Consider the following 115,343-nt stretch of genomic DNA (forward strand, 5'->3'; position numbering starts at 1 on the left):
GCTTTTGATGATAACATCAGCAGAAGTACAACTCAATTCCGTTTTGGAAATAATGCCTATAAATTCAATAACAACCAAAATGTTTCTGTTTTGGAATTAAGAAGTGCAATTTCTCAAAACGTCTCAAATAACTTAATTGTTGGTTACCAGAGGATCAGAGATTTTAGAACTACAGAAGGTAGCTTATTCCCTCAAATCCAAATTAACAACATGAATGGTATTTCTGGTAACTCGGTTATTGTGGGTTCAGAAAGAAGTTCTGCTGCCAATCAGTTGGATCAAGACATCATTGAGTTTACAGATAATTTAAAGATTTTTGCAAATAAGCATACTTTCACAATTGGTACGCATAATGAGTTCTTTAAATTCAGGAACTTATTCATGAATAACTTTAACGGAAGTTATACTTACAGCAATTTAAACGATTTCTTAACTAATGCAAAACCTAATGCAGCTGCAGCGACTTATTCTGTTGTTCCAGGAGATGCAACTCCTGCTGCTAAATTTAGTGCCGCACAACTAGGATTCTATTTCCAGGATGAGATCGATGCATTTAAAGGCTTCAAATTAATTGCGGGCTTAAGGGTAGATGTACCTTTATTTTTTGATGATCCTGCTGCAAATCCACTTATTGCTTCAACTTTCCCAGGTCAAAGAACCGATCAGTCTCCTAGTGGACAAATCTTAGTATCTCCTCGTTTAAGTTTCAATTGGGATTTAACAGGTGATAGAGCATTGCAGTTAAGAGGTGGCGCTGGATTATTAACCAGTCGTGCACCATTTGTGTGGTTGTCTAACCAATTCACAAATAGCGGTATGTTATACGGTGCGGTTAACGCAACAAACGGAACCGGTACATTTATCGCTGATCCGGCTAATCAAAAAGCTGCTGGTGGTTCGGCCACTACTTACGAGGTTAACTTAGCAAATAACAATTTTAAATTACCTCAGGTTTTCAGAACAAATATCGCTGCCGACTTTAAACTTCCTGGCGGTATCACTGGTACTTTAGAAGCTTTGTTCAGTAAAACAGTTAATAACGTATTGTATAAAAATCTTAACCTGAAACCATCAATAGGTACTATCAATTCAAGCTTAACAGGCGGAAATGATAAACGTCCTTTATATAACTATCCATTAACTGCTGGTAAGGTAAATTCTACTTTCACCAATGTTTACTATTTAGATAATACGGATCAGGGGAGCAACTATAACTTAACGGCTCAATTGCAGAAATCATTTAACTTCGGTTTATTTGTTTCAGGAGCTTATACCTATGGTAAATCTAAAGATGTGAATTCTGGTGCTAACAGTACTGCATCTTCAAACTTTGGTTTTTTACAGATTGTTAATGATCCTAATAATCCTGACTTAGCTTATTCTAATTTCGATATCAGACATAGAATTACAGGTGCTTTAAGTTATGCTGTGAAGTATGGTAAAGACAAAGCGTTTGGAACATCATTCTCTCTATTCTATGTAGGTAAATCCGGTTCTCCATTCACCTACCTATACTTTGGAGATCTTAATCAGGATGGTAATAACCAGAACGATTTACTTTACGTTCCACGTAACTTAAGTGAGATTAAATTGGCCGATTTAAACATAGGTACGACCGCTGCTCCAATTATTATTCCGGTTGCACAACAATGGGCAGCATTAGATGCTTTCATTAATAGTGATCCTTACTTAAGTTCTAAAAGAGGTCAGTATACAGAACGTAATGGTGCAAGAATGCCTTGGGAACATCAGTTTGACGTTCGTATTATGCAGGATTTAGGTTTTGTAGGAGGTAAAGGAACCAAAAATAGTTTACAGTTATCTTTAGACATTATCAATGTAGGTAATTTATTAAATAAAGACTGGGGAAGATTATATTCATTATCTAATAATGCCTCAACTTTAATTAACTACAATTATAATGCAACAACAGGAGGTTCATATACTTTCCGTGCACCTACAAATGGTACCGCTTACCAGGTATCTCCATTTGCTTCAAGATGGCAAGCTCAAATTGGAGTACGTTATAATTTTAACTAATATTCAGGTAAGAATCAGATTTCAAAAGCCTCCGATTTATCGGAGGCTTTTTTGTTTTAAAAATCCCATACTCCTATATTTCGGATTGTCACAAGAGTGTAACGGATGCCGGATTGTAAAATATTTTTACTAAACTTGTTACACACCTACCTGAAAAAACGATGGATATTTCGTTTGATTTTATGATGCATTGCTGATGAACTCAAACGAACAATTGGCGTTTGAGTAAGCAACATTACCATGAAAAACAGAATATTAATAGTAGATGATTACGAGGATATTCATGAAATCATTCCGATGATTTTTAGTGACGAAAATTATATTTTTTCGAGTGCCTTAACTGCCAGTGACCTGGAAGCAGAAATTAGCCGGTTTGATCCACATTTAATCATTATGGATGTATTGATTGGTGATTATGATGGTCGTAAACTTTGCAGTGAGCTTAAATCAAATCCAAAATATAAGGATATAAAAATCATCTTAACATCAGCCAGCATAATGAATTTTATGCAACACCTTTGTCATCCTGATGATTTTATTGAAAAACCCTTTGAAATTGCAGATATGAAGGCTAAAGTAAATCAACTTTTGCTGAGTGAATAATATGGCTAATCATGATTTTTTACCGTTTAAGGCTAAGTATACTTCGGTTTTAGCCAATGGGTAAAGCTTAGCTTTTATATTTCTTACATAGCTTCTATAGTGAGATAAAAGCTGGTTTTTTACCTCATTTGAACACTAAAGTCCATCACTTACAGATTTATCGTAAATGATTCTCGATTTCTCCTGTAATCTGATTAATGAGAGGGGTATCAAGTATGAATGCGCTTATTGATTGGGTCTGATTAGTCCGAGCTGAATCAGTTGCCGATGTAGGCAAGAGCTCCCAGTCAGCTTCCATCTTTCTTAATCTTGCAATTACCTTACCCGAATACACCACATCGTACGCTTCATCCATTGGCATAATCAGAAAGCTAAGGATACTTTGCTGATGAGTGATTTGAATATTAAAAGGTTCCATAAATGATATACGTGGTAAGCCATAGCCTTTTGAAAGCTGTAATTAGTGCAGCATTACACTGCACTAATAACGGGACCTGATATTAAAAAACTTCTGTGTATTGGGAATAAGTTTTAAGATATTTTTTCAGCATTTCGCGGGCAACATGAATACGTGTCTTTACCGTTCCCAACGGAATTTGTAGTGTATCTGCAATTTCATGGTATTTATACCCTTCGAAATAACGAATAAATGGAATACTGTAAACTTCAGGAACATGAGCAAGTGCTTTTTGAATATCGTCAATTACAAGCTTGCTGAGGCAGGTATTTCTTTCTGCACTGTACATCAAATTGCCAGAAGAAATGTTCTCTTCCTGCGATACCAATGTTTTTTCTTTGGCAGATTTCCTGTAGTTATTGATGAAAGTATTCTTCATGATTACAAACAACCAGCCTTTAAAATTTGTACCCTCCTTAAAATTCTTGTAAAACCGAATGGCTTTAAGCATCGTGTCTTGTACCAAATCATTGGCATCTTCGATGTCTTTAGTAAAATTTAAGGCATGGGCTCTTAGCGACAAGGAGTGGTTGTTAACCAATTGGTTAAATTCAAGCTGTGTCATAATGTTTTAGGTTAGGAGATGTATGAGATGTGTACAATCACTATACCAATTTAGTCGACATTTATGATGGATAAATTATGGAATTGGTTCATTTTCAGTGTTTAAAATTACATTCGGCTACATTTTTATACCTTAAAAAGATATGTCATTTTTTCATTTTGGGTATTTATACCCTATGAGTGCGTAAATATCCTTAAAAAACCAAAAAATACCTGCGCCCATTTGTGTACATTCTCAACAATATGTATACAAGTTTGATCAATCTTTTATGAAGGTTTTATAATTTTCAAAATATTTAATAGATTAATCCTGAAGGAGATATAAAACCATTCTGTTTTTAATGTGTTTTAGAGCCGGGAGAAGTAACGCGGGATGAAAACACAGAAGAAGACTAAGAATAAGGGCAGAAAAACTTTAATAAGTAGAAATGATGATTCCAGCGTTGAAAAACTCCTGATTGATGAACCATTGGCTGAAAAAGATGATTTTAAACAGGCAGAAGAAGAACTGAGATTAAGGATAGAGAAAAATAAGAAAGAATGAATTCAACAGAACTAATCAAGAAGATGAAATTAAATCTGCTAGTAATATTTTTAATTTTGTTTTATTCCTGCAAGTCATCAAATAAGCTGGAAACCTACAAGTTAGCTGATTCTACGTTTGTAGCTTTGCTTGAGCAGGAATTCTTTTTTCAGGAAATTTTAAATCAATCCCTCATTGAAACCAAGGACAATACTTTATCGCAATTGGGGCAAAAGCGCAGGTTAAATATTCAAAACTATTTGAACGAACTGAAACAATATAGCTCAACAAGCCTCTCTGCATCTCCAGGCACCTTAAATCCCCGGCAGTCTGAGAAGCTGTTAACCCTCAATCAGCTCAGTGGAGCGGATTACAAAAAAATGCTTTTTAGTTTACTGGTAGATACAGATCAGGAAATGATTGGTTTACATGTGAAAGCTGTTGCCGCAACGGGGCTTAAAAATGTCGACTTTAGAAACTGGGTAGATTCCAAAATCCCCTTTTGGCAAGCTCATTTAAACGATAGCCAGAAATTAAAACCTTAAGTTCATAATATCATTTAATCAATCGAATCTATTTTATACTCACTTAATATTAGTTTATTCACTCATCATTCAATCAATCCAATCATTCTCCCATTCAATTATTTTAACATACTCATTTTTGATGTAGCAGGTGCGGGAAAATTTATAATGGTTGCAAATGGCGATCCGACCGATCTGTCTTTGTTTCATCTACCCCGTATGAAAGCCCTTAATGGCAAAATGGTCGTTACCTATTTATTCCGGTGATAAAAGCGGCGTAGCGCGCTTAAAAGTAACGTTAAAAGGGTTGAAAGCGGGAAATCTTATATTGCCAATAACGCCGTAAAGTGAGAATGTCAGCGTTGCGTAAATTTTTATTTCGATTTCGGACACTAAAATACAATAAGTAAGCGTTTGTTTCTCTATATTGACTTTCACAACTTAGGATATAACTAAGCATTGGTTTATTGCTTTTACATAGAAGGTAGTTAAAAGGCTACCTTTTTTATTTGGATAATATGGATAACAACAAAATTGAATTGATTTTAGGGGTATGTTTTTGCTTGGCAGGTTTTTTTGTTTTTTATCTCATTTTTAGGCCAGATAAACAGAAGGACGGACATCGCTAGTGTGGATAAGACATTACATCGTTTATTTTTCAGGATTGTTTTCCAATTCATCTAAAATGCGAAGCGTTTTGAGATCTTTAGTGCCATCGAAAAATTTCTGAAGTACTGCCTTAAATACTGGATCACTATGCGGAATTGTGGAGAATAATGTCATAGAGGACTTTAATTTTAAATCGTCCGGACTTCCAAAAATGACATGAGGGTCTTGCTGATCGAGATTTAAAAGTGCATTGGAAATTTCAATTAATCTATTCCCTAATATGCGGTGTGATAAGTAATTTTCGGCCTCTTCTTCATCTTGGATAGCATAATATTTTGCAGTTTCGCTAAATCCGAGACCTTTGATCTGTGGAAAGATATACCACATCCAATGGCTTCTTTTTTGTCCTTGTTTAATTTCAGACAAAGCAATATCATATTGATTTTGTTGTGCTTCAATAAAGCGATCTAGGTGATTATTCTTTTTCATTCAATAGCGGTTAATTTGCTAATGAGTTTAGAACACCAAGTGCTGTATTAATGTTTGGCCAATTTATCTATGTGACCGAGTTATAACCTGAAAATATTGGTAATGAATGGGATGAGGTCTTTTTTAATTTTTGCAGGTACTCCTGCAACCATAACATTAGCAGGAACATCTTTTGTTATGCAGGCTCCTGCTGCAATATAAGCACCTTTTCCAATCGTAATATCCGGAATTATTGTGGCCCCCGAGCCTATAAAAACCTCTTCACCAATTTTAACATTACCTGCAATGGTAACACCAGGAGAGATGGTCACGTAGTCGGCAATTGTGCAGTCGTGGCTAATGGAACAATTTGCATTAACAATGCAATGATTAGCAATGTGCACATTAGTATTGATTACGCAGCCAGGAGCGACACAGTTGCCAAGGCCAATCTTTACTGAGGGGCTGATGTAACTGTGTGCATGTATAATGTTGATGAACTGATAATTTTTTTCTTCCAGCAATTGAATTAGCGCTTTTCTTTTCAGGTCGCTAAATCCCGAGATCAGTTTAATGTCATCAGAAGGTGATATTAAACTGATAAAATCCTGGAGTAACCATATTTTATCTTCAAACCTCGTCCGATTGCGCTCGTCAATACTAACAATGTAGCCTTCAACAGAAAATAGTTGTGTAGCTTGAATATACTCTGTTAATTCGGTTGCATGATTGCCTGCGCCAAGAACATATACTTTGGTCATCTAAATTTTGATTAGGTTTAGATAAAATAGTTCATTATCACACTTCATATAAAATGTGTCGATAAATGAGCTTTTTGTATCGTTTAGTAGACCATTATTTTAGTAAAAGGTTTAATCTATACATTAAAATTAGCTTACCTCTGATCAAATTTTTTGATGTAAACAAAAAAATCCTTGTTAACTGGTCAACAAGGATTAATATTTAGCTATCGAAAGTTACTTAGTTATAGATAAAAGTGCCTTTTTCGCTTTCGATTGTGACTTGCTTTTGAGCGCCTTTTTCAACGCGACCGATAATCTGTGCATCGATCTGAAAGCTTTTGGAGATTTCAATAATGTCTTGAGCAATTTCTTCCGGCACATATAATTCCATTCTATGGCCCATGTTAAATACTTTATACATTTCTTTCCAGTCTGTGCCAGATTGTTCTTGTATCAGCTTAAATAACGGTGGAACAGGGAAGAGGTTGTTTTTAATTACGTGTATATCATCATTGATGAAGTGAAGTACTTTAGTTTGTGCCCCACCACTGCAATGAACAATACCATTAATTTGGTTACGGTATTGTGCTAATATTTTTTTTATAACCGGTGCATAAGTGCGGGTTGGAGAAAGAACCAGTTTCCCGGCAGTAATTTTACCAAAACCTTCCACTTCAATCTCATCAGTTAATTTAGTGTTTCCGGAGAAAACCAAATCAAATGGAACAGCAGGATCAAAGCTTTCCGGGTAAGCATGGGCAACTGATTTATCAAATACATCGTGACGGGCAGAAGTTAATCCATTAGATCCCATGCCACCATTGTATTCCGTTTCGTAAGAAGCTTGTCCGTAAGAAGCTAAACCAACAATTACATCTCCAGGTTTGATGTTGTCATTGCTGATAATATCTGCTCTTTTTAAACGACAAGTTACGGTAGAATCTACAATAATGGTTCTTACTAAGTCTCCAACATCAGCAGTTTCTCCACCTGTTGAGTAGATAGAAATGCCTTGTTCACGTAAATCAGCTAAAATCTGTTCTGTGCCGTTAATAATATCTGCAATAACTTCTCCGGGGATCAGGTTTTTGTTACGTCCAATAGTAGATGATAACAGAATTTCATCGGTAGCACCAACGCAGATAAGGTCATCGATATTCATGATGATTGCATCTTGAGCAATGCCCTTCCAGACAGAGCTGTCGCCGGTTTCTTTCCAATACACATAAGCCAGAGATGATTTTGTACCAGCACCATCGGCATGCATAATGTTGCAGTAGGCTTCATCACCACCTAAAATATCGGGAATGATTTTGCAAAATGCTTTAGGGAAGATTCCTTTATCGATGTTTTTGATGGCATTGTGCACATCTTCTTTGGAGGCAGAAACGCCACGTTGATTGTACCTGTTATCACTCATGTTGGCGCAAAGATAGTTTTTTAAGGTGGAAGGTAAAAGGGTAGGAGCTAAAATGTAAGGTGAATTGTCTGAAGTAGGATGATTGCTTTATTTGTGAGGTGCGGAAAAAGTGTTTTGCTCTTTTTTGAAAGTGACTGTCCGTTTTTTATGGCGGCTTGCAGCCCCGCTTTTCCTCCTGCCGTTTTAAACTGTGGAATAGGGGAAATATTTAACAAGTAAAACGGCATCCGTTCAATCGGGCTTAGGATACTGGTGGTGGTTTGTTGTGGTGTGCTTTTCCCTTGCACAGGCCTGAGTTAATAAGCCTGATTGCATGGATGCTGTAAACGAAACATTTTAAAATAGTAGAGCATGCTACAGCAGGAAGGAAAGCAGGGCTGCTTTAACCGATGATTAATGGTATTGATTTTCCGTAACAAAATTAGGCATTTGCTACAGTAAACCACTATCAATTAGATCCTGAAACAAGTGCAGGAGGAGGGTTCGGAGGAATTTCAGCTAACTAATTTCAATAATTAATGGCCAACAAAAAAGGGCGTAAAGTTAAACCTTACGCCCTATACCTTAAACCTTACGGCTTAAAATCTATTTCAAGAATAATAATTCTCTGAATTTTGGTAAAGGCCAAACGCTATCGTCAACGATTTGTTCTAATTTATCAGCATGGTAACGGATTGTGTCGAAGTAAGATTTTACTTTCTCATCGTAAGCAATTGCTTTCTCACGGGTATCTTCGATTTTGTTAGTTACTTTACGCTCTTCTAACATCGCATCGATATTTGTTTTAACGATATCTAAATGCTCAGATAGTTTTTTAACGATTTCTAAAGATGATTTACTGTCGATACCAAGTTCTTTTAATCCTTTTACGTTCTCGATTAATGAATTTTGGTAAGAAATAGCAGCAGGAATAATAGCAGTATTTGCTACTTCACCCATAACGCGAGCTTCGATCTGTAATTTTTTGTAGAAATTCTCTAACATGATCTCATGACGGGCATGGATTTCACGTTTGCTGTAGATATTAGTTGCAGCGAATAACTCAGCTGATTTTTCTGATAAGTAAGCATCAAGGGCTCTAGGCGTAGTTTTGATGTTTGATAAACCGCGTGTTGCAGCTTCATCTTCCCACTCCTGGCTATAACCATTACCTTCGAAACGGATAGCTTTAGATTCTTTGATGTATTTTTTGATCACTGTTAATAAAGCGATATCTTTTTTATCACCTTTTTTGATCAATTTATCAACTTCAGCTTTGAATTTAGTTAATTGCTCAGCAACAATTGCGTTCAAGATGGTCATTGGAGCAGAAGAGTTTGCAGAAGAACCTACTGCTCTTAGCTCAAATTTGTTACCGGTGAAAGCAAAAGGAGAAGTACGGTTACGATCGGTGTTATCCAATAAAATCTGAGGGATTTTAGGGATACCTAACCATAAAGCATTATCTTCTTTAATTTTTTTGCTGATACGTGAGTGCTCGATCTCGTCTAAAACTTCATTTAACTGTTGTCCTAAGAAGATAGAGATAATTGCAGGAGGCGCTTCGTTAGCACCTAAACGGTGATCGTTGCTTACTGATGCAATACTTGCACGTAATAAATCTGCATGCTCGCTAACTGCTTTGATTGTATTAACAAAGAAAGTTAAGAACATTAAGTTATTTTTAGGTGTTTTACCTGGTGCTAATAAGTTTTTGCCAGTATCGGTGATGATAGACCAGTTGTTGTGTTTACCAGAACCGTTGATGCCTGCGTATGGTTTTTCGTGCAATAAAACACGGAAGTTGTGACGACGGGCAACTTTTTCCATCAAATCCATCAACAATTGGTTGTGATCAATTGCTAAGTTGATTTCTTCATAAATTGGAGCACACTCGAATTGAGAAGGAGCAACCTCATTGTGACGTGTTTTTAAAGGAATACCTAATTTCAAAGCTTCGTTTTCGAAGTCTACCATGTACGTGAATACACGCTCTGGAATAGAACCGAAATAGTGATCCTCTAATTGTTGACCTTTAGCAGACATGTGTCCGAATAAAGCACGGCCGGTTAATGCTAAATCCGGGCGGGCGTTGAATAAAGATTCATCTACTAAGAAATATTCTTGTTCGATACCTAAAGAAGCATTTACTTTAGTGATGCTTTTATCGAAATATTGGCAAACATCAGTTGCAGCTTTATCTAAAGCAGCAAGTGCTTTTAATAAAGGTGCTTTATAATCTAAGGCTTCACCTGTGTAAGAAACAAATACTGTAGGGATACAAAGTGTTTTACCAGCTTTGCTTTCCATGATAAATGCAGGAGAAGAAGGATCCCATGCAGTATAACCACGAGCTTCGAAAGTATTACGGATACCTCCGTTAGGGAAACTTGAAGCATCTGGTTCTTGTTGTACTAATGCACTTCCAGCAAATTTTTCGATTGGTCCTTCAGAACTAGGCTCGAAGAATGCGTCGTGCTTTTCTGCAGTAGTACCGGTTAAAGGCTGGAACCAGTGAGTGTAGTGTGTTGCGCCAGCGCTCATTGCCCAAGCTTTCATAGCCGTTGCAATCTGGTTAGCATCATCAGAATTAATTAGCTCACCTTGGTTGATAGATGATATTAATTTCTCATACACGTCCTTAGATAAGAAATCTCTCATTTTTCTCTTATCAAATACATTAGCGCCAAAAAAGTCAGAAATTTTTGCCGACGGTGCTTTTACCTCTGGTGAAATTCTGTTTTGAGCCTCTTTTAATGCGATGGTTCTTAAGCTTTTCATTAATTTATAAAGTTTTTTGTCAAAAATAGCATATTTTATTAATTTTTGTAAAACATTTCCGTTTTTTCTATCAATTTTATTGAAAATGAAATAAAAAAATGTTTTTCATGTGCCAAATTTCATTTTTTGCAAAGAATTGAGATTTTTTTAAAGTTTTATGGAATTGATGTTTTTGCTGCATCATGGTTAAAAACTCTGAAACTATGTTCAATTCATCTATTAATGTGTACAAAACCGAGTGGCTCGATCTTGTATTTGCAGACCGCAACAAAAATTATGGCGCTTATGAGCTAAGATCTAAATCTTCCAGTATCATGACGCGGGCGCTTTTAATAACCGGAAGCTTATTTTTGCTGCTTTGTTCTGCACCTTTAATTTACAGCAAACTTTCTCCTCAGGAGGTGATTTCTAAACCAGATGTAACTGTAATTACCTTGCCTGATCAGATTCATGAACTGAAGAAAAATAAGCCGGAGGAGAAACCAGCGCCGGCAAAGGCAGATCCTGTAAAGGTTAAAACGGTTAAAATGGTTTCTAATATAGTAGTGGTGGATAAAGAAGAGGTTGAAGCCCCGCCAACCCTGAATGATATTAAGGATGCTGTAGTGAGCAATAAAACTCAGGACGGAGAAATTAAACCGGATGTTGTTTTAAACAATACCAATACGAACGGTACAGGAGATGGCTTAGCAAAACAAGGCGGGGGCGAAGGCGATGGTAATGTAATCCTAGATCCATCAGGTGTAGATGTGTATCCTGAATTTGAAGGTGGGATGAAAGCCTGGGCTAAATATATTCAACGGAATTTAAGGTACCCAAGCATGGCTCAGGAAAATGATGTTCAGGGTAAAGTATTTTTAAGCTTTGTAGTGGAGAAGGATGGCTCGATCACAGATGTAAAGGTTTTAAAGGGAATTGGTTTTGGTTGCGATGAAGAGGCTGTTAAAGTAATTAAGAAATCACCACTATGGAAAGCCGGCATGAATAAAGGGATTCCGGTTAGGGTGAGGTATAACATGCCGATTAGTTTTACAATGATGTAGGTGGGGTTGAGATATGAGATATGAGATTTGAGACATCAGATATGAGATATGAGATATGAGACATGAGACATGAGATTGAGGAATGGATGTGGTTTTATATGGCCTTAACATATCGATAAAGAAATACGTCTTTAACGTCTCTCAAATGATAAAGATGGGTTAGGTAAAGGGCTTGAGCTTTGGTTCGGCCCTTTTTTATGAAAAAAAGCTTGAGTATTTTACTCAAGCTCCCGGCGTGTGTTAGATAACAAATGAGATGTTTGTATATATGATACTGAATTTTAAATGTATACCTCCTGAATTTTAAATCAAATATATCTGCACCGGGTAAACCAAAGAATACCCTAAAAGGAGTATTTTTTTTGCCTGGATTTGCTTAAATCAATCCCTGGCGAACACAATTGGTTATTAATTGGGCCGTATTTTTACATTCAGATTTTTCTAGGATATTTTTTCTGTGTTTTTTTACTGTAAGATCGCTGATAAATAGTTTGTCGGCAATTTCAGTACTGTTTAATCCCTCAGCCATACATTTTAAAACATCAATTTCTCTTTTAGAGAATTTAATGGTGTTTTGTAATGTGCTATCGGGGTTAATATTCATAAAAGAAGGTTCGCCATTGAGACCAATCAAAGAATATTGATAAGTATTATAGGAAGTAATGTGGTCGATACTGGTGTGGATATTTAAACATTTGCCATAACCACCATTGCTATCCAAAGTAAGCATGAGTGCCTGATGATTAAACAGGGTGTAGCCTCCACTGGCATTGCGCCCTCGGATGTTATAGCATTTTTTGTATTTCAGGAGTTTTTCACGCTTGATGTTTTTATGAAAAAAATCTGCTATAGTTGATTCTGCCTTTGCAATAAATGCCTGATCATCGGGGTGAATAGCATTCAGTACATCGTCGAAGGTTACGGTTTCAGGGTCGAATCCATGCAAATCACGGATTGAAGGGCTGATATGAGATAGCGACATGTCGTAAAAATCTATTACATAATAATAGAAAGGTCCGGTACTGATGATGGAGTTGGTTAAATCGTTAAAAGTGATTTGTGGGAGTTCGGTATTGTTTACACTTTTATTGTGCGGTAATAGCCACACATTGCGGAGTTTGTCTAATTCAGAAATCATTGGCGGGGAAGATTTATCTCTAATTAAGTGATAAATAATGTAATAACCAAAAAAGGCAGGTAAACACAAAAGGCCTGAGCATTTGCCCAAGCCTTTTGCTTAACTTATTATTGTAAGATTTGTACCTTATTTAGTTGCTTTTGTTTCAATCCATTTTCTGGCGTTTACAAAAGCTTCCATCCAGGGTGAAACCTCATCTGTTCTACCTTTTGGATAGTTGGCCCAGTGCCATTGGAATAATGAACGCTCTATATGTGGCATCATTACCAGATGGCGGCCAGAATCATCACACATCATCGCGGTGTTATAGTCAGAACCATTCGGACTAGCCGGGTAGCTTTCGTAAGCATATTTTGCTACAATTTTATACTGATCTTCTGCGTATGGCAACTGGAATCTTCCTTCACCATGTGATACCCAAACCCCTAATGTGCTGCCTGCCAAAGTTGAAAGCATAACAGAATTATTTTCCTGTAAGGTTAAAGAGGTAAAGATACTTTCGTGTTTACCGCTCTTATTGTGGAGCATTTTAGGTTTGTCTGTATGGTTTTTGTTGATTAAACCCAGTTCAATAAATAACTGGCAGCCATTACAAATACCTACAGAAAGTGTATCCGGACGGGCGAAGAATTTTTCCAATGCTACTCTTGCTTTCTCGTTGTACATAAATGCACCAGCCCAACCTTTTGCTGACCCTAGCACATCAGAGTTAGAGAAACCACCTACAGCACCAATAAATTGGATATCTTCTAAAGTTTCTCTGCCAGCTATGAGGTCGGTCATGTGTACATCTTTTACATCAAAACCTGCCAAATACATTGCGTTTGCCAGCTCACGTTCAGAGTTACTGCCTTTTTCGCGGATAATAGCGGCTTTCGGGCGCGGCTTTGTAGAATCGATTACTGGTTTTTTCCCGTCGAACTGATCAGGGAAATTATAGTTAAGAACCTGGTTTTTATAATTCGCATAACGCTCTTTTGCTAAGCCGTTTCCGGTTTGTTTCTCATCTAAGAGATAAGAGGTTTTGAACCAAACATCGCGCAGATGATCTATATCAAAGTTGAAGGTTTCGCTATTGTTTTTAACTTCAAGTGTTGCCGATGAAGTTGCAGTACCAATTTTGTGGTAAGCTACACCAGCCTCAGTTAATATACCTTCTACAGCAATATCTGCCTGGAAAACAATTGCGATATTCTCTGCAAACAGTAATTTGATAATGTCTTGTTCTGCTAGTGGGGATAAGTCGATTGAAGCACCTAAATCGCGATCGGCAAAACACATTTCTAATAGGGTAGTGATTAAACCACCGCTTCCGATGTCGTGTCCGGCTTGAATCTGACCTGCCTTAATTAATTGTTGGATAGTGTTGAATGCCTTGCTAAATTGAGCTGCATCTGTAACATCAGGGCTTTCGTTACCAATTTTATTGAGGATTTGGGCGAAAGATGATCCTCCTAATTTATAAGAGTCGTTAGAAAGGTTAATGTAATAAATGGCGCCACCATCTTTTTGAAGAACAGGTTCTACTACTTGTGTAATGTCGTTACAGTTACCTGCTGCAGAAATAATAACTGTTCCCGGAGCAATTACATCGCCGGTAGCATATTTCTGTTTCATGGAAAGGGAATCTTTTCCGGTAGGGATGTTGATTCCTAATTCGATGGCGAAATCTGAACAAGCTTTAACAGCTGCGTATAAACGGGCATCTTCACCTTCGTTTTTACAAGCCCACATCCAGTTAGCTGAAAGTGAAGTACTTTTCAATCCATCTTTAAGTGGCGCCCAAACTAAGTTAGAAAGTGATTCTGCTATGGCATTGCGACTACCCGCTGCCGGATCAATTAAGGCGGTTAAAGGAGAGTGTCCAATCGATGTGGCGATACCTTCTTTGCCTTTGAAATCGAGCGCCATTACACCACAATTGTTTAGTGGCAATTGCAATGGGCCTGCACATTGTTGTTTGGCAACACGACCACCCACGCATCTATCTACTTTATTGGTTAACCAATCTTTAGCTGCAACAGCCTCTAACTGGAGGACCTGTTCTAAATATGTATTTAGTTTTTCTGCTGTGTAATTTACGCTTTGATATTCGCGGGCAACCGTTTTATCATCCATTACGATTTTTGGAGAGCTTCCGAACATATCTTTCAGCTCTAAATCCATTGGTTTCAGGCCTGTTGTAGCCGATTCGAAAGTAAAGCGGTGATCGCCGGTTACTTTACCTACCGTATACATTGGAGAACGTTCGCGGTCTGCAATTTTTTGAAGGGTTTCTAAGTGTTCGTTTCCGATTACCAGTCCCATTCTTTCCTGAGATTCGTTGCCAATAATTTCTTTAGCAGAAAGTGTAGGGTCGCCTACAGGCAGTTTGTCTAAATCAATTTTACCGCCTGTTTCTTCTACCAGTTCTGATAAGCAGTTTAAGTGGCCACCTGCACCATGATCGTGGATAGAAACGATAGGGTTGTGTTCGCTTTCTACTAAACCACGAACAGCGTTTGCTGCTCTTTTCTGCATTTCCGGGTTTGAGCGCTGGATGGCATTTAGTTCAATACCTGTTCCGAATGCACCTGTATCAGCAGATGATACTGCAGCACCGCCCATCCCAATTCTATAGTTTTCGCCACCTAATACAACGATGTTATCGCCTGTGGCTGGTTTATGTTTTTTTGCCTGACTTGCTTTACCGTATCCGATACCACCTGCAAGCATGATTACTTTATCGAAACCTAATTTACGCGATTCTTCTTCATGTTCGAAAGTAAGTACTGAACCTGCAATAAGCGGTTGTCCGAATTTATTTCCAAAATCTGTAGCACCATTAGAAGCCTTAATGAGGATGTCCATCGGGGTTTGATACAACCATTTTCTTTCTTCAACACCTTTTTCCCATGGGCGATTTTCCTCTAAACGGGAAAGTGCGGTCATGTATACTGCTGTTCCTGCCAATGGAAGAGAACCTTGTCCACCCGCTAACCTGTCTCTGATTTCACCACCTGAACCGGTAGCCGCACCATTAAAAGGCTCTACTGTAGTAGGGAAGTTATGGGTTTCAGCTTTTAATGATATGACAGATTCAAAATCGCTCGTAGTATAAAAATCTGGTTCGTCTGCACGTTTAGGAGCAAATTGCTCTACCACAGGGCCTTTAATAAAAGCTACGTTATCCTTATAAGCAGAAACAATATCGTTAGGGTTTTCTTCAGATGTTTTACGGATCAACTTGAATAATGAGGTAGGTTGTTCTACACCATCAATTACAAATTTACCATTGAAGATTTTATGGCGACAGTGTTCAGAATTTACCTGCGAAAAGCCAAATACTTCTGAATCTGTTAAAGGTCTGCCTAAACGATTAGCTAAAGACTCCAGGTATTCAACTTCTTCATCGCTTAATGATAAGCCTTCCTGTTTATTATAAGCGGCGATATCAGTGATTTCTAAAATGGCCTCAGGCTGAATATTAATGGTGTAAATATCCTGATCCAGTTGATCGTATTTTTGAGAAAGCATGGGATCGTAACCTGAAAAATCTTCAGTTACGGTTTTAAATTCCTCAATCCTGATGATGCCATGGATGTCCATGTTCTGGGTGATTTCTACCGCATTGGTACTCCAGGGGGTAATCATAGCTGCTCTCGGACCAACCAAGAAACCTTTTAATGCTGTTTCCTGGCTGATTTTGGCGCCGCCAAATAACCACTCAAGTTTAGTAATATCAGTTTGGGAAAGCGTTTTGTCTGTTTGAAGAACGAAAACCGCTTGTGATTGACTAAGGAAGAAATGAATCATGCTTTATTTTTGAAAGTGCAAAAATACGGTTTTTAAATGAAAGAAAATATACAATATTGAATGATTGAATGATTGATTGAATGAATGAATGATTGGGGATGATTGAATGTGTAAATGATAAAAAATGATAGAAGGATTGAATTTTGAATCAGAGAATGTGCAGATTTGCAATGTGGTTTGATGGTTATTGGGCATTGGTACATTAGTCATTAGTCATTAGTCAATAGTTTAATAGTATTGGTGATTCAATTGGCCAGTCATTCAAAATTCAATCATTATTATAATAATATGTTTAACCGAATTCATCATATAGCCATTATCTGTTCAGATTATGTGCGTTCTAAGGATTTTTATGTAGAAAAATTAGGGTTTACTGTTCTGGCGGAAGTGTATCGGGAGGAACGGAAGTCTTATAAGTTGGATTTGGCTGTTAATGGACTTTATCAGATTGAACTGTTTTCTTTTGAGAATCCGCCTGCCCGCCCATCAAGGCCGGAAGCCCAGGGTTTAAGGCACCTGGCTTTTGAAGTAGATGATATTGAGTTGGAGATTAGGCGGTTAAATCAACAAGGTATTACTACAGAACCTCTGCGTATTGATGAGTTTACAGATAAGCGCTTTACTTTTTTCAATGATCCGGATGGATTGCCTTTGGAGCTGTATGAAAGGTAAGTATAGTCATTACCCTTTTTCAATAAGTATTCCGCTATATGAGTGTTTTTAAGTTTAAGCAGTTTGAGGTAGATCAGCAGGGTTGTGCCATGAAGATCAATACAGATGGGGTATTATTGGCAGCAAAAGCAAGTCATCCCTCACCTGCTGAAATATTAGATATTGGTACCGGTACAGGGGTGATAGCGCTTATGCTGGCTCAGCGGTATCCTGCGGCCCGGGTAGAAGCAATTGAAATTGATGAACAGGCCGCTTCAACTGCCGAATATAATTTTCAGCAATCAATTTTTAAAGACCGTTTGGTTGGCAGGCATGTGGCTATTCAAGATTACGTTAGCGATAAGCAGTTTGACCTGATTGTTTCTAACCCGCCATTTTTTCTCAACGATTTACGGAGTGAAGAACGGCGTAAAGGGATTGCAAGGCATGCAGATTTAGACTTTTTTAACGCCCTGGTTGTTAAATCTTCGGGATTATTAAATGATGGGGGAAGGCTCTGGTTAATTCTTCCGCCTAAGCAAGCTGATTTGGTAGTGGGTATTGCTGCATTGAACGGTATGAGCCTGCTGGAACGGATTCAAATCCATTCTGATGAAAGTAAGCCTGTTTTCAGACAGATTATTGTACTGGGTAAGGCGAATGTTGAGTTGCTTGAAAGCCATTTTTTTATTTATCAGTCATTTCAGCAATATACTAAGCCTTATGAGCAGTTGTTAAAAGATTTTTTTCTGGCCTTTTAATCAGTAACTGAAAAAGTATACTAAATGCTAAAATGATATAATAATTTTTCATTACTTGTCTGTACTTTTCGTTTGCAAACAATGCCTTTAAACATGAAATATCAGCAGCCGTTTTTGATGAAGAGATATATTTAATGCGTTAAAATGCTGTAAAACAACATTACATATTGCTATACATAATGAAAAAAATTGGATTAATTTCGGATACACATGGTTTTTTAGATGAGGCTGTTTTCAAGCATTTTGACAAGGTTGACGAAATCTGGCATGCGGGAGATTTTGGGTCCAATGTGGCAGCACCTTTGGCAGCTTTCAAACCGCTCCGGGGAGTTTATGGAAATATAGACGATGTTGAGATCAGGACTGAGTTTCCAGAACAAAATCGATTTACCTGTGAAGGGGTGGATGTTTGGATGACTCATATTGGTGGATATCCCGGCCGGTATTCTAATTTTGTTAAGCCTGAAATTTACACTAAGCCTCCGAAATTATTCATAACCGGTCACTCTCATATTTTGAAAGTGATGTATGATGAAAAGATAAAATGTCTGCATATAAACCCCGGAGCGGCGGGAAAACACGGTTGGCACAAAGTGAGAACCCTGATCCGTTTTTGCATTACTGACGAAAATATTCATACCTTAGAGGTTATAGAGTTATCGGGTAGATAATGTAAAAAGTACACTAAGTATGGTTTGCGGCGTAAAAACATTAGGACAATTTATTATTGAAAAACAGGCAGATTTCCCTTATGCCAAAGGAGAATTATCAAGGCTACTGAGAGATATCGGTATAGCTGCAAAGATCGTTAACCGTGAAGTAAACAAAGCAGGGTTAGTAGACATTTTAGGCGATGTTGGAACGACTAACATTCAGGGAGAGGAGCAAAAGAAATTAGATGTTTACGCCAATGAGCAGTTTATTGCGGCATTAACCAGTGGTGGAGAGTGTTGTATTGTAGCCACGGAAGAGGAGGATGAAATTATTCATATCGAATCTCCGGTTTCACAAAATGCAAGATACATCGTTTGTATTGATCCCCTGGATGGATCTTCTAATATTGATGTTAACGTAGCGGTTGGAACCATATTTTCTATTTATCGCAGGAAATCGGTAGATGGAAAAGCGATTTTGAAGGATGTTTTGCAAAAAGGTACAGAGCAGGTAGCTGCCGGCTATATTATTTACGGTTCTTCTACCATGCTGGTTTATACTACAGGTAAAGGTGTAAATGGCTTTACCTTAGATCCTTCAATTGGTGAGTTCTGTTTATCGCACCGCAAATGAAAATTCCTGAAACGGGTTATATTTATTCAGTTAACGAAGGTAACTATGTCCATTTTCCGGATGGTGTTAAGAAATACATCAAATATTGCCAGGTAGAGGATACTGCATCTAAACGGCCTTATACTTCACGTTACATTGGTTCTATGGTAGGAGATATTCACCGTAACCTGATTAAAGGTGGAATTTATATTTATCCAACTACTTCGAGTTCGCCTAACGGTAAGCTACGGTTGCTTTATGAGTGTAATCCTATGGCTTTTATTATTGAGCAGGCCGGGGGCAAAGCCAGTACCGGTTTTGACAGGATTTTGGACATCGATCCATCCGAACTTCACCAGCGTGTGCCCATTTTTATAGGTTCAAAGCACATGGTAGAGAAGGCTGAAGAAATGATGCATATTTATACACCACAACCCCTTTCCAGCGACGAAAAGGTAGAAGTTAAACTTGAAAATTTAGGTGTTGTTGGCGGAATAGATTAATAATTATACGCTTGCCTTAGTACGTTCTACTTCAAATACAGTATCAATGGCCAGGTTTTGCCTGTCTTGCGATGCTGCCACAGCTAAACGGTCGCAACGCTCATTCTCTGGATGGTCGTTGTGACCCTTTATCCAGATAAATTTCACTTTGTGGAGTTTGTATAGCTCCAGAAAACGAATCCAGAGATCTTTGTTCTTCTTATCCTTAAAGTTTTTGGTTTTCCAACCGAATACCCATTTTTTTTCTACTGCATCCACCACGTATTTAGAATCGGAGTATACGGTTACATCTTGATTTAAACTTTTTAATGCTTCTAAACCTTTGATTACTGCAAGCAGCTCCATGCGGTTATTGGTTGTCATTCTGAAACCACCACTCAGTTCTTTATAGTGCTTTCCAGCCCTTAGTATTGTTCCATAGCCACCTGGCCCTGGGTTTCCGCTTGCTGCTCCGTCTGTGTAAATCTCGATCATAAACAGAACAAAGCTAAGTTTTTCGGGTTAAAATCTATGACGATCTCATTTTTAAATCTTAATGCGAAAATTAAATCCATTGAAAAATAGCCAATTAAATATTTTTTGCTGTTGAACATTAAATTTTATTTGCAGGTAATATTAAAAGTCGTACTTTTGTGACACCAAAAAATACGGTGGATGTAGCTCAGTCGGTTAGAGCATCGGTTTGTGGTGCCGAGGGTCGTGGGTTCGAGCCCCATCTTCCACCCGTAACGGGGCAAGAGATTTTTAATAGTCTTTTGCCCCTTTTTTTTGCTTTTAACTCTTTGTTTTGGGGAATATCTGACGCACCATTGCCCAAGCCCCTCTAAGAGTTTTCTTTGGCGGCCTGGCTTGTCATCTAAGACTTCCAGTCCGGGGCAGACCGCCTTGGCTTCGGCTGCTTTCATATCAACTTCCAGGCCTACCCAGGGGGCTGACTGCGGTGATTATCATGCGCCCATGATTGGGGGCGGGGCGAAAACAAAGGGCACTTCTTTAAGCTCAGGCCTGCGGATAACCAGCCAGTCAGCCAGCAGCTGACGGAAAAATATGGAAACAAAACGCCTTTGCATAACCCATTATGCAATTTGCCTGTCCTTTAGATCAGACCACATCACATTTTCTTTTGATTTTTTTATTTCTTCGAATTTTTATCCGGCCCACTCCAGGATGAAGCTTCCCGGGTTGCCATTACGTACTTTCAGCAGCTCAACCTGCCAGCGGGGAAATCCAAGGCCAGGCATACCGTCTTCGGTCTGCGAAGGTAGGGGACTGATTTTCCACCTTGCGTTGGCTACGGTGCTTGCAGTTTTGTTTCCATCTTTTCGAAGGATAAATCCAGTTACGCCACTGGATTCTACGGCAAGCTGCGAGATTCAATAAGGATGACATTGTGAAGCTCGGCTAAATAGGGGAGCAAATCCCTTACACTTCAGCGCTTCTTCTGTGATCCAGAGTACATCTTTCTCCTGCTGCACATCTACAAAGATGATACTTTCCGGCACGACCTTGAACAGCGCGAGTGAAGCGGGGATAACCTGCGCGAGGTACTGACCCATACGCAGTCTGACCCGTTCTCCATGAGCACTGACAGCAGTCCGTCGATAAAGCCGTCACTTGCCGCAGAATCCTCAGGGACTACGGTAAAATTCATGGATTGCTGTTTTAGGGAATACACCAGATAGAAACGAATTTTCGATCTCGCCTGGGCCGATCTTTTCAGCCTTGCAGACGGCTGCAGGCTTAAAGCCTAGCTACAACGGGATATCCTGCTGCAATTTTTGAAATTATTCTCCTTTACCAACTACCATATCTGTACAATTTTTACACTAGTGTCAACGGTTAGGCTTGAGTACCAAGAGCAAAACTGTGCGTTTGCCTATTTGCCGTCTGGCATCCGAGCACTATCTTTCAATGTTGCCGTCTGGGTTACAAAACATTAAGATCGAAGACCGGGTGAGGGGGTGTGTGGTGGCGTGACTGAACTAAAAAGATAATCCATATTAATAATGTTCAAAAAATATCCCTATTTGACCAAATAATATCCCTCCTGGCAGTTAAGCTTTGCGAAATTGTACTTCGTAATGCTACAGGTATTCAATCGGTACCGGGCATTTTAGCTAACCAAGTATTTATCCCGGTATAATGCCTCAGGCATGAATGCCACAAAACCAAAACTATGAGATAGGTTCATGCCAACAGTACACAGTCCAAAAACTTTTTAGGTGATCCTGCCTAATCTTCTAACCATTTATATGATTTAATTATGACTACAAATCTATTCTACTCCAGTAGGGAACAATGTTATTTGAAAAGGCATTTTTTCCGGTGGGTTGTATGCCTAAGTTTTTTCTGCTTTTTGATGATCAACTTAGCCGCATTTTCACAACAAACGCAAAAAAGCATTACCGGTGTTGTGCGCGATGAGCAAAACAAAACCCTGCCCGGGGTAAGTGTGCAGGTTAAGGGAACAACGCTTGGGGCAGTAACTGATGCCCAGGGACGTTACACCATTAAAGTAAGTTCAGCAGATGCCATTTTGGTATTCTCCTCCATCGGATCTGTCAGTGTTGAAGAAAAGGTGATTAATCGCAGTAACATTGATGTGGTTTTGAAAGAAACACAGAACACGCTGAATGATGTGGTAGTTATTGGTTACGGAACAGTGAAAAGGCGCGATTTAACAGGATCTGTAGCTTCGGTAACCGGAAAAGATATTGCTGCAACGCCGGTGCCTAACATTGGACAGGCGATGCAGGGTAAGCTGCCTGGGGTAAAAATCGTTACTCAGGATGGCCGACCGGGTGCTGATATTTCCATCCGGATCAGGGGTGGGGGGTCTATATCGCAGAGTAACCAACCATTGATTTTGGTTGATGGGATCCCAGGATCGTTAGGTGATATACCCAGTGACCAGGTGGAGAGTATAGATGTACTGAAAGATGCATCTTCTACCGCTATTTATGGCGCCAGGGGCGCAAATGGTGTAATTTTGGTAACCACAAAAGCCGCTAAGGCTGGAAAAACCAATGTAACGTATAATGGTTATGTTAAATTTAACCGGCCAACAAAATATCTGGAATCTTTGAGTCCGTATGAGTATTTAAAGTACGTATGGGCCAATACTGCAGCCAATGGTGTGGCATACCAGACACCCTTTGAGAAATTATATGGCTTGGGTGCAAACGCAGGTAATAATGCGGGCGGGATAGAAAGCTATCGAGGTCTAGCTTCTGATGATATACAAAAACAGGTTTACAATGAATCCGTATCCTGGAATCATTCCCTAACCCTAACAGGAGGCACAGATAAAACCAAGATATTATTCTCTGCTACCTATGTAGATGATCAGGGGATGAAGATAAACTCTTACCTCAAACGGGCAAATGCCACATTTAAGGTTACTCAGAAAATATCTGATAATTTAACCTTCGATTTAAATACACGCTACACCCGTACGCCAGCCCTGGGCGATGAAGGCACCACTACGGGAATGGGCTCCATACTTTCGTCTTCCTACCGTTTCCGGCCAATTGCAACAGAACACATATTGGGCGATCTTGCTGCGCTGAGAACGGGAAACATTGAAAGTTATGGTAAAAATTCTTTATGGGATAACAATAGTCCGTATTCACGCCTCAAGGATTTTGATCCCTACTCTAAAAACCAGAATGTAGTGGCCATCGCTTCTTTGAACTGGGGAATAATAAAAGGCCTTACTTATCATACCGATTTCAGTTTAAACACTGCCTGGGGACTTAGACAATATTGGACTGGCGCCATCTACAACAACTATGCAGATGATATTTCAGGCAATAAGGTCTATTCTGGTGCAGTAGATTACCGTAAAACAGATAGCTGGGGAATGCGCTGGACAAATATCTTAAAGTATGAACGGGTGATTAATGCAGCTAATAAGTTCGATGTAACCGCAGGCTATGAATTCGCAAATTCGGGCGGAACAAGCCTTTCGGTACAGGCAGCCAGATTCCCTTCTAACTTTACCAAGGAAACCGCCTTTGCGCAAATTAACCAATATGATAAGCCCACTAATTCTTTTGGTTTTTCATCTGATGTGAGTTTTCCAAACCGCATGATTTCTTATTTCGGACGGGCCAATTATTCGTTGTTTGACCGGTATCTGTTTACCGTAACTTTCCGTACTGATGGCTCATCGCGCTTTGCACCCAATAACCGCTGGGGATATTTTCCTGCTGCGGCCATTGCATGGCGGTTTTCTGAGGAGGCTTTCATGAAAAACATTAAATGGATTGATGATTTAAAAGTAAGAGCATCTTATGGTGAGGTAGGCAACGATGGGATTAGTCCGAGTTTATGGACACAGGCCTGGGGTTCCGTAACCGATGAACGTTCGCAATATGCCATTAACCATGCCCGCCAGTCTGCCTATCAGGTTAATGCTGTGCTGGCTAATAAAGATTTGAAGTGGGAAACGACCATTACCCGGAATATAGGTGCTGATTTCTCTTTGTTTGGCAATCGCATTTCTGGTACCGTAGAAACTTATTGGAACACCACAAAAGATCTGTTAATGGATACGCCCATCCCCGGTATAACGGGCTTTACTTCTACCACAGCCAATATCGGGCAAACGAGCAATCGCGGGGTCGAAATATCACTAGCAGGAACACTATTTAAAACAGAAAATTGGAAGGTTAGTGCAGGGGGAAACATCAATTTCAATAAAAATAAGATCGATAATTTGGCCAGCAATATCACCGGGCTTTATGGATCTGCCTGGGCAGGTTCAGCAGCATATCCCACTGCAGATTATATATTGAAAGTGGGTAGTCCGGTAGGTTTGGTGAGGGGTTTAACTTACGATGGTTTTTACACACCGGCAGATTTTACCTATAACAACGGCTTATATACTTTAAAAAGTGGAATTGCAGATGTGGGCGCTACCGTTACCGGTGTTGTTCATGGGCTTAGCACGGCTAATCGTCCGGCATCCCAGGGTGCCTATCCGGGGCTTCCTAAATTCAAAGACCTGGATGGAAACGGCAAAATTGATGATAACGATGTAGGGATTATTGGCAATATGAATCCAATCCACACAGGTGGATTTAATTTAAACGTAGCTTATAAAAGCTTTGATTTAGGAATGTTCTTTAACTGGAGCTACGGAAATGAGATTTATAATGCAACCAAGCTGGCTTCTCTATCCGGACCTAAAGAAGCTGGAGTATATGAAAACAAACTGGCCATTTCTAACGGATCTTATAAGATTTACGATGTAATAAACGGTCAGCTGGTGCGATTAAATACACCAGAGCAGTTAAATGCGGCCAATGCCAACGCAACACTTCCGCTGGCATATAATGAGGGGGGAATTACTTCAAGCTTAGGGATAGAAGATGGTTCTTTTCTCCGTTTAAATACGCTTACGCTGGGGTATCGGCTTCCAAAGGCCCTGATTTCAAAAGCTAAAATGAGCAACTTTTACATTTACGGCAGTGTGTACAACGTATTCACCTTAACGGGATATTCTGGACTGGATCCTGAGGTAAATAGCAGTGAAAATGCCAACCAGGCCAAATACCCTACAACAGGCTTAGATTACGGCGCTTATCCGCGCGCCCGTTCCTTTGTTTTGGGTCTTAATGTTAATTTTTAATAGAAAAGAGAATGAAAAAGTCAATTATATATATAGCAGGTATTGTGTGCTGCATTAGCTTTAGCCAGTGTAAACAAGAGTTTTTGGATGCAAAATCGCCATCCAGCGTTGATGATGAGTTTGTGACCACCACGCCGGCAGAAACCTTTAAAATATTGAGCTGGTGTTATGCGAATTATCGTCAGAATGCGGTTATGGGCTTGTACCGTTGGAATGATCCGGTTGGCTCGGATGCCGAAATTTATCCCGAAGATGGCTCTTCCAATAACCTGAATGCCATCATGCGTTCAGATCAATTGCCCATTGACGCCATTATAGGTGGTTTTAATGGTTTGTATGCTACATTATCCCGTGCCAGCAAGGTAGCCGAACTGGTGGGGGCTAAATCGGCATATCAGGAAGATGTAGCCGCAGGAAGGGTATCTAGCTGGACCCAGCTTTATGGAGAAGCAGTTACCTTGAAGGCTTTCTGTTATTTTGAACTCATTAAACGTTTTGGAGATGTGCCGTACGGATATGAGAACAAGGTAGTGGATGATTATACCTTAACTTCACGTTTTACCATTTACGATAACTTAATTAATGAACTTAAGGTGGTGGAACCTCTGATGCATAGACTGGGAGAAGGGAATATAAATGCTGAACGTTTATCCAGGACCTTTTGTAATGCTTTGATAGGTCAGCTGGCCTTGTATGCTGGAGGATATCAAACCATCCGTACAGATGTGAATGGCTTATATGGGGAAGTAACTTTTACCAGGAAGGGCAATGAAGCGAATAAATGCGTTTATGCCCGCCGAACAGATTACCTGAATTATTACCAGACAGCAAAAACGTATTTTCAAAAGGCGATAGACAATAAAGGTACGGCCCAACTGATCGTTGCCGATGGCAGAGCGGTAGCCAATAATCCCTTTCAGCGCAATTTCCAGTATTATCATGATTTTCAGGTAAGTCCTGAATCTATATTTGAATTAGGCAACATTCAGGGCGGGGCGCTGACGACCACCAGTGAGTATACCTATGCATTTGGCAGGCCATCAGACGGAGGAAGTGCAAATGCAGCGCCTACAAAGGTATTTGGGGCGGTTCGCATTGTGCCTACAGTTTATTATGGCGAATACCTGAAGGCAGATAAAAGGAGGGATGTTAGTGTTGCGGTAACCGGAAGTAATGGCGATGGAAACGAAAAAATGCTTTCTTTTATTCCCGGTAACAAGATTACAGGCGGTATTTCTACCAATAAATGGGACGACAACCGGATGAACCCGCCATTTGTTGCGGCACAGCGAAATTCGGGTATGAACTGGCCGATGTTAAGGATGGCCGATGTTATTTTATTGCTGGCCGAGGTTAAAGCTGAACTTGGTGAAGCAGATGCAGTAGGTTTGGTTAATCAAATCAGACAAAGGGCATTCGGCAGCTCCAGTTATAATATCCAGGCCCTCTCCGGGCAAGCCCTAAAGGATGCCGTTTTGAAGGAACGCAAGTTTGAGTTACTGGGTGAAGGTACCCGCAGATGGGATTTGATCCGTTCGGGCACTTTTTCTGAAAGGGCAATTGCTGTACAACAGGAGATGACCGCCATGACCAATGGTTTAAAAGCTCAGGGATACTATACTTTTAGCAATGGTAATACCATATCTAATTATATCTGGGTCAAAATGGTTAACCTAGCCAATCCCTTGACTTACGATTGCCTGGACACAACCAATACGGCAACCTATCCGGCATGGCGTGGGCAGTTCAATTATAGCTCTCTTCCTGCTGTAAGTAGTAAGGTGGTGGGTACCAATCATAATATTGCTATTGAAGGCTTGTTCCGTTACATTAATCCAGCCAGTGCTGAGGCCATTGCCCTGCAAAACAACGGATATGTTAAAACCAATTGGGCTATCGAACTGATTACCTATGAAGCGGCTTATAAAAGAAACCTGCTTTCGGGCATTACCTCAGCTGGCGATCCACCCCGGTATTACTGGCCTATTCCTGCAGAAACGATCAGACAGTCGAAAGGAAAAGTGACCAATGGCTATGGTTTGGCGCAGCAATAAGCACGCATTGATTTAATGAAATTACTTAAGGGGTAAATAACAGTCGTTTAGCTTTACTGGCAGATCAGCAACAACGGCTGACTGCTAAGTAGTAAAGGATACTTATCATAGAATATTAAAATGTCAAAGCAAAAAATAACCATAGCACTACTCTTGCTGGCTGCAGGCTATCTCGCTGCAGGCTTCATTAATAAAGATCCACAAGTACACATTTATATGGCTGGTGATTCCACCATGAGTGATAAAGCGAAATCAGCCCGACCGGAAATGGGTTGGGGAACTCGAATGAATGACTTCTTTGATTCTACTGTAGTCATTGTTAACAAAGCCCAAAACGGAAGGAGCACGAAAACATTTATTCAGGACGGACTATGGAGGTATATCTCAGAAAATGCTACCCGTGGAGATTATGTCCTTATTCAATTCGGTCATAATGATGAAGTTCCTTCTAAAAGTAGTTATACGAGTGAAGATGAATTTCGTGAAAATTTAGAAATGATGGTTTTCAGTGTGCGAAAAAAGGAAGCAATTCCTGTTCTTATCACACCTGTTGCCCGCCGCAAGTTCGATTCTTTGGGAAAGACAGTGGATACACATGTTCAGTATGCCGCAGTTATGAGATTAGTTGCTAACAAGCACAAAGTTACACTAATCGATTTGGGAAAGGAAAGTCAGCTTCTTTTAGAAAAATTTGGTGTTGAAGATTCCAGATACCTGTTCAATCACCTGTTGCCTGGGCAAAATCCAAATTATCCGGAAGGGAAGATTGATGATACGCATCTCAACGAGCTCGGGGCAAGGAAAATGGCGCAAATCGTACTCAAGGATTTGAGAAAAATCTTTCCTGACCTTAACAAGCGTGTGGTAAAATCTAACTGGGGCAAATAATGTTAATGATAAGAAAATGAAGAAAAATATATGGCTTCTGAGCACGGGAATGCTAATAACCATTTTACTGTGTTCTGTCCGCAATAAATTTACCACCATCTACCTGATTGGTGATTCAACGGTTTGTGATCAGGATATTAAACGTTATCCCGTTACGGGCTGGGGGACTCCTTTTGCGGATTACTTTAACAACGAGGTTGTAGTAAAGAATCATGCGAAAGGAGGACGGAGCACCCGCACTTTTCTGGAAGAGAACCGCTGGCAACCAATAGTAAATGCATTGAATCCAGGTGATTATGTTATGATCCAGTTTGGACATAATGATGAAGCTAAAGAACCACAATACGCCGCGCGTTATACATCTGTCCCCGATTACAAAAGAAATCTGAATAAATTTATTCATGAAACCAGGGCAAAAGGAGCCTTTCCAATTCTTATTACTCCGGTGAGTCGCAGATCTTTTAAAGCAGGTATTGCGCAACCCACACATCAGGATTATACTGCCGCAGTTTTAGCGCTCGGTGAAGAGCAAGCGGTACCGGTTGTCGATCTGGATGCTAAAAGCCGTGAGCAATATCAACTTTTAGGCGAAAGCAAATCCAAATGGCTTTTTATGGAACTGGATTCGGCAGAACATCCCATTTATCCTCTTGGAAGACATGATAATACACATTTCAATGATTATGGGGCCCGGGTAATGGCTGAAATTGTATTGAAAGAAATTAAATCATTAAAACTTCCACTGGCTAACAGTATAGTTAAGGGGAATAAAGCAAGAACTGTGAGGTAGACGGCCCATTGCTCTAAGTTTAATAATGTAGACACTAACAGGATAACTTTTTCCGCTGTTTTGGATAGAATGTGCCCTTTTTTGAACAAAAAATACACCACGTGCAATGGGGGCCTTAGTAACTTTGACCCCAATACGATTGCCATTAGGCTTAAATCACACCATTGCGCTAACCAGATATCTATCATTAAATGAAGAAATTAATTTTATTATTGGCTTCCGTATTGTCTATTTACGGATCTGTTTGTGCGAAAGAAATAATAACTGAAAAAATAATTACTGTATCGCAAGATGGAAATGCAGATTTTAAAACCATTCAGCTGGCGGTCAATTCTGTTCGGGATCACCTTCAGGGGAAGGTTACTATTAAAGTTGCCGCAGGTGTTTACCACGAAAAATTAGTTATTCCCGCCTGGAAGAAAAACGTCAGGATAGCAGGAGAAAGCAAGGAGAAAACCATTATAACGGGAAATGATTATTCTGGCAAAGATTTTCCGGCTAAAGACTTTACAGGCAACGCTAAGTACAGTACCTATACTTCCTATACCGTGCTTGTGCAGGGAAACGACTGTACGATGGAAAATTTAACCATTGAAAATACGGCTGGAAAAGTAGGGCAGGCAGTAGCACTCGCTGTAGAAGCTGATCGCTTCAGGGCCATAAATTGTAATATAACCGGTAACCAGGATACCCTTTACTGTGCTAAAGATGGCAAAAATTACTTTCAGTCCTGCCTGATCACAGGGACGACAGATTTTATATTCGGGGAAGCTACTGCGGTTTTTCAGCGGTGTACATTAGAAAGTTTAGCGAATTCTTATATCACTGCCGCCTCTACCACTGCCCGGCAGCCATATGGTTTTGTCTTTTTTGATTGTGAACTAACGGCTAAACCAGGGATTGATAAAGTTTATCTGGGAAGACCATGGCGGCCCTACGCCAAAACAGTTTTTATACGGACCACAATGGGGGCACACATTACAGCTGATGGATGGCATCCATGGCCGGGAGATCCTGAGTTTCCAAATAAGGAACGAACGGCTTATTATGCAGAATATGGCAGTACAGGCCCGGGCGCAAATACTAAGGGAAGGGTTAGTTGGGCAAAGCAGCTTAAAAAGTCAAATATGCCGGATTTTGAAATCAGCAAAATCTTTGGAGACTGGAACTATGCATCTTATTAACAGATCATCTGCTCCCTAAAATTTATGATAAAGGCTATTTATACAAATATATTCTAAAAAATATTCGACCCATGAAAATATCTCAATTCGCAAGGCTGGCAGTGCCTAAGCCTACAATTAATCACCAATACCATCTTGGGGGGCTTAGAGAAGCTTTAAAAGCCAAAAATCCGATGGAGCTTTTGATTGATACTTTAGAAGAATCAGGCGCTCAGGTATATGTTAAAAAACATGACTATTTTATTTCGGAACGTCTGGGTGGAATACCTGTTCGGTTAAAGGGGAAAGCGAGGGATGAGGTTCGGAAATCTTACGCATGGTTAAGGATATTGCCGAAAAAAGAGTTCATGGTAAGGGCCGAGTCAGCTGTTGCCGATCGCGGGGCCATTTGTATCCATAAAAAGGATATGGAGATGTTACAGCTTTCCAATCTCTGCTTAAAAGCGATTGTACTCATTCATGAAGAAGATGTGTTCGCCAATATGGCGCAGCTCCCTTATTCAAACCATGCAAAATCTTTTCAAGAGGGCTACCTCATTGCCGGACCATATTCAAATCTATCGCTAATTGATCATTCATTAAGAAAAATCCCGGATCTAACCGTATATATCATTGCCAGAAAAAAAGATAGCGTAAAAAAGGGAAAGAAATACATCAGTAAATTCAATACACCGATCAATAAATTAATCTAATGAAATTAATGGCCTTTATCTTGATTTGCTTTGTGTTAGGCTCAGCAAATGCGCAAGAATTTATTCCGCTATACCCAAACAAAAAAATACCCAACTCTAAGGGTAGTAAACGCAAAGACAGCATTGCCAATGAGCGTGTTTACCGTGTTGCCACCCCAGGTATGTATAGCTTTTTTCCCTCCAGGCAAGAAAATAAGGGAGCGGCTGTGGTGATCTGTCCGGGTGGGGGCTATGAGCGATTGGCTTACCTCATCAGTGGTACGCAATTGGCCAAATGGTTTAATACCTTAGGTATTTCTGCGTTCGTGCTCAACTATAGGTTACCTAATGATTTAGATCTGGTTGAAAGGGAGAAAGCGCCTTTGCAGGATGCCCAAAGGGCAATTAAATACATCAGGAGTAATGCCGCCAACTGGGGAATTAAGCCGGATAAGATCGGAATTCAGGGTTCATCTGCGGGCGGACATTTGGCCAGCCTGGCCGGAACGGCAACTGCCGATCTGGTTAAAATCGGGGACCAGCTCGATACCGTTTCCTATCGTCCTGATTTCATGATCCTGGTTTCTCCGGTGATTGATATGGGTAAATATGCACATAAGGGCAGCAGAAAGAATCTGTTAGGCGAAAACCCCAGTGCAGAAAAAATAATCCAATACTCCACCCAATTGCAGGTTAGTGCCAATACACCGGTTTGCTTTATCGCAGATGCATTTAACGATAATGCTGTAGATCCACATAACAGTATCTTGTTTTTTCAATCCTTACTGGAGCACCGGGTAACAAGTAGTCTTCATGTATTTCCACAAGGGGCACATGCCATTGCGTTGCGAAACAACCCGGGGTCGGCAGAATTGTGGACTTCCCTTTGTGAAAAATGGCTGGTCGAAATGTCTATTATCCCACTGAGTTTAACCAAATAAAAACATCAAATGAAAAACACCATAATAACCCTTGCGCTAATTGTTTCTCCGCTTGTTCTTCTTGCCCAAGGTAAAAAAAGCAATGCTTACTCCTGGGATAAATTGCCTGCGGTTACCCGACCTGTTTTTAATAAAGATACCTTCAATATTGTGCAACATGGGGCAGTGGCCAATGGTTTACAGTTAAATACTGATGCCATTAATAACACCATCGCTATTTGTAGTAAAAAGGGAGGAGGAACCGTGCTTATTCCTGCTGGAATCTGGTTAACCGGACCAATTTATCTTAAAAGTAATATCAATTTACATTTACAACGCGGCTCAACATTGCTGTTTACGACAGATAAAAGCCAATATAAACTCATAGCAGGTGATTATGAGGGAAAAAGTGCAGCCAGAAATGAATCCCCCATTAATGGAACAAACCTGGAAAATGTTGCCATAACAGGTAAGGGCATTATTGATGGAAATGGCGATGAATGGCGTGCAGTTAATCAATCGCAGCTAACCGCTCAGCAATGGAAGGCCAAAATAGCATCAGGTGGCGTATTGAGCGATGACCAGAAAGCCTGGTTCCCCAGTGAGCAGTTTAAACAGGCGCATCAGCAAGGTAAAAGTATGCTGATAAAGGACACTAAGGATTTAACCGCTTTTGCAGGTATAAAAGATTTTCTAAGGCCTAATTTACTCGTGCTTAAAAGTTGCAGAAAGATTTTGCTGGAAGGGGTAACTTTTCAGAACTCCCCGGCATGGTGCCTGCATCCCATTATGTGTGAGGATTTGACGATATCGGCCGTTACAGTTAAAAACCCTGCCTATGCCCAGAATGGAGATGGTTTAGACATTGAATCTTGCAGGCGGTTTTTAGTGGAGAACAGTGTATTGGATGTTGGTGATGATGCCATTTGCATCAAATCTGGTAAGGATGAGGAGGGCAGAAAACGCGGAATCCCATCTTCAGAAGGGATTATTAAAGGCAACACGGTTTATAACGGACATGGCGGAGTGGTAGTGGGCAGTGAAATGAGTGGCGGTGCCCGCGATATCTTTATTGAGAATTGCACCTTCATTGGAACAGATAAGGGACTTCGGTTTAAATCTACCAGAGGCAGAGGAGGAGTAGTAGAGAATATTTATGCCAGGAATGTGTATATGAAGGATATAAAACAGGAAGCGATATTTTTTGACATGTTCTACTTTGTGAAATTTGCCACTGATGGTCAGCGGAATGAAACACCAAAGGTTAATGAAGGTACACCTGTTTTCAGGAACATGGTTTTTGACAACATCAATTGCAATGGCGCCAAAGTGGGTGTTTTCATCAGGGGTTTGTCTGAAATGAATGTTCAGGGCATAACCATTAACAATTCCTGGCTCGTTGCAGATTCAGGTGTAGAACTTACAGACGCTGCTGATATCAAAATGACCAATTTGCGATTGGCCACTGAAAGTAAACAGCCATTATTGAAAATTACCAATTCGCGGAATGTTACTTTTGATAACCTGCAATACACCACAGCCGCTCCGGCACTTTTATTAATTGACGGGGAACAGAGTGAGCAGATCAGGATTTTAAATACATCACTCCGCCCTGCTGATAAGGTATTGGAATTGAAAAATGGTGCATCGGAAAATGCAGTAAGCTATAAGTAGCTATTGGTTAATTGGAGATATAATCGATGCTGATCAGCTATAATTTCGTTTCCAGTTTAAGATTTTTGATTAAATTACAAAGCCAAATGTTTTCAGGACTCAGGATAGTTATCGTTTGTTTTGCGCTGCTTGTAGCTTCACAATGCGGTGCGCAACTGGTATTGAATACCTATCACTATTCTACACAAGATGGACTGGCAGATAACAGGATCACGGTTATTACCAAAGACCGCGACGGTTTTATGTGGTTTGGTTCATGGGCAGGCATATCTCGTTTTGATGGCTATCAGTTTAAGACCTTTAAATCCTATCCGGGTGATAAATCTCCGCTTAAAAGTAACCGTATTGATGAAATAGTAGAGGATGGCAAAGGACAGTTTTTATGGTTAGGGGCCTATGATAAGCATATTTACAGGTTTGATAAAAGATCAGGTGTTTTCGTTTCTCTGGCTCAATTGCTTAACGATAGTGCAGTAGGTAAGATTACCTTTTTGAAAATACTGGCCGTTTCTGGTGCAGATATCTGGTTTAAAACAGAGAATTCTGGCTTATTACTGCTAAAGAATTCATCGAGTGATCATCCGCAGGCCATTTGGTTTTCGGAAAAAGCAGCGGGGGGGCACAAAATTCCATCCAATGCGATTAATATTTTTCACCTCGATCCAAATAAAAATGTTTGGATCACATCCACCCGGGGTACTCATTTATTGCAATGCGATCATCAGGGTAATTATGCGCTCAAAGAGATTGACGAATTTAAAGGGCTCAGGGCCACTTATTTTGCCAATACCAAAAATGGTGTGGCTCTCGGTACTTCCAATGGTTGGCTGTTAAGTTTTAACCGTTCTTTAAAATGCATCCAAAAGCAATTGGTATCTTCAACAGCGATTAATCACCTCATCGAATCCCGTACCGGAAATGTTTACTGCACTACTGCCGCTGGTAAGCTCCTCGCAATAGATAAAGCCAATGTGGTCCGAACGCTGTTCAGTACCAGGGCATCGAGCCCACTGGGCTATATGTTTGAAGATTCTTCAGGAGGGCTTTGGATAGGTTCACCACGTCATGGCGTAATTAGGTTCGATACCTCCAAAAATAAGGCAGATTATTTTTATCCTGAAAAGGATTATATCGTTCATGAAGGAATAAAGAATTTTACAGCTTTTGAAGACCGGGCAGGAACAGTGCACATCAATTTTGATGGGCAGATTAGTTTTTACAACGTTCAGGAGAGGAAAATGGAGTTGTTGAGCGCTAGACTGGCTAATTATCCGCGATCAAAAAATGTGGTGCGTTTCTACTACGATCCGATTGGTGTACTTTGGCTCGGGTCTGGTTATGAGGGTATTGATAAGATGGTTTTCCAGGAAAATCCATTTAGCTACACATTGGTGAAGCCCTCGAGTGCAGATCGGGAAAGCAATGAAATAAGAGGTGTTTTTAGCGACCTTAACGGTAACCTCTGGATGGGAAATAAGCGTGGCGAATTATTTATGAGCCAGAATGGTAAGGCTGCGCCTACTTATTTAGGTGGGGCACTGAGCAATAATGCCGGTATCTACTTTATTAAAGGTACGCGTTCAGGTAAAGCCTGGCTGGCCACCAAGGGAAACGGACTTTATTATGGAAGCCTGAACCAAATAACAGAGATGAATGCCTTAAAGCATTTCGCAGCTGATCCTAAAAATAAGGATGCCATCAGCAGTGATGCCATTTATTGTATACTTGAAGATAGAAGAGGCAAAATTTGGGCTGGAGCTTTCGACGAGGGCTTGATTCGGATTGACGACAATAATGGTGAATTTAATTTCAAAACCCTTAAGAATGGTTTTAAAAACTATCCGAAAAACGAATTTAGAAAAGTCAGGCATCTGGCGGAAGATAAAAATGGGCTGATCTGGATTGCCACAACAGATGGATTACTCATTTTCGATCCGCAATCGACCTCAACTGATAATTATGTATTTAAGGCTTACAAGAAAGAACCGGGCAATATTAACAGCCTTGGTGGAAATGATATCCAGTACATTTATCCGGATTCGAAGGGGCAGGTATGGGTACTGACTACGACCGGTGGATTGAATTTAGCTGTGGGATCAGATCCCATGAAATCTCTGTCTTTTGTAAACTACTCTACAAGAAATGGCCTGCCAAGTGATTTTTTATTAAGCTGTATTGAAGACAGAAATCATAACCTTTGGATCGCCACGCAGAACGGTCTGAGTAAAATGTCTGCCAACAGGAAGAGTTTCCAGAATTATAATCAGAGCGACGGTCTTGACCTCTCTAACTTTTCAGAATCTTCCTGTACCCGGCTTCCAGATGGCCGGTTGGTTTTCGGAACAACCAGTGGTTTTCTGTCGTTTGATCCGGATGCCATTCATATCGTTAAAGTTTCGGCCCCAATGGTGATTACTAAACTGCAAATAAACAGTAAAATAGTAGAACCAGGGGAGGATTCGCCACTTCAATTCCAGGTTGATTATACCAAAAGGATTGAGTTAGATTACGATCAGAATACGCTGAGTATAGATTTCGCAGTTTTAGATTTTCATGCCACCGAAAAACAAACCTATGCCTACCGGCTATTGGGTTATGATGAAGTATGGCGGAGTACCGAGGGGCAACGCAGTGTGAGTTTTACCAAGCTACCTCCAGGTAAGTACACTTTTCAGGTAAAAAGCCAGAACGACGAGCTTTACAGGGATATCCCGGTCAAGTCATTGGAAATTATTGTCAATCCGCCATTCTGGAGAACCTGGTGGGCTTACTTGTTTTATGTGGTAATTTTGGGCGGTGTGATCTTACTGCTGCGCCGCAATGCCTTAACCATGTTAAAACTGAGGCAGCGGGTTGCAGTTGAACAACAGGTTGCCGAATTAAAGGTCGATTTCTTCAATCAGATATCGCACGAGTTGCGAACCCCCTTAACCATGATTATAAGTCCTAGTGAAGAGATTCAGCAAAGCGAGACTTTATCACCAAAAGGGACCGAATATATAGCCGTTGTGCTTTCCAATGCACGTAGAATGCTTCATTTGGTGAATCAGGTACTTAACCTGCGCAAGGTGCAGAGCGGTAGAGAATCTTTAATTAAAGCCGAAGTTGACGTGATTGCTACGATCAAAGAATTGATTTTCAGTTTCAAGGAAACCATCGATCGCAGGAGCTTGTCTATTGATTTGGTGGCCGAAAGCCATACGCTGAATGCCTGGGTAGATCGACATAAATTTGAAGTAATCTTCTATAATTTACTGGGGAATGCCATCAAGTTTTCTGATGATGGAGGTCGGATCTGGATTAAACTGGGAACATCTGAACGTTCAGGTTTTTTTCAAATCACCGTTTCGGATGAAGGAACAGGGGTGAGCGACAATGATTTGCAAAGCATGTTTAGCCTGTACTTTCAAGGGAGCCATTTACCGCAAACGGGAATAAAGGGTACCGGGATAGGGCTGGCGTTATCCAAAGAGCTTGTTGATATGCATGAGGGCAGGATATGGGCTGAGCACAATAATCCGAAAGGGCTCAAAATCATATTGGAGCTCGAGCAATCCCGTGTGGCGCACAGCTATCAGTACAATGGTACTCAACCGAACAAGGAAGAGGAACTGACTACTGACGAAGATGATTTAGATGCCACTAAAAGAGAAACCTTGCCAACCTTACTGATTGTAGAGGATAATGAAGACCTGCAAAAATTCCTTAAAGACAAATTTCTGGACTCGTATCACGTAACAACGGCTTCGGATGGAGAAGAAGGTCTAGAAATGGCCAGACGAATACTCCCGAATTTGATCCTGTCAGATATTATGATGCCCAAAAAAGATGGGATCGAACTTCTTGATGCGCTAAAAAATGATGTGTCAACCAGCCATATACCCGTAGTGCTGCTCTCCGCTAAATTTTCGATCGAAAGCCAGATTGAGGGTTTGAGATATGGTGCCGATTACTATCTGGCCAAGCCATTTAATTTCACACTGTTGAAAGCTGCGGTAGATAATATCGTGAGCCGGAGAAAACAGGCCTTTCAGCAAATACAGGATAAAGATGAGGTTGTGGAAACCGAGAACGTACTTACAGAATACGATCGGGTATTCTTGAGTAAAATACTTGAAGTTGTAGAAAATAACCTGAACGAGCCAGCATTCAATATCGATGATGTTTCCGAATCGATGGGGATGAGCAGATCTGCATTTTACCGTAAGTTTAAGAGCCTCACCGACACGGCACCTATAGATTTTGTTAGGGAAACCAGACTCAGGAAAGGGAAAGAAATTTTAGACGCTGGCGAAAACAATATATCTGTTGTAGCCTATTCAGTTGGTTTTAGTAGTCCAAAGTATTTTACACTTTGCTTTAAAAATCAATATGCACAAACCCCTTCCAATTATCTGAAATCTATCCGAACACTAAAAAAGAGTAAAAACTAATTGTCCTGTTTTATTCATTTCTCTACCCGCCTTATTTTATAGTCTCATTTCAATTCGAAAAGTACACAAAAGCCCATTTTGACGGGTTTTAATGGCCTGTTGAATAAAAAATATCCCTTTTAGAACTGAAATTATCCCATCCAAAATCCAGTTCATGGCTAGGTTTGAACTAGTCAGTTAACCTGATCTAACCAGATATTTCCGTAACCGAATTTCCAAGCTCAAAACTGTTAGGTCTATTTCCTGATGCTTATTACCAACGATTTAAACTAACCTAAGCCTCAAATAATGGAAACCTAAATGATAATCTCGCCTTAATATTTTCGCTATTAATGTTAAGGGACTGCAATAGCAGGTAAGCAAACCAAACAGACGTATCGCATTTTCGCAGATCATGCCAGCGTCATTCGCAAACTACTAACCAAATATTAATGAACAAAATGTACAACTATTATGAGCGTGGCAATATTTTCCTTTGGCTGCAAAGGTATCTGCCATTAAAATTACTTTTCATGTTGCTTGCTATACCACTTTTTTCTTTAGTGGCAAATGGCTCGACTCCTGATTATAAAACAAGTTTCAGGGAACCTGCCATAGTTGGAGGAACGGTAAGAGATGCTGCAGGAAACCTAATGCCTGGGGTAAGCGTTAGGGTTAAGGGAACCGGTACCGTTGTCCAGACAGATAATAACGGACGATATTCTATCAAGGTACCAGACCAAAATGCCATTTTGGAATTTACTTTTGTCGGATTTAAAAAGGTAGAACAAAAGGTAGGGAACAGAACCATTATTGATGTCATTTTTAAGGAAAATACGGCGGATTTAGAAGAGGTAACCATCGTGAATGTAGGTTACGGCAGTGTTTCAAGAGAAAAGCTTGCCGGTTCAGTATCATCTATCACAGGAAAAGACATTGCTAATTTCCCGGTTTCAACTGTAGCTGAAGCCTTGGCAGGAAAGCTCGCTGGGGTATCCGTATCAGCAACCGAAGGTGCCCCGGGGGCTGAGATCAAAATCCTGGTTCGTGGTGGTACGTCCATCACACAAGATAATTCTCCACTCTATATCGTTGATGGTATTCCACTGGAAAATGCCTTATCTATCATTTCTCCAAGTGAAATCGCTTCTATAGACGTACTTAAAGATCTGGCTTCAACCTCGATCTACGGGGCGAGGGGCGCCAATGGCGTGGTATTGATCACCACTAAAACAGGCAAACCAGGAAGAACGGTCGTTTCTTTTGAAACTTTTGCCGGGGTAAGACAGATTACCAATTACCTCGACATGATGAAGCCTTATGATTACATGAAAACCCAGTATGAGGGAAACAGGCTCCATTTTGGAGGTAGTATAGTGAGTAGTGATAGTACTTTGCTTAATGCATTCTTTCGCCGCTATGGCAATGTTGAAGATTGGGACATTTATAAAAGCTACCCTACGGTGAACTGGGCAGAACGTGTTTTTGGAAGGAAGGCATTTTCAAATACACAGGTCCTAACCCTGAGTGGCGGAACTCCATCCAGCACTTATAACTTTAGCGTTAACCGTACCGATGAAGATGGTATTATGCTTAATTCTAACTTGGCCAGAACGTTTGCAACCTTCAGGTACGATAATGAGATTTCCAGGGTGTTTAAGGTGGGGATAAATGTAAGGTACAGTAATCAGCTGGTTACCGGCAATGGTACCTCAGTAAGGGGCTCGAACGGTGGACTGCAAAATTCATTGCGTTTTCAACCTTATGAGGGGATCGCAAACTTACAGCAACAAAATGAGGAGGATTTGTTTGAGCAAAGAATTGATTTGAGTACACCCGTTGATGCCGCACTGCGTGATCAACGCCTGAATAGAAGCAATGATTTGATAACCAGTGGCTATCTGAATATTAAGATCAGTCCTAAATTTACCTTTCGCAGTAATATCGGTTATCGGGTAGGAGATAATAAAAATGATTCTTTCAGGGGAGTAGTGAAGTACGAAGCTTCGAGTCTATCTAACTTCGGAACCTATAAAGACCAGCCTTTTGTAGATTTAAGTAAATCCAGAACGGTCGGGATAACCAATACCAACACCCTGAGCTATAGTAACACCTTTGCTAAGAACCACAAGTTTGAGATTTTAGTGGGTGAAGAAACCAACACACTCAATTCAGAAAGCTATTCGCAGAACATCAGGTTCTTTCCTAATGATGTGACCTGGGAAACTGCATTCGCCAATGTACAACTTGCCAATGCGCCGCAAGGATATGTTCAGGCAGCGCCACTAACCAATATTCTGCCACCAGAAAAATTGTTATCCTTCTTCGCCAGATCGATGTACTCATTCAAATCAAAATATAACCTTAACCTCTCAGTAAGATCGGATGGTTCATCGAAGTTTGGCCCGGGCAACCGTTGGTCAACCTTCCCATCTGGTCAGTTTGCCTGGAGGTTATCGGAAGAAGAGTTCTTCAAGAAAATGGACATGAAGTGGGTGAGTAATATCAAGTTCAGGGCCAGTTTAGGGACAGCAGGAAATAACCGCATTTCATCAGATCGCTTGTATACAACGGTGTTCGGAATTAACCAGAACCAAGGCTATGCCGATACAGACAACGCGCAGACCCCGGGACTTTATTCCCTGCAATTTCAAAACCCTAACCTGGTTTGGGAAACTACGGTTTCCAGAAACGTAGGACTTGACCTGGATCTTTTCAAGGGCAGATTGAATGCGTCGATTGATTTGTATTCCAATACCACAAAAGATTTGCTTTTGAATGCCAATATTGCCCCACAGAATGGATACTCCACCCAAACACAAAACATTGGATCGACCAGAAACAGGGGTTTGGAATTGCAGCTGGCTTTTCAGGCTGTTAAAGGGAGAAACTGGAATTATAATACCGCATTTAACATTTCCTTTAATAAGAATCAGATTTTGGAATTAAATGGTAACAGTGATCCGAATTACGGTTATGGTGTGAACTCCGGATGGGGGATCAGAAGTGAGGAATTCGATTTTTGGGTGCAGGTAAATAAGCCATTAGGACAATTTTATGGATATGTGGTTGATGGTTTCTTTACCCTGGATGATTTCGATAGGGCGACTTATGAATCGGGCCTTCCGGCTGGACAAAGGAGATGGGTTGAAAAACCAGGCGTTCCAACAGGAACCCTTTCGGCTATTGGCCAGGGCCCTGCGCCGGGAGTACTTAAAGTGAAGGATTTAAATGGCGATGGGGTGCTTACTGCAGAAGATAAAACTGTTTTGGGAACTTATCAACCCAAGTTTTTTGGCGGATGGAATAACCAGGTTTCCTTTAAAGGCTTTGACCTGACTGTATTCTTGAACTTCGCCTATGGAGGGAAGACTTACAACGCCAATAATACCATGCTGGGCTCACGCTATCAGGTGAACGGGAATAACTTTCTCGAAAAATTCGTCAACAGCTGGAAATACTTTGATGATAAGGGCAACCTGATTTCCGACTGGGATGCTTTAGCCGCTGCCAATAAAGATGTGAATATCTACACGCCAACCTATGGTCAGCCTGTGGCACTTTCAGATGCTGTAGAAGATGCTTCTTTCCTTCGCATCACTAACCTTACACTCGGTTATTCCTTGCCCGCTAAATGGTTGGCCAGAATTAAGCCTGTTTCACGCGTAAGAGTTTATGCTACGGTTAATAACCTGTACACCTTTACCAATTATTCCGGATTTGATCCTGAAGCCAGTACCAGGAACAGCCCGCTTACTCCGGGTGTGGATTATAACGCTTACCCACGCAATCGCTATATGCTGGCGGGATTGAATGTCTCATTCTAATGTTTATTGATATGAAAAATAATATAAAAATTGGCTTGTTTTTGACTTTGATGGTCGCAAGCACTACCTTTTTCTCCTGCAAAAAATACCTCGATGTAGAATCTCCATCGCGGGTAGATTTAGAACAGCTTTTTGATAGTCCTGATAATATCAATGCCAATGTATTGAGCATTTACAGTAAAGTTGCAGGAAGAAATGTGTATGGCGGTAATTTGCCCACTGCTTTCTCTACCGGAGGAGATGATTTTTGGATCAGGGGAGGTTCACCCTACAACCGGAACGACATTTCAGCGGTTTCTACTTTTAATCCAGCATCAGGAAACACTGCTCTTCTGGGTACTTTTACCCAATTATATGAGGGGATTGAAAGGGCAAATATCGTATGTAAAAACCTTCCGGCTTCCAATCTCTATAAAACCAGTTCAGGTGAGGTCAAAATACGTCTTCGTAATTATTATGGGGAGGCATTGGCTTTAAGGGCGCTGTTCTTTTTTGAGCTCATCAGGCACTGGGGTGATGTGCCCGCATCTTTTGTACCTGCTGCAGATCGTACAGATTTGTTTTTTGGACATGCAGACCGCGACAGTACTTATGATCATATATTAACCGATCTCAAAACTGCATCTGATCTTGTGGGCTGGAGAAATGAACTGCCGGCTTACAAAACTTTCAGGTTTACCAAAGGTGCTGTAAAAGCATTACGGGCCAGAATTGCCCTTTTCAGAGGAGGTTATTCTTTGCGGACTAAATCGCGGATGATGCAAAGGAAGGAAGATTACCTGACCTATTACAGAATAGCTTTTGATGAGTGCAACGACATCATAAAATCCAATCAACATCTGTTAAATCCGGTTTTTGAGAATATTTTTAAGTCCTTGCATTCAGGAACGGCCAGATTTGATGATGCCAATGAGATCATGTTCGAGGTGGCCATGTGGGGAGGAATCAACGACAGTGATTTAGCCAGAACATACGGCTTAGGCTTTAGCAACACCACCTGGGGAAATGGAGGCGGGGGCGCCAGAGCTGTTCCCACTTATTTCTATGAGTTTGAACGCGGAACAGATGTTCGCCGGGATGTGACACTACCGAGTTTTAACGTCAATACCACGGCCAATACAAAAACCCAATTGAGGCTGCATGATTTAATGTGTGGAAAGTTCAGGAAATCATGGACACAGTTCGACGCCACATCTCCAAGTCTTCAATTTGGTGTAAACTGGCCGGTTATCCGTTTTGCAGATGTACTTTTAATGTATGCCGAGGCCGCTAATGAGCTTCAGGATTACAGCGGGGCGATCACACCGATAGAAGCACTGCAACGCGTGCAAAGAAGAGCTTATGGCGTTAATCCAATCCCGGTAACGCCACTGGATAAGGCCGGTTTTTTCAATGCGCTGGTAAAAGAAAGACTATTGGAATTTGGCGGCGAGGGAATCAGGAGATACGATCTGATCAGATGGAACTTATTGGATGCCAAGATCAAGGAAGTTGATCAAAAACTCAGACAATTAGCCTGGGCTGCACCTGTGGCCAATAACCCTTATGCTAATTATTCGGAATACATTTATAACCGCCCTTCTACCTTCACCAACAAGACCTATCCCGAAGAAACAGCCACTATATTGTTTTATGGAGGTACCATAAATGATGTTTTGTATACCATGAACACGGTTAATCCGGGGGGTACCTATGTACGTACAGGCTGGAGAAGAGAGGTAGGGGTTTGGACAAATGGAGTTTTGGGAGGTGGACTGTTTTCTAATCAGCCGCAAGGCTGGGGTACTTTTTTTGTGCCCAACAGTAGAGAACTTCTTCCTTATCCTGGTCGGGTAGTATTAGAAAGCAGGGGTTCTGTAGTACAGAATTTCGGCTATGCTGAATAGTTGGCTGAGAGAAATATAAAATATACTTCATCATTAAATTGATAAGAAAATGAAAATAAATAAAAGCTATCAAATGCTTCACCTCGCTGTGCTACTATTGGTTTTAGTGGTGGCAGCATGTACAAAAACATCAGAAGGTTTTATTGAGGATCCATCTACGAGCAGGGCATTTGTACCCACAAACTTGAGGATCAGAACCGCTCAGGATTCTGCCATCATCACCTGGAACGCCGGAGCACAATCTTCAGGGATCCGGTATAAATACACCCTCGACATTTCCACAGACTCACTCTTCAATACTATAGATTATACCAAAATTGTAGATACACTGGGCGTAAAAATTGTTGATCCTGCACTTACCGTAGGCAAACGATACTTTGCCAGGTTAAAGGCAAATGAATTGGGTACAGCAGGGGCATCCAGGTGGGTTTATGGCGCCAATTCATTCCGGATTGTCGGATTGCAATATTTAAGGGTAATCCGCAATAGCGATATTACAGATAACAGTGTTAGTTTAAACTGGTTTGTTGACCCCAATACGGCTGACCTTAACAAGGTTACACTGACTACCGAAGACAACAAAGTAACCACAGTTGATCTCTCGGCCGCTGAGGCTGCTTCGGGTACAAAGACAGTAACCGGCTTAACACCAGGCACACGATACACCGTTCAAATTTTATCAGGTACGAAAAGTAAGGGCTTGGGTGTAATTACCACCGCTAAACCAACTACCTACTCCAAAACCTTAAATCCGGGCGATAATCTGGCCACAGCACTCACCGCTGCTGCAGATGGAGATATTATCGGGCTAAATCCGGGAACTTATACCATGACCGCAATTTATGATTTAGTCGGTAAAAGTATTACGCTGCGATCGGTATCCAATAACCCGCTTAATACCAAAATTAAGCTGCGCGAAATTAACTTGAAGGGCGATGGAGCAGGAATAAATATTGCTGGTATTGAAATCGATGCGAATTATAGCGGAACCAGTTTCGGTGGAACATTCCTTCAGCTTAAAGGAGCAACGGCTGATGGTAATGCAACAGTTTTTAAATCTGTAAATATCGAAAACTGTATCATTCACGATTTTACCACCAATGTTTTTCGGGGAAATTACGGTTCTGCTGCAAATGTACACCGTTTAACCAGTTTCAACATCAGCAATACCATCATATATGACATCAATAAAACCGGTAGCAACTCAACCTATACTTTTTCTATTGAGAAATTATTGTTCAATGCCTTCAGCATAAACCGTTCTACACTATACAATCTGGGCGCAGGGTTAATCAACATGAGTACCGTTTTGGCTATAGATCCCATTCCTGCTGTAACATTTGACTATTGTACCATAAATAATATCGGTTCGCAGGCAAGGTATGTATTGATAGATGCCGGAACAGGAACCAATGTGGTGTTTAATTTTCAGAATAGTATCTTGGCTAATACACCATTGGGGGTTGGCGGACTTGCAGTTAGTGGTACACCACATCAAATCAAAAACCAGTCGGCTGTAGGTAATTTTACCCATAGTAACTCTTTCGGATTAAACACCGCAAAGATATCCGAAGGTGGATTTAAAATGGTATTGACCGGACTTTATCAATTTATGAACAATGAAGTTGATTTAGGCTGGACGGCAGCAACAAGAGATTTCAGTTTGAAGAATTTACCTGCAGGCAGCCCTTTACTTAAAGGCAGCTCGAGTGGTAACACCATTGGAGACCCACGTTGGGCTTACTAATAACTTATTAACCAATCCAGACTAAAGCCTGGATTGGTTACCATACACATTTACCTAGAAAATTACCAATTAAACATTGCCAGATGAGATTAAGATTATGCCTTCCCCTGATTATTTTTCAATTATTTTACCTTTTGCCTGCCATGTCGCAACTCCCGGCAGGGCCGTCGCCCATGATTAAAAAATTTCCGTTTGGAGATACCCGGCTGAGTTTTGAGAAACGGGTAGAGGACCTGGTGGGTCGGTTAACCCTGGAAGAAAAAGTTTCGCAAATGCTTAATGCAGCTCCGGCAATTGAACGGCTGGGCATTCCAGCCCACGATTGGTGGAATGAGGTGTTACACGGCGTTGCCCGAACCTCATATAAGACAACGGTATTTCCTCAGGCCATTGCTATGGCTGCAACCTTTGATCAGGATGCGCTGTACAAGATGGCAGATTATTCGGCATTGGAGGGAAGGGCAATTTACAACAAAGCCCTTGCCGATGGCAAGCAGGGAGGGAAATATCTGGGCTTGACTTACTGGACACCGAATATCAATATTTTCAGAGATCCGAGATGGGGCCGTGGACAGGAAACCTATGGAGAAGATCCGTTTTTAACAGCCACACTTGGAGATGCATTTGTAAGGGGACTTCAGGGAGATGACCCCAGATACCTTAAAGCTGCGGCCTGTGCCAAACACTATGCTGTGCACAGCGGCCCGGAGCCAGAAAGGCACGTTTTCAATGCCGATGTTTCGGCCTATGATCTTTGGGATACCTATCTGCCTGCTTTTGAAAAACTGGTAGTGAATTCTAAGGTAGCAGGAGTAATGTGCGCCTACAATGCATTCCGCACCCAGCCTTGCTGCGCAAGTGATATTTTAATGACTGATATTCTCCGTAACCAATGGAATTTTAAGGGCTATGTAACCTCTGATTGTGGAGGGATTGACGATTTCTATAAAAAGCATAAAACCCATCCCGATGCCGCATCTGCCGCTGCTGATGCCGTATTCCATGGTACCGATATTGATTGTGGCAAGGAAGCTTACCTGGCTTTGGTTCAGGCAGTAAAAAACGGAAGTATCCCCGAAAAGCAGATTGATGTATCGGTGAAAAGGTTATTTATGATTCGTTTCAGGTTAGGTTTATTTGACCCTGTTTCTATGGTGAAATATGCCCAGACCTCCCCAAGCGTACTGGAAAGTCCGGCACACAGCAATCATGCTTTAAAAATGGCACGGGAATCTATGGTTTTGCTTAAGAATGAGCGTAATGTACTTCCCCTGAAAAAGAACCTTAAAAAAATTGTCGTGCTTGGACCCAATGCCGATAACCCCCTCTCTATTTTGGGGAATTATAATGGAAATCCTACAAAGCTTACAACGGTGTTAGCGGGCATTAAGGAAAAGGCAGGAACGGGCACGCAGGTAGTTTATGAGAAAGCTGTGAATTTCACCAATAACAAAATTCTGGTTTTTGAAGATGTTTCAAAGAAACTGAGCTGGGATGGAAAGCCGGGCATCAAGGCCGAATATTACAACAACAATGAATTGCGTGGCAAGCCTGTAGCGATCCGAACAGAGCAGGAGTTAAAGCATTTCTGGCAGGAGGGCCAAACTGTAGTGGAAGGTTTGGGCGCGAATGATTTTTCTGCCCGTTATACCACCGATTATAAATCAGCTGAGACTAAAACTTTAGCTTTAGAGATGCAGGCCGATAATGGTTACCGTTTAATGGTTAATGGAAAAGTTTTACTGGATGAATGGTTAGGCAAAAAAAATGAGACCAAGAAAGTAGATTTAAAGGTGAAAAAGGATAGTGTTTACCACATTGTGGTAGACTACTGGCAAGGAGATAGGGAAGCAAGCATTCGCTTAAGTTTTGGAAATTATATAGAAACTGATTTTGATCAGCTGGCAGGGCGTCATCAGGATGCGGATGCATTTATTTTTGTAGGGGGTATTGCACCACAGTTAGAAGGAGAACAGATGGCTGTTAACGAACCCGGTTTTAAAGGAGGCGACAAAACATCCATCATGCTACCAGTGGTACAAACACAATTGATGCAGAAACTGCACGCTACAGGTAAGCCCGTGGTGTTTGTGATGATGACGGGAAGTGCCATCGCTACCCCATGGGAAGCGGACCACATTCCAGCCATTCTCAATTCCTGGTACGGCGGGCAGGCAGCAGGTACTGCCGCTGCTGATATCATTTTTGGCGACTACAACCCTTCGGGAAGGCTTCCGGTAACTTTTTACAGGAGCGATGATGATCTTGCTGACTTTAGAGATTACAGCATGGAGAACAGGACTTATCGCTATTTTAAAGGCAAACCCTTATACGGTTTTGGATACGGATTAAGCTACACCAGTTTTAATTATGCCTTGCAAACAGCTCCTGCCAAACTCGCAAAAGGCAAAGACTTGGTTTTAGCGGTTAAGGTAACCAATACAGGAAAAATTAAGGGCGACGAGGTTGCCCAGCTTTATCTGATTAACCAGGATAAAAATATTAAAACATCGTTGAAGGCTTTGAAAGGTTTCCAAAGGCTAAGCTTAGCGCCTGGAGAAAGTAAGCAGATTAAATTTATATTGCCTGCTGGAGAACTTAACTACGTTGATGCCAATGGAAAGAAAACAATGCTGAAGGGAAATGTACAGTTTTCAATCGGTGGAAGCCAACCCAATGAACCGAACAAAACCAGTGGTAATTTGGTGAAAACAACGGTTAATTTGCTTTAATATCAGCCCATAGTGTTAAGGCCTAAACTAATTTTTATGAACAGAAATCTCTTAATATTGCTGGTTTGTACGCTCAGTATGAGTACCCAAGGCCAAAACCTGGCCTGGCGTACAGGCGTTCGTGATACAAGTTATTCTAGTGCGGGCGATTATAAAGCCAACAAGAAGAAATATCCTTTTATCAAATTAGTAGCAGATGAGCCCCATGCAAATGTCGCTGAACAACGGAATCTGGTTTATGCAAAGGTGAATAAAAGGTCCTTGCATATTGATGCCTTCCTTCCAAAGGACAGCCCCAAAACACCTGCAGTAATAATTATTCACGGAGGGGGCTGGCGCTCGGGTGATAGAAGTCAGCACATTCCATTGGCACAACACCTTGCGGCCAAAGGCATAGCTGCTTTTACAGTAGAATATCGCTTATCTACTGAAGCATTTTATCCAGCGGCAGTTTTCGATGTTAAGGCATCCGTACGTTGGTTAAAGGCAAATGCCAGAAAGTTCAATATCGATACCAATAAGATAGCTGTTCTTGGTTTTTCGGCAGGTGGCCAACTGGCCTCCTTAATCGGTGTAACCGCTGGCGTAGAAAAACTGGAAGGTAATTTAAACTCGAGAAAATATTCCAGTTCGGTAAATGCAGTTATTGATATTGACGGAACACTCTCCTTCGTTCACCCAGAAGCCTGGGAAACACAAAATATAAATAGTGTAGGTGCCTCGGCGATGTGGCTGGGGTATCCGCGGACAGAAAGACTGGATCTATGGACAGAAGCCTCTCCGTTAAACTATGCTCCTCAAAATAAGGTGCCATTTTTATTTTTGAACAGTGCAATAGTGCGGATGCATGCGGGAAGGGACGAGTTTAAAAAAATAATGGGTCAAAAAGGTATTTATACCACTGTGATCAACTTTGAAGATGGTCCGCACTCATTTTGTCTTTATGATCCGTGGTTCGGCCCTGCCGTAAATCATATTGTTTCGTTTATCAACAAAGTTTTATAACAGACGATTATGTACTTGGGGAGCTAAGTATCTGGTAAACCCGGGCGTTGTCCGGTTGTTCCCAAAAGCCACGGTCCGTGTTTGTATGGCGGTGAACATTTCGATAGGGGGGGTACTATGTTTGTCTGGAAGGACGGGAAGTAGGCATGATGGTGAAAGATAAATCCGGGGAGTTGGGGTACGCAACGAAGGATGAAATATTCCGCCCACTTATTGAGAGATTTGCGGTCATCTCCATGAAATGCACTTAAGGGAAAGGTTTGCATCAGAAATTCGCTCGTTATGGGAGAATATTGTAGAAACCACTTTTATCAATGAAGAAACGTTAATGGTATATGTGAGTGCTGATACTGATTTTGACGAATTTGCTGATTGCGTGAGGGATACGGTTTACGATTATGTGGAGTTTGATGAGCATTTAAATCTGATCCTTTCGCAAATGGATGGGGAAGAAGTTGTGGATATTCAGATTAATTAAGATATATCGTTGCTTAAATTTTCAATTACCAGATATGATACAAATAACCAACTTGAAAAACATCCTATTCTGAGTGCCAACAAATCGCTCGACATGGCGGTGTCCTTCCATCCAAAAAGGTTGTAAATTAATTTCTAGGACCTTTTTTATTTGATGACCTTAATTTGGATATGCCTGGTATTTAGGATTTATATCGATAATCTCAATCTTTTAATTAAAATATCCGAGGCGAACGCCCTTCGGCAAACCGCCTTCATTTTTGGCTGGATGTCCAATCAGATGGCTATTCCACTTCCTCCAATAACTTTAATGCCATCATCAAATTGTTTCCAAAATCGGATATAACGGAATTTTGCTTCAAATGGAACCTGATCAAATTCCCCTTTGATCTCCATTATTACTGTAACTACCGCAACATCATCAATGATATTCAAATTCTCAGCTGTTGGAAGAAGTTCGCTGATTTTTAATTTCCCATCCCGGTAGGTGTCCAGATCAATCTTTTTCGTAATTACCTCTCCACTGGGAACGATGAATAATAAATCTTGGTGCAGGAGTTCATCCAGCAAATTGATATTTCCATCTTTTATCGCGCTGTAAAGTTTTTCTTCCTGTGCTAAAATGCTGTTTTTCGTTAATAAAGTATTTCTCATGGCTTAAAATGTAATGTAAGTACAAAACTATAATTACCAGGATATTTTCATATTGAAATGGTTAAAATTATGCAAAACCTAATTCCTCCGGATGAACTTATTCAATACTAAATAACGACCGACATATTCTAACGCTCGAGATCAGTCTCCCGATTTCAAGGTTACATCCAGGTAAACAGAATGACGTCCATAAGTTTGATAAAATGGTTTAAAAACAACATTGTCAATGGTAAATTCTAGTTTTTCAGGATCACCTTTGATGGTTTTGCCAATATCTGTGGCATTTAAGGTTATTTTGCGCCAGTCTTTGCGCGCTTCAGGCTCTTGAGCAGCTAACAGAATTGGGCCATAAAACAAACTTGCTATGTTTTGCTGATCCATTACAGGATCTAAATGAAATTGGAAAGGCATTTTCAAATCAATAACATCGCCATTTTTCCAGTTGCGGCTAATTTTTAAATAACTACCAGGCTTTGCCTGCAGCTTTTCTTCCTTGCCATTTATCTTTACAAAAAAACCTTTGGTAGCCCATCCCGGTACACGAACATGAATGTCAAATTTTCCACTTCCTTTGATGGTTAAACGGGTATGATCTTCATAGGGGAAATTGGTGGTTTGTTCTAAAGTTATGTTACGTGCTGTCCAGCTAAGGGTAGAGGGAATGTACAGGTTCACATAAAGTGACTGGTTATCTTTTCCTTTAAAATAAATTGAATTTTGAAGTTTGGTACTGCTTTCTATTGCTGTACCGTTGCAGCAGGTAAAACCTGTCATATCAGCATTGCCAAATTGCTTTACAGATCCTGGCCGGAGGGGAACATGGTAAGTATTGGCCGGGCTGTTTTCAGCTACTGAAGCTAAAATGTGGTTATATAACCCACGCTCATAATAATCCATTAACTCTGCCCGCTGATCGAAAAGGAACAAATCGCCTGTTAATTTTAGCATGTTATAGGTGGCACAGGTTTCGTTCTGGCCTCCTTCCGAAAAACCATTCTCATAGAGGGTAGCTGGCTGTGCAACAAAGCATTCTGCATTTGCGGGATTTCGGGCGCCCGCAACACCCCCAATGCTATACATGTAATCGTTAACCATCTTATTCCAGAAATTATCAGCTATGCTATAATATTCGGGTTGATGGGATACACGATACATTTCTATACTACCAACAATTTGGGGTATGTGTTGATTGGCGTGTAATCCCCGGAACAGATCTACGTTCTTTGCCAACCCATGCGAATGTGCCGTATCTCCGTAAAATACTTTAATGTTGTCAAATAACTGTGCGGTTTTAAGATAATCTGGGTTTGCAGTAATTCGATATAAGCGGGCCATAGATTCATTCATGCCCCCAAATTCACCGGCAATGTAGGTATTCCACATTTTTATCAAGGTTTCCTGAGGTAATTGGCTCAACCGGGCATATACCCAATCGCCCATGTTGGTGGCAATTTCAAGCGCTTTTTTATTTCCGCTTACTTCGTATACATCCATCAAACCGGCTAAGATTTTATGAAGGGTATAGTAGGGTGCCCAAACCTGGTTCTTCTGCCCGCCATATTTAGCTCCTTTTTCAAGCATAATAAACTGATCAGGTGGATAAGCACTGATAAATCCCTTTCCCCAGTTCCAGTAATCGGTACGAATACCTGTATCACTTAAATCTGAATCATAATCTGATTTGCCAGGACCAAATGGTACGGCCCGAGGGTCGGATACACTAGCGCCGTTTGCACTTTTAGCTTTTCCAGATAACTGTGACAGCTCATATAAGGCATCGACCATGTACTCCATCTTTTTAGAGAAGTTAGCCTGTAGCGCTTTATCATAACCCGTGCCTGCATAAGCTTGCGCAATAGCAGATAAGTAATGACCTGTAGCGTGGCCCCTTAATTTAGTATCTTCACTATCCCATACGCCGAGTGGTTTAGCGCCATCAGGCTGTTTCTGCCCAAAGGCATGCCGAAACATGTACAGGAATGAATTGGGGTCTGTTTTTGCTAATGTTGTTATGAATTTATCTCTGTTTTCTGTAAACTTGGTTGTATGACCCTGAGCATCAGCATGTAGTGAAACATGGTCTAGCGGGAAGGTTTCGAGCTTTAGCACGGGGGAAGAGGATTTTTTAGCTTCTTTAACCCTAACAATCGCTTTAGGCTGCAAGTTTGTGCCTGCCACACGCCCTGTAATGGTATACGTCCCTGTTTTCAACACAGCGCTATTATCAGTTGGGGAAGGCCAGAGTATGCGTACTTTTGGCCCATTAATATTGGCTTGGTAAACACCTGATGCATAGCTGGGTAATCGCGGTAAATTTCCTACTGTGGTTTCTATTGTTACATCCGCCACACTTTTTAAATAGCTGTTGTATAGCTGTGCAGTTCCGGTAGAAAATTTTGGTAAGTCATCTTCACGTTTACCTACATTTACTGTATTTTCCTGACTCCCTTTTTGCCCATTGCGATAAATTCCTGAAATCTGTCTTGCACTGAGTGGAACCCTGTAAATTCGAAAATCGTGAATCAGGGCGTTTAAGAATGGCGCACCAGGTAGAATTGATTTTCCAAGGAAAAGCTGATTTTTTCTAACCGACTGCAGATCAAATACAGCGTTTAAATCCAAGGGAATATCTGTAATCTGTGAAACAGGTTTACCTTCAACGTAGGTTATTACAGATTTAGAAGGAACATCTATCACAATGGTAATATATATCCATTTATTTAAGGCGATAGCAGTTGAAACTGCTTCCTTTTTAATGGGAGATTTAGTTGTGATAAAAGTTTGAAGACCTTCCAGGGAACCTATTCCTGCGGGCGCAGCGAAAAAATGGTTTTCAGCATCTTTTCCAAAATCGAAAAAATGTTGACCAGGTTGTTTAGAACGTAAAAATATCCAGCCTGATATGCTGAGCGATTCGACATCTGTTAATACAGCCCCAGGTATCGTTATATATGAATTATTGTCTCCAGACAGAGATAAAACCTTTCCAAAACGGTTATCATGGATAAATTTAGCACCTTCACCCTGAATTTTTGCATGAAAATTATTCCTCGACCAGTCTTTAACATCTCCGTCAAACACATAGCGGGCACTTAGCCCTGTCTCGCCAATTCCATCTAATATCTGGTCTCCATTTTGTGCCCGGGCAATGCTAAAAGTGCTGGTTAAAACGCTTACAATCAAAGTGAATTGTAAGAGTGTTTGATGTATCTTCATATTTTAGTTTTGTAATCAATGGTTTGTATCTCAATTTACCCGCTTCATATTTAATACTATGTTGCAGGTTGTATAGAATGATTTTAAATAGTCTATTAAAAATCCTGATAAAATTATAAACAAGCGTTTTGTTTTTATGATTCTTTTTTAGCTAAAAGACACAAGATATTAACAAGAAGCCTCTGGTGAGTGAAAGTTAGAGGTAATTTGGCGATATTTTACATGATAATTTTCTAACAGGGTATTTTTTTTCGCATTTTCTCATTACCTTACGATTACCAAATGTATTATAGCGTAGCTGAGTAAATAAAAAAATAAATTCTTATCCATTTCAGTATGCAAATCAAAAAACAAGTTGAAGCAAGGCCAGATTTTGTGATGTCTCATTTTGGGCTTTTTCAGTCCAGTTCATATGATAAAGATATGGAAGAGACGGGAAATGATGATGGGAAAGCAGAAAAGACAAGGACTCTTTCTCCAAAAATGAAGCCCTGGTTGGCCCGGTTTTTTGGTTTAAAGTAGTTTTTTACCCTGAGGAGAAAAGAGCCAACTTCAGAACATTATTTCCCACGATCATACAAAGATCTGCGTGTGTAACGCATTTTTGCGTCAAATGATCACTAATCCATAGCAGTATGTTGTTTTTTGGTGCATTAAGGCAGTATTAGCAATCCAGCTTAAATACTTTTGCTCCTTTAGGACAGCTATTACCATAAATAAACAGATTGTTCGCTGATTTTGTCTAAATCAGGGCGATTGCTATTCCTTTGTGTTTTATAGACTATTTTTAGATCAGCAAGCACATAAACACTGATCAACTATGAATTATTTACCCGGTATATTCACTTATTCTTTAGAAAAGGCACTTCTACAGTTTTGGTATGGTATTATTTTAATAACATTTATTGCCAATCCTGTTGTTGCGCAGTCTCCCTGGACCAGATTAGCTCAAAAGCCATCAACTCTTGGCCTGGATGGAGGCTATCTTTCCCTTGACGCCGGTGTTTTTAATTTGAAGCTGGTCAAATCATCACAAACGGTGGCTGGACTACAACCTAAAGGTATTAAAGACTTTGATTTCGTGCCTGGCGATAGTTTAAAGGTAAGAAGTTCGGACGGGCTATACCATCTGGGCGATATTAACCTGCGCCTTCGCCAGGAAAATAATGGTGCCTGGAAAAATTACAGTACGGCCAGCAGGCGAATGCAGATCAAAGCACTTCCAGTTAAAGGAAATGTATTGGCTGCTGCAGATCTTTCGGCAACCTTGCCTGCAGATATTCCTTTGCAAGTTAACAGAAGTTGGGAAATGCAAAATGGAAAGCTGGTATTAAAATTTGAGTTGAAGAATAAGACCGATAAAAATGTAGAAATAGGTGCATTGGGTATTCCCATGATATTTGATAATATACTGGAAGGGCGGACACTTGAACAAACCCATGCAAAAAACGTTTTTTATGATCCATACATTGGGAATGACGCAGGCTATTTACAGGTAACGCGCTTAAGCGGGCAGACACCTTCGTTAATAGTTGCACCTGTCGGCAAAACACCTCTCGAAGCCTACAATCCGTTAAATGACGACCGCACACCACGCGGGATTGCCTTTGAGGGCTTTTATGAATGGATGGTTCACAGCAAGGCTTATGCTGAAAATGAATGGAAAAACGCAGAACAATGGAACACACCAACATCCATCAGTTTGAAGCCCGGACAAATTAGAACTTATGCGCTGGAGTTCATTCTCTCCGGGCCGGCACAGGAAACTGAAAGGACACTGATAGAAAATAAAAGACCTGTTGCCATTTCTGTACCCGGCTATGTATTGCCTTTGGATGTGGATGCCAAATTATTTCTCCACTATGGAAAGAAAATTAAATCTATCAGGTCTGTTCCCGGGAATGCGCTGATCGTTAAGCCATTACCTGCTACCAAAAGCGGTTGGAAAAGCTATTCCGTTAAAGGGGGAGTTTGGGGAAGGGCTAAATTGTCTGTTATTTATGAGGATGGACTGGAGCAAACGATCAATTACAAAATGATTTCACCTGAAACTGAAGTAATTGCCAGTTATGGAAATTTTTTAACCACAAAGCAATGGTTTGATCAGCCTAATGATCTCTTTAAAAGGTCTCCAGCTGCCATTACTTATGATTATGAAAAACAACAACAGGTTACGCAAGATAACAGGGCATGGATTGCGGGTTTGAGTGATGAGGGTGGGGCAGGATCCTGGTTGGGTGCGATAATGAAACAGTTGGTGCTGCCTGAAAAAGCAGAGATAGATAAGCTTCAAAAGTTTGTGGATACTGTGATGTTTGGACAGATTCAGCTTAAAACAGGACCTCAGAAATACGGGGTAAAAAAGAGTTTGTTTTTTTATGAGCCCGATTCTCTTCCTAAAAATACTTATACAACAGATATCAATTTCAAAGTATGGTCTGCGTGGCCTAAAAAGGAAGCTGACAATCTGGGACGCTCTTACAACTATCCGCATGTGGCTGCAGCGCATTGGCTGATGTACCGCCTCGCCAGGAATTATAAGGGGCTTGTGGCACAAACAACCTGGAAACAGCATCTTATCGATGCGGCTCAAACCGGAATGGCAATGGTGAATATAGCACCACATTATGCGCAATTCGGGCAAATGGAAGGTACTGTGTTTTACCTGATTTTAACCGACTTAAAAAACGAAGGCCTGGCTGAGCAAGCCCGGGAACTGGAAACAGCCATGAAAAAACGTGCGGATCATTGGCGTTCATTAGCTTATCCTTTTGGCAGTGAAATGCCCTGGGATTCGACCGGACAGGAAGAGGTTTACGTATGGTCGAACTACTTTGGTTATAATGATAAGGCAAAGGTAACGCTAGATGCCATTTTAGCCTATATGCCTGTTGTACCCCATTGGGCATACAATGGAAACGCCCGCCGTTACTGGGATTTTCTTTATGGTGGAAAGCTTCAACGCGTAGAAAGAATGATACACCATTACGGTTCTGCGCTAAATGCCATCCCGGTATTAATGGACTATAGAAAAAACCCGGACAACTTTTATCTTTTACGTGCAGGATACGGTGGCTTACTGGGCGCTATTGCTAACATCACTAAAGATGGTTTTGCTCCGGCAGCTTTTCACGCTTACCCCTCAACCTTAAAAAATGACGGCATAACAGGAGATTATGGATCTGGATTTTTTGGATATGCAATAAATACGGCCACTTATGTTTTAGAACATCCGGAATTTGGCTGGCTGGCTTTTGGAGGAAATCTGAAAAAGCAGGGGGATGAAGTACAGGTTCAAATAACAACAGCGGCCAAGTCTGCCGTATATATTGCACCAATTGGTCTTTGGATTGCTTTGGATGCCGGTAAGATAGAATCATTAAGCTATCGTGTTTCAAACGGAGAAGTCCGGTTGAAACTTCAAAAAGCAGATCAGTTTACACCTTCTGCGGTGATCAGAATAAGCCAACCTGCACAACAACACAGCAACGCTGGCAATTACCAGGTAAAAAATGTAAATGCAAAGGAGCGGGGAGCGAGCATAATTAGTTTATCAACTTCCGAAAGAACTGAAATTATTATTAAAAAATAGATTACTCCTTTCCATAAAAAAACCTCGCATTTACGAGGTTTTTTTATGCTCTGGTTGTAGAAAGATTCTACGACCGGATTTGTAAACTAACGGCTTGGGTCAGCAAAGCTGACTAAACTATTGTACGGGTGTTAAAATGGCACACCATCCACCACCTTTTTCCATTTTGATGTTGATTTTATCGTTCTTAGTAACCTTTAAATCACTTATTTTATAGTCAGCAGCGTGCCTGTCCGCATTAATTCCGTCACTGAGTATATCCATATGATAGGTTTGTCCATCCAGGAAAAATAATTGTTGTTCTATTGATCTGGAATTCCAGTCAGTCATACCAGATATGTACCACTTGCTGCCATTTTTTCGGGCGATTAACGCATATTCACTCACCTTTCCTGCTAAGGCAATGGTTTCATCCCACACTGTTGGAATGCGAGCAATAAATCTGGTACACAACGTGTCTTTTAAATAATTGGAGGGGTTGTCTGCCAACATTTGAAGCGGACTTTCATACATTACATACATGGCTACCTGATGAGCCCTGGTTCCCATGCTCATAGGCTCGCTGTATACAATACTAAAGTTCTTCTTGTTTGCATTAATCATTGCTCCGGGAGTATAATCCATTGGTCCGGCAGCCATCCTGATAAATGGTAAAGTTACATTATGAGCGGGAGTGATTTCTGCACTCCATTTGTTATTTTCTAATCCACGTACACCTTCATAGCTCAATACATTGGGGTATTTATGATTTAAGCCAACAGGTTTATAAGCACCGTGTAAATCAACCATGAGCATATGTTTAGCAGCTGTGGCAGCAACCCGTTCATAAAAATTAACCATATATTGATCAGCTCTGGCCATAAAATCGACTTTTATGCCAACTGCTCCCCATTTTTTGTACAGGGCGAGAATATTGTCCATATCTTGATCAAGCGGCCCCCACAAGGTCCATAACCAAACCCCAACATTTTTAGATTTACCATAATCAATAATTTCCTTAATATTTATATCGGCGGTAGTATGGGTTAGGTCTTTAGTTGTTCTGGTCCAGCCTTCATCTAACATGATGTATTCTAATCCAAATTTAGCCGCAAAATCAATGTAGTATTGATACGTTTTGGTATTAATACCTGCTTTAAAATCGACACCATAGATGTTATTATCATTCCACCAGTCCCAGGCAACCTTGCCCGGTTTAATCCACTTTGTATCTGTTAAAACAGAAGGACTTGATAATTTATAAGTGAGATTGTTGACAAGAAGATCCTTGTCTGCGGGGCAAATGGCAATACTACGCCATGGGAATTTACGCTGGCCACTTGTTTTGGCCATGTGGTTTTCCAATCGTGTAATTTTAATTCCTCTATCTCCAACAAGGCGGCTTTCTCCTATATTTTTTGGAAAACCAGCCGTAAGTTTGTCACTTCCTGTTCCAAACAAAAATAAATTTGGATAATCATAAAGGTCGGCCTCACTAACCAGCATTTTAATACCAGACTCAGCATAAACCAACATGGGAAGGGCCGCATGTTGCTGTGAACTGAAGGCATTTAAAGTAGAATCTTTATATAAACTTTCGAAATGGGAGAGAAAGTTTGGATCAGTTTCCTGGGGCCAGAATACCCGGTTATTAATACCAAAGTTGAAGTCTGCAATTTCATTTTCCACTTCTATTAATGCCTCGCCCAGATGGGTTTCAAACCGATAGGCTACACCATCATCATAAGCCCTGAAGTAAAGACTGTAATTTCCTTTAAAATCCAGCTTCAATTCATTGTAATTGTTGATTATTTTCTTGCTTTTTACCGGAATATCTGCCAAAAGCAAATTGTTGTGATGACTTAACTTTTGGTGTTGTAAAACAGGATTAACGCCCAGTTTGACATTGTTTTTGAGGATCATTGCGAGTTGGCTGGCTTGCAAAATCGCCGTTGTTCCCTGCTTAATGCTCCAGGTTATTTTATCGGTAACGGCGATGGATATTTTGATTTTTTTATCCGGCGATTGAAGTTCGATATCTTTCGCGAACGCATTGCTAAACATCAATGCGGCTGCGATAATGGTCAGTGCAATATTCTTGTTCATAAGGAATGGAGTATATTTTAAATCTTAAAATTAGCTAAAAGGAGATGCCCCGATAGCTCTATAATTGGCCAGTATTATGCAAATTTTATCATTCTTCAGTCTGCTTACAACAGCGACAGGCTGGAAGTAGAGTGCTGATACAGGCAATTATTGTTGTTTTATTTTTGTAATATTTCTGTTAATATTCGGTTAATAGTTGGTAATATCTTCATTAAAAAAGCCTTTTCTCAGGCTTAAATTTGGTTATACAACAACTAACTAAAATGAAGACTAAACTAAAAATTACGTTTATGGCTATTGCCATATTCTGTTTTCTGCGTGTTCATGCCCAAACAGAAACCATAACAGGTAAGGTAACGGATGCAACTGGCAATGCCATTCCTGGTATTTCTGTGAAAGTAAAAGGAACCTCTACCGGTGCATCTACCAATGCAGCTGGAAGTTTCTCTATAAAAGCAGCCAATTCCGCTACACTTGTTTTCAGTGGGATAGGATATCAAACCAAAGAACTGGTTTATAACGGACAGAAAAACCTTAGTATTTCACTGATTGAAGATCAGCAGAACTTAAGCGAAATTGTGGTAACTGCATTGGGTGTAAAGCGTGATAAACGAAATTTAACCTACAGCTCGCAGGAAGTAAAAGGCGAGCAACTGACACAAACCAAAGAGCCCAACCTGGTAAATGCATTGGCAGGAAAAGTTTCAGGTGTTCAAATCACGAGTTCATCAGGTACACCAGGTAGTTCATCGAGAATTGTGATTCGGGGTGCAAATTCACTATACGGAAATAATGAAGCCCTGATGGTAATCGATGGTATCCCTGTAAACAATGATGAAACAGGAAATCTTAATTCAGGGCCGGGTACTAACCGGATTGCAGATTTAGATCCCAATATTATCGAAAGTATCAATGTGTTAAAGGGTGGTGCCGCCACAGCGCTTTATGGATCTGATGGTGCAAAAGGTGTAATCATCATCACTACAAAGGCCGGAGCTTCCAATAAAAAGCCAACTTTAAGTTTCTCTTCTTCCTTTTCTTTCGAGAAACCACTTATTCCTGAAATTCAGAATAAATATTCATTGGGATCTAATGGGGTTTATTTTGATGGGGTTTCTCAGAAAACCAGTACCTCCTGGGGTGCGAGGATGGATACCCTGAAAATAAATGGCCAGCCTGCTCAGGTGTACGATCAATCTGATTTATTTTTCAAAACAGGTAAAACCTACACCAATACCATCGGTTTAACCGGCGGTGGTGCTTACAGTTCCTATTTTCTTTCTTTTACCAATTTAACACAAGATGGTACAGTTCCTGCGACTTCATTTGACAGAAATACTGTTTTTGGAAAATTCAGTACTCAGGTAATCAAAGATTTGAATATTACTTTTTCATTAAATTATGCCAATACCAAAAATAACCGGCAGCCAGAGGGTTATGCTTTGGAAAGTCCGGTTTGGACCGTTTTCTCTGCACCGGTATCTTATGATCTGCAACCATCAACCAACCCGGATGGCACACAGCGCTTATTCCGTTTCTCGAGAAATAATCCATACTGGGTATTGGATAATATCAAGAATACATCAATTGTTAACCGGTTTTTACCGACTTTCAATGCCGATTATAAAATATTACCCTGGTTAACCATTACAGAACGTTTTGGCGCAGATGTGTATGTAGAGCAGGGGAAATATATAGAGTCGCTAGGCTCTGTATCCAATCCGAACGGAAGAATTGTTAATAATAATACTAATTTCAGGCAATATAATAATGATTTGATGCTTAATGCGGGCAAAACGTTGGGTGATTTTACTATCGACGCGCTTTTAGGGAACAACATCATTTCTACTTATAGTCAAAATGCCTATGCCAATGGTTTAGGGATTACTGTTCCTGATTTCAATAATATTGGTAGCGCATCAACTGTGAAGTTTACAGAAAGCAGCTACCTTACCCGCAAAATTGGTTTTTACCTTCAATCTAATATAGACTATAAAAAGTTCATCATATTGTCACTTACCGGAAGATATGATGGTACTTCGGTTCTAGCAAAAGACAATAGTTTTTATCCATATGGTTCAGCAGCAACCAGTTTTATCTTTTCTAATTTCTTTTCTGAAGGATTATCTCATGTGATGAATTTTGGAAAGTTAAGGGTATCGTACAGTACTGTTGGAAACGCGAGTATCGGCCCATATAGTTTACTTACGCCTTATGAGTCGCAAACAATCAGAAACATTGCTTTTCCATACCAGGGACAATCCGGATTCTTGATTAGCGGAACCCTAAGTGATCCGAATTTAAAGAATGAGCGGATTAATGAGTTTGAAGTAGGTTTAGAAACGGGATTTTTTAACAGCCGGTTGAGTTTAGAACTTACTTATTTTAATAAAAAGACAACTAATGGTATTATTCCTAATGTAGCGTTGGCGCCATCAACAGGATATAATGCCACAAGTGTGAATTCAGCTTCCATGCGTAATAAAGGAATCGAAATACTCCTGAATGCCAAACCCATAAAAACTGAAAATTTCAGCTGGGATTTGACTTTCAATTACAGCCGCATCCGGAACAAAGTTTTATCAATTTATAAAGACCTTAATCAGGTAGGTAATGGTTTTACTTTTATCTTCTTAAATCAACCTTATGGTGTAATTTATGGGACGCGATATGCCAGGAATGCCTCAGGACAGATTTTGACAGGAGATGATGGTTTACCTTTTGCTGCAGATGAGCAAGGCATTATCGGTGATATCAATCCTGATTATATGGCTGGAATCGTAAATAACTTTAAATATAAGCAGTTTACTTTCAGTTTTGCTTTTGATATGAAAAAGGGTGGCGATATTCAAAACAACGTTGATGGTTATGGCTATTTTTATGGAACACCTAAAGTTACTGAAGACCGTGGCCCAAGAGTTGTTGAAGGTGTGAATGTAAATACAGGTTTACCCAATACAGTATCTGTTTTGGGACAAGCTTATTATCAGCGTATTAACAGTGTTTTAGAATCTGTTATTCAGGACGGTACCTATGTGAAATTAAGAAACGTAAGCCTGGGGTATAGCTTTAAACCATCCTGGCTAACCAAAACACCGTTTAAAAATGTAGCGCTCAATGTTACAGGGAGAAATCTATGGATTTATGCACCTCATTTTACCGGAGGAGATCCTGAAGTGAGTTCATTCGGCTCGTCAAATGGATCGCAGGGGATTTATTCTTTCTCTACACCAACATCCAGATCAGTTGATTTTACATTGAAATTAACATTATAATCCATTAGAAAAAGTATTATGAAAAAGATATATTTTGTTATCAGCTTTGTTTGTATGGTAAGTTTTACCGGATGCAAAAAGTATATAGATGTAAATGACGATCCTAACAGGCCTATAGATGTTAAGGAGTCCTTAATATTACCTCCTGTACAAATGTTAATTTCGCAAAATATCAATGCGGCAGGAGATGGAAATTTAAGTATTGTGTTGCAGCAATACGTTCAGGTGATTGCATTGAATCAGGTAGCGCCCAATTTTGGGACCTATTTGATGTATAATGTAGATATGGATGGCGACTGGAATAATGTTTATGTGAGAACGTTGAATAACCTCACGCTATTGAACAGTAAGGCTACCAGTAACGGGAATTTCAAATATGCTGCAATTGCAAAAATTCTTACCGCATACTGTTTGGGTTATGCAACAGATGCCTGGGGCGATATTCCATACAGTCAGGCATTTAAAGGAGTAGAAAATCCTAATCCAGTTTATGATACCCAGCAACAAATTTATACGCAGATTCAGCAATTATTAGATCAGAGTATCGAAGATGTGAATAAAAATGCAGGTATAAATCCTGGTGGTGATGATTTCATGTACGGTGGAGACATGGCTAAATGGAAAAAACTGGCTTATACCTTAAAGGCCCGTTATTATATGCATTTGACCAAAGCTCCGGGCACAACAGCAGCTGCACAGGCCCAACTTGCACTTGCAGCCCTGAATAGCGGTATGCAGAGTAATGCCGACGATTGTAAAATTGCGTTTAGCGGAGCTGCAGGTGCTGAAAACCCATGGCAACAGAATTTTTTACCAGCTAGTACCCTTGTTTTGGCTAATACTTTCGTAGATGGATTTAAAACACGTAACGATCCTCGCTTAAGTAAGATGATAGCGCCAGCAGTACAAACCGGATTGTACACCGGCAGGCAAATTGGTTTAGATGATATCGGAAGTTTAGAGTCTTACTCCATCCCGGCCGCTTTTTATGCAGGTGCAAATGCTAACAATTACCTTGTTAATTATACCGAAGCATTATTTTTAAAAGCCGAAGCCACCAATATTATTTCGGGTGCAACTGCTGCACAGGCAATTTATCAGGATGGTATCAGAAAACACATGGAGAAATTAGGCGTAGGGAGTACAGATATAGACGCTTACCTGTTATCGAGGGGAACATTAAATACTTCAAATGCCCTGAGATTAATTATTGAAGAAAAATTTATATCGAATTTCCTGAATGCTGAAAACTTCAGCGATTGGCGCCGTACAGGCTTTCCGGCCTTAACCAAGGTGAAGAATGCCATTTCAGAAATTCCAAGAAGAGTATTATATCCCAATTCAGAAATCACTGCTAACCCTCAGCCTCAGCAAAAGGCTAAGCTGACCGATCGTTTGTGGTGGGACGTAAATTAAAAACTCCATTTTTGTTTAAAACGATTACTTTACCTCCTGTAAAAGCCAAGAATTAAATGCCCATGAAAAACCTCCTTCGTATATCCATTTTGATTATGCTGATCCTTTGTAATATCATGGCCTTTGCTCAGGATAAAAAAACTTACACCTTAGCCGATACGCTGAGGGGGAGTTTAAGGCCCGAGCGAACCTGGTGGGATGTTCAACGGTATGAGCTAGCTTTTAAGCCAGATTATATCCATAAGAGTATAGCCGGAGCTAATGAGATTGTTTATAAGGTAGTTAAACCCAACAATGGAAGTATCAGGATGCAGATTGATCTTCAGGAGCCACTGCTGATCGACAGCATTTGGTATAACGAAAAATCGAAACTGAAATTTGAGCATGTGGGTAGTGTTTGGTACACGCATGTGCCCGCTCAGGCACTCAATGCCTTAAACCGGGTTAAAATTTTTTACCATGGAAATGTTCACCAGGCCAAGCGCGCCCCCTGGGATGGTGGCTTCATCTTTACTACCGATTCTTTAGCCAGGCCATGGATGACTGTGGCCTGCCAGGGGCTTGGGGCCTCGGTGTGGTACCCGAATAAAGATCACCAAAGTGATGAACCGGATTTGGGTGCTTCATTAACAATGACCATTCCGGATACTTTGGTTGGCGTGGGTAATGGAAGGCTCGTTTTTAAGCAACAAAACAATGATGGTACGGTAACGTATAAATACAATGTAAACAGTGCGATAAGCAACTATTGTATCATACCTTATATCGGTAAGTACGTTAATTTCAAGGAAATATATGCCGGAGAAAAAGGCAAGCTTGACCTGAATTACTGGGTGCTGGATTACAACCTTCCTAAAGCCAAAACTTACATGCCCGATCAGGTGCATAAAATGTTAAAAAGCTTTGAGCACTGGTTTGGTCCCTATCCCTTTTATGAAGATGGTTATCAGCTCATTGACGCATCGCATACCGGAATGGAGCATCAATCGGCTGTTTCTTACGGTAATAAGTATAAGTTCGGTTATTTAGGCAGAGATATGTCTGGCAATGGCTGGGGTTTAAAATGGGACTTTATCATCATTCATGAAAGTGGTCACGAGTGGTTTGGTAATAACATTACCACCAATGATTTAGCCGATATGTGGGTGCATGAGGGTTTTACCAACTACAGTGAAACACTTTTTGTAGATTATATTTTCGGAAAGCAGGCGGGCAATGAATACAACTTCGGAATCAGGAAAGGCATCAGAAATGATGCGCCAATTATCCCGCCCTATAGTGTAAATGCTCAGGGAAGCGGAGATATGTATCCGAAAGGCGGGAATATGCTGCACGCCATCAGGCATAGTTTAAATAACGATGTACTTTTCAGGTCAATATTGAGGGGCTTAAACAAAACCTTCTATCATAAAACCGTAACCACTGCACAGGTAGAATCTTACCTGTCCAAACAGGCCAGGTTTGATTACAAGAAAGTATTTGATCAATATTTAAGAACGACCCAAATACCGGTTTTCGAATTTTATATAAAGCATGGAGCGGTATATTATCGATACAGCAATTGTGTGAATGGTTTTAACCTGCCACTCGTGTTGCAAAAATCCGGTGTGAAAACTTTAAAAATCCTTCCTGCAACAAATTGGAAACACAGCAAACTTAGTGCTGGCCAGGGTGCTTTGCTCCAAAAAACGGCTATAGAATCCATGTATTACATTCAGGTTAAAAAGTGATAAATCGTTTTTAACTGAAATGGTCTATTTATAGTTGGTATCGGTTAAAATCTAACAATCACAGCCTGAAGCTATCCTTTAACTTTGAAAATAATCTGACAGGTTAATCATTATAAGGTATTCTTAGGTAGGTTATGTGCCTGCCTTAGTAATACCTGTATGTAATGCTCAGGTTACAGATATAAAGGAATTATTAAGTACTAAACTATTAAATACAATGGCAATTAAATGGACAGGGGTTTTCCCGGCTGTGACTACAAAATTTACAGCAAATGATGAACTAGACTTCGTAACTTTTGATTTAAACATAGAAGCACAACTTGAAGCAGGAGCCAATGGAATTATTTTAGGAGGTTCATTAGGCGAAGCCAGTGTACTAACTGAAGAAGAGAAATTCGGCCTATTATCTCACACACTGGAAGTAGTTAAGGACAGGGTTCCGGTTTTATTAAATATCGCAGAAGCAACAACTAAAAAAGCGGTTGAAGTAGCAAAAAAGGCTGAGTCGCTTGGTGCACAAGGACTGATGTTGTTGCCTCCAATGCGTTATTATGCTTCCGCAGAAGAAACTTTAGCATTTTTTGATGCCGTGGCTACCTCAACCTCATTACCCATCATGATTTACAACAATCCTGTTGATTATAAGATTGAAGTTACATTAGATATGTTTGAAGCATTAGCTAAATATCCGAATGTTCAGGCTATTAAGGAATCTACCAGAGATGTATCTAACGTAACCCGGTTAATTAACCGTTTCGGTGATCGCTTTAAGATTTTTACAGGTGTAGATCCATTGGCGATGGAGAGTATTGTAATGGGTGCCGACGGATGGGTGGCTGGATTAGTAGATGCTTTTCCAAGAGAAACGGTGGCCATCTTCAATTTGATTAAAGAAAATCGCATTGCTGAGGCCTTAACCATTTATCGTTGGTTTTTGCCTGTGTTAGAACTGGATATTCATCCAAAACTTGTTCAATATATTAAGCTGGCTGAAGTAGCAACAGGCTTAGGTACGGAAACTGTAAGGGCACCACGCCTGGCTGTTGAAGGTGAAGAGAGAAAACGCGTATTAAAAATTATCAATGATGCATTAGCTGTTCGCCCGGAATTACCTGCCGGCAGCTGGGGTAAATAGATAACCAGATATGAACGGAAAAAATATAGTTGCCAGTGAATATATCGATGGTAATGAAGCTAACCTTAAGGCAGTAAATCCGGCAACGGGTTTACTGTTGGATGGAGCGTTTTACAGAGCCGGCGATAACGAAGTTAACGCTGCTTTGGCTGCTGCCACAGCAGCGTTTCAAACTTATCGAAATATAAATAAAGATGCAAAAGCGGCGTTTTTAAATGCCATAGCAGATGAAATTACAGGTATCGGCGAAGAACTAATTGCCCGGGCATCGGCCGAAAGCGGTTTGCCGCTGCCCAGATTGCAGGGAGAACTGGGGCGAACCACGGGACAGTTAAGGCTTTTTGCAAATCTTGTAGCAGAAGGTTCATGGGTAGATGCGATTATTGATACGGCTTTACCGGAAAGACAGCCTTTACCGCGACCGGATATCCGCCGAATGCTTGTTCCAATTGGACCGGTGGTTGTTTTCGGAGCCAGTAACTTTCCGCTTGCGTTTTCTGTTGCCGGTGGAGATACCGCATCTGCACTGGCATCCGGCTGCCCGGTAATTGTAAAAGCTCATCCCGCGCATTATGGTACAAGTGCCCTGGTAAGTAGTGCCATTGTTAAAGCAGTAATTAAAACAGGTATGCCAAAGGGTGTATTTTCTTTATTGTACGATGATGGTTACAAAATAGGTGCAAAGCTTGTTCAACACCCTTTAACCAGGGCGGTGACCTTTACGGGTTCATATCATGGTGGTATGGCACTGGTTAAGCTGGCACAGGAACGCCAACAGCCGATTCCGGTTTTCGCAGAAATGGGCAGCATTAATCCAGTTATCTTTCTGCCTGCTGCTGTAGAAAAACAAGCAGAAGAATTAGCTAAGAAATATGCCGCATCTATCACGCTTGGAGCCGGTCAGTTTTGCACTAATCCCGGTTTAATGCTGGCAATAGCTTCTCCTGAACTTGAGAAATTTAAGCAGACATTGATTGAGGCAATCTCCATAGTTCCTTCCGCAACGATGCTTACAGAGGGGATTGCCAAAAACTACAGCAAACTATCCAGCGAAGTAGCTGCTGAAGCGGGGGTAAAAATCCTTGCTGTTTCCGGATTAAAAAATCAGGAATTGCAAAATCAATCTGAAGCTAAAATAGCGCAGGTTCCTGCAGTTGAATTTATTAAAAATCCTAAACTGCATGAAGAGATATTTGGACCTTACTCGCTTTTGGTAGTTGCTGAAGATATTCAGGAATTAGAGCAGGTAATTGCTGTATTGCAAGGGCAGTTAACGGTTACCATCATGGCTGATAAAAATGAAACTGGACAGTATCAGTCGCTTATTCATCAGCTTACAGATAAAACCGGACGCATTATTTTAAATGGTGTACCTACCGGAGTTGAAGTTTGTGCTGCCATGCAGCATGGTGGGCCTTTTCCGGCAACTAACGACAGCAGGTTTACTTCTGTTGGCTCAACTGCAATTTACCGTTTTGTGAGGCCACTTGCTTATCAGGATTGGGAGCAGGTGCTTTTACCTGATGAATTGAAAGATGCAAACCCACTTGGGATTTTTAGAATGGTTAATAACCAATTTACCAAATAGATATGAGTAAAACCTTTTTTTGTGTAGATGCACATACTTGCGGAAATCCGGTAAGATTAGTAGCAGGTGGGGGGCCGGAACTGATTGGCGCTAATATGAGTGAAAAACGCCAGCATTTTTTAAAATCCTACGATTGGATCAGAACCGGATTAATGTTCGAGCCTCGTGGCCACGATATGATGTCGGGAAGTATACTTTATCCCCCTCACGATCCGGCAAATGATGTAGCCGTTCTCTTTATTGAAACAAGCGGTTGCTTGCCCATGTGCGGTCATGGCACTATCGGCACCATAACCATCGCTATAGAAGAAGGACTTATTCAACCAAAAGTGCCCGGTGTAGTCCGCATGGAAGCGCCTGCGGGTTTAGTATTAATAGAATACAAACAGGAGGGAAAGAAGGTTAAATCAGTGAAATTAAAAAATGTTGCTTCTTATCTGGCTGCAGAAAATCTGGAAATTGAATGCCCGGATCTGGGCATGCTTACATTCGACGTAGCATACGGCGGTAATTTTTATGCCATAGTTGATCCGCAAGGCAACTTTCCGGGCCTGGAGAATTATACGGCATCACAGCTGATTACCTGGAGCCAAACCATTAGAAGGCGCATTAATGAAAAATATACTTTTGTGCACCCGCAGGATGCAACCATTAACGGCTGTAGCCATGTACTTTGGACAGGCACCACTTTAGATCCGAATGCTACGGGCAGAAATGCTGTTTTTTACGGTGAAAAGGCCATTGACAGATCGCCTTGCGGAACAGGTACTTCTGCACGTATGGCCCAGTGGCATGCCAAAGGCAAACTTAAAAAAGGTGAAGATTTTATTCACGAAAGTTTTATAGGCAGCAAATTTATAGGTCGGGTAGAAGAAGAAATTGAACTGGCAGGTTTCAAAGCCATCATTCCAAGTGTTGAAGGCTGGGCGAAAGTTTATGGTTATAACACCATCAAAATAGATGCTGAAGATGATCCGTATGCTCACGGATTTCAAGTGATTTAGTTGGAGTTTTTTTTAGTAAATAACGAAATATAATGTCGAAAGTATTAATAATTGGAGGTGGAATCGTTGGACTAAGCTCAGCATACTATCTTCAAAAAAATGGATTTCAGGTTACTGTTCTGGACAAAGGCGATATTACAGATAACTGCTCATTTGGCAATGCTGGTATGATTGTGCCAAGCCACTTTGTTCCCCTGGCTGCTCCAGGTATGATTAGTCAGGGTATACGCTGGATGTTCAATAGCAAAAGCCCATTTTATGTTCGACCATCTTTAAATCCGAGTCTCATTGGCTGGGGGCTAAAGTTTATGAAACATGCAACAGAAAAGCATGTTAGTCAATCAGCAGAACCGTTAAGAGATTTATCGCTGCTCAGCAAAAAACTATATGAAGAACTGGCTCAAGAACCAGGATTTGACTTCGAACTTACCAATAACGGCATCTTAGCTTTTTATAAAACAGAGAAAGCTGGAGAAGAAGAAGCACATCTGGCCGAAAGAGCAAAAACGCTTGGACTGGATATGGGTATTTTAAGTTTAGAGGAGTGTAAAGCACTGCAACCCAATTTAAATTTGGATGTTTTGGGTGCTGTTCATTACCGTTGCGACGCCCATCTGTATCCAACCAAGCTGATGAATACCTTAATTACTTATCTCAATAATCATGGGGTAACCATTGTTAAGGGAAAAGAGGTGGATAAAATAGAATCTGATGGTGAGAAAATTACGAAAGTATTTACTGGCTCTACCGCATGGGAGGCCGATCAGTATGTCATTGCCACTGGTTCATGGTCGCCTGCAGTAGCTAAAATGGCCAACCTTAAAATATCCCTGATGCCTGGAAAAGGATATTCATTTATGGAATCTGAACCTCAAAAACGCCTGACTATACCTGCATTGCTTTGTGAGGCCCGGGTAGCCATCACTCCCATGAATGGAAGTATCCGGTATGGAGGAACCATGGAACTGGATAAGATTAATACACGGGTGAATATGCAAAGGGTGAGGGGTATTGTAGAATCCGTTCCCAAGTATTTTCCTGATTTGCACCCGGCTTTACCTCCTGAAGAGGATATCTGGTATGGATTCAGACCCTCATCGCCGGATGGCTTGCCTTATATTGGTCGAAGCGATAAAAAGAAAAACCTCATTGTTGCCACGGGGCACGGAATGATGGGATTAAGTTTAGGTCCGGCAACAGGCTTGCTGGTGAGCCAGATTGTGGCGGAGCAAAAAACGGAAATGCAGATAGCTTCGTTTGCTGTTAACAGGGCATAGCTTAAAATTCAGATAAAAAGGATTTAGAAGATTAGCGCTTAAGGCCAGGCCTGATCTCTTCTCCCTGTTCTCAGCTTAAATCAATTTTTACGCCCATAACTTACAGCCCGGCGCACCTGGTACATCTAAATTTTAGCGTATAGTAGCAGTATTTTAACCGAATTTGGCTTTTTTGGAGTTTTTTTAGTTAATATCCTTATATTGGATTATAATCAACAACAACCAAACTAACAACCAACCACATGAAAGTATTGCCATTTACTATGCTTGTGCCCGATGACAAAAGTGTTATATCTGAGCACGTTGAATTGCCTTATTTTTATCAATATCTGCACAGACATGACGAATGGCAGATCACTTATATTGAAAGGGGGGAAGGAACGTTGATTGCAGGCAGTGAAATGCATGCTTTCCGGCCTGGCGACATATTTGTTATCGGAGCAAAACTTCCGCATCTGTTCAAAAGTAATCCAGAATACTTTGAAGCCAAAAGCGAAAGATCAATTGCTGCATACTCAGTTTACTTTAATTCTGGTGGTACATTAGGGCCTCTTTTTTCACTTCCGGAGATGAAAATTGCCAGTTCCTTTTTAGCCAAAAATAAGCACGGCTTTAAAGTTCCGGCTAACTTTACCCAGGAAGTATTGAAGCGGATGATTGCGGTACATGAAGCTTCAGGGACAGATTTGTTATTTGCATTTGTAAAACTGGTGGTTTCACTACAGTCAATTGGCGACCACGTAATGCCTTTGTGTTCTGATCTTTATTCATCAAATGTAAGTGAGAATGAGGGGATGCGCTTAAGTAAGATAATTGGTTATATCACCGAAAATTACAATAGCCAAATAACCCTTGAAGATGTGGCGAATGTAGCATTTATGACTCCACAGGCATTCTGCAGGTACTTTAAAAAACATACCGGACATACCTTTGTATCCTTTTTAAACGAAGTAAGGATTAATGATGCCTGTAAGAGCCTCATATCAGGAGAACAAACAGACTGTATTTCTGGTGTAGCCTACAAGGCTGGCTTCAACAGCATTACCAACTTCAATCGGGTTTTTAAAAGTATTATCGGGCAATCGCCTAGAGCCTATTTAGATTCTTATAACAGCGTTAGCAGAGTGAGTTATATTGGTGCTTAGCCAGTATTTTAAAGCTTGCTAATCGCATACTTTTCATTTTTTATATGCTTTGGCTGATGTAATTATCACAACCTGCCAGCGCATAACATATTTACCAAATATTAATCTTATCAGCATCTCCAATTTTATGGATTGGAGATGCTATGTCGTTAATTTTATTCAACAAACATCAATTACCAATGGAACAGGAAAAAAGCCACTTTAAACCCAGCCTCAAATTATTGGATGCTACCATGCTGGTAGCCGGAAGTATGATTGGCTCAGGTATATTTATCGTCAGTGCAGATATTACCCGAAATGTGGGAAGTTCGGGTTGGTTACTGGTGGTATGGTTAATTACCGGCTTCATGACATTAACAGCAGCATTGAGTTATGGTGAGTTGAGTGCAATGTTTCCAAAGGCCGGAGGGCAGTATATATATTTAAAAGAGGCCTATAACCCTTTAATCAGTTTTTTGTATGGCTGGAGCTTTTTCACTGTAATTCAAACCGCTACCATTGCTGCGGTGGGTGTTGCCTTTGCCAAATTTACAGCCTATTTAATTCCTGCTCTGAGTGAAGATCTGGTGGCAATAGATTTGGGTTTCATCAGCATTTCTCCCGCTCAACTATTGGCCATCGCTGTAATTGTGCTGCTGAGCTATGTAAACAGCCGCGGGGTAAGTGCGGGTAAAACCATACAAACTACCTTTACTGTAGCTAAACTCTTAAGTCTTTTTGGTTTGATTGTGTTTGGCTTATTTTTCCTGGATACAGCCATATGGAAGGTAAACTGGGAGAATATGTGGAATTTAGGCTCTTTAGCACCCAATGGAAGCATTTCCGGTTACACTACTTTTGCCGCCCTGGGTGCAATTGCAGCTGCCATGGTGGGTTCTATATTCAGCAGTGATTCCTGGCACAATGTAACGTTCATTGCAGGAGAAATTAAAAACCCGGCACGCAACATCGGCCTAAGCCTGGCCCTGGGCACCATCATTGTAACGGTGCTTTATATCCTCACCAATGTGATGTATACCGGTGTGTTGAGCCTGCATGATATGGCATATGCCGATAAGGATCGGGTAGCTGTTTCTGCAGCAAATCATATTTTCGGAACGGTTGGAACCATCACCATTGCTGTAATGATCATGGTGTCTACTTTCGGTTGTAATAATGGTTTGATCATGGCAGGAGCACGGGTTTACTACTCCATGGGAAAGGATGGTTTATTCTTTAAAAAAGTAGCGGAATTGAATAAAAATGCCGTGCCCGGTTTTGGCCTTTGGATCCAGTGCATTTTCGCTTGTTTGTGGTGCCTCAGCGGCCGATACGGAGATCTGCTCGATATGATTTCTTTTGTGGTAGTTGGTTTTTACATGCTCACCATTTTTGGCATTTTTATCCTGCGTAAAAAACGTCCCGATGCAGCCCGGCCTTATAAAGCCTTCGGCTATCCGGTATTGCCGGTTATTTACATCTTAATGGGATTAGCTTTCTGTATTCTCCTCATTATTTTTAAGCCAAAATTTACATGGCCAGGGCTGATCATCACTCTGGCGGGCATTCCGGTTTATTATCTGATCAGGCGGGTAAATATGCCTAAAACAGTTGATTTACAGACCTCAGATACATTAGTGAGTTAAAATGTTGATGCTATACATCAATATATAACGGGAATCTGAATCTCCCTTGCTCTATATTTACAACATAATATTGCTGTGATGAAAATTGATCAACTATTGCAAAAAACGATAACCCTAACTTGCTTAACACTGGCTGCTTTTTCAGCTGGCGCGCAAAAAAATCCCTATGCGCCTACAGCGGCCGAAATGGTTGAGGCTTACAAAAGGGCGGGTAAACTGGATACTGCATTAAGAAATATCCCTACTAATAATGAAATTCTTCCTCAATGGAGAAAAGATGGGGCTGCTTTTTGGTACAAGAAAAGTCTTCCGGATAAAAACTGGGAGTATATATATGTAGATGTGATATCCGGGAAACGTGCTCCGGCCTTTGATTCGGATAAGTTGGCTGCGGCCCTTGAAAAAACAAGCGGCATTAAACAAGTACCCTTACGTTTGCAACTTGCCGAATTATATTTCACAGATCAGCATAACCTGAAATTCAAGGTTCAAAATAAGTGGTTTCAGGTAAATCTCGGCGATTATCAGGTGAGGGCGGCAAGTGATACGACCGTCTTTCGTTATAATCCGAAGCGACCACTACAGCAAAAACGTTCAAGATGGGAGTGGAGTCGCACTGTATCTAAATCGCCGGATGGCAAGAACGAAGTATTGGTTCGTGGCGGTAATTTAGTATTGGTAAACCTGACCACGGGAGCAGAAACAACATTGAGTACGGATGGTTCTGCGGAAAAACCTTATGGTAATTTTGAATGGGCACCTGATGGAAAAACAATTATTGCCTACAAGATTGATCCAAAGGAAATTAAAAAGGTTCACTACGTTTTGAGCTCGGTTCCGGGAACAACCCGGGGCGAATTGAAATCACGTGAGTATGCCCAGCCGGGAGATGATTTTACCGCTTACCAACCCTATATTTTCAATATTACAAGCAAAACTGCCCTAAAAGTTGATGTGGAGCCGACTGATTTTTTTGGTCCACAGCCCCTACACTGGCGTAACAATAACAGCAGATATTATACCTATGAAAAGGCAGATCGCGGACATCAGCGATTCAGGGTAATTGAAGTAGATGTGCAAACCGGTAAAACCCGTAACATCATTGATGAGAAAACCAAAACCTTTATTTATGAGAGCAGAATTTATACCCGCTATCTGCCCAAAACCAATGAAATGCTATGGACCAGTGAACGGGATGGATGGCAACACCTCTATCTTGTTAATACCATTACAGGGAAGCAGCAACTCATCACCAAAGGTAACTGGGTAGTGCGCGATATTGATAGCATTGACGTTTTAAAACGTGAGGTCTGGTTTCGGGCCAGTGGTATGAACCCCTCAGAAGATCCCTATTTTATCCATTACTACAGAGTGGGTTTCGATGGAAAAGGTTTGGTTAACCTTAGTCCCGAAAAGGGAAATCATGTGCTTAGCTTTTCTCCCGATCGAAAGTACTACATTGATACCTACTCGGAGGTTAATGTGCCGCCAGTTACTAAGTTAAAGATCACCGCCAGTGGAAAGGAAATTGCTGAAATTGAGCATGGCAATGTAGAAACATTTCTGAATACGGGAGTAAAATTACCCGAGGTGTTTGTAGCTAAGGGTAGGGATGGGAAAACCGATATTTGGGGAGTAGTTTGCCTGCCATCCAAAATGGATCCCAATAAAACCTATCCCATCATCGAAAACATTTATGCAGGCCCACAGGATAGTTTTGTACCGAAGAGTTTCCTTCCGGCAAGTGAAATGCAAAGTATGGCAGAACTGGGCTTTATCGTTGTTCAGATAGATGGTATGGGCACTGCTAACCGCTCAAAAGCATTTCACGATGTTTGCTGGCACAATCTGGCCGATGCAGGATTTGCTGACCGGATTTTGTGGATGAAAGCCATGGCCGAAAAATATACGAATGCAGATATTAGTAAAATAGGCGTGTACGGAACTTCGGCAGGGGGACAAAATTCTACTGGTGCATTACTTTTTCATCCGGAATTTTACAAAGCTGCCGTTTCTTCCTGTGGTTGTCACGATAACCGGATTGATAAACAATGGTGGAACGAGCAATGGATGGGATATCCTGTTGGTGCACATTATGGCGAGCAATCTAACATTACCAATGCGGCCAAACTTCAGGGTAATTTATTCTTAATAGTTGGCGAAGCCGATGAAAATGTACCACCAGAATCTACCTATCGGCTGGCCGATGCGCTTATTAAAGCCAATAAGGATTTCGATATCCTGAGTATTCCGGGGATGGGACATAGTGATGGCGGTGTGTATGGAAGAAGACGTAAAAGAGATTTCTTTATCAAGCATCTCTTAAACGCTGAGCCGCCAAAAGCGAATCTTTTTACCCCAACAAAATAACCAGCTCATCGAATTCCTTTGCTACATGCTGGTTTTATAAATAGGAAAATTACCGCTTAACTATGAGAAATATTTACGTATACCTGTTCGTTTTTTTCCTTTCCGGCTGTGTTTTGGAAACTGCGAAAGCACAGTCTAACCTGAGTAAGGAACAAGGCAATCCACTTATTCCAGGTTATTTTGCTGATCCAACGGTGAAAAAGTTTGGCGATACCTATTACATTTATGCAACTACTGATGGCAACGGCGGAGGCTTTGGTCCGGCTCAGGTTTGGACTTCAAAAGATTTTGTAAACTGGGCCATGCAGGATATGAACTGGCCAACTACCCATCATTATTGGGCACCCGATGCTACTCAGGGGCCCGATGGAAAATATTATCTCTACTACTGCCAACCGGTAGAGATCTTTGGTGCCTCTTCAGCCAGCCCTGTTGGTCCATGGACTTCTTTGTTAGCTCCGGGAAAACCCATCGTATCTAATTTTATGGTACCCAATGTGATTACCCTTGATGGACAAACTTTTAAAGATGATGATGGCCAATATTACATGTATTGGGGCACGTGGGGAATTTATCCCAATCATGGATGTGGTGTGGGTTTATTAAATGCCGATATGAAGTCATTTTCGAAATTGGCACAGATCCCCAATACAGATGCTAAAGATTTTTTTGAGGCGCCATTCGTTTTCAAAAGAAAGGGTATCTATTACCTCACCTACTCATCTGGTTATTGCGAAGATGGAACTTACCGCGTACAATACGCAACGGCTACCAATCCGATGGGGCCTTTTAAATATGCATCAGAAAATCCCATTCTTGCAACCAGTTCTGATGGAACGGTACACGGGCCCGGGCATCAATCTGTTTTACAGGAGGGTGATGATTTTTACCTGATTTACCACCGGCATAATAATCCGCACAATGATGGTGGTTACCACAGGCAGGTAGCCGCAGATAAAATGGTGTTTGATGAAAAAGGAAATATACTGAAGCTGGTACCTACCCATAAAGGAATAGGGTATCTGGCTAAAAATGTTAACCCACATACCAATTTGGCCCTGGGTAAAATGGCTGTGGCTTCTTCATCTTATGATCAGGATTTTAAGGCAGAATATGCTCTTGATGATAACAACGGTACCTTATGGAAAGCGAAAAATAATGTAGGTTCATCATGGCTAAGCGTTGATTTAGGTAGTATATATGATGTTAAAAGTGTACACACCCAGTTTGAGTATGCCACCTGGTATTATCAATACAAAATCGAATATTCGCTTGATGGCAAAACCTGGAAACTATTTGCCGACAGGAGTAAAAATACCCGGCATGGAAGCCCGATGATTGATTTTGGACATGTGAAAACCAGATACCTGAAGACCACTATTCTGGGTACAGAATATGCAGGTTTAAATAAGGCCATTTGGAACATTAAGGTTTATGATAATGCTGAATATAAGCCTGTAATGAACACTAAAGTTAAAACATGGGAATCATTACAGCGATTCGAATCAAAGGGATTGTTAGTGGATTTGCAGTTGGATAGCTTTAGAATTGGCGCTGTGGTTTCGCAAGTTTCGAATAAAGGAAAGCTGGGTGGCCTATTTGATGCAAAGGGGGCAGATAAGCCCATTATATCCATGATCAAAGGGAAAAAAGCTTTGGTGTTTTCTGGCAGGGAGCGTTTATCATCATCGAAACCTGCGCCAGCATCAATGCTGGGTAACAGCAGTTACAGTGTCAGCATGTGGGTGTTCAATCCGGAGATTGATAAGGAAGAAACCATAGTTTCCTGGACAGGCAGGGGAGGTGTAAACCTAAGCAATGCCGCAGTGGGTTATGGTTCGGCAAAAGGTGCTGGCGCGGCCACGCATCTGGGCTGGGCAGATTTAGGTTACAAGCATTTACCAAAGGCAAATGAATGGCATCAGATCACCATGGTATTTGATGGAACAATGGAGCGCATTTATGTCGATGGGAAATTAGACCGGGCAGAACGAAGAATGCTTTTTGTAAACAACCTCAGGAATTTTCTTTTGGGGGGGAACGAGGATGGAACAGCAGGATTCTCGGGTGCACTGGCTGCTTTAAAAATTTACGATGAACCATTAACGGAAGAGCAAATTCAGTCAGGTTATACTAAAGGCATAAACAATAACCTTTTGGTTTATGCAGATGCCAAAAGCCTGGATGATGGCGAAAAGGTAAATTGGCCCAATCATGGAGCTGTTTTAGATAAACTAACGGCTGAAGCTAACCTGGAGGTAACTGATGTTAGCGGCAAAATAGCGGTTGTATTGGCCGACGGTAATAAACTGTTATTGGGCGATAAAATGGTTAAGCAACTTAACTTTTCAAAACCTTTTACTGCAGTTTTGTCGCTTTTATCTACCGCAGGTGCAAAAACAGATTTCTTTTTTGGGCATGGAAATAAAGCTGTCCGGATGGTTGGGACCGGAAAATGGCAACAGATTATCTGCAGCTATTATCAGGGGAAATTACAAGTGCATATAGACGGTAAGTTAACAGGCACTGCGCTGATCCCAAATAACCAGAAAGATCAGCGTACGCTAATCGCTAAGGTAGCAGATGGAATCCGTTCTACAACTGCAATATCATCGGTAAGTATATATAATTTTGGCTTTTCAAATGCAGATTGCTTGGAGGAATATAATTTTTGGAGACAAACATTAAGCGTGGGTAGGATAAGCGCATCCTTCGCATTAAAACCAATGGCCGTAACACCCAATATGGTTTATATGCAAGCCAATCGACCGGCTTTGCCAGGCACTGATCTGGAATTCCTTTTTAAACGTGATCAGGATAAAGCACAGTCAAAATGGTTGCGTTCATCCGATTACACCGATTTTACCGTAACGGCACAAAACAATTATAATTACTCGCTTAAAATTAGGGATAACTTTGGAAATGTTACTGAAGCTTCTTTACCTGTGGGTGTTAGCACAGATACAGCTCTATTTGCGATTAAGAAGCAGAGTGGATCTGCTCAATCCATCCCCGCGACAAAAGATGCTTCATCAGGAAGTTCCTGGGATGGTTTTATGGGGACGGCGGATACGGTCATACAACAATCGGGCGTATTGAAAATGGTTTCACACAACACCCTTTGGGATGGATCGGAACGTACCGGGCCTTTCGCCTATCATAATATCCAGGGCGATTTCGTAGCTGAAGTAAAACTCGCAGATATGCTGGGGCTGGCTCAAAAAAAGGCTTATGGGGCAAATGAGGCAGGTTTAATGGTTAAGATAGGCCAGAAGGGAAGAAAACTTATCCAAAATGGGGTTATGCCTGGCTGGGGTGTTGGAAATATTGTAACCGACCTGAGTGCAAGAGATCGGAAACAAACCAACAATCTATTCGGATGGAATTTTTACCCTTATTTGCAGATTCAGCGTATAGGAAATACATTTTTTATGCGCGCAAGCCATGATGGAAAGGAATGGAAAAATCTTCCTGGTAGCCCCGTTAAACGAAACGATTTAGAGAACGAGGCTTTACAGGTTGGGGTTTATCATGCTACTTATGGCGATATTTCTGGCTATGCAGCTTTTAGTGATTTTAGGATTATACAGAAACGAGGGAATTGAGGGTACAAACTTAAAAATAACAATAAGGTACCCTCAATTTTATCAGTTACGTCAGGGAACAAAATATAGGAAAAGGTAACCCTGCTTATTTATTATACCTGTCCTGCACAATTTTTGCCATCCCCATTTTTGCAGGTAAAAAAATCTACCTGCGATGAATATAAATTTCTTAAGATTAACAACTTAAAACATTAACATTCGAGTCTTTCTGAGGATCAATATCCTGAATTAAACGTCCTCAATGCTTTACTGTAGCTTTTCCAATCGGAATGTTCTTTCCATAATATACGTCGCCAGGGATGTGATGACCCGGATAAACCTGTGCAAGAATGTTGTATAACGCTGGGTCGTAGGCCTTTAAATCGTCAGGTGTTTGAAGTCTGGTTTTTCCATCCATAAATTCAAAGTTAGACCAAAACCACCATTGACTGCCCTCTGCCCAATATTCTGCAACGGTATTGATTGCATATTGTCCTTTATAAAGTCCTTTTTGTTTAGCTGCATCATATGCCACCTGAATTTGTTTGTATAGATCCGGATCAGCGACCCTTAGCGCAGACATGACATTGTGGCTCCATTCGTGTACCAGTATGTTTTCGCCGAAATATTTGGTTCCGGGAAATCCCAGAATATTTTCTTCTGCAGCTGAGGTTTGAATGCCACCCATTCCGCGGGCACGTTCGTTCCAATAGCCTTTATCGGTCATACTGGCGATACCGCCGGGTTTATTGTAATTCTCCCGCTCTGTTGGTGTTAATCTTTTATCGGTGATTGCAGGTTTTTTCCAGTCGCTATATTCCGGGAGATCAGTTTGCATTTCAGACCAGGCCATAATGGATAACCGGGCTTTCATGCCAATCATCGCTTTACGTATATCCGGGCGTTTGAGTAGCATGTAATTGATTACATCACGGGCAACCAGTAAAGCTACATTAGAAACTTTTGCCGAAGAAACAACGGGAATACCGAAGGCATCCGTATATTTTTCATAGAATTTTGGATAATTCAGCGAATCGGGTGGCCTACTGATAGCGAGTTGCTCGAAGCTGGAAACCAAGGGTTTTACCGCTGGCTGATCCTGAGCCTTCAGCTGGCCTGCAGCTAAAATAGTGGCAATTGTTAACGTGGTGTAGCGAAGATTATTTTTACCTCTGGACATATGATTTATGTTTTGTTGTGAACGCCATGCAATGTATTAATTTGACACCCCTAAAACCATTTCCCTTACTTTTATTTTTGGAGAAACCAGGAGGTATAATATGATAAAGAAACACAGTAAGCCGATAAAGAACCAGTAATAATCTGCACCTTTAAATTGAGCAAAGAAGCCTCCATTAGAAATGCTTCTGTTTACCAGGGCCGTAAATAAATTGCCGAGTGCGGTGGTAAGCAGCCAGATTGCAATCATGGTACTTTTCATCGATTTGCTGGCCTGTGTGTAAGCATATTCCAAACCCGTAATGGAAACCAGCACTTCTGCAGCGGCTAAAATAGCATAAGCTAATATTTGCCACCAGATGCTGGGTTGGCCACCTGCATCAATTCGCGATTGAAGCAAGGCGATAACCACAAATGAAAGCGCGAGCAACACCAGGCCGGCACCTATTCTTCTCAGCGGGGTTGTTTTTATCCCGCGTTTATCTAAAAATGGATAAAGCCAATAGTTAAATATGGGAATAAAAACCAGTAAGAAGAACGGATTAACCGTTTGAATTTGCTCGGGTAACAGGTTAATCCCCAGAATGTGGCGATCCATTTTGGTGGCCTGTAATACCCATTCGGATAAGTTTTGATCCCAAAGTGCCCAAAAAATGGGAATAAATGCAAACACAGCCAAAACATTGTACACTGTTTTAACATCTTCCACCTTCTGATGATCGAACTTTCGTTTAGCCACATCAAGCAGAGATTGATTCTTTTGTTTAGCCCGGAAATTAAACAGTGCATAAATCGAAATGAAAACAAAGTTATTCTTGTTTACACCGGAAGGTGGAACGTTCACATATGTTTTTCTACCCAGAAAAAATATAATCGTAGCCAATGCCATCAATATGCCTGGTATACCGAAGGCCCATTTCGCACCATAGCGGTCATAAATAAGTGGAATCAAAATGGTAGACAATACGGAGCCTGCGTTTATGCTGAAATAAAACCAGCCATAAACTTTAGATACAAGGTGTTTATTGTGGGTGGTAAACTGATCTCCAAGGTTGGCAGAAACACAAGATTTAATCCCGCCTGCACCAATGGCTATTAAAATCAAACCGTATTTAAACTTTTCCAGATCGTGATCAAATAGTGCCAGGCACAAATGGCCAAAGCAGTAAACTAATGATACATACAGAATAACCTTGTATTTGCCAAAGAACCAATCGGCCATTAAGCCTCCAACAAAGGGTAGTGCATAAGCGAGAGATACAAAAAAATGCGTCGTTTCGTTTGCTTTAGCTTCTGCAGTAACCTGCAAAGCAGGATTTAAAGTGGGGTTAAAGAAATGAAATACCAGAAAAGTAGCCAGGATAGACCTCATCCCATAAAAGCTGAACCGTTCTGCCCCCTCATTGGCAATTATATATCCAATGCTTCTGGGATAACCATTAGATTTTGCAGCTGTTTTCTCCATTTTATAAAGTTGGATTAATTCGCCTGATCATTCTTTACTGATTTTCACCCTATAATGCAATATCTTATCCAGTTTGGCAATATGAACTAAAACAGACTACATTTTTTATCTCTTTTACTACTTTTGGTTTAATTGTTATTCATATCACTATAAAATAAAGCAGATGTTCCATACAAATGTTTATGTTGAAAGAAGGGCAGCCCTGGCCCGGAAATTAAAATCTGGTGTACTTCTATTTTTGGGGAACGAAGAAAGTCCGATGAATTATACCGATAACACCTATAGCTTTCGTCAGGACAGTACCTTTCTATATTATTTTGGAATTGCACACCCGGGTTTGGCCGCTGTTATCGATATTGATGAAAACCAGGAAATCATCTTCGGTAATGAGATGAGCATAGATGAAATTGTTTGGATGGGCAGGCAGCAAACCCTTCAGGATAAGGCTCGTTTAGTGGGCATTCAAAAGGTAAATCCACAGAATCAACTCAGCAGTTACCTCATTGCTGCCCAACAGCAGAAACGAATAATTCATTTCCTCCCTCCATACCGTCCTGAAAATAAAATTAAGCTGAGGGAGCTTTTGAATATGGAGATTGGTAATTTAAAGCAATCAGCTTCCATTTCATTTATTAAAGCAGTGGTTTCGCAACGATCGGTAAAATCGGCATTAGAAATTACAGAAATTGAAAAAGCTGTTAACCACAGCATAGATATGCATTTGCTTGCCATGCGAAAAACCAAACCTGGCATGAAAGAAGAAGAAGTAGCGGCATTGATTCATGGCGAGGCACTTAGAACAGGTGGGAATATTGCTTATCCCATTATTTTAACCATACATGGTGAAATTTTACACAATCATTTTCATGGAAATACCATGAAAGAAGGGCAGTTGGTATTAAATGATTCGGGCATGGAAACAGCCCTTGGCTATTGTGGAGATTTAACCAGAACTTTTCCGGTTGGGAAAAAATTTGATAGCAGACAACGTGAAGTTTATTCCATTGTTAAGACGGCTTTAGAAAATGCGGAAACTGTACTCACACCAGGTAAGCGATTTATCGATGTGCACTTTGCAGCTTGTAAAACGCTTGCAGAAGGAATGAAAGCAATGGGATTAATGAAAGGAGATATGGACGAGGCTGTAGCAGCAGGTGCACATGCACTCTTCTTTCAATGTGGTACCGGCCACATGATGGGACTTGATGTACATGATATGGAAGATTTAGGTGAAGAATATGTGGGGTATGATGAAATACTGAAAAAGGAAACTTCCCTGTTTGGTTTAAAATCTTTGCGGTTGGGTCGTGAACTGGAGCCTGGGTTTGTGCTTACCGTTGAACCCGGTATTTACATGATCCCGGAACTGATTGATTTATGGAAATCTGAAAAAAGGTTCGATTCATTTATTAATTACGCTGCTGTCGAAAAATTTAAAGATTTTAGTGGAATAAGATTAGAAAATAACTATGCCATGACTGCTGATGGTTATCAGTTATTGGGAAAACCATTGGCTATTGCGATTGATGAGGTTGAGGAAATTAGAAATAGTGCTTATTAAATTGATATGACTTACCAGGATAAATTAAAGGCCATTCGGGCCAGGATGATCGAAAAAAATATTGCTGCCTATATCATTCCCTCCTCTGATCCTCACATGAGTGAGTATGTACCTGATCGCTTTAAATGTATTCACTTCGCTTCCGGATTTACCGGATCGGCCGGAACATTGGTGATTACTGCTGATTTTGCAGGCTTGTGGGCTGATTTCCGATACTTTGAACAAGCTAATGAGCAACTGAAGGATAGCGGATATGAATTGGTAAAGTTACAGGTTCAGCATACACCTGAATACATTTCCTGGCTTTATGGAAAACTGCCGGATGGAGCACAGGTAGGTTTTGATTATCAGCTGATGTCGATGGCACTGGGTGAAGAAATTAAAGCATCGTTAGCGCCGAAACGAATGGATATTAAGAATCTGGATTTGCTTGATGATATCTGGGAAGACAGACCAGAATTACCCGCAGACCAGGCTTTTCTGCTACCTGAAGCCGATTGCGGACAGCGTTTCGAAAGTAAATTGTCTGATTTGAGAGCTGAAATCAGCAAGACAAGAGCGGATGTTCACATTGTTTCAAGTTTAGACGATCTGGCCTGGCTTTTCAATATCAGGGGAAAGGATGTAAGCTATAATCCCGTGGTACTTTGTTATGCGCTGATTAGCCTCAGCGTGGTAACCCTGTATATCGATGAGAACAAATTAAATGCTGAAGACTTAGTATTAATGGGAGAACGCGGCATTAAAATCAAACCCTACAATGATATTAAGTCAGATATTGTACAATTAGGGCAGGCATCTGTATTATTCGATGAAAAGCGCAGTTGTTACGAGTTCATCACTTTACTTCCGTCAACCGTTAATGTGATCAGACAAACTACGCCGCTTGTATTTTTAAAATCGATTAAAAACAGCAAGGAAATTGAAAACACACACTATTCGATGATTCAGGATGGAGTAGCCTTGACACGTTTCTTCAAATGGCTTGAAGAGAACATCGGAAAAACTAAGATTACTGAAATATCAGCATCTCAAAAAATTAAGGCTTATCGTGAAGGTGCTGAAAAATTTGCGGGACTTAGTTTTGCCTCTATTGCAGGTTACGGGCCACATGCTGCACTTCCTCATTATACGCCTAATGTGGATAGCGATTTGGAGCTTCAACCTGAGGGATTATTCCTCCTTGATTCCGGAGGGCATTATTTTTACGGCACAACAGATGTTACCCGCACAGTTCCGTTAGGCCCAACAACCGAGGAAGAAAAAAAGGATTATACACTGGTGCTATCAGCGATGATATTTGGTTCAGCGGCAAAGTTTCCAAAGGGAACCAGGGGATATCAAATTGATGGTATCGTTCGCCAGCAACTCTGGCAACAAGGCATCAATTACGGGCATGGAACAGGGCATGGGGTAGGTTACTACCTGAATGTACACGAGGGGCCTCAAAACATTGGCCCATCCAATGCAGCAGTTGCTGTTGATAAGGGGATGATCACCTCGATAGAACCCGGAATTTACCGGCCGGGTAAACATGGTGTCCGAACGGAGAATCTGGTGCTTACTGTTGCTTCATCCACAACTGAATTTGGAGAATTCCTGGGGTTTGAAACCCTAACCTTAGCTTACATTGATACCTCTATTGTATTAAGTAACTTGCTATTGCCTGCGCAGATTGATTGGCTTAATTCTTATAATCAGATGGTTTACGAAAAGTTAAAACCATTTTTAAACGAAGCCGAAAGTGCCTGGCTTTCAGAAAAATGTAAAGCCATTTAGTCAGAACAGAAACAAGCCGGGATTAATGTGATCCCGGCTTGTTTATTTCTATCTGCTATTCTTTAGCCAACGAGGTACCGCTTAACCTGATCTGGTAAGGCCATTGCTCGTCATTTTCATCTTTTCCATCGGTAATGTGTTCCCAATGTGTTGTTGGTGCACCACTCACTATGAGCCATAAATACGCTGTTTCTTCAGGAACAGTAAACTTCGCAACACCTTTGGCATTGGCGTGAATTTTCCCGTAAATACGCTGCCCGTCTTTTTTAACTGCCAGGAAACTGTAGCGCCAGCCGGCATAGCTTAAGTTAATTTTTCTGAAACCCGCTGTACCGGCTATTCCCCGGAAATCGACTTTAATATTTGTACCTGCATTTGGTACCTTGAGTTTTATTCCATTATAGCCATAATTCTGAGGGCAATTACCAGGTAATATCTGATACCAGCCATCTTTTAACGAATCGAGAGCTGTTTGATGCTGGTTGGCATATGATTTTGTGGCTTTGGCTGCCTGATCTAAATCCCAGGTGATGAATTTAGCTGCCGCCTGGTGCATCTCATCGTTGAATTTTTTCTGATCTGTTTGGGTAATGCGCTTGTATGCCATTACAGCATCTTCGCCTTTTACTGCTTCCTGCCATAATTTTCCAATAAACTTAATTCCGTGTTTTTCAGACCAGTATTCCAGTACATATGGTGAATGATATTGATTCGTTTCATGCAAAAAAGCATAATGTGTTTTCTTGAGGTAGGCTGCCAGGTGGTAGTTCTCAAAAGTCATCCAATCGGGGTAAACATGCCAGAGCATAAACTGAGCGGTCATTTCGAATATGGCCTGCCCTCTGCTTCCTTTAGCGGCTGATGTAAAAGCCCAGGCACCATCGGCATTGGCCAGGTACTGAAACGAATGCCCTATTTCATGTGCCAGTGCACCAAAAGGGGCTTTGCTGATACGGGCGAGGGGAGTCCATGCAATTCCGATTTTGTTTTCTTCGCCTCCACCAAAGGCTGTGTTTTCCTTTCCCTTAAATACAAATATCAGCAGTTTATAGCGGTCGGTAACCGATTTCCCTTTGTTTACAAAACCCAGTGTATCTACATAAAAATTGTAAAAGCGGTTACATTCCCTCAAAACCTGGTTCATGTCTAAACGGAGTGCAGGATCGGGGTTTTTGGAAAGGTCAGCTCCGAATTCTTTCGACCAAAAAATGGCCAGATTGCTGGATTCAACCATTCGCTTGTAACTGTATTCATGCTCATCGTTGTTAAAATCGTTTCCTTCAGGTACCATCCATACCTTAGCGGGAATATAAAGTTGTTTTTGTGTCTTGCTACTATATGAAACTTTTTCATTGTCTTGACCTTTTACAGTTTTACATAAGAAAACGAGAAAAAGTAACCCCAGAGCGATGTTATGGGCGGAGTTGAAACATGATTTGGATTTAATGTCAGATTGGTGCCGATTAAAGCAGGTAGAATAGCGCATATTGATTTCGTATTAAAAGGGAGTAATTTATATATAAAAGAAAACCCAGCATCGGGTATGTCCGACCTGGGTTTCATTATTAACCAACCTAACTAGGGTTTTTTCGTGATTGCAGGAATTTGTATAGTTACGGTATAGCTTCCGGCAGACAAGGCCTTGAAGCCGAAGAAAACGGGGTTGGCATTTCTGTTCTCCACTGTAAACCTGGCCGGAATTCGGTAATAGTTTCCGGTTCCGTTATTACCATCCTTTATGGGGAATCCGTTAGGCAAATCAATAAACTCCCATTCAAGTGCCGTGGTGGTTCTTACTAAAGGGAAATACGGGTTCATTTGCGAAAAATTACCTCTGTCTCCTCTGGTTATCACCTGGCCAGCAGCAGGATCAAATGTTGCACCGTTCTTATCCAGGAACACAAACCTGATTTTATTGGGGCCTTTATTGTCATAAGTAATGGTTACCGGCAAAGGCGATTGTGCACTAAATCCAGTTTCTGTATCAGGATCGGAGGTAGTAAAAAATGGGCCGGCGTCAAGTGCAAAGTTTGCCTTTGGCAGCAATTGGATCCTGCAGGCATTTGGTATATCGCGCGTGCCTTTAATGTTCGACACTTGTACATCAATAACATAATTTCCGGTGGGCACATTGGCTGTTGCCTGTGATAGGGATATTCTTCCGCCGATTTCGCTCACCTCTAATGGAAGAGCGGGTTTGAGTACTATCTTTTTGTTCACCAGCGCTACGGTTGAATCAGCACTGGTAATTTGACCAAGAAACTGTTTGATGGTAAACTCTTTGAGCATTTCAGGTGCCGGCTGTCCGGTATCCATGTTTCTAACCGCCAGGAGTTTTACCTTTACCGGGCCTGTGGTGCCATCTAATTCTATCGCCTTTGAATTAACAACGTTTCCCTGGGTAGCAATAAGCGGATTTGGTGTATAGTACATGTAATCGCTAATAAAGCCTTTACTTACTTTTTTGCAACCCAATAAAATGCCCACTAAAGCAAGAACAGATAGGGATGAAATGATAAATATTTTTTTCATGATTGTTTCTGTTGAGGTTCTTTATCAGAACCTGATGAATGTATGGGTATTACTTAACACATGTAGCATGCCGCCAGAAGAAGGTTCTATTCCGGTTGTCTGGCATTGCGCCCTCAAATCAATATTGGGATCATTAGGCTGTGCGCTTGAGTTTGGTGGATCCAAACCTCCTCTAACTTTAATGTAATACAGGTAGTAAATTGGGCTGGATGACCATGATTCGCCGGGTTTTGGTTGCAGAATTCTTTGAAAAGCCGTTTGGGTATTTGCTGCGTTAGCTACAAGGCTGGGTTGTAAGGGTGCCGAATTTACTTCAATCCGCGATTTAGCGAGGTAAATGCGCAATGAATCAGCTTTGATATCTTTGTACATATCGGTTAGGGTATAGGTGTTATTCTCGTTAATGAGTCTAACCGAATCCCTTTTTAATTTGATGTATTTGTTGATAGAATAGTTGGTCGGGGCAAAGAAAGTCGCCGAGCCATTTACCTCATCTTTCAGGTTATAATGATCGATAACCATGATCAACGTGTCGAACAAGTGATACTTATGCTGCTTCAAATATTCATAAGTGGTTAACGGGCTTTTAGCTTCGCTTAAACCGCCATCGGATAAATAGTTACTTTTTTTGCAGCTTGTAAAATATGCGAGCCCCAGACTACATATTATTAAATACAATAGTTTATTTTTCATGGTTCCTATAACTTAGAGCTCCAGAACGGAGTTTGGGTCAATTTTTTGTTAATGTTCATTAATGCAGGGTCTAACGGCCAGTAATATTTGCCGGCATCGAAATCAGCTTTCGTCATTTTTTCTGCGCCAAACTTCATGATTCCGGTTTTTTTACCAAGCCTTACCAGATCATAGAAACGGTGCCCTTCCAGGAAAAGCTCCCTTCCACGTTCATCTATAATGCCCTCAAATAAATTAGCATTGGTTCCAACCCAAACACCTAAACCAGAAATGGAGCGCACTTCATTAAGTACAGTGCGGGACTGGTCGAATTGACCTAAAGCCGCGAGCGCTTCTGCTTTCAGGAGTTTAATGTCGGCCAACCTAAAAATGATGATGTTGTTATGTGCTACCGGAGTAATCACGTTCTGGCCATTAACATAAGTAATGTTCGAATACTTAATACAGAGCGGATCTGTAGAATTGGTTAATGCAAAGGCAGTTTTAAACCGTTTATCATCGCTGTTACTAAAAAGCGTGTTTAATGTATTTTGATTAAGCGGGAATATAGAATTATCCGTACGGGTGCTGAGATAAGGACTTTTAAGTGTGTAATTGGATATTCCTCCGGCACTGCCCTCATTTTCATCACTTTGTGCAATTTCAAAGATACCTTCTGTAGATTTGCCTTTATATATGCTGAGGTAATTATCTCTGTTTACATATTGATAAAAGTTTTGATCAATTATTTTATCAATAGTGGTATTGCAGTTTTGATAATCGCCCTGCCAGGCATATAAATGTGCTAAGAGTGCATAAGCAGCCCCTTTATTGGCCCTTACTGCCCTGTTTCCTGAGTTGGCGTAATCCCAGTTCAATAGATTGATGGCATTGTTTAAATCACTTAGGCATTGCGCAATTACATCTGCAGCTTTGCTGCGTGGCAGATCTACCGCCTCTGTTATAGCCCCTGTTTCTTTTACCAAGGGAATATCACCCCAAATTCTGGTCATATAGAAATAGTTGAAGGCCCTTAAGAAGTACGCTTCTCCTAACAGGTTGTTTTTCGCCGTTGGAGATGAGAATTTATCATCGGCAATGGTGGGTATAAATTTAATACAACGATTTGTCTGATCTATTGCACTATAAAAGGTGTCGTATCTTCTCATCTGCATCATCCTGTCCCAGGTTTCCGCAGAAGCTACGGAAATTGCCCATTCCATTCGGAGTACATTGTCAAATCTGTATTCATTTGCCGATGCGAATTCATCCGTAGGTAAATCGCCGTAGGCGTAAAAAGCAAGTCCATCGGCCTTATTCAATGTTTTTCTCAGTAAAGCGTAGCCCGCTGCTACAGCCTTATCAGCGTCACTTTCGTTTTTCCAGAAAGTTAGATCGGTAGACACGCTGATGGGTTTCTCATCTAAAAACTTTTTACACGAGCTGGCCATGCCTATACCGATTACACAGCATATATATATTGTAAGTTTTTTCATTTTAGTTGGATTAAAAGGTTAAATCAATGCCGAAAGTGTATTTTTTAGGGATTGGATAATCATTTCCTCCTGAGTAACCATCTGGTGCTACAGCTTCAGGATCAGGTACTGTAGAGTTAGACCAAACCTTAACATTATCCATTACGCCATAGAAGCGGATTAGCCTCATGCCAATTTTTTTGCTGAATTTCTCAGGCAGGGTATAACCCAATCTGATGTTTTTGATACGCAGGAAACTGGCATCCTCTATGTACATACTCTGGCCAATGTGCCATTTATCTACATTGTTGGTTATTAATCCGGGGTATTTGGCAATATCGCCAGGTTTCGACCAAAAGTCAGACACATCAAAGTTGGACGCTGGCCCCGAACGTGGACCCCATAAGAAATATGGATTATTTGTTCCGGCATCCTGAAGTTTATCTGACAGGTAGCCATTTCTAAGGCTACGGCCAGAAATAAAGGTTACCAAAACATCGAGTGAAAATCCTTTATAAGAGAAGGAGTTATTCATCCCGCCGGTGATATCCGGGTTCGGGTTTCCGTAAGAGATATAGTCGTTATAGTCAATGTTATAATCTCCATTCTGATCTACCCTTGCAGGATCTCCGGCGCTGAACTGGCTGCCACCAAACTGGGTAATCCTTCTTCCGGTTTTCGGATCAACAGGAACATCTGTATCTCTGGAGTAAATTCCATTTACTTCCCATACTTTGTAAGTAAATAAAGGTTCGCCTACACTTAGCGTTTGTTGTAGCCATGGTGGCCCAAAAGTGAAATCTCTACCTCCGTTTGGAAGTTTGGTAATGTAATTATCGTTGTAGGCAATGTTAAAATTGGTGATCCACTGAAATTTTGAAGTGGGGGCAAAATTGCGGGTGGTTAAGGTAAATTCAATACCCGTATTGCGCAAATCGACATAATTATTGGATGTTAGGGAATAACCCGTAGTTAATGGAACAGATACATCAAATACCTTGCTTTTGGAATCTCGAATGTAATAATCGGCTGTTAAAGTTATCCGGTCTTTTAATAGCCCTAAATCTACTCCGGCATTAAACTGAGGGCTTCTTTCCCAGCTGATCGACGTTGCAGATGCTGCACCATAATAATCCGGATACAGTACCTGTGTGCCATTGTAAGTAGTTTGAGCACCACCCTGACCGTTACCCAGTACAGAGGTTGGGTAATTGGCGTTGGCAATGAGCGATTGATACTGTGCGTAATAAGCGCCAGGATCATTGCCGGTAATGCCATAACTTGCCCTTAACTTTAAATAAGATACCACATTTTTAACGGGACTGAAGAAGTTTTCTTCTGAAGCATTCCATCCTGCAGAAACGGAAGGGAAGGAGCCCCAGCGGCTGTCTGCACTATATCTCGAGGAGGCATCAGCGCGGTACACTGCCTGAAGTAAATATTTTCCTTTATAGTCATATACGAAACTCCCCATCCAGGATAAACGTGAGCGTTGCTGTATGGTATTACTTGCATATAAGTTTGGGCCAGACGCAATGCCGGCCACGGTTTTAACCGCATCGGCGTTACCCACACTACTACTGTAAGTATTATTGGCCACATTTTTCTCCATACCCTGAAGTAAAATGAAGTTGAAGTTATGTCCGCTTTTTAGCGATTTGGCATAATTGAGGGTGTTTTCCAACTCCCAGCGATTGGTTTGGTTAACCCAACCGTAAGCTTCATTTTGTCCACTTGAACTTAACAAACTTGGCTTGAAATAACTTCTGGTGTTGTTGAATATGTTATACGAGATGGTACTTTTAAAGTTTAAGCCAGGAATAATCGTGTATTGTGCCATGGTATTTCCATTCAAACTGGTGGTTTTATCGTCATCGCGGAGTTCTTCATATCTTCCAGTATACAATTCTTCTTCTGCAGTACCTATTTTCCAAAAGGAGGAAGGAAATCCCCAGGTGGTAAAAGGATATTTGTTTTGGTCGCCCTGGCCATGTTTAGCTTTGGTTAAGCCCACAAATAAATTGGTTTGCACCAATAGTTTACTGGTTGGCGATACCTGGAAGAATAAGCTCGGTGTTACCCGGTTGATATCATAACCTTTCATTACCCCTTCTTCAAAATATCGGTTGAAGGAAAACCGGTAAGAATACTTTTCAGTAGCGCCGGCTATGCTTGCATCAACATTGTTAATGTTACCTGTTTGTAGAAATAGACCCTGCCAATCGGTATTGTTGTTAAAAGCAGTATTTAAACTGTCGGTTAACATCATATTCAAATCCCCTAAACGGGTGTAAAGGCCGTTCCCACCGTAAAGCAGATCCATTTTCAATCTTCTTTCTGCGGTTCCGGTTTGAATAGGTTTCATGGCTGGTTTGTTGGCAATACCGAAATAGCTGGCAACCCTTATTTGTGGAGGAGCGCCTACCTGAGCCCGCTTGGTTTTCACAATGATAACTCCGTTTGCAGCCCTTGCGCCGTAAACGGCAGATGCAGATGCATCTTTAAGTACATCAACCGATTCAATATCATTAGGGTTGATGGCTTGTAAGGGACTGCTTCCATATGCGGATCCGATGTCGTTTACATCATAAATTACCCCATCAATCACATACAAGGGAGAGCTGCTCTGCCCTAAGGCCACGTTACTGGCTCCACGAATGTTTACAATATTATTTCCGCCTGGTTCGCCCGAGGTGCTCAGGATAGTTAAACCTGCAACCCTGCCTTGTAGCATAGCATCAAAAGTAGAGTAAGGGGTGTTTTCGAAGTCTTTTCCCTTTACTGATGATATGGCACCGGCGGTATTTTTTCTCTGGATATTTTGATAACCTATGGCAACAACTTCCTCCAGTGAGTTATCATCTTCAACCAGTTCAATATCAATATTTGTTTTGCCCGCTGCTGAAACTTCTTTGGTTTTAAAGCCAACAATACTAATGCTTAAGGTACTCGACCCCGCTTTTAAAGTAAGCGAATAAGCCCCTTTAGTGTCTGTTGAGGTACCATTTGTGGTACCCTTCTGTTTAACAGATGCCCCGGGTATGGGCTGGTTTTTTCCATCAGTTACCCTTCCGGTAATTCTGGTTTGTGCGAAGGTAATAAAGGGTATCATCAGGAACACGATGATGCCTAATAACTTACCACGCCTCATAGTAAGGTTAAAATTCATTAGCTAGTTTATTAGTTTAAATGTTAGGTTAACGTTTATAAATTTAACATTGTAAACCCTTGATAATAAAGATGATTTTACCTAATTCAAATCGTTTTTTAACCAGTACGATGAGCCTTCAGGATGACCGGTATATGGAAGAGGAGGTAAATTTTCGAGCCTGCTTAATGCGGTACAGGTAGCTGGAACCCCGAAGCAGAATAATTGCTGTCTCCGGTGTACTTTGTAATGAAGATATTGATAAAAAAACTCCCTACCTCAATGATTGAAATAGGGAGCAGTGATGTAGAGCGCTGTTATTACAAGTTATTTAATTGCCCACTCATGCACACCAGTTGCGTGCTCTGCAGGTAGTTGGATTTCCATCCGCAACGCTGTCGTATTAACAGGTTTAAATTTTACGATATTAAATTTGTCCTTACTAATTTCATAAGGGCCGGTTGTTTCAACCGGAAGCCATTGTTCGCCTTTTTTATACAGTAGTTTATAAGCCACAGGAATTCTGCAACCTCCCCAGGGACTGTCATCGTACCAATAAACCTTTGATTCGGTAATGGTTTGCGCCGAAGCAAAATCGTACTGAATAAATTCATTGGTATTCTTTGCCGGCCACCAGTGCAGATAGGGGAAGTTGGTATCTTTTGAATCTGCTGGTTCGTACTGATCTTTAATTGCAGAAAACATTCTCTTGTTTTTTAGTGATGCAGATACGTTACTGGTACTGGCAATGGTAGGTGCTGGTTGTGGCCGGGCGGCAGATTGTTCGTAGGGAATCCAAACCGTCATTTCGCTTGGCCCCCGGTTTGCCCAGGCATAATAGGGAATAGCTTTAACATTTTGTTCAACCACTAAAAGGCTGTCGCTGTTTAATTGCCGTTTTGTGCTTTTGCCTGGAATATTGATCACACCAACACCATTTAACAGCTTTTCATCATAATGTGAGGTAGCTATTGCATTTTTATCAATCATGATGTTTTGAACCAGACTATCTTTGTTGTCAGGTCCTTCAAGGCAGTAAACAATAGGGCCACGCTCCAAAACTAATCGTGAGGCATCATCCTTTACCTGGCTGTTTGCAATCACTTTATCCGTTTCCATCGGGAGGATTAAAGAAACCTGATCACCCTTTTTCCATTTCCTGCTTAACACGGCGTAACCTTTTTCTGTGCTAAACGCAGTGCTTTTGCCATTAACAGAGATACTGATTGGCGTATTTTTTTTAGCCAAGAATGTATAAAGATCTCCGGGCGATGCCTCTTCTCCGGCCCATCCCGGTATTCTGATCCTCAAGGTAAAGTCGGCAGTTTTCTCCGGATTAACACTGATATTCACTGCACCTTTCCAGGGATATTCGGTATTTTGGGTAATTTCTACTGGAGTAGCATCCAGCACAATCTTGCTTGTATTGCCCATAAATAAGTTAATATAAAGGTCGTTTTTGTTTTGGGCATATACATAGCCAGGCAATGAAGGTAAAAACCGGGCCATGTTACTGATACAGCATGCACAGCTGATCCATGCACTGCGTTGATGCTGAAACATAGAAGCCAGTGGATTGGGATAAAAAAAGCGATCGCCACTTAAAGAAACGCCTGATAGTAAACCATTATACAAGGTTCTTTCCAATACATCCACATATTTTGAATCACCATGCAACAGAAACATTCTTTCATTCCAATAAACATTGCCAATGGCTGCGCAAGTTTCGGCATAGGCAGACATGTTTGGAAGCTGGTAAGCCGCACCGAAAGCTTCACCGGCCCCGGTTGCACCAATACCGCCTGTAATGTAGAGTTTTTTGTTAACTACATCGCTCCAGATATCATCAATGGCAGACAGGTATTTGGTATCGCCTGTAAGGGCAGCAATGTCGGCCATGCCGGTGTACATATAAGCCGCCCGTACAGCATGTCCAACTGCTTCATGTTGATCTACAACCCGCTTATGCGCCTGGTTATAGGGATCGCCTTTCGGGCCTCTCACATCTAAAAAGAACTTGGCAAGGTCTAAATATTTTTTGTTTGCAGTAACGCGATACATTTTAGAAAGACCTATTTCTACAATCTGATGGCCTGGATATTCCTCGATTTTTCCGGGCCCGAAGGTTTTAGCTAACAGATCAGCATTTTTAATGGCAATGTTGAGCAGGCTTTTTTTGCCGGTGGCCTGATAGTGCGCTACTGCGGCCTCGTAAAGATGGCCCGCGTTGTATAATTCGTGACTTAATATTTCTTCTTTTTCCCAGCGCTTGGCGCCAATCCATTCGTGAGGTTTTTTTGCATTTACTGTTCTGAAGGTAAAGAGATAGCCATCGGGCTCCTGTGCTGCCCCAATAATGGTAATCAGGGTATCGATGTAGGCTTCGAGTTTTGGGTTCTTTTTATTTTGAATGGAATATGATGCACCTTCTATTGCTTTGTAAACATCAGTATCATCGAAGGGAAATTCACTCATCTTATCTCCGCTTAACTTTTTTCCAGCCCTTAAGAAGTTATCCATTCTTCCATTTGCTTTGCATTGTGCTATAACATAAGGAATGGTGATGTTAGCGTTAACTTCCATCTTGGGTTGCCAGAAATTATCGTGCACATGTACTTTGGTAAAGGCTACTGGTTGTATTGGATAGTCTTTTTGTTGCGCCAAAGCATCAAATGTTATGGAGATCAGTAATGTGAAGCATACCGATAATGTTATTCTTTTATTTTTCATGCCTGGTTTGGTTTCTTTATGATGCAGTTTGTATGTAGGGATCTGCTGTGTTTTATAGCTGATTATTTATTCTACTAAACTATAATAAATGTTAATATAACGATTATTATTTTTTTGCAGGTGATAGCAAGATTTTAACATAACCGGAGATTCTAAGATCACCATACCATAATGTTTTGGCAGAGACTAAGCGGAAAACGACAATGCGAAAACTAAATGCAATAAGTGTGTGTTGTTTATGGTGTTGTAAATCAATTGATTATGTTCTGTGGGATAGGTAGTGACGTTTGTTGTTAAATATTTTGCTGAACTTGTACATAACTATAACCAAGTATAAATATGAATACCAGAAGAGATTTTCTACAAAAAATGGGTGCATCAGCATTGATGCTGAAATTGGGTTCAGTAGCAGCGTTTGCAAATGTTCCCGACCCAATTGAACCGCCTTATAAGGGTAAGGTACTCCGGGTAGCTATCATGGGTTTAGGTGGATATGGTAACCGTGTAGCAGAAGCCATGAAAGCCTGTACCAAAGCGAAGCTGGTAGGTGTAATTAGCGGTACACCCTCAAAAATTAAAGACTGGCAAACGAAATATAATATCCCGGAAAAGAATTGCTATAACTATGAAAACTTTGATCAGGTAAAAAATAATCCGGATATAGATGCAATTTATGTCATTACCCCAAATGCATTGCACCATAATCAGGTTATTCGCGCAGCAAAAGCCGGAAAACATGTTATATGCGAGAAACCGATGGCATTGAATGCCAAAGAAGGGCAGGAGATGGTTGATGCCTGCAAAAAGGCAAATGTAATGCTGCTGGTTGGTTATAGAATGCATTTTGAGCCACGTACGCTGGAGGTGATCCGTATGAGAAATGCGGGCGAATTTGGTAAGGTGATGTTTTTTCAGGGATTATGTGGATTCAAGGCAGGTGATCCTAACCAATGGCGGTTAAATAAAGCGCTTGCCGGCGGAGGATCAATGATGGATATTGGAATTTATGCGCTCAACGGAGCAAGGTATATGGTGGGGGAAGAACCAATTTGGGTAACTGCCCAGGAAACCAAAACCGACCCTGTGAAATTCAAAGATGGTGTAGATGAAACGATACAATTTCAATTGGGTTTCCCCAGTGGTGCGGTAGCCTCCTGTTTGTCTAGCTACAACATTAATCACCTGGATAGGTTTTTTGTGAGCGGCGACAAGGGATTTGCAGAAATGCAACCCTCTACTGGCTATGGTCCAATCAGGGGCCGAACACATAAAGGTGAACTCACACAGCCCATTACTACTCATCAAACAGTACAGATGGATGAAATGGCAGCTATAATTTTTGAAGATCACAAGCCAGTGGTTGCTGTAAACGGTGAGGAAGGTTTGAAAGATCTTAAAATTATTGATGCCATCTACCAGGCTGCAAAAACAGGGAAAAAGGTCGAATTAAGTGCTTAGTTAAACAGGATTTTAAAGCAGGCTTACTTATTTTAAATGAGCATTTAAACCAATGTATTGAGGTTGGATTGAATGTGCGCCCGGGCCATTTTTTGAAACTCCTCTGGGGTTTGGCCGGTTTGTTTTTTAAAAAATCTGCTAAAATACGGACGATCGCTAAATCCAAGTTCATAAGCAATTTCCTTAATCGTTATCTCACTGTGGATGATCTTTCTTTTGGCCTCGAGAATAATTCTGTCATGAATAATTTGCGTGCCCGTTTTATTTAATTTTTCCTTTAGAATTTGATTTAACCGCTTGGAGCTGATTCCCAGCTTACCAGCATAAAAATCAATATTGGTTACCGTATAAAAATTACTCTCCAGCAGCATTAAAAATTCATACACCCGCTTTTGATGGGTGTCATGCCCGGTAAATTCGAGTTCTTTTACAGATATCAGTTTGAGTAAAAGCACCTTCAGCAGTGCTTTCATCATCTCAAAATTGTTGTCTTTCTGATATTCTTTCTCCATCATTTTATAGATTTCTCCAAGGTCGGCTGCAGCCCCTTCGTCCAGCCTCAAACATGAAAACTCGCCCTGTACATTGAATATACGGAACAGGTCCAGCAAAAAGTCCTTATCTTCTTCCTCCAGCATGGATCGCTTAAAGGAAATGAGCGCTCCGTTTTTTCCGGCTTTATTAAGTTGATGTACCCTGTAGGGTGGAATTAAATATACCCAATCACCTTTGATCCGGAAAGAAGGGTCAGCGATTCCATGTAAGGGATCTTCATTTTTTAGCCAGACAATTTCAAAGAAATCCTTTCTGCCCGGATCGTTCAGGTAACTCGGGGGGCAGTTACTGAGGTTACGCATGTAAAGTACCGCCCTTTCTAATCCCAATGTGCTTTCCGTATTCATATTACAAAGATAGGAGCTTAAAATCAGGGAGATGGGATTAATGGATAATTATGGAGGACAATTCGGAAATGGCGATTAAATCGACTCACAAAAATGACTTTCTGTTAATTTAATTTCCTGAAAGTACCACTAAATGCGCTGTTTGTGTAAAGGAGGTACAGCTACTTCACGTTACTTTTGGACTGGTAAAACGATCACATGAAAACACAGGCAACAGACATAGATAAACTAGATTTTCAACATCTGAACTGGGAACTGCAGCTAAACCTGGATTTGATTTTAGAGGAAAACAACCAGCTGGCGAAAAAGATTGATATAGAGAATCTGATTCCCTTAATTAATGCTATTCAGGATGCAGAAAGGATCTTTCTTATTGCAGCAGGTCGTTCGGGCTTTGCAATGCGCGCGGCAGCAATGAGGTTGATGCATCTTGGACGCAGCGTTTTTTTTGTTGGTGATACAACCACACCTGCAATCAGAGAAGGAGACTTACTACTCGTGGCATCAGGTTCTGGCACTACGGCTTCTATACTGAGAGCAGTAGAAAAAGCCATTTTAGCGGGCGCAAATGTAATTGCTTTAACCACAGCAGCATCTTCCGAACTGGCTAAATTGGCAGGTCACACTGTACTTATCCCGGCTGCAGGAAAACAGGAATTTGATGGACATAAATCAAAACAGTATGCAGGCAGTTTATTCGAACAGTTTTTGTTCCTGTTAATGGATGTGGTTTTTCAGTCGCTTTGGAAGATAGGGGGTACCACAGCAGAAGAACTTTGGCAGCGCCACGCCAATCTGGAATAAATATTTTCATACATATATTAATTAAATAAACATCATGGCAAAATTACAGGTAGCAATAGATTTATTAACTACAGAAGAGGCATTGGCATTGGCAGCAAAGGTTGCTCCATACGTTGATATTATTGAATTGGGAACACCCCTGATTAAAAACATGGGTTCTACTGTTATCACAGCAATGAAGAATGCGCATCCGGATAAACTGGTATTTGCAGATCTTAAAACTGCTGATGCAGGTGAACTTGAAGCAGACATCGCTTTTAAAGCAGGAGCAGATTTGGTAACGGTGATGGGGGCAGCAGGAAATGCAACAATTATTGGGGCGGTTAAAGCAGCAAAAGCACATGGAAAAGGAGTTGTTGTAGATACAATTGGTTATCCGGACAGAGTGAAAAGAGCACAAGAGGTTACTGAATTAGGAGTGTCTTTTGTAGAACTGCATGCAGGCCTTGATGAGCAATGGACTGCCGGTTACTCTATTCAGGTATTGATTGATGAGGCGGCAAGAGCAGGAGTTCCTGTATCTGTTGCCGGTGGGGTGAACATCAATAATATTGCTGCGGTTATCAAAGCCGGTGCCCAGGTAGCTGTTGCCGGAGCCGCTATTTACGGAGCCGAAGATCCTGCAGCAGCAGCCAAAGCACTTAGAGAGGCAATAGATGCTGTTTAAAGTTAATTGTAGGTGAAAAGAGCTCTATGGAGCTCTTTTTTGGCTTGATAGAAATTATGTTTTCGTCTCAGGAGTCGCCTGGTATTCGGTTCAGAGATTCTTTAGCCAGGGCTGCTATCGAAGCCAGACGGCATCTGGTCAGGTTGATTGTGAAATGTGTATATTTGAATGAGGATGGCATGAGCATTGCGTTTTAGCTACTTCCTGTCAAGTCATAATTTTGTTGTTAATTTAGAGCCTTTGCAAGTTATCTGTAACAAGATATGACTTATTAAAATAAGCATAATTTAATGGTTACCGACTATAAAAAAATAGATTTATTTGGGAAAACACTTATTCAAAAAATAGATCTGAAATCACCTTTTTACTTTTCTTTTCCGGTGGCAGAACAGGCTTGCTTTTTATATATGTTGAAAGGTGAGACGCAATTTAAGTTCAACGATAATCACATCCATATTCCTACCAATTATGCACTATTACTCAATTGCAGCAACTCTGGTAATCAATTAAATAATACAAATAGCAGTGATGGCGAAATCGTTATTGTTACCTTTCATCCGGATATCCTAAAGAAAGTTTATGAAAGAGAACTTCCGTTCATATTTCAAAAAAATGACCGGATTACCAATCAGTTGAGCGGCAAAATCAACAATGATTTTTTAATTCAAAAATACATAGAGGGGCTTCTGTTTTATTTTGAGAACCCATCTTTGGTAAACGATGAAATTTTGGTCTTGAAGCTGAAGGAAATTATTCTTTTGTTAGCACAAACACAAGATGCCGGAACCATACAAGTTATACTCTCCCAGCTTTTTTCTCCAGCAACCTATACTTTCAAGCATATTATTGAGGCGAATATGTTTTCGCAGGTTAATGTTGATGACCTGGCAAAAAAGACCAATTTAAGTGTTTCTTCATTTAAGAGAGAGTTTAAAAAAATATACAGGGATACTCCAGCCAATTACATTAAAAGCAAAAGGCTGGAAAGAGCTGCTGAGTTGCTTTTACTTTCTGATAAACGGGTTACAGAAGTTGCCTTTGATTGCGGGTTTAACGACCTGGCTAATTTTACTAAAAGCTTTCATGATAAATACAATGTTACCCCAACTGCTTATAGAACCAAGTAATCTTAAATAGGCATTCTTAGCATAAAGTGCTAATTCGCCACCTATTTTCTACTATATCAAGGATTCTTGAACAATATCGCCAAAGAACTGGACCGATTTGCAAAGCCATTGTGTTTTTAGTAATGCAATTTTGTGCCATCAATTAAATTAAAAATTTAAAAAATGGGACTATCAGGTTTAGGAATTTTTCACACAGCTATAGGTGTTATAGCGATTGTTGCCGCAGTTATTGACTTTATAAGAAAGGGTAGAATTGATCAAAGTCAATTTACAGGCAAAATTTATTTTTATTTTACGCTTATTGCTTCACTTACGGCATTAGGCTTATCAAAGAAGGGTGGATTTAACCCCGGGCATATCTTTGCTATTTTTATTGTACTTCTAATACTGGTAGCATATTTTCTTTACAGCAAGAAGAAAGGAAATAACAGGGCACGTTTTTTTGAAAACTTCCTGCTTTCTTTTAGTTTTTTCTTATCATTGATTCCTACCGTTAATGAAACCTTTACCCGTATTCCTCTGGGGCATCCCCTGGCTAAAGCGCCTACAGACCCAATTATTGCTCAGACTCTTCTTGTCCTTTTCATGCTGTTTGTAGCAGGTTCAGTTTTTCAATTTATAAAACAAAAGAAAATAAACAAGTCAGCATAAAGCCTGATTTGAATAACTTCGTTTATTACAAGGCTTGAATTACGTATAGTGATTGCAGTTCAGTGGGGCGAGGTCTTTTTAGAAGATCTCGCCCCATTTTTTTGGCTCTTGTTTATTCCATTTCATGATGCATCCCGCATGGGTTACAAGAAAGGTTTAAAGCGATTACGGTTCGCTGCCTCAGGCTATTTTTTTGCACCCAATCGGGCATGATCAGCAGATTTTTTTTCAGAAAGCTTTTCAGCTGAATCAATAGAATGAGATTTATGGATGTCTTCATCCTCTTCAGCTACATCAGAGAGCTTCTGGTAATATTTGTGCAATACGTCCAGCTCTGCTTCACTCAGGTCCTCAATGTCAACCATCCTGTTGCTCGCATGCCTGCTTGCCGCTAAAAGCTCATTGAGTTTAAGTTGGATAGCTTTTGAATCTTTATTCTGCGTTTTCTGGATGAGAAAGACCATTAAGAAAGTAATAATAGTTGTGCCTGTATTAATTACCAGCTGCCAGGTATCTGAGTAGCCGAAAACAGGTCCGCATATTCCCCAAACAATGATAATTGCGAATGCGATTGCAAATGCAGCGGGGCTACCCGTCCAACAGGTTATTTTATCAGAGATGCGCTCAAAAAGGTTATGTTTTTTCATGGTGCTTTTTTTAATTATGGCAGTAATCAAATTTCTGGTGATGTCCTTCGGTGTTTCGGTAATGATGCAATGTTAAGCAGTTGCTCTTATAAAAGATGTATTGAAAACGAACCAGACATCAAGCCATTGTGTAATTCATTTTTTAGTTTTTATAAGGTATGAACCCTTAATAGAAGGTCATGGTTTTGAATTTTTGAGAAATATAAGGGATTGGTAAATCAGTAGGGGGCTTTGATGCGATAGAAGCCAGTTGCTTTCGTAAACAATGCAGGTAGCCTGGCTACAATTAATGCTGATCAATTACATTACTGATACTGGAAGTTGGCTGCCGCTCCGCATGAACTAAAATTTGCGGCTTCATGCGTAGTAATCCTGTAAATAATTGCAGAAAATATCTCCGCATTTATGAATTATAATGCTTGTTTTTCCAGCCAATCCATGCCCTCTTCTGCACTGTTGAAAAATGATATTTCAGCGGATTTATTTTTGTTATCTACACTTTTTCTTGCCGACAGCTGACTAAAGGCACTTGGCGATAATATCCATGCAAAGAAACGGAGTCCGGCAAGTTCCATGAGTGGTAACCATACTTCGGCCGCCCAGTCTGAGGCTTCAGACCAGGTTCCCGGCACTAATCTATTGTCATTAAAAACTTTAGAACGACTGTTTTTTCGCAGGTAATCGATCATTAATGAACCACCATGTTTCACCGAGCGCATATCCTGATATCCTGTCCATTCTACATGCATGATTTCGCTTTCCTTTGGACAATAAATACGGATATAGCGGTCTTTATAATAGCTTTCAGTACGGATCTCTGCTTCAATTTGTAACTGTGGATCTACAGGTAATTTAAAAGAAAAGGTGGAGCCTTTTCCAGGCTCACTATCAATCCAGAAGCTGCCAGAGTGGCGTTTAATAATCTCTGCGGAGATAAATAGCCCAAGACCAAGTCCATCAAATCTGGACGAAGAGTTATCAGCCCTGTAATAGCGTTCAAAAAGTTTACCCAGGTTTTCCGCTGCAATGCCAATACCATCGTCTTTTACCGAAACGATTATGTTCCCATCAGCGAGGCTGGCTGTAACATTAACGGTGTCTGCCCCTGGCGAATATTTAATGGCATTGGAAAGAAAATTTTGCAGCACCTGTTCCAGTCTGTATCGGTCTCCATTATAAGCTAACTGGATATCAGTTTCAAGTTTAATAAGGTGACTGGGGAATATGGCTTGCATTCCTGCAATAGTTTGATGCAGCATTTCCGAAAAGTCAAAACTTTCATAGTTAAAGAGCAGTTTTCCAGCATTGATTTTGCTTACATCCAGCAAATCTTTAATGAGTTTTTCCAGTCGGTCTACCTGACCGGCAGAACGTTCTAAAAGTGCCTTTATTTTACCTTCTGATACCTGGCGTAACATGAGCTGGTTATAACCCTTGATGGTTGTGAGCGGCGTTTTAAGTTCATGACTGGCAATTGATATAAACTCATCTTTACGTTGCTCGTTATTTTTCTGGTCGTGTATGTTCGTGTTTGTACCCACCCATATGTTGGGTTTGCCATCACGTTTAATACCTACAGCCCTGGCCAGGTGCCAGTAATAATGACCATCGGCAAAACGTAAACGAAATTCCGTTGTATAATCCTTTCCAGAATGAAGTGCCTCTTGCCAACGGCTTATACTTTCCGGCAGGTCCTCGGGATGGACAAATGATTGCCAGCCATGAGCAATAATGGTTTCCTGATTAAAGCCGAAGTCATGGCAAATCATCTTATTCACGTAAGTAATTGCTCCGGTTTCGTCGGCAGTCCAAACCTGCTGCGGTAATGCATTTAAGAGGAGAAGTGACGAAAGATGGTCGTCACTATGATCATTAGTATCGCATTTTTCGCTTAAAAAGCTATTCTCATCAAGGTCAATCGAATTGCCGCTGTTATCGCCCATGTACAAATTTAGTAAATTGATATAATGCGATAAGGATTAAAAAAGTTTTAAGACAGAAAAAATTTACGGGGTACAGACATTGCAAAGTGCTTAGCTTCAAAAGAGGTAAACTTTATTTCCTGTTTCTTGCTGACCAGCAGCTTGTTGTAAATTCCGTGACACAATATTTCCGTAACTTTCTCTTATCAGATTGGGCCTCAATAAGGATATCTAAATGCTTCAATTCTGCTCAATTTTAAAACTTTATTTATTTAAAAGGATTTTAATATAAATAAAACCATTAGCCATGAGAACGATATTCACCTTTTTCATTATTGCTGCCTTCATTGCAGCTGCATTATTTGCCTGTCAAAATCCTACAGAAAAGGGCAAAGGCAATATTCATAAAGATTTAAAAGATACTGTGAAAACATCCAAAGATTCCATTAAAGAAACCAAGCGGGTAAATCCGGAAGATACGATGCGGAAATATTAATCCTTTAAACCTTATTCTGGAGGTTAACTATGCTTTAGAGCTTACATGTTTAGCTTATTACAAACCAGGCATCAAAAAACGGGGTTGAATAAGAGGACCGAGCATTGATCTTAAACAAGTAACTATGAAAGCAGCAGTATTTCACAAGCCCGGAGATATCCGTGTAGACACCGTTCCGGATCCGGCAATTATTGATCCGAGGGATGTTATTTTAAGGGTAACTTCAACAGCTATTTGTGGCTCAGACCTGCACATCCTAAGTGGTGCAGTTCCACAAAAAGACCCCATGATTATGGGGCATGAATTTATGGGCATTGTTGAAGAAGTAGGCTCAGCGATTACTAATCTCAAAAAAGGAGATCGGGTAGTTGTTCCTTTTCCGATTTCTTGTGGAAAGTGTTTCTTCTGTACACATGAAGCCTCACCAGCCTGTGAAAATTCCAACTATAAAAATTACGGACCTGCCGGGAACGTTGCAGACCAGAAAGGCGCGGCACTTTTTGGCTATACCGATCTTTACGGCGGATACTCTGGCGGCCAGGCGCAGTATGTGCGGGTGCCATACGCAGATGTAAGCCCCAGGATTGTTCCTGAAGAACTCAGTGATGAACAGGCACTCTTTTTAACTGATATTTTTCCAACTGGCTGGTCTGCTATAGATTGGGCGCAGCTTAAAGGTGGCGAAACAGTAGCCATATTTGGATCTGGGCCGGTAGGCCTGATGGCACAAAAAGCAGCATGGATTAACGGTGCAGGAAGGGTTATAGCCATTGATCCGCTGGATTACAGATTAGAAAAAGCCCGTATGGTAAATAAAGTCGAAACCCTTAATCCACACCAGGTAGATGTTGTGGCCGCTATCCGCGAAATGACAAACGGCCGCGGGGCTGATGTATGTGTAGATGCAGTTGGATTTGAACCCGAGCGCTCCTTAATGGATAAGGTTAAAGCCACATTTAATTTCGAAAAAGGCTCTATGAAAGTACTTGATATGTGTTTTGAGGCGGTTAGAAGAATGGGTACAGTTTCTATTATGGGTGTTTACGGCTCACCATACGATAACTTTCCCCTATACAGGATTTTTGATAAAGGGATAACCATCAAACAAGGACAGGCTCCGGTATTGAACTATATTGATAAACTTATTGGCCTGGTAGAAGAAAGAAAAGTTGTGCTGGATGATATTATTACCCATACACTTCCACTGGATGAGGCTGAGCATGCCTATAAAATGTTTGATGAAAAAACAGATGATTGTGTGAAAGTTGTACTCAAACCTTAAATGTTTTAAATCAGAAATTATATGTTAGAACTTGCTTATCGGAGTAAAGACTCCAAACATCAGGAACATACTTTCACATTAATGCAATATCAGCCAGATGAACCTTACTTGTTAATGATAGATGGCGTAGTGCTGGGAAAATTAAATAAGAAAGACGGGAAATGGTATTTGATTGAAGATCATGCAGATCAGGACCTGATAGATGAAGTAGGAGGTTTTATTGATGACCGTGATGAAGAGGCCGAAGGTTAGCGCCTGATGCCGCCCTTCGATACAATTCACCATTTTAAACGATGGTACATGACACCTGGCTAAAATAATACAAACCTTTACGCTGCTTGCAGTGTTCACCAAGTAAAAGAGATGAAAACATACCAATACGCATTTGCAACATTCCTGTTCTTATTGGGGGCTTGCAACACGGGAGATAAAAAGACGGAACAGAACAATGATAGTCTCAGCCGTGATACGTTACTTCATGTAGCGGATGACCACAGTAAAGCCTTAGATACGGCTGATATAGCTTTCTTTAAAAAAGCAGCTATAAGCGGAATGACTGAGGTAGAGGCCGCATCACGAATGCTAATTGCCAGTCAGGACTCATCTGTTAAGCAGTTTGCGAGGGATATGGTTGCAGATCATGGTAAACTTAATCAGAAACTAACAGATTTAGCCCGCACCAAAGGTGTGCATCTTCCTGAAGAACTTCCCTCCAGTCAGATCGAAGTGATTAAAAAGATCGATGCCTTCAAAAACGATGGGCGAAATGAATATTATGCCCATTTAATGGTAACAGATCATGAAAAAGCAATTGATCTTTTTAACCGGGCATCTGCATCAAAAGATGCCGAAATTGCCACATTTGCTAAAAACAACCTTCCAATACTGGATCATCATTTTAAAATGGCCAGGGATTTGGAAAGCAAGATAACAGCACATAAACGTAACCAGGGTGATGATCCCCTTAAGCTGAGCGACAAGAAGACCATGAAACATTAAGCAGTTTACCCGCTAAAGGGTAGTTTCAAATTTAACTTTAAAAGTCAATAAAGGAATAGATCTTATGAGTGGACTATCATCATGGGCGCTTTCTGCTATTGCGTCCTTTAAGCTGCCCGGAGAAATTATCCACCAGTGTCAAATTGGGGATATTACACTGAAAATCTTCAGCATAACTGATGCCATATGGATATCCGTTTGGAATAAGCAAAAAAATGAAACACCGCTATTTTTTAGGGCATTTTCTTCGGGCAATGGTTCACTGAGTGAAATACGCTACAAGGCAGAAAAAGGAGGGGTCAGGATTAATGCAAAAGCAATTGTAGGTGATTTTAGTTGCCTGATCACTTTCGGGGAGCAACCGTTTTTTGTTCTCAGGACAACTTGTAAACTGAAAGTTAAGGCCAAAACCACATTTCCCTTTTGGCCACGCGATATCCTCACTGTAGATCGCGCCAGATTTACTCATCATCAGGCTGGCGAAATACACCACAGGCAGGAGGGGACCCGATCCGGCCTGCTTTATTTCAGCTTGCCTGACCTTAATATGCGCGTACTTTACTTTCAAAACCTTACTGCCCTGTCAACTTATTGTGAGTATACCGGAACTTCACTTTCTGAAGTGGTGGGAGGAGATTTGCCTGAGATTGGCCTTTCCTTGCCAGCAGCGCCAAGTCAGGTAATGGACGCGGGGACCGAAGTGGTTATCAGCGATGCTTTTGTGTGTATCAAATCCAATCCCGGCGGTGCTGATATGCTCAGTATAGATTATCTTGATATGCTCGCAACGATATACAGGAAACTACCTAAGCCACAAACAACCTATCGGCACTGGCCAACTATCGTAGAGAAAGGTTTAAAGGATTTGACAGAAAGTCCGGGCTGTTGGTCGCAGCTGGATGGTAATCGATATTTCAATGCTTATGTGAGCGACTATGAAACTCCTCCTGAAATTATGGTTCAGCTTGCCGTTTTGCTCCCCCTGCTGGATTACGTTGAATGGAGTGGCAAGTATCTGCCGGTGATGAAAGAAATCAAGAAGGGGCTCGCTGCATTTTACGACCCTAAGCTAGGTACGATAGTACGTTGGCATCCTGCTGCTGCAGATAAGCTCAAAGGAGAAGAGGAACAGAAACATCCAATGGTAATGGATTCCTGGTATCTTCATCACCCCTTACTCAATTTATCCAGACTTGCCCTTAAGGGGGATAAAATAGCACATACGCTTTTTCTTAATTCACTGGACTTCGCCATAAAAGTAGCCCGGCATTTTAAATATGAGTGGCCGGTATTCTATAAGCTTGATACCCTTGAGGTGGTTAAGGCGGAAACCTCGCCCGGAAAGGGAGGCGAAGTAGATGTACCCGGTCTATACACCCATGTGATGCTTCAGGCTTATGCCCTCACCGAAAACAAGAAATATCTTCAGGAAGCAGAAATGGCTGCCAGAAAATTTCAGAAAAAGGGCTTCAAATTAATGTACCAGGCCAACAATACGGCATTTGCTGCCGGCGCTATGCTCCGCCTTTACAAAATTACAGGCAGGGAGCAATACCTGGATTTGAGCTATGCCTGCCTGGCTTCAATTTTCCAAAATGTACAGCTTTGGGATTGTAATTATGGCTTTGGAAAACACTTTCCAACCTTCTTTGCCCTTTTTCCACTAACTGACGCACCTTACACCGCCGCTTATGAAGAACAGGAGGTTTTTTGTGCACTCCACGATTATCTCCAGCATGCCGAAGGGGTCGCAATTCCGGAAAGTTTAAGACTGCTCTGCAGTGAATATATCCGTTACCTGGTTAACCGCGCACCATTCTATTACCCTCCAATGCTCCCTGAACAAATGATTTCTGAAGAGGTAAAAATGGGCGAAGTAGACCGCAGTTTGTGGATTGCACTTGAAGATCTTCATGATGGGGTAGAGAAAAGTGGAGCCGTTGGGCAAGAGGTATATGGTGCAGGGAACGCTTTTGGTATTCTTCCCAGACATTTCATCCGGATTAAGGAAGAAAGTTTTCTCGTTTTTTGTGATGTCCCGATAGGCGGTATCCGGCGATCAGGTAGAAAGGTCAGTTTCCATTTACAAGGAGATGTTCAAACCGAGGCACGTCTCCGGGTTGTTCCGGATAGCGATGAGAAAATGGATACCAGGTATAGTTTTACACTCTCCGCTGGACAACTGCAAGCCTGCTATGATCGAAAAACAGATCTTGAAGCATTTATTGCGGGTAATAGTAAAGTGTCATTAAGCTGGAAAAAGGCTAAATAAGTTAATTATCACACAGCACACTCTGATTTACATCCGGGTTATTATCTAAACAAGGGCAAAAAAAAACATCTACCAAAAGGTAGATGTTCTACAATTTATGAAGGTTGTTATTATGCTAGCTTTACATTAATTGCGTTTAGGCCTTTTCTGCCCTCTTCTACATCATAACTTACTGAATCATTCTCACGAATATTGTCCAATAGGCCAGATACGTGGACGAAAAGTTCTGCATCACCATTACCGGGTACGATGAATCCAAAACCTTTGGTCTCATTGAAAAATTTTACTGTTCCTTGTTGCATTATATTTTATTTATTTATCCTGTAAATATAGTAAAATTAATTGATAATCAAAAAGTTATGTTTGTCTCACGCATCTCTGGATAATTACTTACTTTTCAAGCGCCACGATTGTAGCGATTCTTTGCAATCCTGGTTGGCTGTAAAATGAAGATTAATGGAAAGGAGCGCGTGATAAGGCTTTAATGCTAACCAAATCAATATTTCAGGCATTCAAACTGAATTTTTGACATTCTCACTGTTATTTTTTCATTTTAACAGTGCAAAATTTTCAGAAAAACAGCCCTTTTTGCTATTGGCACAGCGGTTGAGTAGGTTTTGCTGAACGCAACGTTCGAGAGTTTAATTAATTTATAAGTTTTAATCATTAAATCAATTTTTTAAGGAGGACAGACCTATGACACTGGTTAAATTTAATTCCGACAATTCCAACAAGAAGAATGGCCTGATGACAGGCTTTAACGATGTTTTCGATTCAATTTTCAATGACACTTTCTTTTCAGACAGAATGGTAAGCAGGGTACCTGCCGCCAACATCAGTGAAAGTAAGGATCATTATCATGTAGAACTGGCTGCACCAGGCTTAAGAAAAGAAGATTTTCGCATTAACCTGGAAAGAAATCTACTTAATATTTCGGTAGAATTATCAGCTCAGGAAAGCCAGCAAGAGCGGAGTTTTAACAAGCGGGAATTTAGTTACAGCTCTTTTGTCCGCTCGTTTACTTTGCCTGATTCTGCAGATGTTCAGGGAATTGAGGCGAAATATCAGGAAGGCGTGTTATGCATTGATATCCCCAAAAAAGAGGAAGCAAAAATGCAAAGCCGTCAGATTGAGATCAGATAACTTACAGGAACAGCAAAAGCAAAGAGCTGCCATTAGGTGGCTCTTTTATTTTCATTATGGAATCACGCTATGAAATTTCACTGAATATGAAAACCCTCAAAGGGATAGAAAGCTACGGGTGTTTTAATCTTGGCGATAACCGGGAATTTGCCCTCGAGGTATACCGGGAACTGCAAGGCGACGATGTTATTAAGGCTGAATCTGTGATCAGCATAGACCTGGTTGAAAAGCAATCCGGAATTCCTTTCCCAATGGCATTGAAACACTGCAGTTATGCCCAGCTTGCTGAAAATGTAAAAATCATCACCAAAGCACTATTTAAACACCTTAATCTGGAAAGATAGCGCCAAAGCTGCTGCTTTCAAGCCATTTTAAGCCTCTGAAAGATGAGGTGCTGCCTCCCGGAGGGTCATGATTTTGCTAAATTTATCGATCCTCCTTTTATTTTGCTGTTGCAACAATGAAGGATACAGGTTCATTAATATATTTATGATCAGCATTACCAGTGCAAATGCGTATTGGCCATTCAGTAGTTTAATTATAACAAATATCATTACAAAAGCAAAGGCAATTAAATGACTGATTTCGGCGATAGTCATTTCCCGGCGCAGATCAGGCAATTCTGATACCTTAACCTGCTTTTTTATCGAAAGCTTAGGATTGAAATATTTGAGCGGGGAGAAAATGATCATGCGTTTAAAAATTTCAATTCCAATAAGCTTATTCAAACGATCACTTTTGATAAAATTAAGGTTTGATAATTTCTGATTATAATAGGGAGATTTGATTAAAATAGCATTTACAACAATCCCGATTACCCAGGAGATTGTGGATATAGCAAAGCTAAAAGTTAAATATTTGATCATCGGTTTTTACAGATTGGCAAACTACATACAAGTATAGCATTTATAACGTTTGAGATTAAAATTATTCAGGATTAACCTTTTATCTGGCATTGGTAGTAGTTTAATTGTGTCACCTTGAGCATCTTTGTTATACAATTAAGCCGATGGAGACCTTAATGATTATTGAGCAGAAGAAAACCCTCACCGATGTCATCCTTGTAGTAATCTTTGGGGTAATCCCTTTGTATTTGCTTGTTGGTTGATTTCCACTCGTTGTACTGGCTGGTTATATATGGGGCGTTAAAAAGAAAATCAATTTTTCGCCGCAGGGAATTAAGCTGTGTTATGGGCGTGATATTGTCGAGATACTACATGGTATAGGTGCCTTTCGCCTTTCACCAGATCTTCAGATCCCCCTGGAGTAAAATAAGCAGATTTGCCATAGAGGCTGCTGAATACAGAGAATCAACAGAAGGCGGCGGTTATTCCACCTCCATCCGGTATGGCCTGATGGTTAAAATAGAAAATGCGAATCAGTTTGAGCTTACACAGCAGAAATTATTTTAGTTTAGGCTTGTCCAGGTTCGAAACACATCCCAATCATATCCTGAAGAGATGCAAGGATTTTCAGCATCACTTCATGAAAGATCTGGTTGAATACCCTTATCTTTTAAAAATTACCTTAATTCTTTTCTCCTTGCAGGCAAGATGTTTTGTCACAATTGACCCTCTAATTCGTCGCTTTATGGTCGCTCAAGTGCTCAAATCAACACTATCTTTGAAGTATCAACAATTTTCAAACTGATTTGAAGGGTTATGGAAAATTTATTTAAAAAACATGGTCTGATTAAAACCATACTACTAATCGCTATCATTATGAGTACAGCATCACAATCAAACGGTCAAACAGTAAAACCCGCCAGCACGGGTTACGCCCCTGTAAACGGAATAGAAGTTTACTACGAAATATATGGTGAGGGTAAACCTGTGATTTTATTGCATGGAGCTTACATGACCATTGAAACAAATTGGGCTCAATTCATTTCCGAATTGTCTAAAACAAGAAAGGTAATTGCGCTTGAATTGCAGGGACATGGGCATACCGCATTTTCAGATAGAAAGTTATCACGTGTAACTTTGGCAAGTGATGTGGCTGGTGTAATGGATTACCTGAAAATTGACAGTGCCGATGTAGTGGGTTATAGTTTTGGCGGTTCTATAGCTTATCAGCTGACCATACAGCAGCCTAAACGGGTAAGGAAATTAGTGGTCATTTCTGCACCGTATAAAAGTACCGGCTGGATGCCTGAAGTAAATGTTGCGTTTAAGAATATGAAGCCCGAATTTTTTGTAAATACGCCTATGCAAGCAGCATACGATGCGGTAGCGCCCGATAAAACAAAATGGACAAAGTTCCTGGAGCAGATGATTGCACTGGCTGGCGAACCATACAATATGGGCGAAGAGAATATTGCAAAGATTACTGCCCCGGTGTTACTGATTGCAGGTGATAATGATGGAATGGATAAAATAGAGCTGATAAAAACCTATCAATTACTGGGAGGTGCTATCTGTGCCGATTTTGGTGCCATGCCCAAATCGCAACTGGCCATTATCCCTTCGCAGGGACATGTAAGTCTGATGAAGCAAACGGAAACTTTATTCGGTTATCTGGATAGTTTTCTGCAGTAGTTAATGTAATCTATCCGTGATGCAAGGTAAGAGAGGTATTAATCACACGTTGTAATGTAAATAGCAGGCAGGAAATGCCCAAGTAAACCCCGGGTAATTACCGGGTAATACTTTGACTTGACCTTGACTTACCCTTGATTTGCCTTTGACTTACCCTTGACCTGGGACTGAGTATTTGCTTGATTTTGTGTAGATTAATGCTTAACTTTAGTAAGCTAATTTTGATGATCAAAGTTACGGAAAAATGGCGATTCAAAAAAACGGTTCGAAACTTTCGGGGAAAGTGGGGAACAAGGTATACGCTAACCAAAATGGCCAAACCGTTGTAAAAGAACTATCCAAAAAAAAATACGAGTTATCTGAAGCGAGTGTGCGCAGTGGAAACGACCTAGCAGAAGCCAGTAAACACAGTAAAAAGGTAAGGACTGCGTTTGCGGATATGGTGGAGGAATATGGGGATAACGGACTGCATTACCGACTAAATGCCCGTTTTTATGATGTGATAAGACCACTACCTAAAATTAAACAAGGCGAAAAAAAGGTTCAGGATGGCGATTTCAGTCAGTTGCTTAATTTTCAATTCAATAAACATTGCAGGCTGGACAGTTTATTGTTTAAAATTCCGAAGGTTGATATAGATTTGAAAGGAGCTTTGGTTATTGATTTTCAGGCAGATAAGAATGAAGGTGCTAGGACAGTAGCAACAGGTTTTAATCAGGTGATGCTGCAACTGAGCATTCTTAAGTATGATTTTCGGACTGAATACAGTAGCCTGATGACCATGGGAAACTTAATTGGACGAACACTGCCATCTGCCAAAAAGAAACTGGAGCTTGATTTAAAAGGAGATCTGCTATTGATAGTTGTTACAGGAATTCAGTATTTAGTGGATGGTGCCCGTTCATATTCGAGAGAAAGGCAGGCGGCGGCGATTACACATGTCTTTCGCTTAAGAGATGGCCAGCCAGTGGTTTTTAAATCAGTGGTGGAGGCAGTAGAGGAAAAAGTAACGGAGAAGAACGTGATCGCCTGGGATGAGTAGAGGAAGGTAAATGCCGGATTTTAATGCCTGTGCCATCGAGGTTTTAGCGACTGTGAGCAAAGGCTGGTATACGCCAGAACCACTTAGCGAATGCCCGAAGCGGGTAAAAACTCAAGGTCGCCGAAATTTCCATGATCGTATCTGCTATATTTTACCTATCAGCAGGATAAGGAAAGCCGTATTTTTGCGTTGAGTTAAGCAGGTAACTAATTGCAATACGATGAGTATAAATAATGAAGATACTGCGGCCGTTCTGCCGCTTTTTAAGCAAACTTATTTTCACGGTACTAAGGCCGATCTGAAGGTTGGAGATTTGATTTCGACTGGATTCAATTCCAATTTTGTAGACCGGCAATTGAAACACATTTATTTATCGGCCACGCTGAATGCGGCAATATGGGGCGCTGAACTTGCATCAGGAACTGGGCGGGAAAGGATTTATTTGGTAGAAGCCACCGGAGTGCTGGAGGATGATCCGAACGTAACCAATAAGCGCTTTCCGGGAAATCCAACAATGTCTTACCGCTCTGAACAACCTTTTAAGGTAATTGGAGAAGTAACCGTATGGCAAAGCCATAGTGCAGAAGAAATTCAGGCTATGAAACAAGGCCTGGAAACCCGGAAAGCCCAGGGTACTGCTATAATTGAGGAGTAAGCGGGAAAATAAATTTTCAGGAACGGTAACTTGTTTTGAAAACTGAAACAGGGCCGGTTTGCTAAGAAAAGCCATACTGATTGTTTGCCTTAATCATTGTTTATATCTTTGCATGCAAATGATGATAAAGCAGGATATTCAGGACAATTTCGGAAATATTGATATTTATTTGTTTGATCAGTTACTGAAAGGGACGTATAGCCACTGCCGATCAGTTTTAGATGCTGGTTGTGGAGGCGGAAGAAATCTGCTTTACTTTTTAAAAAGCGGTTTGGAGGTTTATGGTGTAGATCAGAATGAGGATGCTATTGCACAGGTTAGAAAGCTGGCCAGCGCATTTCCTCAGGTTAAACCAGCAGAAAACTTTTTGGTGGCAGCTGTAGAGCAGTTGCCCTTTGTGCCTGAAAGCTTTGACCTGGTAATCAGTAGTGCAGTACTGCATTTCGCAGAAGATCTTGCTCATTTTGAGACCATGCTGAATGCTATGTGGCAGGTACTTCGGCCAGGAGGCTATTTTTTCTGTCGCCTGGCTTCAGAAATAGGCATTGAATCGGCAGTAAGGTTTATTGGAAACGGGAGATATCTGCTTCCGGATGGGTCAGAAAGATTTCTGGTTAATCAGGAAATGTTACTCCGGTTGACAAAGAAGCTAGGGGCAGAACTCCATGAGCCCATAAAAACAACCAATGTTCAGAACATGAGGAGTATGACTACCTGGTGCATTAGAAAGTA

At 40.8% G+C, this 115,343-nt stretch carries 78 protein-coding genes, 1 tRNA gene and 1 pseudogene (2 of these 80 running past the window's edge); 56 read left to right on the forward strand and 24 right to left on the reverse strand.

Annotated elements, in window-relative coordinates; genetic code table 11:
• Together ACQY77_RS21795 and ACQY77_RS21800 are read left to right on the forward strand one after the other, a co-directional pair.
• Positions 1-2,040 carry the 3' portion of a TonB-dependent receptor gene (locus ACQY77_RS21795; protein WP_421940208.1) on the forward strand. It extends 1,131 nt beyond the left edge of the window, so 2,040 of the gene's 3,171 nt are visible here — the last part of the coding sequence; the start codon falls outside the window, past its left edge; the stop codon is at positions 2,038-2,040.
• A 240-nt stretch (positions 2,041-2,280) separates the two neighbouring features.
• On the forward strand, positions 2,281-2,643 hold the full coding sequence (locus ACQY77_RS21800; protein WP_421940207.1) for a response regulator: 363 nt from the start codon (positions 2,281-2,283) through the stop codon (positions 2,641-2,643).
• Between the two features lie 500 nt (positions 2,644-3,143).
• On the opposite strand, the gene ACQY77_RS21805 is transcribed toward ACQY77_RS21800, so the two are convergent.
• Positions 3,144-3,665, reverse strand: coding sequence for an RNA polymerase sigma factor (locus tag ACQY77_RS21805; RefSeq protein WP_421940206.1), 522 nt, complete (start codon positions 3,663-3,665; stop codon positions 3,144-3,146).
• 372 nt (positions 3,666-4,037) lie between these two features.
• Between ACQY77_RS21805 and ACQY77_RS21810 the strand changes: the two genes are divergently transcribed.
• Both ACQY77_RS21810 and ACQY77_RS21815 read left to right on the forward strand, forming a co-directional pair.
• Positions 4,038-4,208 (forward strand): hypothetical protein, encoded by a 171-nt coding sequence (locus tag ACQY77_RS21810; RefSeq protein WP_421940205.1) that lies wholly within the window; start codon positions 4,038-4,040, stop codon positions 4,206-4,208.
• On the forward strand, positions 4,205-4,732 hold the full coding sequence (locus tag ACQY77_RS21815) for a hypothetical protein (protein ID WP_421940204.1): 528 nt from the start codon (positions 4,205-4,207) through the stop codon (positions 4,730-4,732). The genes ACQY77_RS21810 and ACQY77_RS21815 overlap by 4 nt, the downstream gene beginning before the upstream one ends.
• 630 nt (positions 4,733-5,362) lie before the next feature.
• Here the strand turns inward: ACQY77_RS21815 and ACQY77_RS21820 are convergent.
• From ACQY77_RS21820 to ACQY77_RS21835, 4 genes are all read right to left on the reverse strand, one after another.
• On the reverse strand, positions 5,363-5,809 hold the full coding sequence (locus ACQY77_RS21820; protein ID WP_421940203.1) for a DUF1810 domain-containing protein: 447 nt from the start codon (positions 5,807-5,809) through the stop codon (positions 5,363-5,365).
• Between the two features lie 80 nt (positions 5,810-5,889).
• Complete coding sequence (locus ACQY77_RS21825; protein WP_421940202.1) at positions 5,890-6,549, reverse strand: acetyltransferase; 660 nt, start codon at positions 6,547-6,549, stop codon at positions 5,890-5,892.
• Positions 6,550-6,769: 220 nt separating this feature from the next.
• Positions 6,770-7,951 carry an AIR synthase-related protein gene (locus ACQY77_RS21830; protein ID WP_421940201.1) on the reverse strand — a complete coding sequence of 394 codons (1,182 nt, stop codon included), beginning with the start codon at positions 7,949-7,951 and terminating at the stop codon, positions 6,770-6,772.
• 585 nt (positions 7,952-8,536) lie between these two features.
• Positions 8,537-10,711: a glutamine synthetase III gene (locus tag ACQY77_RS21835; protein WP_421940200.1), complete on the reverse strand. Its 2,175-nt coding sequence runs from the start codon at positions 10,709-10,711 to the stop codon at positions 8,537-8,539.
• Between the two features lie 203 nt (positions 10,712-10,914).
• On the opposite strand from ACQY77_RS21835, the gene ACQY77_RS21840 reads away from it, so the two are divergent.
• Entirely contained in the window at positions 10,915-11,754 is an 840-nt protein-coding gene (locus tag ACQY77_RS21840; protein WP_421940199.1) for an energy transducer TonB, read from the forward strand.
• A gap of 376 nt (positions 11,755-12,130) precedes the next feature.
• Here ACQY77_RS21840 and ACQY77_RS21845 read toward each other — a convergent pair whose 3' ends face one another.
• Positions 12,131-12,892, reverse strand: a complete 762-nt coding sequence (locus ACQY77_RS21845; protein ID WP_421940198.1) for a LuxR C-terminal-related transcriptional regulator — start codon at positions 12,890-12,892, stop codon at positions 12,131-12,133.
• A gap of 126 nt (positions 12,893-13,018) precedes the next feature.
• Positions 13,019-16,687 carry a phosphoribosylformylglycinamidine synthase gene (gene purL / locus ACQY77_RS21850; protein ID WP_421940197.1) on the reverse strand — a complete coding sequence of 1,223 codons (3,669 nt, stop codon included), beginning with the start codon at positions 16,685-16,687 and terminating at the stop codon, positions 13,019-13,021.
• A gap of 288 nt (positions 16,688-16,975) precedes the next feature.
• On the opposite strand from purL, the gene gloA2 reads away from it, so the two are divergent.
• From gloA2 to fbp, 4 genes and pseudogenes are all read left to right on the forward strand, one after another.
• On the forward strand, positions 16,976-17,359 hold the full coding sequence (gene gloA2, locus ACQY77_RS21855; protein ID WP_421940196.1) for an SMU1112c/YaeR family gloxylase I-like metalloprotein: 384 nt from the start codon (positions 16,976-16,978) through the stop codon (positions 17,357-17,359).
• Positions 17,360-17,397: 38 nt separating this feature from the next.
• On the forward strand, positions 17,398-18,099 hold the full coding sequence (locus ACQY77_RS21860; protein WP_421940195.1) for a tRNA1(Val) (adenine(37)-N6)-methyltransferase: 702 nt from the start codon (positions 17,398-17,400) through the stop codon (positions 18,097-18,099).
• A 179-nt stretch (positions 18,100-18,278) separates the two neighbouring features.
• Positions 18,279-18,770, forward strand: a complete 492-nt coding sequence (locus ACQY77_RS21865) for a metallophosphoesterase family protein (protein ID WP_421940194.1) — start codon at positions 18,279-18,281, stop codon at positions 18,768-18,770.
• 19 nt (positions 18,771-18,789) lie between these two features.
• Positions 18,790-19,868: pseudogene (fbp, locus tag ACQY77_RS21870) on the forward strand (class 1 fructose-bisphosphatase).
• A 3-nt stretch (positions 19,869-19,871) separates the two neighbouring features.
• Here fbp and rnhA read toward each other — a convergent pair.
• Complete coding sequence (rnhA, locus tag ACQY77_RS21875; protein WP_421940192.1) at positions 19,872-20,342, reverse strand: ribonuclease HI; 471 nt, start codon at positions 20,340-20,342, stop codon at positions 19,872-19,874.
• Positions 20,343-20,517: 175 nt separating this feature from the next.
• Between rnhA and ACQY77_RS21880 the strand changes: the two genes are divergently transcribed.
• From ACQY77_RS21880 to ACQY77_RS21955, 16 genes are all read left to right on the forward strand, one after another.
• Positions 20,518-20,593, forward strand: a tRNA-His gene (locus ACQY77_RS21880).
• 1,634 nt (positions 20,594-22,227) lie between these two features.
• Positions 22,228-25,503, forward strand: a complete 3,276-nt coding sequence (locus ACQY77_RS21885) for a SusC/RagA family TonB-linked outer membrane protein (protein WP_421940191.1) — start codon at positions 22,228-22,230, stop codon at positions 25,501-25,503.
• Between the two features lie 11 nt (positions 25,504-25,514).
• Positions 25,515-27,557 carry a RagB/SusD family nutrient uptake outer membrane protein gene (locus ACQY77_RS21890; protein WP_421940190.1) on the forward strand — a complete coding sequence of 681 codons (2,043 nt, stop codon included), beginning with the start codon at positions 25,515-25,517 and terminating at the stop codon, positions 27,555-27,557.
• A gap of 120 nt (positions 27,558-27,677) precedes the next feature.
• Positions 27,678-28,445 carry a rhamnogalacturonan acetylesterase gene (locus ACQY77_RS21895; RefSeq protein ID WP_421940189.1) on the forward strand — a complete coding sequence of 256 codons (768 nt, stop codon included), beginning with the start codon at positions 27,678-27,680 and terminating at the stop codon, positions 28,443-28,445.
• A gap of 16 nt (positions 28,446-28,461) precedes the next feature.
• The gene (locus tag ACQY77_RS21900; RefSeq protein WP_421940188.1) at positions 28,462-29,235 is read left to right on the forward strand and encodes a rhamnogalacturonan acetylesterase; all 774 of its coding nucleotides are present in this window, start codon (positions 28,462-28,464) and stop codon (positions 29,233-29,235) included.
• Positions 29,236-29,426: 191 nt separating this feature from the next.
• Positions 29,427-30,419, forward strand: a complete 993-nt coding sequence (locus ACQY77_RS21905) for a pectinesterase family protein (protein WP_421940187.1) — start codon at positions 29,427-29,429, stop codon at positions 30,417-30,419.
• A 71-nt stretch (positions 30,420-30,490) separates the two neighbouring features.
• Complete coding sequence (locus ACQY77_RS21910) at positions 30,491-31,111, forward strand: hypothetical protein (protein ID WP_421940186.1); 621 nt, start codon at positions 30,491-30,493, stop codon at positions 31,109-31,111.
• An 8-nt stretch (positions 31,112-31,119) separates the two neighbouring features.
• Positions 31,120-32,031, forward strand: a complete 912-nt coding sequence (locus ACQY77_RS21915; protein WP_428430112.1) for an alpha/beta hydrolase — start codon at positions 31,120-31,122, stop codon at positions 32,029-32,031.
• 9 nt (positions 32,032-32,040) lie between these two features.
• Positions 32,041-33,684: a glycoside hydrolase family 28 protein gene (locus ACQY77_RS21920; protein WP_421940184.1), complete on the forward strand. Its 1,644-nt coding sequence runs from the start codon at positions 32,041-32,043 to the stop codon at positions 33,682-33,684.
• An 86-nt stretch (positions 33,685-33,770) separates the two neighbouring features.
• A complete protein-coding gene (locus ACQY77_RS21925) occupies positions 33,771-38,117 on the forward strand; it encodes a hybrid sensor histidine kinase/response regulator transcription factor (protein ID WP_421940183.1) in 4,347 nt (1,448 codons plus the stop codon).
• Positions 38,118-38,548: 431 nt separating this feature from the next.
• On the forward strand, positions 38,549-41,923 hold the full coding sequence (locus tag ACQY77_RS21930) for a SusC/RagA family TonB-linked outer membrane protein (RefSeq protein ID WP_421940182.1): 3,375 nt from the start codon (positions 38,549-38,551) through the stop codon (positions 41,921-41,923).
• 11 nt (positions 41,924-41,934) lie between these two features.
• Entirely contained in the window at positions 41,935-43,809 is a 1,875-nt protein-coding gene (locus ACQY77_RS21935; protein WP_421940181.1) for a RagB/SusD family nutrient uptake outer membrane protein, read from the forward strand.
• Between the two features lie 49 nt (positions 43,810-43,858).
• Positions 43,859-45,556 (forward strand): DUF4957 domain-containing protein, encoded by a 1,698-nt coding sequence (locus tag ACQY77_RS21940; RefSeq protein WP_421940180.1) that lies wholly within the window; start codon positions 43,859-43,861, stop codon positions 45,554-45,556.
• An 83-nt stretch (positions 45,557-45,639) separates the two neighbouring features.
• Positions 45,640-48,288, forward strand: coding sequence for a glycoside hydrolase family 3 C-terminal domain-containing protein (locus ACQY77_RS21945; RefSeq protein WP_421940179.1), 2,649 nt, complete (start codon positions 45,640-45,642; stop codon positions 48,286-48,288).
• 36 nt (positions 48,289-48,324) lie between these two features.
• Entirely contained in the window at positions 48,325-49,293 is a 969-nt protein-coding gene (locus ACQY77_RS21950) for an alpha/beta hydrolase fold domain-containing protein (protein ID WP_421940178.1), read from the forward strand.
• 241 nt (positions 49,294-49,534) lie between these two features.
• Complete coding sequence (locus ACQY77_RS21955) at positions 49,535-49,771, forward strand: hypothetical protein (protein ID WP_421940177.1); 237 nt, start codon at positions 49,535-49,537, stop codon at positions 49,769-49,771.
• A gap of 275 nt (positions 49,772-50,046) precedes the next feature.
• Here the strand turns inward: ACQY77_RS21955 and ACQY77_RS21960 are convergent, their stop codons facing one another.
• Positions 50,047-50,424 carry a nuclear transport factor 2 family protein gene (locus ACQY77_RS21960; RefSeq protein ID WP_421940176.1) on the reverse strand — a complete coding sequence of 126 codons (378 nt, stop codon included), beginning with the start codon at positions 50,422-50,424 and terminating at the stop codon, positions 50,047-50,049.
• 141 nt (positions 50,425-50,565) lie between these two features.
• A complete protein-coding gene (locus ACQY77_RS21965; protein ID WP_421940175.1) occupies positions 50,566-53,640 on the reverse strand; it encodes a beta-L-arabinofuranosidase domain-containing protein in 3,075 nt (1,024 codons plus the stop codon).
• Between the two features lie 336 nt (positions 53,641-53,976).
• Between ACQY77_RS21965 and ACQY77_RS21970 the strand changes: the two genes are divergently transcribed.
• Together ACQY77_RS21970 and ACQY77_RS21975 are read left to right on the forward strand one after the other, a co-directional pair.
• Positions 53,977-54,162, forward strand: a complete 186-nt coding sequence (locus ACQY77_RS21970; protein ID WP_421940174.1) for a hypothetical protein — start codon at positions 53,977-53,979, stop codon at positions 54,160-54,162.
• A gap of 298 nt (positions 54,163-54,460) precedes the next feature.
• Positions 54,461-57,232 carry a DUF5695 domain-containing protein gene (locus ACQY77_RS21975; protein WP_421940173.1) on the forward strand — a complete coding sequence of 924 codons (2,772 nt, stop codon included), beginning with the start codon at positions 54,461-54,463 and terminating at the stop codon, positions 57,230-57,232.
• 117 nt (positions 57,233-57,349) lie between these two features.
• Here the strand turns inward: ACQY77_RS21975 and ACQY77_RS21980 are convergent, their stop codons facing one another.
• On the reverse strand, positions 57,350-59,317 hold the full coding sequence (locus tag ACQY77_RS21980; RefSeq protein ID WP_421940172.1) for a glycoside hydrolase family 97 protein: 1,968 nt from the start codon (positions 59,315-59,317) through the stop codon (positions 57,350-57,352).
• 263 nt (positions 59,318-59,580) lie between these two features.
• On the opposite strand from ACQY77_RS21980, the gene ACQY77_RS21985 reads away from it, so the two are divergent.
• From ACQY77_RS21985 to ACQY77_RS22035, 11 genes are all read left to right on the forward strand, one after another.
• On the forward strand, positions 59,581-62,592 hold the full coding sequence (locus ACQY77_RS21985; RefSeq protein WP_421940171.1) for a SusC/RagA family TonB-linked outer membrane protein: 3,012 nt from the start codon (positions 59,581-59,583) through the stop codon (positions 62,590-62,592).
• A gap of 18 nt (positions 62,593-62,610) precedes the next feature.
• Positions 62,611-64,008: a SusD/RagB family nutrient-binding outer membrane lipoprotein gene (locus tag ACQY77_RS21990; RefSeq protein WP_421940170.1), complete on the forward strand. Its 1,398-nt coding sequence runs from the start codon at positions 62,611-62,613 to the stop codon at positions 64,006-64,008.
• Positions 64,009-64,070: 62 nt separating this feature from the next.
• A complete protein-coding gene (locus ACQY77_RS21995; protein WP_421940169.1) occupies positions 64,071-65,738 on the forward strand; it encodes a M1 family metallopeptidase in 1,668 nt (555 codons plus the stop codon).
• A 217-nt stretch (positions 65,739-65,955) separates the two neighbouring features.
• A complete protein-coding gene (locus ACQY77_RS22000; protein ID WP_421940168.1) occupies positions 65,956-66,873 on the forward strand; it encodes a dihydrodipicolinate synthase family protein in 918 nt (305 codons plus the stop codon).
• Positions 66,874-66,883: 10 nt separating this feature from the next.
• Positions 66,884-68,461: an aldehyde dehydrogenase (NADP(+)) gene (locus tag ACQY77_RS22005; protein ID WP_421940167.1), complete on the forward strand. Its 1,578-nt coding sequence runs from the start codon at positions 66,884-66,886 to the stop codon at positions 68,459-68,461.
• A 2-nt stretch (positions 68,462-68,463) separates the two neighbouring features.
• Positions 68,464-69,465, forward strand: coding sequence for a 4-hydroxyproline epimerase (locus ACQY77_RS22010; RefSeq protein ID WP_421940166.1), 1,002 nt, complete (start codon positions 68,464-68,466; stop codon positions 69,463-69,465).
• 32 nt (positions 69,466-69,497) lie between these two features.
• Positions 69,498-70,742 (forward strand): NAD(P)/FAD-dependent oxidoreductase, encoded by a 1,245-nt coding sequence (locus ACQY77_RS22015; protein ID WP_421940165.1) that lies wholly within the window; start codon positions 69,498-69,500, stop codon positions 70,740-70,742.
• A 242-nt stretch (positions 70,743-70,984) separates the two neighbouring features.
• Positions 70,985-71,887 (forward strand): AraC family transcriptional regulator, encoded by a 903-nt coding sequence (locus ACQY77_RS22020; protein ID WP_421940164.1) that lies wholly within the window; start codon positions 70,985-70,987, stop codon positions 71,885-71,887.
• A 179-nt stretch (positions 71,888-72,066) separates the two neighbouring features.
• Positions 72,067-73,512 carry an APC family permease gene (locus tag ACQY77_RS22025; RefSeq protein ID WP_421940163.1) on the forward strand — a complete coding sequence of 482 codons (1,446 nt, stop codon included), beginning with the start codon at positions 72,067-72,069 and terminating at the stop codon, positions 73,510-73,512.
• 78 nt (positions 73,513-73,590) lie between these two features.
• Positions 73,591-75,882, forward strand: a complete 2,292-nt coding sequence (locus tag ACQY77_RS22030) for a prolyl oligopeptidase family serine peptidase (RefSeq protein ID WP_421940162.1) — start codon at positions 73,591-73,593, stop codon at positions 75,880-75,882.
• A gap of 62 nt (positions 75,883-75,944) precedes the next feature.
• Positions 75,945-79,487, forward strand: coding sequence for a family 43 glycosylhydrolase (locus ACQY77_RS22035; protein WP_421940161.1), 3,543 nt, complete (start codon positions 75,945-75,947; stop codon positions 79,485-79,487).
• 238 nt (positions 79,488-79,725) lie between these two features.
• Here the strand turns inward: ACQY77_RS22035 and ACQY77_RS22040 are convergent, their stop codons facing one another.
• Together ACQY77_RS22040 and ACQY77_RS22045 are read right to left on the reverse strand one after the other, a co-directional pair.
• Complete coding sequence (locus ACQY77_RS22040; RefSeq protein WP_421940160.1) at positions 79,726-80,646, reverse strand: glycoside hydrolase; 921 nt, start codon at positions 80,644-80,646, stop codon at positions 79,726-79,728.
• 36 nt (positions 80,647-80,682) lie between these two features.
• Entirely contained in the window at positions 80,683-82,110 is a 1,428-nt protein-coding gene (locus ACQY77_RS22045) for a POT family MFS transporter (protein WP_421940159.1), read from the reverse strand.
• 163 nt (positions 82,111-82,273) lie between these two features.
• Between ACQY77_RS22045 and ACQY77_RS22050 the strand changes: the two genes are divergently transcribed.
• Both ACQY77_RS22050 and ACQY77_RS22055 read left to right on the forward strand, forming a co-directional pair.
• On the forward strand, positions 82,274-83,671 hold the full coding sequence (locus ACQY77_RS22050) for an aminopeptidase P family protein (protein ID WP_421940158.1): 1,398 nt from the start codon (positions 82,274-82,276) through the stop codon (positions 83,669-83,671).
• 6 nt (positions 83,672-83,677) lie between these two features.
• Positions 83,678-85,450 (forward strand): aminopeptidase P family protein, encoded by a 1,773-nt coding sequence (locus tag ACQY77_RS22055; protein WP_421940157.1) that lies wholly within the window; start codon positions 83,678-83,680, stop codon positions 85,448-85,450.
• A 55-nt stretch (positions 85,451-85,505) separates the two neighbouring features.
• Here the strand turns inward: ACQY77_RS22055 and ACQY77_RS22060 are convergent, their stop codons facing one another.
• The 6 genes from ACQY77_RS22060 to ACQY77_RS22085 all read right to left on the reverse strand — a co-directional run bounded on the left by ACQY77_RS22060 (position 85,506) and on the right by ACQY77_RS22085 (position 96,007).
• Positions 85,506-86,897, reverse strand: coding sequence for a DUF6055 domain-containing protein (locus ACQY77_RS22060; protein WP_428430151.1), 1,392 nt, complete (start codon positions 86,895-86,897; stop codon positions 85,506-85,508).
• Between the two features lie 131 nt (positions 86,898-87,028).
• Positions 87,029-87,982, reverse strand: a complete 954-nt coding sequence (locus tag ACQY77_RS22065; protein ID WP_421940156.1) for a hypothetical protein — start codon at positions 87,980-87,982, stop codon at positions 87,029-87,031.
• Positions 87,983-88,006: 24 nt separating this feature from the next.
• The gene (locus ACQY77_RS22070; RefSeq protein WP_421940155.1) at positions 88,007-88,675 is read right to left on the reverse strand and encodes a hypothetical protein; all 669 of its coding nucleotides are present in this window, start codon (positions 88,673-88,675) and stop codon (positions 88,007-88,009) included.
• A 5-nt stretch (positions 88,676-88,680) separates the two neighbouring features.
• A complete protein-coding gene (locus ACQY77_RS22075) occupies positions 88,681-90,150 on the reverse strand; it encodes a RagB/SusD family nutrient uptake outer membrane protein (protein ID WP_421940154.1) in 1,470 nt (489 codons plus the stop codon).
• A gap of 10 nt (positions 90,151-90,160) precedes the next feature.
• Positions 90,161-93,298, reverse strand: a complete 3,138-nt coding sequence (locus ACQY77_RS22080) for a SusC/RagA family TonB-linked outer membrane protein (protein WP_421940153.1) — start codon at positions 93,296-93,298, stop codon at positions 90,161-90,163.
• 306 nt (positions 93,299-93,604) lie between these two features.
• Positions 93,605-96,007, reverse strand: a complete 2,403-nt coding sequence (locus ACQY77_RS22085; protein ID WP_421940152.1) for a glycoside hydrolase family 127 protein — start codon at positions 96,005-96,007, stop codon at positions 93,605-93,607.
• 339 nt (positions 96,008-96,346) lie between these two features.
• Between ACQY77_RS22085 and ACQY77_RS22090 the strand changes: the two genes are divergently transcribed.
• On the forward strand, positions 96,347-97,465 hold the full coding sequence (locus ACQY77_RS22090) for a Gfo/Idh/MocA family protein (protein ID WP_421940151.1): 1,119 nt from the start codon (positions 96,347-96,349) through the stop codon (positions 97,463-97,465).
• A gap of 44 nt (positions 97,466-97,509) precedes the next feature.
• Here the strand turns inward: ACQY77_RS22090 and ACQY77_RS22095 are convergent, their stop codons facing one another.
• A complete protein-coding gene (locus tag ACQY77_RS22095; protein WP_421940150.1) occupies positions 97,510-98,367 on the reverse strand; it encodes a helix-turn-helix domain-containing protein in 858 nt (285 codons plus the stop codon).
• A gap of 198 nt (positions 98,368-98,565) precedes the next feature.
• Here ACQY77_RS22095 and hxlB point away from each other — a divergent pair, with 198 nt between their 5' ends.
• From hxlB to ACQY77_RS22115, 4 genes are all read left to right on the forward strand, one after another.
• The gene (gene hxlB / locus ACQY77_RS22100) at positions 98,566-99,171 is read left to right on the forward strand and encodes a 6-phospho-3-hexuloisomerase (protein WP_421940149.1); all 606 of its coding nucleotides are present in this window, start codon (positions 98,566-98,568) and stop codon (positions 99,169-99,171) included.
• A gap of 34 nt (positions 99,172-99,205) precedes the next feature.
• The gene (hxlA, locus tag ACQY77_RS22105; RefSeq protein WP_421940148.1) at positions 99,206-99,838 is read left to right on the forward strand and encodes a 3-hexulose-6-phosphate synthase; all 633 of its coding nucleotides are present in this window, start codon (positions 99,206-99,208) and stop codon (positions 99,836-99,838) included.
• 290 nt (positions 99,839-100,128) lie between these two features.
• A complete protein-coding gene (locus tag ACQY77_RS22110) occupies positions 100,129-100,965 on the forward strand; it encodes a helix-turn-helix domain-containing protein (RefSeq protein ID WP_421940147.1) in 837 nt (278 codons plus the stop codon).
• 162 nt (positions 100,966-101,127) lie between these two features.
• A complete protein-coding gene (locus ACQY77_RS22115) occupies positions 101,128-101,616 on the forward strand; it encodes a hypothetical protein (RefSeq protein ID WP_421940146.1) in 489 nt (162 codons plus the stop codon).
• A gap of 185 nt (positions 101,617-101,801) precedes the next feature.
• Here the strand turns inward: ACQY77_RS22115 and ACQY77_RS22120 are convergent, their stop codons facing one another.
• Both ACQY77_RS22120 and ACQY77_RS22125 read right to left on the reverse strand, forming a co-directional pair.
• The gene (locus ACQY77_RS22120; RefSeq protein ID WP_421940145.1) at positions 101,802-102,263 is read right to left on the reverse strand and encodes a low affinity iron permease family protein; all 462 of its coding nucleotides are present in this window, start codon (positions 102,261-102,263) and stop codon (positions 101,802-101,804) included.
• Between the two features lie 410 nt (positions 102,264-102,673).
• Positions 102,674-104,206, reverse strand: a complete 1,533-nt coding sequence (locus ACQY77_RS22125; protein ID WP_421940144.1) for an ATP-binding protein — start codon at positions 104,204-104,206, stop codon at positions 102,674-102,676.
• Between the two features lie 286 nt (positions 104,207-104,492).
• Here ACQY77_RS22125 and ACQY77_RS22130 point away from each other — a divergent pair, with 286 nt between their 5' ends.
• The 5 genes from ACQY77_RS22130 to ACQY77_RS22150 all read left to right on the forward strand — a co-directional run bounded on the left by ACQY77_RS22130 (position 104,493) and on the right by ACQY77_RS22150 (position 109,234).
• Complete coding sequence (locus ACQY77_RS22130) at positions 104,493-104,681, forward strand: hypothetical protein (RefSeq protein ID WP_421940143.1); 189 nt, start codon at positions 104,493-104,495, stop codon at positions 104,679-104,681.
• Between the two features lie 124 nt (positions 104,682-104,805).
• Entirely contained in the window at positions 104,806-105,963 is a 1,158-nt protein-coding gene (locus tag ACQY77_RS22135; RefSeq protein WP_421940142.1) for a zinc-dependent alcohol dehydrogenase, read from the forward strand.
• A gap of 21 nt (positions 105,964-105,984) precedes the next feature.
• Positions 105,985-106,215 (forward strand): hypothetical protein, encoded by a 231-nt coding sequence (locus ACQY77_RS22140; protein WP_421940141.1) that lies wholly within the window; start codon positions 105,985-105,987, stop codon positions 106,213-106,215.
• A gap of 111 nt (positions 106,216-106,326) precedes the next feature.
• Complete coding sequence (locus ACQY77_RS22145) at positions 106,327-106,962, forward strand: DUF4142 domain-containing protein (RefSeq protein WP_421940140.1); 636 nt, start codon at positions 106,327-106,329, stop codon at positions 106,960-106,962.
• 64 nt (positions 106,963-107,026) lie between these two features.
• The gene (locus ACQY77_RS22150; RefSeq protein WP_421940139.1) at positions 107,027-109,234 is read left to right on the forward strand and encodes a hypothetical protein; all 2,208 of its coding nucleotides are present in this window, start codon (positions 107,027-107,029) and stop codon (positions 109,232-109,234) included.
• Between the two features lie 110 nt (positions 109,235-109,344).
• Here ACQY77_RS22150 and ACQY77_RS22155 read toward each other — a convergent pair whose 3' ends face one another.
• Positions 109,345-109,536 (reverse strand): cold-shock protein, encoded by a 192-nt coding sequence (locus ACQY77_RS22155; protein WP_421940138.1) that lies wholly within the window; start codon positions 109,534-109,536, stop codon positions 109,345-109,347.
• Between the two features lie 394 nt (positions 109,537-109,930).
• On the opposite strand from ACQY77_RS22155, the gene ACQY77_RS22160 reads away from it, so the two are divergent.
• On the forward strand, positions 109,931-110,377 hold the full coding sequence (locus tag ACQY77_RS22160; RefSeq protein WP_421940137.1) for an Hsp20/alpha crystallin family protein: 447 nt from the start codon (positions 109,931-109,933) through the stop codon (positions 110,375-110,377).
• An 86-nt stretch (positions 110,378-110,463) separates the two neighbouring features.
• Complete coding sequence (locus ACQY77_RS22165; protein ID WP_421940136.1) at positions 110,464-110,721, forward strand: hypothetical protein; 258 nt, start codon at positions 110,464-110,466, stop codon at positions 110,719-110,721.
• 27 nt (positions 110,722-110,748) lie between these two features.
• Here the strand turns inward: ACQY77_RS22165 and ACQY77_RS22170 are convergent, their stop codons facing one another.
• A complete protein-coding gene (locus tag ACQY77_RS22170) occupies positions 110,749-111,243 on the reverse strand; it encodes a hypothetical protein (RefSeq protein ID WP_421940135.1) in 495 nt (164 codons plus the stop codon).
• Positions 111,244-112,038: 795 nt separating this feature from the next.
• Between ACQY77_RS22170 and ACQY77_RS22175 the strand changes: the two genes are divergently transcribed.
• From ACQY77_RS22175 to ACQY77_RS22190, 4 genes are all read left to right on the forward strand, one after another.
• Positions 112,039-112,914 carry an alpha/beta fold hydrolase gene (locus tag ACQY77_RS22175; RefSeq protein ID WP_421940134.1) on the forward strand — a complete coding sequence of 292 codons (876 nt, stop codon included), beginning with the start codon at positions 112,039-112,041 and terminating at the stop codon, positions 112,912-112,914.
• 244 nt (positions 112,915-113,158) lie between these two features.
• On the forward strand, positions 113,159-113,956 hold the full coding sequence (locus ACQY77_RS22180; protein WP_421940133.1) for a hypothetical protein: 798 nt from the start codon (positions 113,159-113,161) through the stop codon (positions 113,954-113,956).
• A 220-nt stretch (positions 113,957-114,176) separates the two neighbouring features.
• Complete coding sequence (gene arr, locus ACQY77_RS22185) at positions 114,177-114,611, forward strand: NAD(+)--rifampin ADP-ribosyltransferase (RefSeq protein ID WP_421940132.1); 435 nt, start codon at positions 114,177-114,179, stop codon at positions 114,609-114,611.
• Positions 114,612-114,729: 118 nt separating this feature from the next.
• Positions 114,730-115,343: the 5' portion of a class I SAM-dependent methyltransferase gene (locus ACQY77_RS22190; protein WP_428430113.1), read on the forward strand. The gene runs 4 nt beyond the window's last position; only the first 614 of its 618 coding nucleotides appear in the window; it begins with the start codon at positions 114,730-114,732; its stop codon lies off the right edge, out of view.

The organism is Pedobacter sp., assembly GCF_965279535.1.
Taxonomy (GTDB): domain Bacteria; phylum Bacteroidota; class Bacteroidia; order Sphingobacteriales; family Sphingobacteriaceae; genus Pedobacter.

Coding starts and splice junctions, on each gene's coding strand:
- ACQY77_RS21800 (WP_421940207.1), top strand. CDS start 2,281: ATGAAAAACAGAATATTAATAGTAGATGATTACGAGGATATTCATGAA.
- ACQY77_RS21805 (WP_421940206.1), bottom strand. CDS start 3,665: ATGACACAGCTTGAATTTAACCAATTGGTTAACAACCACTCCTTGTCG.
- ACQY77_RS21810 (WP_421940205.1), top strand. CDS start 4,038: ATGAAAACACAGAAGAAGACTAAGAATAAGGGCAGAAAAACTTTAATA.
- ACQY77_RS21815 (WP_421940204.1), top strand. CDS start 4,205: ATGAATTCAACAGAACTAATCAAGAAGATGAAATTAAATCTGCTAGTA.
- ACQY77_RS21820 (WP_421940203.1), bottom strand. CDS start 5,809: ATGAAAAAGAATAATCACCTAGATCGCTTTATTGAAGCACAACAAAAT.
- ACQY77_RS21825 (WP_421940202.1), bottom strand. CDS start 6,549: ATGACCAAAGTATATGTTCTTGGCGCAGGCAATCATGCAACCGAATTA.
- ACQY77_RS21830 (WP_421940201.1), bottom strand. CDS start 7,951: ATGAGTGATAACAGGTACAATCAACGTGGCGTTTCTGCCTCCAAAGAA.
- ACQY77_RS21835 (WP_421940200.1), bottom strand. CDS start 10,711: ATGAAAAGCTTAAGAACCATCGCATTAAAAGAGGCTCAAAACAGAATT.
- ACQY77_RS21840 (WP_421940199.1), top strand. CDS start 10,915: ATGTTCAATTCATCTATTAATGTGTACAAAACCGAGTGGCTCGATCTT.
- ACQY77_RS21845 (WP_421940198.1), bottom strand. CDS start 12,892: ATGATTTCTGAATTAGACAAACTCCGCAATGTGTGGCTATTACCGCAC.
- purL (WP_421940197.1), bottom strand. CDS start 16,687: ATGATTCATTTCTTCCTTAGTCAATCACAAGCGGTTTTCGTTCTTCAA.
- gloA2 (WP_421940196.1), top strand. CDS start 16,976: ATGTTTAACCGAATTCATCATATAGCCATTATCTGTTCAGATTATGTG.
- ACQY77_RS21860 (WP_421940195.1), top strand. CDS start 17,398: ATGAGTGTTTTTAAGTTTAAGCAGTTTGAGGTAGATCAGCAGGGTTGT.
- ACQY77_RS21865 (WP_421940194.1), top strand. CDS start 18,279: ATGAAAAAAATTGGATTAATTTCGGATACACATGGTTTTTTAGATGAG.
- rnhA (WP_421940192.1), bottom strand. CDS start 20,342: ATGATCGAGATTTACACAGACGGAGCAGCAAGCGGAAACCCAGGGCCA.
- ACQY77_RS21885 (WP_421940191.1), top strand. CDS start 22,228: ATGATCAACTTAGCCGCATTTTCACAACAAACGCAAAAAAGCATTACC.
- ACQY77_RS21890 (WP_421940190.1), top strand. CDS start 25,515: ATGAAAAAGTCAATTATATATATAGCAGGTATTGTGTGCTGCATTAGC.
- ACQY77_RS21895 (WP_421940189.1), top strand. CDS start 27,678: ATGTCAAAGCAAAAAATAACCATAGCACTACTCTTGCTGGCTGCAGGC.
- ACQY77_RS21900 (WP_421940188.1), top strand. CDS start 28,462: ATGAAGAAAAATATATGGCTTCTGAGCACGGGAATGCTAATAACCATT.
- ACQY77_RS21905 (WP_421940187.1), top strand. CDS start 29,427: ATGAAGAAATTAATTTTATTATTGGCTTCCGTATTGTCTATTTACGGA.
- ACQY77_RS21910 (WP_421940186.1), top strand. CDS start 30,491: ATGAAAATATCTCAATTCGCAAGGCTGGCAGTGCCTAAGCCTACAATT.
- ACQY77_RS21915 (WP_428430112.1), top strand. CDS start 31,120: ATGGCCTTTATCTTGATTTGCTTTGTGTTAGGCTCAGCAAATGCGCAA.
- ACQY77_RS21920 (WP_421940184.1), top strand. CDS start 32,041: ATGAAAAACACCATAATAACCCTTGCGCTAATTGTTTCTCCGCTTGTT.
- ACQY77_RS21925 (WP_421940183.1), top strand. CDS start 33,771: ATGTTTTCAGGACTCAGGATAGTTATCGTTTGTTTTGCGCTGCTTGTA.
- ACQY77_RS21930 (WP_421940182.1), top strand. CDS start 38,549: ATGAACAAAATGTACAACTATTATGAGCGTGGCAATATTTTCCTTTGG.
- ACQY77_RS21935 (WP_421940181.1), top strand. CDS start 41,935: ATGAAAAATAATATAAAAATTGGCTTGTTTTTGACTTTGATGGTCGCA.
- ACQY77_RS21940 (WP_421940180.1), top strand. CDS start 43,859: ATGAAAATAAATAAAAGCTATCAAATGCTTCACCTCGCTGTGCTACTA.
- ACQY77_RS21945 (WP_421940179.1), top strand. CDS start 45,640: ATGAGATTAAGATTATGCCTTCCCCTGATTATTTTTCAATTATTTTAC.
- ACQY77_RS21950 (WP_421940178.1), top strand. CDS start 48,325: ATGAACAGAAATCTCTTAATATTGCTGGTTTGTACGCTCAGTATGAGT.
- ACQY77_RS21955 (WP_421940177.1), top strand. CDS start 49,535: ATGCACTTAAGGGAAAGGTTTGCATCAGAAATTCGCTCGTTATGGGAG.
- ACQY77_RS21960 (WP_421940176.1), bottom strand. CDS start 50,424: ATGAGAAATACTTTATTAACGAAAAACAGCATTTTAGCACAGGAAGAA.
- ACQY77_RS21965 (WP_421940175.1), bottom strand. CDS start 53,640: ATGAAGATACATCAAACACTCTTACAATTCACTTTGATTGTAAGCGTT.
- ACQY77_RS21970 (WP_421940174.1), top strand. CDS start 53,977: ATGCAAATCAAAAAACAAGTTGAAGCAAGGCCAGATTTTGTGATGTCT.
- ACQY77_RS21975 (WP_421940173.1), top strand. CDS start 54,461: ATGAATTATTTACCCGGTATATTCACTTATTCTTTAGAAAAGGCACTT.
- ACQY77_RS21980 (WP_421940172.1), bottom strand. CDS start 59,317: ATGAACAAGAATATTGCACTGACCATTATCGCAGCCGCATTGATGTTT.
- ACQY77_RS21985 (WP_421940171.1), top strand. CDS start 59,581: ATGAAGACTAAACTAAAAATTACGTTTATGGCTATTGCCATATTCTGT.
- ACQY77_RS21990 (WP_421940170.1), top strand. CDS start 62,611: ATGAAAAAGATATATTTTGTTATCAGCTTTGTTTGTATGGTAAGTTTT.
- ACQY77_RS21995 (WP_421940169.1), top strand. CDS start 64,071: ATGAAAAACCTCCTTCGTATATCCATTTTGATTATGCTGATCCTTTGT.
- ACQY77_RS22000 (WP_421940168.1), top strand. CDS start 65,956: ATGGCAATTAAATGGACAGGGGTTTTCCCGGCTGTGACTACAAAATTT.
- ACQY77_RS22005 (WP_421940167.1), top strand. CDS start 66,884: ATGAACGGAAAAAATATAGTTGCCAGTGAATATATCGATGGTAATGAA.
- ACQY77_RS22010 (WP_421940166.1), top strand. CDS start 68,464: ATGAGTAAAACCTTTTTTTGTGTAGATGCACATACTTGCGGAAATCCG.
- ACQY77_RS22015 (WP_421940165.1), top strand. CDS start 69,498: ATGTCGAAAGTATTAATAATTGGAGGTGGAATCGTTGGACTAAGCTCA.
- ACQY77_RS22020 (WP_421940164.1), top strand. CDS start 70,985: ATGAAAGTATTGCCATTTACTATGCTTGTGCCCGATGACAAAAGTGTT.
- ACQY77_RS22025 (WP_421940163.1), top strand. CDS start 72,067: ATGGAACAGGAAAAAAGCCACTTTAAACCCAGCCTCAAATTATTGGAT.
- ACQY77_RS22030 (WP_421940162.1), top strand. CDS start 73,591: ATGAAAATTGATCAACTATTGCAAAAAACGATAACCCTAACTTGCTTA.
- ACQY77_RS22035 (WP_421940161.1), top strand. CDS start 75,945: ATGAGAAATATTTACGTATACCTGTTCGTTTTTTTCCTTTCCGGCTGT.
- ACQY77_RS22040 (WP_421940160.1), bottom strand. CDS start 80,646: ATGTCCAGAGGTAAAAATAATCTTCGCTACACCACGTTAACAATTGCC.
- ACQY77_RS22045 (WP_421940159.1), bottom strand. CDS start 82,110: ATGGAGAAAACAGCTGCAAAATCTAATGGTTATCCCAGAAGCATTGGA.
- ACQY77_RS22050 (WP_421940158.1), top strand. CDS start 82,274: ATGTTCCATACAAATGTTTATGTTGAAAGAAGGGCAGCCCTGGCCCGG.
- ACQY77_RS22055 (WP_421940157.1), top strand. CDS start 83,678: ATGACTTACCAGGATAAATTAAAGGCCATTCGGGCCAGGATGATCGAA.
- ACQY77_RS22065 (WP_421940156.1), bottom strand. CDS start 87,982: ATGAAAAAAATATTTATCATTTCATCCCTATCTGTTCTTGCTTTAGTG.
- ACQY77_RS22070 (WP_421940155.1), bottom strand. CDS start 88,675: ATGAAAAATAAACTATTGTATTTAATAATATGTAGTCTGGGGCTCGCA.
- ACQY77_RS22075 (WP_421940154.1), bottom strand. CDS start 90,150: ATGAAAAAACTTACAATATATATATGCTGTGTAATCGGTATAGGCATG.
- ACQY77_RS22080 (WP_421940153.1), bottom strand. CDS start 93,298: ATGAATTTTAACCTTACTATGAGGCGTGGTAAGTTATTAGGCATCATC.
- ACQY77_RS22085 (WP_421940152.1), bottom strand. CDS start 96,007: ATGAAAAATAAAAGAATAACATTATCGGTATGCTTCACATTACTGATC.
- ACQY77_RS22090 (WP_421940151.1), top strand. CDS start 96,347: ATGAATACCAGAAGAGATTTTCTACAAAAAATGGGTGCATCAGCATTG.
- ACQY77_RS22095 (WP_421940150.1), bottom strand. CDS start 98,367: ATGAATACGGAAAGCACATTGGGATTAGAAAGGGCGGTACTTTACATG.
- hxlB (WP_421940149.1), top strand. CDS start 98,566: ATGAAAACACAGGCAACAGACATAGATAAACTAGATTTTCAACATCTG.
- hxlA (WP_421940148.1), top strand. CDS start 99,206: ATGGCAAAATTACAGGTAGCAATAGATTTATTAACTACAGAAGAGGCA.
- ACQY77_RS22110 (WP_421940147.1), top strand. CDS start 100,129: ATGGTTACCGACTATAAAAAAATAGATTTATTTGGGAAAACACTTATT.
- ACQY77_RS22115 (WP_421940146.1), top strand. CDS start 101,128: ATGGGACTATCAGGTTTAGGAATTTTTCACACAGCTATAGGTGTTATA.
- ACQY77_RS22120 (WP_421940145.1), bottom strand. CDS start 102,263: ATGAAAAAACATAACCTTTTTGAGCGCATCTCTGATAAAATAACCTGT.
- ACQY77_RS22125 (WP_421940144.1), bottom strand. CDS start 104,206: ATGGGCGATAACAGCGGCAATTCGATTGACCTTGATGAGAATAGCTTT.
- ACQY77_RS22130 (WP_421940143.1), top strand. CDS start 104,493: ATGAGAACGATATTCACCTTTTTCATTATTGCTGCCTTCATTGCAGCT.
- ACQY77_RS22135 (WP_421940142.1), top strand. CDS start 104,806: ATGAAAGCAGCAGTATTTCACAAGCCCGGAGATATCCGTGTAGACACC.
- ACQY77_RS22140 (WP_421940141.1), top strand. CDS start 105,985: ATGTTAGAACTTGCTTATCGGAGTAAAGACTCCAAACATCAGGAACAT.
- ACQY77_RS22145 (WP_421940140.1), top strand. CDS start 106,327: ATGAAAACATACCAATACGCATTTGCAACATTCCTGTTCTTATTGGGG.
- ACQY77_RS22150 (WP_421940139.1), top strand. CDS start 107,027: ATGAGTGGACTATCATCATGGGCGCTTTCTGCTATTGCGTCCTTTAAG.
- ACQY77_RS22155 (WP_421940138.1), bottom strand. CDS start 109,536: ATGCAACAAGGAACAGTAAAATTTTTCAATGAGACCAAAGGTTTTGGA.
- ACQY77_RS22160 (WP_421940137.1), top strand. CDS start 109,931: ATGACACTGGTTAAATTTAATTCCGACAATTCCAACAAGAAGAATGGC.
- ACQY77_RS22165 (WP_421940136.1), top strand. CDS start 110,464: ATGAAAACCCTCAAAGGGATAGAAAGCTACGGGTGTTTTAATCTTGGC.
- ACQY77_RS22170 (WP_421940135.1), bottom strand. CDS start 111,243: ATGATCAAATATTTAACTTTTAGCTTTGCTATATCCACAATCTCCTGG.
- ACQY77_RS22175 (WP_421940134.1), top strand. CDS start 112,039: ATGGAAAATTTATTTAAAAAACATGGTCTGATTAAAACCATACTACTA.
- ACQY77_RS22180 (WP_421940133.1), top strand. CDS start 113,159: ATGGCGATTCAAAAAAACGGTTCGAAACTTTCGGGGAAAGTGGGGAAC.
- arr (WP_421940132.1), top strand. CDS start 114,177: ATGAGTATAAATAATGAAGATACTGCGGCCGTTCTGCCGCTTTTTAAG.